Source organism: Rossellomorea sp. ABR4_004 (genome assembly GCF_056159585.1).
In genome coordinates this window covers 1-115,343 of the sequence record NZ_JBSWVM010000006.1, presented here as the reverse complement: position 1 = coordinate 115,343, position 115,343 = coordinate 1, and the positions used below count along the sequence as shown (strand labels likewise).

117 protein-coding genes (1 of these 117 running past the window's edge) are annotated in these 115,343 nt (G+C 42.3%); 87 read left to right on the top strand and 30 right to left on the bottom strand.

Annotation, left to right across the window (positions count from 1 at the left end; genetic code table 11):
• A protein-coding gene (locus ACXAF2_RS22055) for a long-chain fatty acid--CoA ligase (protein WP_475141842.1) crosses the window boundary here: on the top strand, positions 1–152 show its 3' end. The gene continues 1,462 nt to the left of window position 1, outside the view; 152 of the gene's 1,614 nt are visible here — the last part of the coding sequence; its start codon lies beyond the left edge, outside the window; the stop codon is at positions 150–152.
• 119 nt (positions 153–271) lie between these two features.
• Positions 272–1,066 carry an enoyl-CoA hydratase gene (locus ACXAF2_RS22050; protein ID WP_475141841.1) on the top strand — a complete coding sequence of 265 codons (795 nt, stop codon included), beginning with the start codon at positions 272–274 and terminating at the stop codon, positions 1,064–1,066.
• Between the two features lie 111 nt (positions 1,067–1,177).
• Here ACXAF2_RS22050 and ACXAF2_RS22045 read toward each other — a convergent pair whose 3' ends face one another.
• Entirely contained in the window at positions 1,178–1,363 is a 186-nt protein-coding gene (locus ACXAF2_RS22045) for a YhzD family protein (RefSeq protein ID WP_475141839.1), read from the bottom strand.
• Between the two features lie 184 nt (positions 1,364–1,547).
• Between ACXAF2_RS22045 and ACXAF2_RS22040 the strand changes: the two genes are divergently transcribed.
• From ACXAF2_RS22040 to ACXAF2_RS22010, 7 genes are all read left to right on the top strand, one after another.
• Positions 1,548–2,447, top strand: coding sequence for an ABC transporter ATP-binding protein (locus ACXAF2_RS22040; RefSeq protein WP_475141837.1), 900 nt, complete (start codon positions 1,548–1,550; stop codon positions 2,445–2,447).
• On the top strand, positions 2,440–3,690 hold the full coding sequence (locus ACXAF2_RS22035; RefSeq protein ID WP_475141836.1) for an ABC transporter permease: 1,251 nt from the start codon (positions 2,440–2,442) through the stop codon (positions 3,688–3,690). The genes ACXAF2_RS22040 and ACXAF2_RS22035 overlap by 8 nt, the downstream gene beginning before the upstream one ends.
• A 149-nt stretch (positions 3,691–3,839) precedes the next feature.
• Entirely contained in the window at positions 3,840–5,048 is a 1,209-nt protein-coding gene (locus tag ACXAF2_RS22030; protein ID WP_475141835.1) for a metallophosphoesterase family protein, read from the top strand.
• 17 nt (positions 5,049–5,065) lie between these two features.
• Positions 5,066–8,041 (top strand): AAA family ATPase, encoded by a 2,976-nt coding sequence (locus tag ACXAF2_RS22025; protein WP_475141834.1) that lies wholly within the window; start codon positions 5,066–5,068, stop codon positions 8,039–8,041.
• Between the two features lie 111 nt (positions 8,042–8,152).
• Positions 8,153–9,358, top strand: coding sequence for an MFS transporter (locus ACXAF2_RS22020; RefSeq protein WP_475141833.1), 1,206 nt, complete (start codon positions 8,153–8,155; stop codon positions 9,356–9,358).
• Positions 9,359–9,532: 174 nt separating this feature from the next.
• Positions 9,533–10,474 carry a 3'-5' exoribonuclease YhaM gene (yhaM, locus tag ACXAF2_RS22015; protein ID WP_475141832.1) on the top strand — a complete coding sequence of 314 codons (942 nt, stop codon included), beginning with the start codon at positions 9,533–9,535 and terminating at the stop codon, positions 10,472–10,474.
• 131 nt (positions 10,475–10,605) lie between these two features.
• Positions 10,606–10,785 (top strand): sporulation YhaL family protein, encoded by a 180-nt coding sequence (locus ACXAF2_RS22010; protein ID WP_113971257.1) that lies wholly within the window; start codon positions 10,606–10,608, stop codon positions 10,783–10,785.
• A gap of 51 nt (positions 10,786–10,836) precedes the next feature.
• Here the strand turns inward: ACXAF2_RS22010 and ACXAF2_RS22005 are convergent, their stop codons facing one another.
• Complete coding sequence (locus ACXAF2_RS22005; RefSeq protein ID WP_475141831.1) at positions 10,837–11,793, bottom strand: peptidylprolyl isomerase; 957 nt, start codon at positions 11,791–11,793, stop codon at positions 10,837–10,839.
• A 187-nt stretch (positions 11,794–11,980) separates the two neighbouring features.
• On the opposite strand from ACXAF2_RS22005, the gene ACXAF2_RS22000 reads away from it, so the two are divergent.
• From ACXAF2_RS22000 to ACXAF2_RS21990, 3 genes are all read left to right on the top strand, one after another.
• Positions 11,981–12,067, top strand: coding sequence for a YjcZ family sporulation protein (locus tag ACXAF2_RS22000; protein ID WP_044337791.1), 87 nt, complete (start codon positions 11,981–11,983; stop codon positions 12,065–12,067).
• Positions 12,068–12,152: 85 nt separating this feature from the next.
• On the top strand, positions 12,153–12,236 hold the full coding sequence (locus tag ACXAF2_RS21995) for a YjcZ family sporulation protein (protein ID WP_032089274.1): 84 nt from the start codon (positions 12,153–12,155) through the stop codon (positions 12,234–12,236).
• A gap of 126 nt (positions 12,237–12,362) precedes the next feature.
• Entirely contained in the window at positions 12,363–12,449 is an 87-nt protein-coding gene (locus ACXAF2_RS21990) for a YjcZ family sporulation protein (protein ID WP_082051156.1), read from the top strand.
• A gap of 336 nt (positions 12,450–12,785) precedes the next feature.
• Here the strand turns inward: ACXAF2_RS21990 and ACXAF2_RS21985 are convergent, their stop codons facing one another.
• Both ACXAF2_RS21985 and ACXAF2_RS21980 read right to left on the bottom strand, forming a co-directional pair.
• Positions 12,786–12,965 (bottom strand): hypothetical protein, encoded by a 180-nt coding sequence (locus tag ACXAF2_RS21985; protein ID WP_034763303.1) that lies wholly within the window; start codon positions 12,963–12,965, stop codon positions 12,786–12,788.
• A gap of 238 nt (positions 12,966–13,203) precedes the next feature.
• On the bottom strand, positions 13,204–13,740 hold the full coding sequence (locus ACXAF2_RS21980) for a DUF3267 domain-containing protein (RefSeq protein WP_475141830.1): 537 nt from the start codon (positions 13,738–13,740) through the stop codon (positions 13,204–13,206).
• A 194-nt stretch (positions 13,741–13,934) separates the two neighbouring features.
• On the opposite strand from ACXAF2_RS21980, the gene ACXAF2_RS21975 reads away from it, so the two are divergent.
• Positions 13,935–14,264, top strand: coding sequence for a DUF1878 family protein (locus ACXAF2_RS21975; RefSeq protein ID WP_475141829.1), 330 nt, complete (start codon positions 13,935–13,937; stop codon positions 14,262–14,264).
• A gap of 1 nt (position 14,265) precedes the next feature.
• On the opposite strand, the gene ACXAF2_RS21970 is transcribed toward ACXAF2_RS21975, so the two are convergent.
• Positions 14,266–14,841 carry an HTH-type transcriptional regulator Hpr gene (locus ACXAF2_RS21970; protein ID WP_113971262.1) on the bottom strand — a complete coding sequence of 192 codons (576 nt, stop codon included), beginning with the start codon at positions 14,839–14,841 and terminating at the stop codon, positions 14,266–14,268.
• A gap of 377 nt (positions 14,842–15,218) precedes the next feature.
• Complete coding sequence (locus tag ACXAF2_RS21965) at positions 15,219–15,590, bottom strand: YtxH domain-containing protein (protein WP_187443325.1); 372 nt, start codon at positions 15,588–15,590, stop codon at positions 15,219–15,221.
• A gap of 163 nt (positions 15,591–15,753) precedes the next feature.
• Between ACXAF2_RS21965 and yhzF the strand changes: the two genes are divergently transcribed.
• Positions 15,754–15,948: a membrane protein YhzF gene (gene yhzF / locus ACXAF2_RS21960; protein ID WP_113971264.1), complete on the top strand. Its 195-nt coding sequence runs from the start codon at positions 15,754–15,756 to the stop codon at positions 15,946–15,948.
• Between the two features lie 68 nt (positions 15,949–16,016).
• Here yhzF and ACXAF2_RS21955 read toward each other — a convergent pair whose 3' ends face one another.
• Positions 16,017–16,553, bottom strand: a complete 537-nt coding sequence (locus tag ACXAF2_RS21955; protein ID WP_475141828.1) for a tryptophan transporter — start codon at positions 16,551–16,553, stop codon at positions 16,017–16,019.
• Between the two features lie 164 nt (positions 16,554–16,717).
• Positions 16,718–17,140 (bottom strand): HIT family protein, encoded by a 423-nt coding sequence (locus tag ACXAF2_RS21950; protein ID WP_475141827.1) that lies wholly within the window; start codon positions 17,138–17,140, stop codon positions 16,718–16,720.
• A 709-nt stretch (positions 17,141–17,849) separates the two neighbouring features.
• On the opposite strand from ACXAF2_RS21950, the gene ACXAF2_RS21945 reads away from it, so the two are divergent.
• The 4 genes from ACXAF2_RS21945 to ACXAF2_RS21930 all read left to right on the top strand — a co-directional run bounded on the left by ACXAF2_RS21945 (position 17,850) and on the right by ACXAF2_RS21930 (position 21,139).
• Positions 17,850–18,593, top strand: a complete 744-nt coding sequence (locus ACXAF2_RS21945; protein WP_475141826.1) for an ABC transporter ATP-binding protein — start codon at positions 17,850–17,852, stop codon at positions 18,591–18,593.
• A complete protein-coding gene (locus ACXAF2_RS21940) occupies positions 18,583–19,812 on the top strand; it encodes an ABC transporter permease (RefSeq protein ID WP_475141825.1) in 1,230 nt (409 codons plus the stop codon). The genes ACXAF2_RS21945 and ACXAF2_RS21940 overlap by 11 nt, the downstream gene beginning before the upstream one ends.
• Positions 19,813–19,878: 66 nt before the next feature.
• Positions 19,879–20,583 (top strand): EcsC family protein, encoded by a 705-nt coding sequence (locus tag ACXAF2_RS21935; RefSeq protein ID WP_475141824.1) that lies wholly within the window; start codon positions 19,879–19,881, stop codon positions 20,581–20,583.
• 148 nt (positions 20,584–20,731) lie between these two features.
• Positions 20,732–21,139, top strand: coding sequence for a DoxX family protein (locus ACXAF2_RS21930; protein ID WP_475141823.1), 408 nt, complete (start codon positions 20,732–20,734; stop codon positions 21,137–21,139).
• 44 nt (positions 21,140–21,183) lie between these two features.
• Here the strand turns inward: ACXAF2_RS21930 and ACXAF2_RS21925 are convergent, their stop codons facing one another.
• Complete coding sequence (locus ACXAF2_RS21925; protein WP_475141822.1) at positions 21,184–22,386, bottom strand: M20 family metallopeptidase; 1,203 nt, start codon at positions 22,384–22,386, stop codon at positions 21,184–21,186.
• Positions 22,387–22,485: 99 nt separating this feature from the next.
• On the opposite strand from ACXAF2_RS21925, the gene ACXAF2_RS21920 reads away from it, so the two are divergent.
• Positions 22,486–23,085 carry a phosphatase PAP2 family protein gene (locus tag ACXAF2_RS21920; RefSeq protein WP_475141821.1) on the top strand — a complete coding sequence of 200 codons (600 nt, stop codon included), beginning with the start codon at positions 22,486–22,488 and terminating at the stop codon, positions 23,083–23,085.
• 40 nt (positions 23,086–23,125) lie between these two features.
• Here ACXAF2_RS21920 and ACXAF2_RS21915 read toward each other — a convergent pair whose 3' ends face one another.
• A complete protein-coding gene (locus ACXAF2_RS21915) occupies positions 23,126–24,523 on the bottom strand; it encodes a hypothetical protein (protein ID WP_475141820.1) in 1,398 nt (465 codons plus the stop codon).
• Positions 24,524–24,765: 242 nt separating this feature from the next.
• Here ACXAF2_RS21915 and liaF point away from each other — a divergent pair, with 242 nt between their 5' ends.
• The 3 genes from liaF to ACXAF2_RS21900 are packed head-to-tail and all read left to right on the top strand — an operon-like array spanning position 24,766 to position 27,318.
• Positions 24,766–25,581, top strand: a complete 816-nt coding sequence (gene liaF / locus ACXAF2_RS21910; RefSeq protein WP_475141819.1) for a cell wall-active antibiotics response protein LiaF — start codon at positions 24,766–24,768, stop codon at positions 25,579–25,581.
• A gap of 36 nt (positions 25,582–25,617) precedes the next feature.
• Positions 25,618–26,646, top strand: coding sequence for a sensor histidine kinase (locus tag ACXAF2_RS21905; RefSeq protein ID WP_475141818.1), 1,029 nt, complete (start codon positions 25,618–25,620; stop codon positions 26,644–26,646).
• A 36-nt stretch (positions 26,647–26,682) separates the two neighbouring features.
• Positions 26,683–27,318, top strand: coding sequence for a response regulator (locus ACXAF2_RS21900; protein WP_475141883.1), 636 nt, complete (start codon positions 26,683–26,685; stop codon positions 27,316–27,318).
• Between the two features lie 96 nt (positions 27,319–27,414).
• Here ACXAF2_RS21900 and ACXAF2_RS21895 read toward each other — a convergent pair whose 3' ends face one another.
• Both ACXAF2_RS21895 and ACXAF2_RS21890 read right to left on the bottom strand, forming a co-directional pair.
• Positions 27,415–27,990, bottom strand: a complete 576-nt coding sequence (locus ACXAF2_RS21895) for a cysteine hydrolase family protein (protein ID WP_475141817.1) — start codon at positions 27,988–27,990, stop codon at positions 27,415–27,417.
• Positions 27,991–28,185: 195 nt separating this feature from the next.
• Positions 28,186–28,692 (bottom strand): antibiotic biosynthesis monooxygenase family protein, encoded by a 507-nt coding sequence (locus ACXAF2_RS21890; RefSeq protein ID WP_475141816.1) that lies wholly within the window; start codon positions 28,690–28,692, stop codon positions 28,186–28,188.
• Between the two features lie 657 nt (positions 28,693–29,349).
• Between ACXAF2_RS21890 and hemE the strand changes: the two genes are divergently transcribed.
• From hemE to hemY, 3 genes are all read left to right on the top strand, one after another.
• A complete protein-coding gene (hemE, locus tag ACXAF2_RS21885) occupies positions 29,350–30,381 on the top strand; it encodes a uroporphyrinogen decarboxylase (protein ID WP_475141815.1) in 1,032 nt (343 codons plus the stop codon).
• A 90-nt stretch (positions 30,382–30,471) separates the two neighbouring features.
• Positions 30,472–31,401: a ferrochelatase gene (hemH, locus tag ACXAF2_RS21880; RefSeq protein WP_475141814.1), complete on the top strand. Its 930-nt coding sequence runs from the start codon at positions 30,472–30,474 to the stop codon at positions 31,399–31,401.
• Positions 31,402–31,507: 106 nt separating this feature from the next.
• Positions 31,508–32,914 (top strand): protoporphyrinogen oxidase, encoded by a 1,407-nt coding sequence (gene hemY / locus ACXAF2_RS21875; protein ID WP_475141813.1) that lies wholly within the window; start codon positions 31,508–31,510, stop codon positions 32,912–32,914.
• A gap of 128 nt (positions 32,915–33,042) precedes the next feature.
• Here hemY and ACXAF2_RS21870 read toward each other — a convergent pair whose 3' ends face one another.
• On the bottom strand, positions 33,043–34,449 hold the full coding sequence (locus ACXAF2_RS21870) for a LysM peptidoglycan-binding domain-containing protein (RefSeq protein WP_475141812.1): 1,407 nt from the start codon (positions 34,447–34,449) through the stop codon (positions 33,043–33,045).
• Between the two features lie 187 nt (positions 34,450–34,636).
• Between ACXAF2_RS21870 and ACXAF2_RS21865 the strand changes: the two genes are divergently transcribed.
• The 3 genes from ACXAF2_RS21865 (at position 34,637) to ACXAF2_RS21855 (ending at position 38,444) form a co-directional block, all read left to right on the top strand.
• Positions 34,637–35,209: a TetR/AcrR family transcriptional regulator gene (locus ACXAF2_RS21865; RefSeq protein ID WP_475141811.1), complete on the top strand. Its 573-nt coding sequence runs from the start codon at positions 34,637–34,639 to the stop codon at positions 35,207–35,209.
• 125 nt (positions 35,210–35,334) lie between these two features.
• Complete coding sequence (locus ACXAF2_RS21860) at positions 35,335–37,542, top strand: YhgE/Pip family protein (RefSeq protein ID WP_475141810.1); 2,208 nt, start codon at positions 35,335–35,337, stop codon at positions 37,540–37,542.
• A gap of 149 nt (positions 37,543–37,691) precedes the next feature.
• On the top strand, positions 37,692–38,444 hold the full coding sequence (locus tag ACXAF2_RS21855; protein ID WP_475141809.1) for a FixH family protein: 753 nt from the start codon (positions 37,692–37,694) through the stop codon (positions 38,442–38,444).
• Between the two features lie 62 nt (positions 38,445–38,506).
• On the opposite strand, the gene yhfH is transcribed toward ACXAF2_RS21855, so the two are convergent.
• Complete coding sequence (yhfH, locus tag ACXAF2_RS21850) at positions 38,507–38,641, bottom strand: protein YhfH (protein WP_079533738.1); 135 nt, start codon at positions 38,639–38,641, stop codon at positions 38,507–38,509.
• 194 nt (positions 38,642–38,835) lie between these two features.
• On the opposite strand from yhfH, the gene ACXAF2_RS21845 reads away from it, so the two are divergent.
• The 27 genes from ACXAF2_RS21845 (at position 38,836) to ACXAF2_RS21715 (ending at position 65,094) form a co-directional block, all read left to right on the top strand.
• Positions 38,836–39,570: an MBL fold metallo-hydrolase gene (locus ACXAF2_RS21845; protein WP_475141807.1), complete on the top strand. Its 735-nt coding sequence runs from the start codon at positions 38,836–38,838 to the stop codon at positions 39,568–39,570.
• Between the two features lie 11 nt (positions 39,571–39,581).
• Positions 39,582–40,568: a lipoate--protein ligase gene (locus tag ACXAF2_RS21840; protein WP_475141805.1), complete on the top strand. Its 987-nt coding sequence runs from the start codon at positions 39,582–39,584 to the stop codon at positions 40,566–40,568.
• A gap of 178 nt (positions 40,569–40,746) precedes the next feature.
• Positions 40,747–41,229 carry a flavin reductase family protein gene (locus tag ACXAF2_RS21835; RefSeq protein ID WP_475141803.1) on the top strand — a complete coding sequence of 161 codons (483 nt, stop codon included), beginning with the start codon at positions 40,747–40,749 and terminating at the stop codon, positions 41,227–41,229.
• Positions 41,230–41,249: 20 nt separating this feature from the next.
• Positions 41,250–42,728 carry a 4-hydroxyphenylacetate 3-hydroxylase family protein gene (locus tag ACXAF2_RS21830; RefSeq protein WP_475141801.1) on the top strand — a complete coding sequence of 493 codons (1,479 nt, stop codon included), beginning with the start codon at positions 41,250–41,252 and terminating at the stop codon, positions 42,726–42,728.
• Positions 42,729–42,834: 106 nt separating this feature from the next.
• A complete protein-coding gene (locus ACXAF2_RS21825; RefSeq protein ID WP_475141799.1) occupies positions 42,835–43,587 on the top strand; it encodes an IclR family transcriptional regulator in 753 nt (250 codons plus the stop codon).
• Between the two features lie 28 nt (positions 43,588–43,615).
• Positions 43,616–44,167 carry a 3-hydroxyanthranilate 3,4-dioxygenase gene (locus tag ACXAF2_RS21820; RefSeq protein WP_148968372.1) on the top strand — a complete coding sequence of 184 codons (552 nt, stop codon included), beginning with the start codon at positions 43,616–43,618 and terminating at the stop codon, positions 44,165–44,167.
• Positions 44,158–45,216: an amidohydrolase family protein gene (locus ACXAF2_RS21815; RefSeq protein ID WP_475141798.1), complete on the top strand. Its 1,059-nt coding sequence runs from the start codon at positions 44,158–44,160 to the stop codon at positions 45,214–45,216. Before ACXAF2_RS21820 ends, ACXAF2_RS21815 begins: the two co-directional genes overlap by 10 nt.
• A complete protein-coding gene (locus tag ACXAF2_RS21810; RefSeq protein ID WP_475141796.1) occupies positions 45,164–45,634 on the top strand; it encodes a RidA family protein in 471 nt (156 codons plus the stop codon). The genes ACXAF2_RS21815 and ACXAF2_RS21810 overlap by 53 nt, the downstream gene beginning before the upstream one ends.
• 78 nt (positions 45,635–45,712) lie before the next feature.
• Complete coding sequence (locus ACXAF2_RS21805) at positions 45,713–47,188, top strand: aldehyde dehydrogenase (protein ID WP_475141794.1); 1,476 nt, start codon at positions 45,713–45,715, stop codon at positions 47,186–47,188.
• A gap of 31 nt (positions 47,189–47,219) precedes the next feature.
• Positions 47,220–48,002, top strand: coding sequence for a 2-keto-4-pentenoate hydratase (locus tag ACXAF2_RS21800; protein WP_475141880.1), 783 nt, complete (start codon positions 47,220–47,222; stop codon positions 48,000–48,002).
• Between the two features lie 12 nt (positions 48,003–48,014).
• Positions 48,015–48,890: an acetaldehyde dehydrogenase (acetylating) gene (locus tag ACXAF2_RS21795; protein WP_475141792.1), complete on the top strand. Its 876-nt coding sequence runs from the start codon at positions 48,015–48,017 to the stop codon at positions 48,888–48,890.
• Positions 48,891–48,926: 36 nt separating this feature from the next.
• The gene (gene dmpG, locus ACXAF2_RS21790) at positions 48,927–49,943 is read left to right on the top strand and encodes a 4-hydroxy-2-oxovalerate aldolase (RefSeq protein ID WP_475141790.1); all 1,017 of its coding nucleotides are present in this window, start codon (positions 48,927–48,929) and stop codon (positions 49,941–49,943) included.
• 13 nt (positions 49,944–49,956) lie between these two features.
• The gene (locus ACXAF2_RS21785) at positions 49,957–50,757 is read left to right on the top strand and encodes a 2-keto-4-pentenoate hydratase (RefSeq protein ID WP_475141789.1); all 801 of its coding nucleotides are present in this window, start codon (positions 49,957–49,959) and stop codon (positions 50,755–50,757) included.
• 2 nt (positions 50,758–50,759) lie between these two features.
• On the top strand, positions 50,760–50,939 hold the full coding sequence (locus tag ACXAF2_RS21780; RefSeq protein WP_148968378.1) for a tautomerase family protein: 180 nt from the start codon (positions 50,760–50,762) through the stop codon (positions 50,937–50,939).
• Between the two features lie 35 nt (positions 50,940–50,974).
• The gene (locus tag ACXAF2_RS21775) at positions 50,975–51,514 is read left to right on the top strand and encodes an FAD synthetase (protein WP_475141787.1); all 540 of its coding nucleotides are present in this window, start codon (positions 50,975–50,977) and stop codon (positions 51,512–51,514) included.
• Between the two features lie 65 nt (positions 51,515–51,579).
• On the top strand, positions 51,580–52,605 hold the full coding sequence (locus ACXAF2_RS21770) for a TRAP transporter substrate-binding protein (RefSeq protein WP_475141786.1): 1,026 nt from the start codon (positions 51,580–51,582) through the stop codon (positions 52,603–52,605).
• A gap of 26 nt (positions 52,606–52,631) precedes the next feature.
• Positions 52,632–53,105 (top strand): TRAP transporter small permease, encoded by a 474-nt coding sequence (locus ACXAF2_RS21765; protein WP_475141785.1) that lies wholly within the window; start codon positions 52,632–52,634, stop codon positions 53,103–53,105.
• The gene (locus ACXAF2_RS21760) at positions 53,106–54,386 is read left to right on the top strand and encodes a TRAP transporter large permease (RefSeq protein WP_475141783.1); all 1,281 of its coding nucleotides are present in this window, start codon (positions 53,106–53,108) and stop codon (positions 54,384–54,386) included.
• Between the two features lie 31 nt (positions 54,387–54,417).
• Complete coding sequence (locus ACXAF2_RS21755) at positions 54,418–54,897, top strand: hypothetical protein (protein WP_475141782.1); 480 nt, start codon at positions 54,418–54,420, stop codon at positions 54,895–54,897.
• A 151-nt stretch (positions 54,898–55,048) separates the two neighbouring features.
• Positions 55,049–56,605: a fatty acid--CoA ligase family protein gene (locus ACXAF2_RS21750; protein WP_475141780.1), complete on the top strand. Its 1,557-nt coding sequence runs from the start codon at positions 55,049–55,051 to the stop codon at positions 56,603–56,605.
• Between the two features lie 190 nt (positions 56,606–56,795).
• Positions 56,796–57,572 carry an enoyl-CoA hydratase-related protein gene (locus ACXAF2_RS21745; RefSeq protein WP_475141778.1) on the top strand — a complete coding sequence of 259 codons (777 nt, stop codon included), beginning with the start codon at positions 56,796–56,798 and terminating at the stop codon, positions 57,570–57,572.
• 186 nt (positions 57,573–57,758) lie between these two features.
• Positions 57,759–59,357 carry a DcuS/MalK family sensor histidine kinase gene (gene dcuS, locus ACXAF2_RS21740; RefSeq protein ID WP_475141775.1) on the top strand — a complete coding sequence of 533 codons (1,599 nt, stop codon included), beginning with the start codon at positions 57,759–57,761 and terminating at the stop codon, positions 59,355–59,357.
• On the top strand, positions 59,350–60,057 hold the full coding sequence (locus ACXAF2_RS21735; RefSeq protein WP_475141773.1) for a response regulator: 708 nt from the start codon (positions 59,350–59,352) through the stop codon (positions 60,055–60,057). Before dcuS ends, ACXAF2_RS21735 begins: the two co-directional genes overlap by 8 nt.
• Before the next feature lie 123 nt (positions 60,058–60,180).
• The gene (locus ACXAF2_RS21730; RefSeq protein WP_475141771.1) at positions 60,181–61,371 is read left to right on the top strand and encodes an NAD(P)-dependent malic enzyme; all 1,191 of its coding nucleotides are present in this window, start codon (positions 60,181–60,183) and stop codon (positions 61,369–61,371) included.
• A gap of 29 nt (positions 61,372–61,400) precedes the next feature.
• Positions 61,401–62,723 carry a 2-hydroxycarboxylate transporter family protein gene (locus tag ACXAF2_RS21725; RefSeq protein WP_475141769.1) on the top strand — a complete coding sequence of 441 codons (1,323 nt, stop codon included), beginning with the start codon at positions 61,401–61,403 and terminating at the stop codon, positions 62,721–62,723.
• 70 nt (positions 62,724–62,793) lie between these two features.
• On the top strand, positions 62,794–63,699 hold the full coding sequence (locus ACXAF2_RS21720) for an AEC family transporter (RefSeq protein ID WP_475141768.1): 906 nt from the start codon (positions 62,794–62,796) through the stop codon (positions 63,697–63,699).
• Between the two features lie 144 nt (positions 63,700–63,843).
• Complete coding sequence (locus ACXAF2_RS21715) at positions 63,844–65,094, top strand: YeeE/YedE family protein (protein WP_475141766.1); 1,251 nt, start codon at positions 63,844–63,846, stop codon at positions 65,092–65,094.
• Between the two features lie 54 nt (positions 65,095–65,148).
• Here the strand turns inward: ACXAF2_RS21715 and ACXAF2_RS21710 are convergent, their stop codons facing one another.
• Positions 65,149–65,706 (bottom strand): helix-turn-helix domain-containing protein, encoded by a 558-nt coding sequence (locus ACXAF2_RS21710; protein WP_475141765.1) that lies wholly within the window; start codon positions 65,704–65,706, stop codon positions 65,149–65,151.
• A gap of 103 nt (positions 65,707–65,809) precedes the next feature.
• Between ACXAF2_RS21710 and ACXAF2_RS21705 the strand changes: the two genes are divergently transcribed.
• The 4 genes from ACXAF2_RS21705 to ACXAF2_RS21690 all read left to right on the top strand — a co-directional run bounded on the left by ACXAF2_RS21705 (position 65,810) and on the right by ACXAF2_RS21690 (position 68,775).
• Positions 65,810–66,532 carry an AzlC family ABC transporter permease gene (locus ACXAF2_RS21705; protein ID WP_475141763.1) on the top strand — a complete coding sequence of 241 codons (723 nt, stop codon included), beginning with the start codon at positions 65,810–65,812 and terminating at the stop codon, positions 66,530–66,532.
• Positions 66,525–66,836 carry an AzlD domain-containing protein gene (locus ACXAF2_RS21700; RefSeq protein WP_475141762.1) on the top strand — a complete coding sequence of 104 codons (312 nt, stop codon included), beginning with the start codon at positions 66,525–66,527 and terminating at the stop codon, positions 66,834–66,836. The genes ACXAF2_RS21705 and ACXAF2_RS21700 overlap by 8 nt, the downstream gene beginning before the upstream one ends.
• A gap of 129 nt (positions 66,837–66,965) precedes the next feature.
• Positions 66,966–68,237 carry a M48 family metallopeptidase gene (locus tag ACXAF2_RS21695; protein WP_475141760.1) on the top strand — a complete coding sequence of 424 codons (1,272 nt, stop codon included), beginning with the start codon at positions 66,966–66,968 and terminating at the stop codon, positions 68,235–68,237.
• Positions 68,238–68,454: 217 nt separating this feature from the next.
• Positions 68,455–68,775, top strand: a complete 321-nt coding sequence (locus ACXAF2_RS21690; RefSeq protein WP_475141759.1) for a hypothetical protein — start codon at positions 68,455–68,457, stop codon at positions 68,773–68,775.
• A 61-nt stretch (positions 68,776–68,836) separates the two neighbouring features.
• On the opposite strand, the gene ACXAF2_RS21685 is transcribed toward ACXAF2_RS21690, so the two are convergent.
• Both ACXAF2_RS21685 and ACXAF2_RS21680 read right to left on the bottom strand, forming a co-directional pair.
• Positions 68,837–69,502 (bottom strand): DUF421 domain-containing protein, encoded by a 666-nt coding sequence (locus ACXAF2_RS21685; protein WP_475141758.1) that lies wholly within the window; start codon positions 69,500–69,502, stop codon positions 68,837–68,839.
• Positions 69,503–69,639: 137 nt separating this feature from the next.
• The gene (locus ACXAF2_RS21680) at positions 69,640–69,876 is read right to left on the bottom strand and encodes an IDEAL domain-containing protein (RefSeq protein WP_148968397.1); all 237 of its coding nucleotides are present in this window, start codon (positions 69,874–69,876) and stop codon (positions 69,640–69,642) included.
• 197 nt (positions 69,877–70,073) lie between these two features.
• On the opposite strand from ACXAF2_RS21680, the gene ACXAF2_RS21675 reads away from it, so the two are divergent.
• Positions 70,074–70,643 (top strand): competence protein ComK, encoded by a 570-nt coding sequence (locus ACXAF2_RS21675; protein WP_475141756.1) that lies wholly within the window; start codon positions 70,074–70,076, stop codon positions 70,641–70,643.
• Positions 70,644–70,649: 6 nt separating this feature from the next.
• On the opposite strand, the gene ACXAF2_RS21670 is transcribed toward ACXAF2_RS21675, so the two are convergent.
• Positions 70,650–71,039: a YhjD family protein gene (locus ACXAF2_RS21670; protein WP_475141755.1), complete on the bottom strand. Its 390-nt coding sequence runs from the start codon at positions 71,037–71,039 to the stop codon at positions 70,650–70,652.
• Between the two features lie 205 nt (positions 71,040–71,244).
• Between ACXAF2_RS21670 and ACXAF2_RS21665 the strand changes: the two genes are divergently transcribed.
• The 5 genes from ACXAF2_RS21665 (at position 71,245) to ACXAF2_RS21645 (ending at position 78,145) form a co-directional block, all read left to right on the top strand.
• The gene (locus tag ACXAF2_RS21665) at positions 71,245–73,215 is read left to right on the top strand and encodes a S9 family peptidase (protein ID WP_475141754.1); all 1,971 of its coding nucleotides are present in this window, start codon (positions 71,245–71,247) and stop codon (positions 73,213–73,215) included.
• 2 nt (positions 73,216–73,217) lie between these two features.
• A complete protein-coding gene (locus ACXAF2_RS21660; protein WP_475141752.1) occupies positions 73,218–73,343 on the top strand; it encodes a hypothetical protein in 126 nt (41 codons plus the stop codon).
• 242 nt (positions 73,344–73,585) lie between these two features.
• A complete protein-coding gene (locus tag ACXAF2_RS21655) occupies positions 73,586–74,227 on the top strand; it encodes a TVP38/TMEM64 family protein (protein WP_148968401.1) in 642 nt (213 codons plus the stop codon).
• The gene (gene lepB / locus ACXAF2_RS21650; RefSeq protein ID WP_148968402.1) at positions 74,224–74,784 is read left to right on the top strand and encodes a signal peptidase I; all 561 of its coding nucleotides are present in this window, start codon (positions 74,224–74,226) and stop codon (positions 74,782–74,784) included. Before ACXAF2_RS21655 ends, lepB begins: the two co-directional genes overlap by 4 nt.
• Before the next feature lie 133 nt (positions 74,785–74,917).
• Complete coding sequence (locus ACXAF2_RS21645; RefSeq protein WP_475141750.1) at positions 74,918–78,145, top strand: BTAD domain-containing putative transcriptional regulator; 3,228 nt, start codon at positions 74,918–74,920, stop codon at positions 78,143–78,145.
• A gap of 57 nt (positions 78,146–78,202) precedes the next feature.
• Here ACXAF2_RS21645 and ACXAF2_RS21640 read toward each other — a convergent pair whose 3' ends face one another.
• Positions 78,203–79,726, bottom strand: coding sequence for an HD-GYP domain-containing protein (locus tag ACXAF2_RS21640; protein WP_475141748.1), 1,524 nt, complete (start codon positions 79,724–79,726; stop codon positions 78,203–78,205).
• A gap of 268 nt (positions 79,727–79,994) precedes the next feature.
• Between ACXAF2_RS21640 and ACXAF2_RS21635 the strand changes: the two genes are divergently transcribed.
• The 12 genes from ACXAF2_RS21635 to ACXAF2_RS21580 all read left to right on the top strand — a co-directional run bounded on the left by ACXAF2_RS21635 (position 79,995) and on the right by ACXAF2_RS21580 (position 92,128).
• Positions 79,995–81,188 carry a substrate-binding domain-containing protein gene (locus ACXAF2_RS21635; RefSeq protein WP_475141878.1) on the top strand — a complete coding sequence of 398 codons (1,194 nt, stop codon included), beginning with the start codon at positions 79,995–79,997 and terminating at the stop codon, positions 81,186–81,188.
• A gap of 102 nt (positions 81,189–81,290) precedes the next feature.
• On the top strand, positions 81,291–82,055 hold the full coding sequence (locus ACXAF2_RS21630) for an ABC transporter ATP-binding protein (RefSeq protein WP_475141747.1): 765 nt from the start codon (positions 81,291–81,293) through the stop codon (positions 82,053–82,055).
• On the top strand, positions 82,039–82,746 hold the full coding sequence (locus ACXAF2_RS21625; protein ID WP_475141745.1) for an ABC transporter ATP-binding protein: 708 nt from the start codon (positions 82,039–82,041) through the stop codon (positions 82,744–82,746). Before ACXAF2_RS21630 ends, ACXAF2_RS21625 begins: the two co-directional genes overlap by 17 nt.
• Positions 82,747–82,758: 12 nt before the next feature.
• Positions 82,759–83,619: a branched-chain amino acid ABC transporter permease gene (locus ACXAF2_RS21620; RefSeq protein WP_475141743.1), complete on the top strand. Its 861-nt coding sequence runs from the start codon at positions 82,759–82,761 to the stop codon at positions 83,617–83,619.
• A gap of 4 nt (positions 83,620–83,623) precedes the next feature.
• Positions 83,624–84,619, top strand: coding sequence for a branched-chain amino acid ABC transporter permease (locus ACXAF2_RS21615; protein WP_475141742.1), 996 nt, complete (start codon positions 83,624–83,626; stop codon positions 84,617–84,619).
• Positions 84,620–84,634: 15 nt separating this feature from the next.
• The gene (locus ACXAF2_RS21610; RefSeq protein WP_475141740.1) at positions 84,635–85,639 is read left to right on the top strand and encodes a 3-oxoacyl-ACP synthase; all 1,005 of its coding nucleotides are present in this window, start codon (positions 84,635–84,637) and stop codon (positions 85,637–85,639) included.
• Between the two features lie 10 nt (positions 85,640–85,649).
• The gene (phaZ, locus tag ACXAF2_RS21605; protein ID WP_475141739.1) at positions 85,650–86,567 is read left to right on the top strand and encodes an intracellular short-chain-length polyhydroxyalkanoate depolymerase; all 918 of its coding nucleotides are present in this window, start codon (positions 85,650–85,652) and stop codon (positions 86,565–86,567) included.
• Positions 86,564–87,307 (top strand): 3-oxoacyl-ACP reductase FabG, encoded by a 744-nt coding sequence (fabG, locus tag ACXAF2_RS21600; protein ID WP_475141737.1) that lies wholly within the window; start codon positions 86,564–86,566, stop codon positions 87,305–87,307. Before phaZ ends, fabG begins: the two co-directional genes overlap by 4 nt.
• Before the next feature lie 26 nt (positions 87,308–87,333).
• On the top strand, positions 87,334–88,512 hold the full coding sequence (locus ACXAF2_RS21595) for a thiolase family protein (RefSeq protein ID WP_475141736.1): 1,179 nt from the start codon (positions 87,334–87,336) through the stop codon (positions 88,510–88,512).
• Positions 88,513–88,790: 278 nt separating this feature from the next.
• Complete coding sequence (locus ACXAF2_RS21590; RefSeq protein ID WP_475141877.1) at positions 88,791–89,918, top strand: endonuclease; 1,128 nt, start codon at positions 88,791–88,793, stop codon at positions 89,916–89,918.
• Positions 89,919–90,041: 123 nt separating this feature from the next.
• Positions 90,042–91,529: a class I adenylate-forming enzyme family protein gene (locus tag ACXAF2_RS21585; protein ID WP_475141734.1), complete on the top strand. Its 1,488-nt coding sequence runs from the start codon at positions 90,042–90,044 to the stop codon at positions 91,527–91,529.
• A 50-nt stretch (positions 91,530–91,579) separates the two neighbouring features.
• On the top strand, positions 91,580–92,128 hold the full coding sequence (locus tag ACXAF2_RS21580; protein WP_475141733.1) for a GNAT family N-acetyltransferase: 549 nt from the start codon (positions 91,580–91,582) through the stop codon (positions 92,126–92,128).
• Between the two features lie 30 nt (positions 92,129–92,158).
• Here the strand turns inward: ACXAF2_RS21580 and ACXAF2_RS21575 are convergent, their stop codons facing one another.
• Entirely contained in the window at positions 92,159–93,316 is a 1,158-nt protein-coding gene (locus ACXAF2_RS21575; RefSeq protein WP_475141731.1) for an MFS transporter, read from the bottom strand.
• Positions 93,317–93,477: 161 nt separating this feature from the next.
• On the opposite strand from ACXAF2_RS21575, the gene addB reads away from it, so the two are divergent.
• The 3 genes from addB to ACXAF2_RS21560 all read left to right on the top strand — a co-directional run bounded on the left by addB (position 93,478) and on the right by ACXAF2_RS21560 (position 101,116).
• The gene (gene addB, locus ACXAF2_RS21570) at positions 93,478–96,963 is read left to right on the top strand and encodes a helicase-exonuclease AddAB subunit AddB (protein WP_475141729.1); all 3,486 of its coding nucleotides are present in this window, start codon (positions 93,478–93,480) and stop codon (positions 96,961–96,963) included.
• Entirely contained in the window at positions 96,956–100,717 is a 3,762-nt protein-coding gene (addA, locus tag ACXAF2_RS21565; RefSeq protein WP_475141728.1) for a helicase-exonuclease AddAB subunit AddA, read from the top strand. Before addB ends, addA begins: the two co-directional genes overlap by 8 nt.
• Positions 100,718–100,813: 96 nt before the next feature.
• Positions 100,814–101,116, top strand: coding sequence for an HNH endonuclease (locus tag ACXAF2_RS21560; RefSeq protein WP_475141726.1), 303 nt, complete (start codon positions 100,814–100,816; stop codon positions 101,114–101,116).
• Between the two features lie 44 nt (positions 101,117–101,160).
• On the opposite strand, the gene ACXAF2_RS21555 is transcribed toward ACXAF2_RS21560, so the two are convergent.
• The 6 genes from ACXAF2_RS21555 to ACXAF2_RS21530 all read right to left on the bottom strand — a co-directional run bounded on the left by ACXAF2_RS21555 (position 101,161) and on the right by ACXAF2_RS21530 (position 103,166).
• Positions 101,161–101,379 carry a spore germination protein gene (locus tag ACXAF2_RS21555; protein ID WP_044337736.1) on the bottom strand — a complete coding sequence of 73 codons (219 nt, stop codon included), beginning with the start codon at positions 101,377–101,379 and terminating at the stop codon, positions 101,161–101,163.
• Between the two features lie 97 nt (positions 101,380–101,476).
• A complete protein-coding gene (locus ACXAF2_RS21550; protein WP_475141725.1) occupies positions 101,477–101,881 on the bottom strand; it encodes a spore germination protein GerPE in 405 nt (134 codons plus the stop codon).
• A 6-nt stretch (positions 101,882–101,887) separates the two neighbouring features.
• The gene (locus ACXAF2_RS21545; protein WP_148968420.1) at positions 101,888–102,067 is read right to left on the bottom strand and encodes a spore gernimation protein GerPD; all 180 of its coding nucleotides are present in this window, start codon (positions 102,065–102,067) and stop codon (positions 101,888–101,890) included.
• Positions 102,042–102,671, bottom strand: coding sequence for a spore germination protein GerPC (gene gerPC, locus ACXAF2_RS21540; protein ID WP_475141724.1), 630 nt, complete (start codon positions 102,669–102,671; stop codon positions 102,042–102,044). Before gerPC ends, ACXAF2_RS21545 begins: the two co-directional genes overlap by 26 nt.
• 32 nt (positions 102,672–102,703) lie before the next feature.
• The gene (locus tag ACXAF2_RS21535) at positions 102,704–102,931 is read right to left on the bottom strand and encodes a spore germination protein GerPB (protein ID WP_475141722.1); all 228 of its coding nucleotides are present in this window, start codon (positions 102,929–102,931) and stop codon (positions 102,704–102,706) included.
• Between the two features lie 13 nt (positions 102,932–102,944).
• The gene (locus tag ACXAF2_RS21530; RefSeq protein WP_138777268.1) at positions 102,945–103,166 is read right to left on the bottom strand and encodes a spore germination protein; all 222 of its coding nucleotides are present in this window, start codon (positions 103,164–103,166) and stop codon (positions 102,945–102,947) included.
• A gap of 130 nt (positions 103,167–103,296) precedes the next feature.
• Between ACXAF2_RS21530 and ACXAF2_RS21525 the strand changes: the two genes are divergently transcribed.
• The 3 genes from ACXAF2_RS21525 (at position 103,297) to ACXAF2_RS21515 (ending at position 105,830) form a co-directional block, all read left to right on the top strand.
• Positions 103,297–104,484 (top strand): DUF418 domain-containing protein, encoded by a 1,188-nt coding sequence (locus ACXAF2_RS21525; RefSeq protein WP_475141721.1) that lies wholly within the window; start codon positions 103,297–103,299, stop codon positions 104,482–104,484.
• 32 nt (positions 104,485–104,516) lie between these two features.
• Positions 104,517–105,386, top strand: coding sequence for a fumarylacetoacetate hydrolase family protein (locus ACXAF2_RS21520; RefSeq protein WP_475141719.1), 870 nt, complete (start codon positions 104,517–104,519; stop codon positions 105,384–105,386).
• A gap of 72 nt (positions 105,387–105,458) precedes the next feature.
• The gene (locus ACXAF2_RS21515) at positions 105,459–105,830 is read left to right on the top strand and encodes a YisL family protein (protein WP_475141718.1); all 372 of its coding nucleotides are present in this window, start codon (positions 105,459–105,461) and stop codon (positions 105,828–105,830) included.
• Positions 105,831–105,914: 84 nt separating this feature from the next.
• Here ACXAF2_RS21515 and ACXAF2_RS21510 read toward each other — a convergent pair whose 3' ends face one another.
• Positions 105,915–106,478, bottom strand: coding sequence for a DUF2777 family protein (locus ACXAF2_RS21510; RefSeq protein WP_475141716.1), 564 nt, complete (start codon positions 106,476–106,478; stop codon positions 105,915–105,917).
• Between the two features lie 148 nt (positions 106,479–106,626).
• On the opposite strand from ACXAF2_RS21510, the gene asnB reads away from it, so the two are divergent.
• The 4 genes from asnB (at position 106,627) to ACXAF2_RS21490 (ending at position 112,747) form a co-directional block, all read left to right on the top strand.
• A complete protein-coding gene (gene asnB, locus ACXAF2_RS21505; RefSeq protein WP_475141715.1) occupies positions 106,627–108,483 on the top strand; it encodes an asparagine synthase (glutamine-hydrolyzing) in 1,857 nt (618 codons plus the stop codon).
• A 439-nt stretch (positions 108,484–108,922) separates the two neighbouring features.
• Entirely contained in the window at positions 108,923–110,446 is a 1,524-nt protein-coding gene (locus tag ACXAF2_RS21500) for a phytoene desaturase family protein (protein ID WP_475141714.1), read from the top strand.
• Entirely contained in the window at positions 110,443–111,945 is a 1,503-nt protein-coding gene (locus ACXAF2_RS21495) for a phytoene desaturase family protein (RefSeq protein ID WP_475141712.1), read from the top strand. Before ACXAF2_RS21500 ends, ACXAF2_RS21495 begins: the two co-directional genes overlap by 4 nt.
• Positions 111,911–112,747: a phytoene/squalene synthase family protein gene (locus tag ACXAF2_RS21490; protein ID WP_475141711.1), complete on the top strand. Its 837-nt coding sequence runs from the start codon at positions 111,911–111,913 to the stop codon at positions 112,745–112,747. The genes ACXAF2_RS21495 and ACXAF2_RS21490 overlap by 35 nt, the downstream gene beginning before the upstream one ends.
• Before the next feature lie 98 nt (positions 112,748–112,845).
• Here the strand turns inward: ACXAF2_RS21490 and ACXAF2_RS21485 are convergent, their stop codons facing one another.
• From ACXAF2_RS21485 to ACXAF2_RS21475, 3 genes are all read right to left on the bottom strand, one after another.
• A complete protein-coding gene (locus ACXAF2_RS21485; protein ID WP_475141709.1) occupies positions 112,846–114,234 on the bottom strand; it encodes an ammonium transporter in 1,389 nt (462 codons plus the stop codon).
• A gap of 62 nt (positions 114,235–114,296) precedes the next feature.
• Positions 114,297–114,638, bottom strand: a complete 342-nt coding sequence (locus ACXAF2_RS21480) for a P-II family nitrogen regulator (RefSeq protein ID WP_060670328.1) — start codon at positions 114,636–114,638, stop codon at positions 114,297–114,299.
• Between the two features lie 309 nt (positions 114,639–114,947).
• The coding region (locus tag ACXAF2_RS21475; protein WP_475141707.1) for an MATE family efflux transporter at positions 114,948–115,343 on the bottom strand (396 nt) is incomplete at its 5' end.

Sequence of the window (115,343 nt, the reverse complement as noted above, 5' to 3'; positions counted from 1 at the left end):
AAGAAATCATGGATTTTCTGAAACCACAGTTTGCCAAATGGTGGCTGCCGGATGAAATCCTGTTCCTTGATGAGATTCCCAAAACGTCTGTTGGGAAATTTTTGAAGAGAGCCTTGAGAGATCAAGTGCAGGATAAAATGAAACAAATATAAAGTCGTATGAGAGGTCGGTCCGAACTCGACCTCTCTTTCTCGAATTATTTTACTATTCAAAATAATAATTCCTAAAAATAGGATATTACGCTATGCTAGAAGAAAGGGGAGGGATTTTTTTGACAGTGTCAAATCAATACGAAACAGTAAAATTACATAAAGAAGGTAAGGTGGCAAGGCTTCAGTTGAACCGGCCTCAATCACTGAATGCGTTGGATGCAGGTCTTATGGGAGAGCTCCTGGCTGCGTTAAAAGAAGTGAAAAATGACCCATCAATTTCTTTATTGGTCCTGACAGGAGAAGGAAAGGGGTTTTCTTCCGGAGGAGATATTAAATCGATGCTTTCCTTAAGCGGTGAAGAACAGTTCTCAAGTATTATGGATACCATCAGTGAACTGGTGATGACTCTGTATACTATGCCAAAAATTGTTTTAACAGGTATACATGGTGCTGCTGCAGGCCTTGGTTTCAGTCTGGCGCTTTGCTCTGACTATATTCTGTGTGAAGAAGACAGCAAGCTCGCCATGAACTTTATCGGCATCGCACTGATTCCGGATGGAGGAAGTCATTTCCTTCTGCAGGAGCGCCTGGGAACTCATAAAGCCAAACGTTTGATTTGGAACGGTAAAGTATTGGAAGGGCAAGAGGCCCTTATGAAGGGACTCGTTGACGAAGCGATTCCATCCGGGAAATTGGATGAAGGCATTGAACGCTATACGAAACAAGTATTAAGTGCACCGACGAAAGCGATGCTGAAAACGAAAGAAGTATATGTCGCATTAAACAAAGAAAGGCTTCAACGCGCCCTTGATCTGGAAAAAGAAGGGCAATGGCTCATGCGTCAAACCTCGGATCACCAGGAAGGCATTCGTGCATTTGTGGAGAAAAGACGACCTGAATTCAAGGGAGAATAATAGTTGAAGAGAACTAGCCTGAAGGGTTGGTTCTTTTTTTCGTTATATATTCATCCGATAAAAAAAGCATTACAAGCCACTCGAAGTGACCCGCAATGCAGGATGTAAGCCTTACACATGAAACAGCAATAGTTTCCCAAGTGGAGAAGTACAGCGATGCGTATGCTCGGAATACCCCTTTTGTTCTAACATGGATTCACCCATTTTCTTTGCGTCGCTGTCGGATGAAGCTTCGAATGATTCATCCAGAATCTTTTTTCCGTCTTTTTCAAAAACCGTTAATTTGTAAACTTTCATTGTGATATACCCCTTTGTTTAATATTCATGTACTCTTTTATTTTTTCATATTATCATTTTTTTGGAAAGTCCCAATAGTTTGATAAATAAAAAAGGTGGGAAATGAAACCTTTTTTGTATAAAATCGTAGAGTACTAGAGAGAAAATAGATGTTTGTTTAAAGGTATGGGAGGGGAATGCAGAAATGAGTTTGAGTATACAACAGGTAACCAAAAGGTTTGGACAATTTACAGCAGTTGATCAGCTGTCACTGAATATCCCACCGGGGGAAATGTTTGGGTTTCTTGGCGCGAATGGGGCCGGGAAGACGACGACATTTCGAATGGTGTTAGGGTTGTTGGATGCATCGGAAGGGCAGATTACGTGGAAAGGGAAGAAGATCGATTATTCCACAAGTCCGGAAATTGGATATCTGCCTGAAGAAAGAGGATTATATCCGAAAATGAAGGTGAACGATCAGATCGTCTATCTGGCGCGTCTTCGTGGTATGGAGAAAAAGACCATCCTGAAAGAACTGGATTACTGGCTGGAACGATTCAATGTTCCCCAAAATGTAAACAAGAAAGTAGAAGAACTTTCAAAAGGAAATCAGCAGAAAATTCAGTTTATTGCATCGGTTATCCATAAGCCGAGTTTACTGATTCTCGACGAACCGTTCAGCGGCCTGGATCCGGTTAATGTTGAACTGTTAAAGGATGCGGTCCGGGAAATCAAGAAAAATGGAACCACCATCGTGTTCTCCAGTCACCGTATGGAGCACGTGGAGGAGCTCTGTGAAAGCCTGTGCATCATGCATAAAGGGCGTCCCGTAGTGCATGGTGGCTTGAAGGAAATCAAGCGTTCCTTTGGAAAGAAGAATGTGGTCATCCACTCAGATTTTGATCTTCTATATCTAAAGGATATGAAAGGCGTGGCGAAACTGAAAGAAACAACCGAAGGAGTTCTTCTTCAGGTCGAGTCTGAGGCTGATGCCCAAAGTGTATTTCATGACGTTGTTCAAAAGGGATTCCTTCGTAAGTTCGAATTAGAAGAACCTTCCCTGAACGATATCTTCATAGAAAAGGTGGGAACTTCTTATGAATAATTTCTTCTTGATCCTTAGTCACGCCTATTTTTCAAAGCTTAAGGCAAAATCTTTTATCATTTCCACCGTCATCATTGCCGCTGCTCTTGTATTACTGGCCAATTTTGACAGTATCATTTCGAACTTCAGTGATGATGACACGAGTAATATAGCGGTTCAGGACGAAACGGGCAACCTGTATGATCCGCTTATGCAGCAGCTGAAGATCATGAATAGCGAGATCGAGCTGCAACCTGCCACTCAATCGATGGAAGAAATCGAAAAGAATATAGAATCTGAAGAATTAAAAGGACTACTCATTTTGAGTGAAAGCCCTGAAGGTCTTCCACAAGCTGTGTATAAATCTAATTCATTATCAGATTCCAATGTGAGCGGAGAATTACAAGTCGCCCTGCAAAATGTGAAGTCTTCAATGGCTGCAAGTAAATTAGAGCTTTCAGGTGATGAATTGGCACTGTTAAGCGGTCCTGTTGCATTTGAAAAGGAAGCCCTTATTGAAGGAGCCAAGTCTGAGGAAGAATTGAGTCAGGCGAGGGGTATAGTATATGTTCTATTATTCTTTATTTATTTCTCTGTCATTGCATACGCCAACATGACGGCCATGGAAGTCGCCACAGAAAAAAGCTCGAGGGTAATGGAAATCCTAATATCCAGTGTGTCTCCGGTTAAACAAATGTTTGCCAAGATCATTGGAATTGGCCTTGTAGGATTAACACAGTTAGCTGTAATCCTGGCAGTGGGCTATTTTACAATGATTCAAAAGAAAGATGAACTGGTAGGTGATTTCTTTGAAGGATTCGGATTTGAATCTTTATCGGTAGGTGTCATTATCTATGCGGTAATCTTCTTTTTATTAGGGTATTTCCTGTATGCTACCCTGGCTGCATTACTAGGATCTCTTGTCAGTAGAATCGAAGATGTACAGCAGATGATCATGCCGATGACCTTCTTGATCATGATTGGATTTTTCATCTCTATGTTCGGTCTTGGGAATCCGGAATCCAGTTTTGTGACGATTACTTCTTACGTCCCGTTTTTTACACCGATGGTTATGTTCCTTCGTGTGGGGATGTTGAATCTTCCAGTGTATGAACCAGTCATAGGAATTGTTGTCCTCCTTGCGACGATTATTGTTCTTGGAATATTTGGAGCAAGAGTGTATCGGGGTGGAGTGCTCCTATATGGTAAATCTAATTCATATAAAGATATTAAAAAAGCAATTGATATAACATCGAAAAAATGATTCTGTAAGAACAGGCTGTCTCCGTCGTCCGGGGCAGCCTTTCTCTATGAAACGGGTAAAATGTTGAATATATACTGAAATTATCGCCGGTTTTAGGATATAATGAAAGAATATAAGAACGTATATTCGTAGTGTGGGGAGTGAACTTCATGGGGAAGATTCGTTTTTTTCATGTAGCAGATTTACATCTGGATAGTCCATTTATCGGGCTAAAACATTTACCGAAAGAAGTGTTCGAACGAATACATAATAGTACCTTTGCCTCTTTTGAAAAAGTGGTAAGGGTGGCGATTGATAGGCAAATTGACTTCATGATCATCAGTGGGGATCTGTTCGACGAAGAAGATCGCAGCATTCGTGCGCAGGCGAAATTATTGAAGCAATTCAAACGGTTACATTCAAACAACATTCCTGTTTACGTTGTTCACGGGAATCATGATCATCTTGGAAGCTATCGATTAGAGCTCGATATGCCGGATAACATACATATCTTCAACGAAGAAACAGAAGTGAAACAGCTTACTGTAAAGAATGGGACAACTGTAGATTTAGTCGGGTTCAGCTATGGTACAAGACATATCCTGGAAAGAAGGGTTGCTGATTATCCCAAACGTTCCGATAACCTCTATACGATAGGCATTCTCCATGGAAGTGAAGGAAGTGTACATTCTTCACACGAACCGTACGCACCTTTTTCGATAAGGGAACTATTGGAGAAGAATTATCACTATTGGGCTTTGGGACATATACATGAACGGCAGATACTGAATGAAGAGCCTTACATCGTATATCCTGGTAACATCCAGGGAAGACATCGGAAAGAAACAGGTGAAAAAGGATGCTATGAAGTGGTGCTTGATCATCACCATACAGAATTAACATTTATCCCGACTCACGACTTGATGTGGAGGACATGCAGCGTATCCCTTCAAGGTGTTCAGCGCTTTGGGGAAATTTTTCAGCGTATCCAGCAAGCTCTGGAATTTCTTGAAAAGGGGGATGTGTTGATTGAGGTTATCTTGACGGATGATGAATCACTCCCTCAAGACATGGCTGGCAAAATCGAAAATGGTGACCTACTGGAAGCATTGCAATCAGAATACGAGAGTCAGCAGGGTTTGAAGTGGATTCATTCAATACGATGGAATCATACCCAAGCGAGTCGGGGAATAGAACAGGATCCGTTCAGGCAGGAAGTAATGGAGACACTGGAGAGCATGGGTGAAGAAGACTGGAAGGATGCCCTGGCAGAATTGTATGAGCACCCATCTATATACCGCTTTCTGGATCCCTTAGAAGAAGAAGAGAAGAAATCTTTAATAGAAGAAACAGAGCGCTTGTTACAAAATAAAGGCTGAACGTGGAGGTGAATGGGGTGAAACTTCTCGAACTTCATATATATGGATACGGAAAAATAGAAAACAAGCACTATACGATCAGTGACCTTCAACTATTTTATGGGGAAAATGAAGCTGGAAAATCAACGATTATGTCGTTCATTCATAGCATTTTGTTCGGGTTTCCGACGAAGCAGCAATCCCTGCTCAGGTATGAACCGAAGTCTACTACAGAGTATGGCGGGAGAATCCTTTGTAGGATGGAAGGACAAGGAATCCTCAGTATCGAGAGGGTTAAAGGGAAGGCAACCGGTGACGTCACCGTTCATTTCGAGGACGGAAGAACCGAAGGCGAAGAAACCCTTCAACAACTGCTCGGAAATATGGACAGGACAACTTATCAAAACATATTCTCATTCAACCTCGAAGGACTGCAAAACATTCAGCGCCTCAAAAAAGAAGAACTGAATCGATACCTATTCTCTGCAGGCTCTACAGGGACGGACCTCCTGTTACAGATGGAACAGAATTGGCAGAAAGAAAGGGAGCAGCTGTTTAAGAAATCGGGAAGAAAGCCGATGGTCAACACAGTGCTGACACAATTAAAGCACCTTGAAAAACAAGTAAAGGAAGGAAAAGAAAAAAATAATCAATACCGTCCTCTCATATCAAAGAAAAACTCGTTAGAAACCCGGATTTCATCCATGGAGAAAGAAATGAGGTCTCTTGCTGAAAAGAAAGAGGACCTGATTTCAGTTAATGAAAACTGGTATACACTCACTAACTTCAAAAGAGTGGAGGAGCGGCTTTCCCAATTGGAAACAATTGAGTTTCCTGCAAAAGGGTTAGAGCGTTTAAATGAACTCAAAACGGAAGAAAGACAAGTATCGGCATATCTTGAAACCTTGGTGACGAAACAAGAAAATCTGTACAACAAATTAGATTCAGAAGAGATTGATCCTTCCCTTGTTGAAGACCTTCCTTTTATAGAAAAGATATTGTCTCAACAGTCTTTTTATCTGAAATGGAAAGAAGAAAGCAATGAACGGAGCAGAGAACTAAAAACGGTGCGTAGTAAGATCAACGATACGATCCGTGAATTGGGATTAACGATCGAGATGGAGGACATCCCGGCCCTGGATACAAGCTTAATGATGTCTGACCGTATTCAAAATGCACTGGACCATCAATCAAAGCTCCTTCATGAGCGGGGAAGCTTTCAGAAACAATTCCAAGAGGAAGAAGAAGAACTTCACAACATCGAAAGGAAGTGTGATAGCTTAGAGGATCGGCTGATGGAAGAAGATGAGTATCAAGAATTGCAAAGAACGGTGAAAATGGAATCTTCCCGGCAAGCTTCACGGGACCAGGCACATTGGATGAACCTGCAAGTGAAAGAGGCAGAACAACGTTTCAGCAGAAAAAAGTCCTCCTTCTCCCGGCAGCTCCTCTTAATAGGTGCAGCACTCCTTCTTTTATTGGGAATTGGGACATGGGCAATGGTGATTGGTCATGGGCTTTTTGTCGGGATCAGCTTGCTCCTTCTCATTATAGTGGGTGTATCTGGAGTGCAGGTGAGAGGAAATCTGCGAGAAGAAACCAGCACCCTTCAACAAACTAAAGCAAGAGCAAAAGAGTTTCAGCCGGAAGGTCACATGGAATTTCACTCTCTGGATAGGACTGAGCAAAGCTTAAAGCAGCAAGTGGAGTTGAGGAACGAGTGGAAGCAGCGGATTCTTTCATTAGAAGAGCAACAGGTAAAACTTCAGAAGGTCTATGAAAAGCAGAAGGAAGTTGAGAAAGAAATTGTTTCAGGAGAACAAAGATTATCCGGTCTAAAATCAGAGCTCTGTCTACCTTCTGATTTTCACTGGAAGTGGCTGCGTGATGCGTTTGTCAAGATAAAAGAAATCGTTTCGAATTATGAGTCTTATATCCATCTTAAAGAGGAGCAAGACTATGTGGTCCAAAAATTGAATGAGTACAGGGATCATTGTCAGGAATGGTTCCACCGCCACTCTCTCCCGTTTACCACAGTGGATGAGGCTGTGATTAAACTGAAGGGGATCATGCAGGACATTGAAAAGAAAAACCTCATGATCAATAGCATCCAAACGGAGATCGAGCCTCTTTCTTTTGAGATAGAGAAACTCAGAATTGAAGGTGGAAAGGTCCGTGAAGAGATTGGAATCCTTCTTCAATCTGCAGGGTGCATGGAAGAAACAGAATTTCGTGAAAAGGCACTACACGCCGAAGAGAGAATCGACCTATCGGTTCAATATAATGGAATGAAAACGAGGCTGACCGAACGAACACTCACCACGTTTCTTCGGTTTGATTCTCAGGAAGATAGCAGAAAGGAATTAATAAGGGTATCGAAACGAATTGAAGAGCTTTCAACGGAGCTCTCTGCTCGTCAAAAAGAGCTCGCTTCCATTTCATATGAAATAAAAGTGCTGGAGGAAGGGAAGAGCTACTCCACAATTCTGCAGGAGTTTCAAAGCAAAAAGGCTGAGCTTCAAGAACTTGCGTATGACTGGTCCAAATATACGTTAGCACAAGTGGCCTTAAGGAAAACGATGGATCTTTATCAGAAATCTAAGATGCCTAAAGTGATGGAGCTTGCAGAAGAGAACTTTAGAGAGTTGACGGAAGGGCACTATCTGCGGATTTTCATACGAGATGACGAAATGATCAGGGTACAGCGGAAGGACGGTACGGTATTCCATGCAGTAGAACTCAGTCAAGGAACGAAAGAACAGTTATACATCTCAATTCGCTTTGCCCTCATTCAATCTTTCAGGGACAAGTACCCATTGCCGATACTGATCGATGATGGGGCAGTCAACTTTGACATGGAAAGAACAAACGCATTTCTAAAGCTGTTGAGGAAAATGGCTGTGAACCATCAGACTCTGTTCTTTACCTGTCATCCTCATATAAGAAATGAGTTTACCGAGGGTGAAATAATCGTATTAAAGCGAGTGGAAAAGGAATCCATGCGCAATGCATGAATCTTACAGAATTAATTGGCAATCATTTCTCAGATTCGTTACAATACTACAAGGAGTTTGTTTGCACGTGCACGGGAATGAAATGAGAGTCAGAAAGAAGGAACACATCGTATGGCAAAAACAATAAGGTCCAAACGTAATCGGGGACCACTGGCACTACTAAGCTTTAACTTATTTATCGTCATGGTTGGAATCGGGCTGGTCATCCCCATTCTTCCTTTTTATGTAGAAAAATTCAACGCCAATGCTCAAACGCTTGGAGCGTTGGTGGCTGTATTTGCTTTTATGCAGTTTTTATTTGCTCCTATTTGGGGAAGGTTATCCGATCGGATAGGCAGGAAGCCATTAATCACCATCGGCTTGGTTGGCTTTGCCATAGCTGAATTCATTTTCGCCTTCGCTGTAGGGTTATGGATGCTATTTCTGTCCAGGATCTTAGCAGGCATTTTCGGCTCGGCATTAATGCCTACTGCAATGGCATATGTATCGGATGTAACGGATGAGGACAGTCGGGGTCAAGGGATGGGGATACTTGGTGCTGCCATGGGTCTTGGAATCGTCATCGGCCCTGGAATCGGGGGATGGCTTGCAGAAATCAACCTCTCCTATCCATTTATCTTTGCCGGGATCGCCGCCTCCATTGCAGCTATCGTCTCGGTCATCATATTACCGGAATCCTATCCAAAGGAAAAAAGAACATTTGATCCAAATGAGAAACGTGAGAACCGCTTTGTGGTCATGAAGAATGCGGTGATGAGTCCGGTCGGATTTCTGTTGGTACTCGTATTCATCATGAGCTTTGGATTGGCGAATTTCCAATCGATCTTCAGCTACTATGCGCTAGAACGATATGGGTATGGTCCACAGGAAGTCGGGATCATCATTTTGATCATTGGTATCATCGGTACCGTTGTTCAAGGAGTGGGAGTGGGAAGGGCGACGAAGATCTTCGGTGAGGAAAAAGTAGTAACCGGCTCTTTGCTCCTCAGTGCACTGGGATTTGTCATCATGACATTTGCCACCAACTTTGTAGGGGTCTTGATCACAACCGCCGTTTTCTTTGTCGGAAACTCGATGCTACGCCCATCGTTGAATTCCCTCATTTCAAAACTTGCAGGAGAACGTCAAGGGACGGTCATGGGGCTGAATAACTCGTTTCTCAGTCTTGGTAACGTTGCTGGACCATTGCTTGCCGGGACACTGTTTGAGTGGAATATACATATTCCCTACTTCTTCGGAGCATTCATTATGCTTGTAGGACTGGTAGCGACGAAAGTTTGGATTAGCAAGAAACAAAAAAGAGCATTGGTGAATTAGGCATCAGAATCGTCTCCGGTAGGGGGCGGTTTTTTGTTGTGAGAAGAGAGAGGGACGGACCTTTGGATATTGATTTTTGTTAGGCCCCTATATCACTCCAACCCTTTCCACCCCTGTACTCTATCGAAATATGGTATACTGAAACCACTAATATAGTTGGACGGAGGAGAAGAGATGTCTGGGATTACACAATTTAACGTTGGAGAAACAATCGAATTACCCCTTTTGATTAAACAAATGACCAAAGGTACGACAAATACAGGGAAGCCGTTTTTAACGCTGATACTGCAAGATAAGAGTGGAAATATGGAAGCTAAGCTTTGGGATGCTTCTGAGCAGGATGAGAAGGCATATCAACCTGAGACAATCGTGCAGGTTGTTGGAGACATACATAGTTATCGTGGTAAAAGTCAGCTCAAGATCAAGCAAATTCGTCCGGCTTCCCCGGCAGATGGTTATGCCATTTCGGACTTCCTGGAAACGGCGCCGGTGAGCATTGATGAAATGACGAGTAAGATCACTCAGTATATTTTTGAAATGAGAAATCCAAATATTCAACGCATCACAAGACACTTGATTAAAAAATATCAGAAGCCTTTTCTGGAATATCCGGCTGCTACCAAGAACCATCATGAATTTGTGTCAGGCCTTGCGTATCATGTTGTTTCGATGCTTGACCTCTCGAAAGCCATTGCAGGACTCTACCCATCCCTGGATTCAGATCTATTGTTCGCTGGGGTCATCCTTCATGATTTAGGCAAAGTCATTGAGCTTTCAGGTCCAACATCAACTACGTATACGATTGAAGGGAATCTGATCGGTCATATTTCGATCATGGTGAATGAGATTGGAAAAGCTGCAGATGAGCTTGGAATTGAAGGGGAAGAAGTGATGATCCTTCAACATCTCGTATTGAGTCATCACGGAAAAGCGGAATGGGGAAGTCCTAAACCGCCGCTCATTCGTGAAGCTGAAATCCTGCATTATATCGATAATGTGGATGCTAAGATGAATATGCTGGATCGTGCATTGGAACGGGTGAAACCTGGGGAGTATACAGAAAGAGTATTTGCCCTTGATAATCGTTCATTCTATAAACCGACTTTTCATAAATAGGAAACCTCTTAGACCCCGGGTAATGGAACGGGGTCTTTTTAGTAGAATAAAAGGGTAAATCTAGTAATGTTTTATCTCTTCCCTACATATAGTGTGAATAAAGAGGACAAACCTATAAGGAGATGAAGCAAATGACACTACCTATTTGGATGTACTTGGTTGTAGCAGGGATATTCGGGAGTGCCTTTATGACGATTAAATCAGCTAAGGAAGAAAAGAATATGGAAGATGAGTGGATAGAGAAAGAGGGAGAAGTATACATTCATCGAATGGAAGAGGAGAAGGAGCGGAGACGTCAACTAACGTCTTGAACATAGAGAATAAAAAGGACTGACGGAATGAATCCGTCAGTCCTTTTTGGTCTACTCTTCGGTAGGTGCTGGAGTTTCTTCTCCTTCAGGCACAGCAGGAGTTTCTCCGCCTTCTGGTGCAGCAGGAGGGTTCAGCACTTGATCAAATGCTTTTTTTAGATCTTCATCTTTAATATTTAAGTCAGCTTTTTCAATTTCTGCTTTCATCGCTTCCTGGATTTTTTGAGGATCCACTTTTGAAAGCTTCAGTTCTTTTTCAATTTCCTTTTTCATTTCGTCAAAGGATTTCTTTTCTTTTTTATCTGTCACTTCAATGATGTGGTAGCCATATTCTGTTTTGATAGGCTCACTCACTTTTCCTTTATCTAAAGTGTCCAGAGCTTTAGAGAATTCCGGTACGAAGTTTTGACGACCTGCATTGTCTACCCAGCCTAAGCTTCCGCCATTTTCAGCAGAACCAGGATCTTTTGAATATTCTTTTGCAAGTTCTTCAAACTTTCCACCATCAGCTAATTTTTGTTTCACTTCTTTAGCTGTTTTTTCATCATCTACAAGAATGTGACGAACTTGAATGTCAGGCTTCCATGTCTCGTAGTATTCCTTTACTTCTTCTTCAGTGACTTTCACGTCAGAGATCGCAGCTTTTTCTTGAAGTAATTGAAGCTTTAAGTATTCTTTAAACGATTTTTCATCAAGATTATATTGTTGTAAGAACATTTCGAATTGAGGTCCCAATTGATCTTTGGCTTCATTCAGCTTTTCGTCAACTTCCTCTTTCGACACGTCATACTTTTCTTCAAGTACTTTCGTGTAAACCAATTCTTGAAGAGCTTGTTCCATTTGTGGAGTGAATTTTTGCTTCATTGATTTGTAAAGTTCATCTTTTGTTACGTCTCCAGCTTTTGTTGTTGCAACAACGTCACTGTTTCCTTCAGCACCGTCTCCGCTGCATCCTGCAAGTCCAACGACTCCCGCAGCCAATGATACTGAAATGATCCATTTTTTCATGGTGACCAACTCCTACAATATATTCGTTTGATGGCTTGTCAAATTTCTACAAAACATACTATAACACACTTTTTCCATGAAAAAAAATATTTTCCATATTAATCTTCAGAAAAATGGGCATTTTACACACCCATTTCCTAGGTACTTTCATATGATAAGAGCGAAGAGAGAAAAGGAGGTAATAAATATGAGCTGTGGATACAATTCCGGATTCGCGTTAATCGTAGTGCTGTTCATCTTATTAATCATCGTTGGTGCCGCATATATTTGCTAAAAAACTAAATTTATGACATTAGCCTAAAACAAATGGCAGCTAACTTGAATAAGATAAATTAGCGCTTCAAAGGAGGTGGAAAGTTATGGGTAATGCATACGGCGGAGGTTTCGCGTTAATCGTAGTACTGTTCATCCTGTTAATCATTGTGGGTGCAGCATGGCTATAATTTTAGCCTCAGGGTTTAAAGTTATCGGATAAAGACTGTAGAGGGGGCAATACCTTAAGAAAGGCGGCCCCTTTTGCTTTATTCATATTTAGGTGGCTTTTTCATACATGAAAGGAGGAAGCGCAGATGTCAGGTGCTTACGGCGGAGGATTTGCGTTAATCGTTGTTCTATTCATTTTGTTAATCATCATTGGTGCAGCATACGTTTGCTAGTTTGAGTATATAAAAAAAGCAGATCCGGATTTTTCCGGGTCTGCTTTTTGCTTGTCGCCTCTGAAAGAGCCGCCTCCGCTTTTCTGATTGTCCAGCTCCAGGGCTTAGAGGCTCGAGGTCATAAGTCAAATCTGCCAAAAAGGCAAAAAACCGCCTTTCCGGCAGATTCGTCTTATGCTTGTCGCCTCTGAGCAAAGCCCTTCCGCTTTTCTGATTGTCCAGCTCCAGCGGCTAGAGGCTCGAGGTCATAAGTAAAACCTACCAAAAAGGCAAAGAGCGCCTTTCCGGTAGGTTTTACTTATGCTTGTCGCCTCTGAACGAGCCGCCTCCGCTTTTCTATGTAAACAATATTTCTATATAAGAAGAGACCAGTAGTATGGTGATTAGGATGTTGATGGTTCTAAACACCTTTGGTTGGCGTTCTTCAGGTATTTCTTTTTGTAAACATAATGCGTTTGTCATTTTATTTATATAGAATAAGATGAAAACAGCAAACACTAAAAACATGGAGATCATCCAAACCCCTCCCCGTTATCTCCTTTAAGCTATACATTACCAAATAATTTCTCTAATTGGTAGCGTGAGCATTGCAATAGTCATGCAAATAAGGCTTTTTGCATTCTTTTCTACATTTCATCCAAGTGCAAGCAGGAATTTTTGATCATTAAATGAAGAAACTTCGTGAAAATACCTGAAAAAAGCAGAAGGATGATTTCTTCCATCGAGTGTATGTTTCAATGGCCATCCATCATCCTCACTGATAAATCAATATTTCGTATCCATCATCATTCTCTTCGATTAATGCATTTTTTGGTGAGTCCATCAGTTGCTTTGCATATATAAAGTCAATTGCACAGATACCTGAATGAAATGCAAGAAGCATTGTAAAGTAATGAGAGTAATGTGGGAAGTGGATGCATCCGTATAGCAAAATCCCGTTCAGTACAAAGAATGGTGCCACCAAGGCAATCATGTAACGGTATTTTGAGATAGGTTGATCCACTCGCAAAGAAACGATCGGTAAAAGAAATAGTTTCCGATTACATTTGCACTTCATTTTTTTCACAAAAGGAAGTATCGGTACAATGTGAAAAAATTTATGCAACGGATAGATACTCAATATTCCTATGAAGAAAACAAGGAAGTGGTTATCATAGAACGCACTTGGAAATAGTAAGTTGATCGGTACGTATATTAATGAGAATACCATCATCATGATGATGGATGAAAGTAAAAAGACTCGGTAAAATCCGAATTGTTTTTCCAGATTGATTGTTTTCCAGCAATGCATAAAAAAATCGCCTCCATTAGACGAATAAATCTTAGTTAAGTGCCTAACATACTTTATTACGATTGCCGGAAAAAATCAATACATTTCAGGCTGATTTTTTCATATTTTTTAGAAGAACTTTTTGGGAAAGGTATGTTATAGTTTTGTACAATGAGAGTATGAGAATTTTTTGCAATGATTGAAGGGTGATTATGATGAATGATTTAGTGAAACGTATAGAGAAACTCGAGTATTATCAACGGTTAATGGCGGAGATGATCCCCGAAAATGGTTATCCTTTTCATCGAATGATCATTCGTAAGGGTTTGTCGGAGAGGGAAGTGAAGGAGTTCTTTATCACTTGTGATAGGTTGAGCATGAAACTCCAAAAGCAAAAAGCGGAAGGATTCGTGTACAATACTCCGCTTTTCAAAGAATTTGAAGAACAGCTTCATTCAAAGCTGAAAGTTCATGCAGTGGTTGATAGCTGTTTAGCTCAAGACATTTATCCAGCTTTGATGAAACAGTTAAAGAAGAGCTTGTAGATCAAGCCAGTTCTTCTTCATCTTGAAATAATTCACCAAGTTTTCCGTTATCATCAGAAAAATCATTCTCAATGTTATGAAACGATTTTTCAAATATCTCCATAAAATCATTTCCATATATATTTCGCACGACGGTCATCATTTCAATCATTTCAGGGAATTTTCCATATAATTCCCGTAATGGGGAAACTCCCTGGAAGATTGAGTGACTCTCAGGCTTATAGTTCTTCATTAGCTCAAGAAGTATATTTTCCCCTTTAGCCGTCAATTGAATATAGGTGTTCCGTTTATCGTTCTCCCGTTTAGAAAACTGAAGTAATTCCCGTTCTTCTAATTTCTTGGAGAAGTTAAATGCAGTTGACACGTGCATAACACCAAACTTGGCTACGTCTGAAATAGAAGCACCCTTTAAATGATACGCAATCCAGAGAATATGATGTTCGTTGATATTTAAGTCGTATGGCTTGATCCATTGCTGCCAGTCCTTTTCTATGGCCTTCCACAGAGCTTTACTAAGCTGAGCCATCCTTTGACTGAAGAGCATAGCCTCTTTCAAAGTAAATTCTCTTTCCTTCATCTCATTCACCCACTTTGCTAGAAAATCTTTTTAAAACTAAGTAGTACCAAAATGACTTACTAAAACAACTATCACAAAAAAGAAAGCGCTTATATTTTATTATGCCAATAAAGTAATAATTAATAAAGGTTAAATTGACAAAATTTTTCGAAGTATACAATTTTTGATTGGGACATACTGTGGAAATCAGAGGTTGATGGGTGGATGGATACTGTAATGACGGGATTTGTGGGAGAAATCATTATATTGAAAGAAAAGAAGGGGGATTATATTTTTTTTTGAAAACATGTTTCTACAGTATCGATATAATCCCTATTCCAACAAAAAAGCCCCACAGCCTTCATCACCATTGGTGAAAGAGAGCTGCGGGGATCTGGTTATTGATTAGGTGTATTTGCTGAGTTAATCGATTTTTCCAGGTCTTCAATGGTTCGTTGGATGGATTGGATTTCTTCCTGAAGTCGACGGTTATTTGGCTCTGTCGAAGCCTGCCATTGTTTGAATGATGCTTGAAGGTCTTTAGAAAGCTGCATGACTGTTTCTTTTCCTTCCTGAGACAGGGTGCCGATGGATTCTTTCAATTCGCCAATATTCACTTTCATCTCGTCGATTACTCCAGTCCAGTCATCTTTCTTGTCTTTGATTTGTGCCCGGATTTCTTTCCCTGATGAAGGAGACGTGAGAAGGGATGCCACTCCTCCGACCACTCCACCGATTAAAAGCCCATAAGCAAGAGATTTCTTGTTCACTATGATCACCTCGTTCTTCTATTTCTATAATACTCTATTTCTACAATCAACATGTATTCTCCTTTTCCCTTTTAAAACAGATTAAAACAAGTCAATTCATAACTTTCATATTTGCAGCATAAAAATAAAGGTAAGAGGTGGAGTAAAGGAGGGGTTCTAATCAATGGACGGGATAATCTTTGGTTTCTTTGCTCTCTGTGCAGTATTATTTCTAAGTATGGTGTATAATTTCATTTCCATTCAAAGGCCAGGTATGTATCCTCCTAAGAATATATTGAAAAAGCGTGCTGCCATAATGGGGTCTGGTGGGGTAATCACCTTTTTGATTGGAGTACTCTTATGGGTTGCAGTCAAGTAAGATATAGAAAAAGCCCTCCGTTCATGTGGCGAAACACACAATGAATGGAGGGCTTTACTATGATTAAATTAGGATAGCTGTTCAGATGTGACAGCTTCTCGAATGGTTGAACGTTTTAATATCCCATTAATGATTGGATACACCACAAACATTGCCCCGGCGTTAACCAGTGTAGCTGGAAGTACGACTGCTGCAAAAAGAGCGAAGAAAGCGCCAGGCAGACCGACAATCACATATGCAGAGAGTAAGAATATACTTCCTGATACAAGTGTACCAAGTGCTGTTAGAACAGAAGATCCTACAAGTGAACGAGTGATGTTTTTAGTAGCCAGGAAAAGACCGTAAAAAATGAATGCCGTGATCGGTTTATCAATCAGGTTAGGTAAGAATCCTCCAGGGAACTGTGTTGTCAGACCTGAAATGACTCCAGTTAATAAACCTAAAAGTAATACGTTTTTCTTGGCTGGAAATAATATAATGCCCAGAAACATCATCGTCAGCATCATGTCCGGCTTCATTCCTAAGAAAATTCCCGGGATCACTGTGTGCAGGACGGCTCCGATCCCTACTAATAATGACAGGGATACAAGTGTTTTTGTATTCATTTCTCATCTCTCCTCAACTAAACTAGACTATTTGCTTCTCCTAATGTGCACTGTTGCCATTAGCGAAAAGATAGGTACATTATAACATATCGAGTATTGTTGTCAAAGATTAATTATTCTGAAAAAATCCTGATCCCTTTAATTTCCGGGATTAGGCTCAATTATTAGGAAAGATGCTGTGCAATGGATTCAGCTATTCCTTTCAGGTCTTCTTGAGTGTAGTCGTCATTGTGTGTCTTCCATACGGCTCCGAAGCCATCTCCATGGCCATAGCGGGGGATGAAGTGCATGTGGAAATGGAAGACAGATTGTCCTGCTTCTTCACCCGCGTTGTTTAACAAGTTCATTCCAACAGGGTTAAACTCGGCCTTGATACTGTCAGCAATCTTAGGAGCAACGGAGAAGAGGTGGCTTGCAATATCAGGAGTCAGCTCATAGATGTTTTCTTTATGTACTTTTGGAATAAGTAATGTATGGCCTTTCGTCACTTGGCTAATATCAAGGAAAGCAAGGACATGCTCATCCTCATACACTTTCATAGCAGGGATTTCACCGTCGATAATCTTACAAAAAATACAGTCACTCAATGTTTACTCCACCTTTCAGTAATGGCATTTTTATGTATTTTATCATGAAAGAGAAAATAAATGAAGAAGAGACAGGAACGATTTTCCTGCCTCTCTTCTTGAAGGGGTAATACTATAAAGGTTTATATGTCAGGCTTCATTCTCTTTGATAAACACCTCATTCGCTAGTAGCTTCTGTAGTGATACATTCTTAAGTTAGAATGAAAATTGTTCAATGCGACCATCCCCTTATCTTTTCGCTATTTAAGCAATTTAGACAATAGAAACTGTTAGCCGTCTTGGACAAACACCTCATTTGCTATAAGGATGATATGTGTAAACCATTAGAAACATGAATGACTTTGTGCAATGTGACCATCCCCTTATCTCCTAAGCTTAATAAGCTAATAAAGTAAGTTGATTCAGTCAAAGTGTGCTTTAACAAACACCTCATTTATCAATTTTTTGAACAAATGAATATGGTGAGTGTGTCATTCACTATAGAAGACGACAATCCTTACAGTCGCAAACAATAGTGAAATCGGTTAGCTGGTCTTTAACAACCATCCCCTTTTTCTTATTGCTGGCCCCTTCAAATATTATGATGTGCAAATCGAGTATGGTTATGAATGTTAAAATGTGGAATGAGAAATTGGATTAACAATGCCTTTACCATGAAATTTTGATAAAATAGAGAAAACCATGTAGAAGAGAAAGGACGTTGCTGCTCGTGTCATTATTAGAAATCAAACACCTGGTTGGCGGATATACCCGAAAACCGGTATTAAAGGATATTTCATTTTCCATACATTCAAATGAAATTGTCGGATTAATCGGCCTGAACGGGGCAGGGAAAAGTACGACTATCAAGCATATAATCGGTCTCATGGAACCCAAGCAAGGAGAAGTGGCCATAAATGGTCATACCTTGAAGAGTGATGCCGATCAGTATCGAAAGCAGTTTTCATACATACCGGAAACACCGATTCTTTATGATGAGCTTACCCTTGAAGAGCATTTAAAACTGACGGCCATGGCTTACGGCTTATCAGAGTCTGAGTATAAAGGAAGAATTGATAAACTGTTGAAGGCCTTTCGTATGGAGAAGAAGATGAGCTGGTTTCCTGCACACTTTTCAAAAGGGATGAAACAAAAGGTGATGATCATGTGCGCTTTTCTCATTCAGCCCAGTCTCTATATCATTGACGAACCGTTTGTTGGATTAGATCCACTAGGAATTCAGTCACTGCTTGACTGGATGCAGGAGATGAAGCAAAACGGTGCCGGAATACTGATGTCGACGCATATTTTAGCAACTGCAGAAAGATATTGTGACTCATTCATCATCCTTCATGAAGGGAAAATACGTGCAAAAGGAACGCTTCAGGAGCTGCGGAAGGAATTCTCCATGGCGGGTGCAACGTTAGATGATATTTATATCCAGCTGACAAAGGAAGAATCCCATGATGAATAAGGTGGAAAGCATTTGGAAGAAACGAATTGTAGAGTATAATCAGGAGCTTCAAAAGTATTTGAAATACATGTTTAACGATCATTTACTATTCGTCCTGATTTTTGCATTGGGAGGAGCTGCATATACATATAATCAGTGGGTGAAAACCCTGGATCCAGCTTTCCCTGCACCACTCATCATGGCGGTGATCATGGGCATATTATTGGCATGGAGTCCCGTCTATACGTTTCTAAGAGAAGCGGACGCCGTGTTTCTTCTGCCGTTAGAGGGACGTTTATCAAGTTATTTCACTAAATGCATCTGGATCAGCTTCATGTTTCAATCATACATTCAGCTGCTTGTACTGGCTGCACTCATGCCAATGTATGTAGCGGTATCCGGAAGCAGCTTTGGAAGCTTCTTTCCGTTGCTTGGCTTTGTATTGGCATTAAAGATATGGAATCTATATGTACGATGGTTCATGCTGCGCTTTCAGGAAAGGGAAGCTCATTTGACTGACAGCTTTTTGCGCTTTATCTTAAGCGGTTCTCTCGTGTTCTTAGTGCTATCGGGTGCTGAATTCTGGGTGGTCATCGTCGTTGCCTTCATTATGCTCGGGTATGCGTTGTACTTTTTTCGATCAACAAAAGGTAAAAATCTTAAATGGGATCTGTTAATCAATCAGGAGCAGCAGCGGATGCTGATCTTTTATCGAATCGCCAATATGTTCACGGATGTGCCTAAGCTGAAAGGGAAGGTGCACCGGAGAAAATGGCTTGATGGACTTGTGCGAACGCCTTTCTCTCAAGTATCGACGTATCGATATTTGTATCTTCGGTCTTTGGTTAGAACAAGCGAATATTCGGGTCTTTACATTCGGTTAACCTTGATCGGTATGCTGTTAATTTATTCGAATTCTTCTTTTATCTTCAGTATATTGACGGCATTAGTGTTTCTTTATTTAACGGCTTTTCAGCTGATCCCTTTGTTTAAACGGTTTGATTATAAAATCTGGGTTCTCATCTATCCTGTATCAAGGGCATTAAAGAAGTCTTCTTTTCAAAAAATCATAAATCAGGCAATGATGATCCAGGCGGTTTTGTTTTCCCTGCCTCTATTTTTAAAGGGTGCATGGATAGAAGGGTTGATTACGCTACTGGTCGGGTTGGCATTTTCAATTCTATTTAGTCAGTTCTACTTAGTGCAGCGATTAAAGAAGATGGAAGATACATTATTTTAGTGAAACGATCCGGCTGGAAGAAACGTATAGAATGAGTAAACTGATAAAAAAGGATGGTGGTTCAGTGTGAACCATGAAAAAGAAGAACTTGATTCCTGGAAACGTAAATTCAGTAGAAAATCTTCCATCTTCCAAAGGGTTTCTAAGCAAGCTCAAACAAAAGTGAACCAATGGATCCCTGAGAAAGCACATAAAGTGGTAACGGAAAGCATCAAGAAGATGGTGGAAGTAACGTTACAGGGAAGCGAATGGGTACCTCTTCAGCAGGTCTCTGTGAAGTCTTCACTGAAGGAAAGAGAAGCGCTGATGAAGGAACGGAAGGAATTTTACCGGAAAGCGGCTACGATTGAAGGGGCTGGAACTGGTGCAGGTGGAATCTTTCTAGGCCTGGCAGATTTTCCGTTGCTTTTATCGATTAAAATGAAATTTCTGAGCGAATGCTCTGCCATTCATGGCTATGATACAAAACAATATGAGGAACGCCTGTTTCTGCTTTATGTCTTTCAGCTTGCATTCTCCAGTGATTCTCATAAAAAACATGTCCTCGACGTCATCGAAAACTGGGATGTGGAAAAAGAAAAATTGAAGGAATTGGACTGGAGAACTTTCCAGCAGGAGTATCGGGATTACATTGATCTCGTGAAATTGTTTCAACTCATTCCCGGGGTAGGGGCTGTGGTGGGAGCCTATGCAAACTATCAACTTCTTGATCAATTGGGTGAAGTGGCAAAATATGCTTATCGGATTCGGTACTTTCATGATTTAGAATAGTAGTGAGGAAAGTTCGACGTTATCGTCGATCTTTTTTTTGAGGGATATTGGCAGGGCAACTGAATGCAAACGCATCTTTTTATTTCCTCTGAATATTCAGGTATAGTTAGAAAGTACGTTATCATTGTTTTAGTGAGGTGTGAAATAGATGAACAAACGCAAAAAAGGATTGAAAGTGTTAGGACTTATTCTATTCTCATTCTTCTTCTTTTTAGCAGGGGTGTTTCACTTTATTGAAGCTCAAGGATTCGCGAAAATGATCCCTGAATTCATACCCCTAAGGGAAGAAATCGTGTATATAACGGGAATGATCGAGTTTATATTGGCAGTACTTCTTCTCATTCCAAAGACTCGTGAAAAAGCAGGGATTATCACAGCGATTTATTTAGTCCTTATCTTCCCTGCAAATATTTATGCGGCCATTAAAGAAATTCCTGCTCCAGGAAAAGAGGAAGCGAATGTAGTACTGCTTTGGTTGAGGTTATTGTTTCAACCGCTTTTAATCTGGTGGGTATTGGTGGTAAGTAAGATCGAAAAAAATCATCGCTTTTATTAAGAGTAAAGGATCAGACCTTATGGGATCTGATCCTTTTTTATGAGTTATTTTGTTAGCGTCTCTGTGACAGAATGCCTTTCTTGGTATTGAATGGTAGCAGACGCCAGTGATTTAGCGGCTATCAGGAGAGCCTTTTCGTTAATATCAAACTTGGGATGGTGGTGGGGAAAGGCTACTTCAACATTTTCCGGCTTGGCTCCCGTAAAAAAGAAGGTACCCTTTATATGTTCTAAGTAATGAGAGAAATCTTCCCCGCCCATTTGCATTTCAATTTCTTCCACATTATGAACTTCATCGATTGTATCAACACTTTGAATCAACAGATCTGTTTCCCCTGCGTGATTCACGACAGCAGGATATCCGCGTTCATACACATATTCATACTCACAACGGGCTGAAAGACATGCACCTTTCAGGATCTGTTCGATTTCCTCTTCAATAAAGTCTCTGATCTCAGGATTAAATGTACGGACTGTTCCTATAAGTTTAGCTGAATCGGCAATCACATTGAATGCGTTATCTGCCATAAACGAACCGATTGTTACGACGGCAGGATCAATCGGATTCACTCTTCTGCTGACAATTTGTTGAAGCTCTGAAACGACTTGAGCCCCGATCACGATGGAATCCTTTGTTTTATGAGGCTGTGCCCCGTGACCGCCGGACCCCTTGATGACAATCTCAAATCTATCTGCAGCAGCCATGATTGGACCTGTCCGATATAGGATTTTTCCGAGAGGTTCACTTGACCATAAATGAGTTCCGAAAATAACATCCACACCATCCAGACAGCCCGCTTCAATCATGGGTTTCGCTCCGCCTGGTGCATATTCTTCCGCATGCTGATGGATAAGAACCACTGTACCTGAAAGCTTACTACGCATTTCATGCAGGGTTTTACCCAATACTAACAGTGTTGCTGTATGACCGTCATGGCCACATGCATGCATGACGCCTGGAACGGTGGAGCGATATTCCACATCCTTTTCATCTTGGATGGGGAGGGCGTCAAAGTCTGCACGAAGGGCCACCGTTTTACCGGGAAGAGCTCCCTCGATTCTTGCGACTACCCCATTGCCGCCGACTTGTTCGAGGATCGGAACCCCGATTTTCTTGTAGTAATCAGCAATGTATGCAGCTGTATTTTTCTCTTGGAAAGATAGTTCAGGATGTTGATGGAGAAATCTTCTGATCTCAACCATTTCTATCCAACGTTCTTCTAATTTCTGATATAATTCATTCAGCAAGTGCACAACCTCCTAATATTTGATGAATATTACGAATATTATAACACTAAATATTGAGAGGGAAGTGGGTAATTAGAGTGAAATTCAAGGAGGATCATGATGAAGAAGTTTCAATACATAATGGCCATCATTTCATTTGTACTGTTTATGACCATCGCACATTTTGTTTTTTATGAAATGGAGATTTTGGGTGATGAGTACCTCTTGTCCAGCATGAGCAACCTTCATTTAATAGAATTGTTTTCCGTAATCGGTACTGAATTAGTGATTGGGATCGCATCCATCGCCCTTATTTTATATCTTTGGTGGGCCAAGAAGGACTTTGTTGGAATCATTACCGTTGTTGTCCTGGTAGCGGGAAGTAACGTTCTGAATAAAACAATCAAAGGTTTGATGGAAAGAGATAGACCTCCATTTTCACATGGCGAGGAAGGGTTCAGCTTTCCCAGCGGCCATGCCATGGTAGGATTGGTCTTCTTACTCGTCACTGCATACTTCATTAGCAGAGAGATCTCTTCTACTGTAATGAAAGTGGGCCTCTTTATCCTGGCGTTCACCCTTTCCCTGCTGACAGGTCTCAGCAGAATAGTGGAACAGGCTCACTATCCATCAGATGTCGCAGCCGGATACCTACTTGGATACTCCTATTTCGTACTGTGCATCTTTCTCTATGAGAAGCGGCAAAAACAAGAAAAATAGAGGGACGGACCTTGTTTTCAAGGTCCGTCCCTCACTATGTTCAAATCAAAAACATCGCCACGATTGTTGTAGCTATTAATCCGATGACGACAGGAAGCATGTTACGCCGTGCGAGTTCAAATGGATCGACTCCACAGATGGCGGCAGCCGGGATGAGAGCCCATGGGACGAGTGTTCCACCGCCTACCCAGATGGCTGCGACTTGCCCGAGTGCGGTTAGGGTAGCGACACCTGACCCAATGCTATCTGCGAATAGATTGGCCACGGAACCTGCTAGGGAGATACCGGAAAAGCCGGATCCGTCAAGACCCGTGATCGCTCCAACAGTCGTTAGGGTGATCGCCCCCACTGCTGTAGATAGGGGAACGACGGCAGCCAGGGATGCCCCGAGATCATTGACGATTCCTTGAGAGGTTGAAGGAAGGAAGTCGCCGATAATCGTTTGAAACCCTGAATCCCCCAAGTAAAAGAAAGCGGCGATCGGAATTACGGGACCAAACACTTTAAATCCAAACTGAAAGCCATCAATCATGAAGCTCGTCGTTTTCTCCAATCCCTTTCCCTTAAAGGCAGCCAATGAAATCAAGAGAAGAATGATGATGGATGTTCCACCTATCAGTGCCGTTGCATCTCCCCCTTGTAGATCAAATAGGACCATAGCGGTAATATCCAGGACAAATAAAATAGGGATAAGGATGGCAATTGTCTGTTTCCATCGTGTAGATAACAGATTCGTTGACTCCTCCTGATCCTTGTCAATAGATGCTATGTGGCTTGAATCCACTTTCAGGATTCCTTTTTTCATATCCCGTTTAAGAAATAGAAAAGCGGTGACAGTTGTGACGACGCCCATCACAATAATAAGGGGGATACTTGCAGAAATAACATCGGAGACAGGTATTCCTGCTGCGTCGGCCGTTAACTTCGGAGCTGCCTGGATGACAAAGTCACCTGAAAGGGCGATACCGTGACCGAATAGGTTCATGGCCATGGCGATTCCCAGAGCGGGTAATCCGACTCTGAGGGCGACTGGTACTAACACGGCACCCAGGAGGGCTACTGCAGGTGAAGGCCAGAAAAACCAAGATATAAACATCATCACGAGACCGATTGTCCAGTAGGCAAGGGCCGGTGTCCGGATGAACTTTGTAAACGGGCGGATCATGACATCGTTAATACCGGTAGTAGTCAGTCCTTTACTCATTGCTACAATGATGGAAATCACGAGAATGGTAGATAACAATTCCGTAATGGCAAAGACAAAGCTATTAAATATACTACTAATCGATCCGCTTAACGATCCTGTTGCCACCAGGGCAATACTGAAGATTCCCAGGATACATACGATCGTGGTGTCTTTCCGGAAAATCATGAATAGGATGATGAATCCTATGAATGCTAAATAAATCCAATGAAGAGCCGTTAAATCAATCCCCATTAGAAAAACCCTCCTCTAAATCGTTCCTCAAACTTTAGGCATATGCCCTGATCTGTACTATAGATTATGAAAATAGTGAAAAGGTGTGATATAGGTTAGAAACATTTTTTCCGTCTCGAGACCGAGGCAGAATCATGCCGATGCTCCTCCATACACGATTGAAAGCAATCTATAATGAAAGTAGCTACAGGAATTTATTCATTAATAGCGAAATTAATAGAAGATGTGAAGGTGGTGCTGGTATGAGGTATAAGGGAAGGAAACAATGGTTTTTCTCATTCCTGTTAATGGCGATAGGATTGTTGTTATTATTATTGAATATTGGTGTCATTTCCTTGGAAATAACGCAGATATTTGTCAATATCATTCCAATTTTGTTGTTACTCCTTGGCGTGAAGTGGACGGTAGACAGTTTTTTGAAGGGAAGCTTTGGAAAGTTACTGTTTGGACTATTCAGTATGGTGTTTGGGGGACTCATTATACTCGATGGGTATGATGTAGTGGATTTTGACTATGCGAGCTGGTGGAAACTATGGCCCCTCTTTATTATTGCTATTGCCATTAATAGAGTGGGAAGAAATAAACCCATCAAGATTACCATAACCAATGAATCACCAAGTAAAGAGGAGGCATCTCAAATAGGATTTGAAAATCAGCCGTTGGGGGAGAAAATCCTTCATAACAAGAATAAAATGAACAAAGGGTTTATTGTCGGGGATATACGTTTTTCCGAGCCTAACTGGCCCCTGGAATCAATGAATCTTTACAATGCCATTGGAGATTACTATTTTGACTTTAGTAAAGCCTTTATACCAGAAGGGGAAACGCCAATTGATATTAGTGGCTGGATAGGTGATGTGAAGATGATCATTCCAGAAAACGTACCAGTGGAGATCACCTTGAAAGTGCAGGTAGGAGATATTAAATTATTCGATCAAAAGTCCGCCGATCTTCGTTCAGAACTATATTACCGTTCACCTGAGTACGAGCTTGCAAGCAAAAAAATCAAGCTGACTGTTCATGTGAAAATAGGATCGATTCGAATCAGCCGAGTGTGATCGAAGACGATTTATCCGATAAAAGGAGGTTAGAACATGGAAAAGTCTTCAAACATTCGCAATTGGATCTTTAAAAGCTTTTTCATGATGTCCACCATGGCTGTTTTGCTTTTCTTTATTTCCTTGCAAGTCTATCTGTACGTATCTAATGACCCAGGCTTTTCTCTCGAAGTGTCACTCTATTTAACCATTTGGCTGGCAAGCATCCTTCTATTATTAAGCATTTATTTCGGATTTCGTACCGGATATACATTTAAAAGAAGAATTGATGATATTTCCACCTTTGTAACGTTGCTAAGAAGTGGGAAGCTTTCAGCAAGGGTGGACCGATACGAACACGATGAGCTTGGAATCTTATCGGATGAATTGAATCAGCTTGCTGTGTTCATTCAAGAACAGGTGAAATCATTGCAGAGATTAGCTGATGAAAAATCTGAGCTTGCCGATCAAGCGCACCAGGCAGCTGTCATGGAAGAGCGGCAAAGACTTGCAAGGGATCTTCATGATTCAGTCAGTCAACAATTATTTGCTTTGAATATGCTTTCTTCTGCCGCGCAAAAAAGCATGGACTCAGATCGTGAAAAGGTCAGGACGATTGTATCACAAGTGGCTGAAATTGCAGGGAAAGCGCAAGGTGAGATGAGGGCTCTCCTTCTTCATTTACGACCAATCGATTTAAAAGGTGAAAGTCTGTGTGAAGCGTTAACCATATTAATTAGAGAATTAAAGGAAAAAACTCAGATTGAAATCGAAGCAAGCCTAGATGGGATTGAGAATCTTTCTAAGGGGACTGAAACCCATATGTTCAGGATTATTCAGGAGAGCCTTTCCAATATCCTGCGACACTCAGAGGCAACGAAAGTGAAGATTGTGACGGAGAAAAAGGACGGTTATGTCACACTGTACATAAGTGACAATGGAAGAGGTTTTAACCTGAGAGAAAACAAGATGACATCGTACGGACTTCAGACGATGAGAGAGCGTGCCGAGGAAATCGGTGGATTGTTTCAAATTCGTTCTAAAGAGAAAGAAGGAACGTATATTGATCTGCGGATTCCAGTCTAAACCAAAGGGGGAAATCAGGTGGATAAGGTAAAGGTGATGATTGTAGATGATCACGAAATGGTTAGATTAGGAATAAAAACGTATTTGCTGACAGAGGATCGGATTGAATTCCTAGGGGAAGCGAAAAGCGGTAATGAAGCGGCTCAGCTTGCGAAGCTGTATATGCCTGATGTGATTCTGATGGATTTATTAATGGAGAACGGGAATGGTATCGAAGCCACAAGAAAGATCTTAACCTTCCATCCCCACTGTAAAATCATTATACTGACAAGCTATTATGATGATGAAAAAGTGTTTCCTGCCATTGAAGCAGGTGCTCATAGTTATTTGTTGAAAACGGCAAGTGCCGAAGAAGTGACATCGGCTATTTATAAAGCGATGAAGGGGGAGTCCGTCATTGCCTCCAAAGTAGCGGATAAAATGATGAACCGATTCCGCCCTCAGGAAGTATTGCCTCATGAAGAGCTGACGTCGAGAGAAATGGATGTATTGAAATGCCTGGGAGAAGGGATGACGAATCAGGAAATTTCTGAAGAGCTTTTCATAGGGATAAAGACTGTTAAGACTCATGTAAGCAATATCCTGAGTAAGCTCGGAGTGGCGGATCGTACCCAGGCAGCGATATATGCAAATCGGAATGGGATATTACACAGTAATAATACGAGGAAATAGGCAGACTTTTACTGAAAATAACGCAAAGGGGCTTAGTCAAGGGGAATGGTATCACTCCCCTTGACTAAGCCCCTTTTGCGGGAACAGAAAAGTTACTTAGAAAGTCACAGGTTTGCTGAATTTGAATCGAGAAGATAGTATGGTTTCTGTTGAAGAGATGGTGGCGAATTCATGATGAAGATTAGCCAGCGACAGACCATGAACAATTTCAGCAGAAAATAAAGAACCATCATACGAATACGTTTCGAAGCATGCTGTGGCATCGAAAGGAACAGTCACATCATAACCTAAGTTCCCTGCCATGCGAACCGTAGTGGATACACAGTGATTCGTCGTGAAGCCCATCACTACAAGGGATTTGAACTTTTCCCTTTTTAAATATAAATCCAGGTCCGTATCGATAAAGGCGCTGTTGACGTGCTTAATGATTTGCTTTTCGTTTCGTAAAGGGCGGAATTCGTCTATAAAATCGAAACCTGAGCAGCTTGAATGCAGTTGTGATTCCATATCATTGGATGAATGCTGTACATGAACGACTGGACATGACTTTTCTCTCCAGGCGCGAAGAAGCTGAAAGGCGTTTTCTTCCATACCAGGATTATTTCGCTTTCCCCATGAAGGATGACTAAATGCCTTTTGAAAGTCAATCAGAAGCAAACACGTTTGACTCATTGGTACTCAACTCCTTTCATATAGGGTGTGTCGTAAATACAAAGTAACTATCTATGACCAATACGATAAAGTATACTGTTAATAATTTGTAATTATGTATGTACACTTTAAGTGTAATTGTTAAGTTTGAGGGACCGGTGAGTAGCTGCCATTCAGGAAAAATAAAAAGCTGCCTCGGAATGGGCAGCTTATGTCTTACTCTTGACCTGTTACATGATATTCACTTACATAGGAAGCACGGGGAAAGATATCTTTCTTATTATCAATTCCTTCTTCCGTCCCGCGCTTTTCATGTGCTTTTTTGTATTGCTCGGACTCCTGCCAGGCAATGAAGTTTCTCTCGTCTTCCCAGAGTGTCATAATCACATATGTATCCGATTCTAATGGACGAAGAATTCGAATGGCCGTAAAGCCCGGAACTTCTTCGATCAATCCTGCCCGATTTTTAAAGCGGTACTCAAATAGCGGACGGCCTTCATCCGTTACTGGAATATTATTGAACACTACATATCCTTCATTTACAAGCTCGCCAGATTGATCGACGATTTCATATTTGCGTGGGGATTCAAAGACACTTTCCCCATTTGTCTCATGAAGCAGCATGGCATCTTTTCCTTGCAATAGGATCATTTTTTCATCTGTATGCCGATCCATTAATTTTTTCAGAAATTCATGTGTTCCGGTAGTTATATACACCTTCATCCAAATCACCTCAATTAATTAGTTATCTCTATTATACTCTTCCCTAATCCTTTGCTCATGTAACATGATTTCTGGATATTTTTTCTTCTCCCTTGAAAATCGGCAAATTTATGACATTTTCCCTTGATAACTATACAATTCTCATTAAAACGTCTATAGTTTAAAAGGGTTACAATTCGTACGGTCATATTATAAGGTTCTATTCGAAAAGGATCTGTCGAGGGCTCTGTCAATCAATATGAGACTTTTTGTGACAGAGCTGAAAGGTGACAAAAACGAGCTAATAGAAACTAGAATTTCTTGTTCTCAAATGGAAATGGACCACGGCTCTCTTAAAAAGAGTTTGCTTTCTAAAAAGTTAGTGTTTTAATTTAGATTTTATAAAAAACCTCATACTGAGAAAGTTGATTGGAGCGGAAGATGCTCGACTCCTGCGGGAGAAGCGGGACAGGTGAGACCCCGCAGGCGAAGCCGAGGAGGCTCACCGCCCGCCCCGCGGAAAGCGAGCATCTGTAGCGGAATCAACTACTACTATCTTCTTTAAAATCACCAAACTTTACGAAAGAACCGATTGAAAATAGTACAATTTTAGAAACTACTCAATTTAGTATACAATGGGAATAATGGAGTTACATAGAAAGGTGGACGAATAAAGGTATGAAACAAATGAATGATACATTTTTACGAGCAGCAAGGGGAGAGAAGACGGACTATACTCCGGTTTGGTATATGAGACAAGCTGGGCGTTCACAACCTGAATACCGCAAAATCAAAGAGAAGTATTCTCTGTTTGAAATAACACACCAACCTGAGCTTTGCGCATATGTGACAAGGCTGCCGGTTGAACAATATGATGTGGATGCAGCGATCCTTTATAAAGACATTATGTCACCACTACCTTCTATAGGAGTGGATGTAGAAATCAAATCAGGAATCGGCCCCGTGATCGATAACCCGATTCGTACGACAGCGGATGTTGAAAAGCTTGGAGAAATCGATCCCGAAAATGATGTTCCTTACGTATTAGATACCATTAAATTATTGACTGAAGAGCAATTGTCCGTGCCGTTGATCGGTTTTGCAGGTGCACCTTTTACAATGGCAAGCTACATGATTGAAGGCGGCCCATCGAAAAACTATAATAAAACAAAAGCGTTCATGTATGCAGAGCCACAAGCCTGGTTTGCTTTAATGGATAAACTGGCAGCTATGACAGTGACGTATGCGAAAGCTCAAATCAAAGCAGGAGCGTCTGCTTTTCAAATTTTCGACTCATGGGTCGGGGCATTGAATATACAAGATTATCGTACATTCATTAAGCCGGTCATGGAGAAGATCTTTACAGAATTGAAGGAAGAGAACGTACCATTGATCATGTTTGGTGTTGGTGCAAGTCACTTGGCGAATGAATGGCATGACCTTCCTCTTGATGTAGTCGGATTAGACTGGCGCCTGCCGATTAATGAAGCAAGAGAAAGAGGCATTTCCAAAACGGTAATGGGAAATCTGGATCCTGCGATTCTGTTAGCTCCTTGGGAAGTGATCGAAGAAAGAGCCAAAGAGATCCTCGATCAAGGAATGGAGCTTCCTGCCCACATCTTTAACTTAGGACACGGGGTATTCCCGCAAGTTAATCCGGACACATTAAAGCGTCTGGCAGCTTTCGTACATGAATACAGTGCCAGGTAGAGCACATTCAAACGTGTGTAACCATGGATTCATATGAAGAAACATGGCACAATAATGGAATGTATGATACTGATAATGAGGTGAAATGGTATGACAAAGAAGAAAATGGGTCTATTGGTGATGGCCTATGGAACTCCATATAAAGAAGAAGATTTGGAACGTTACTATACTCATATCCGACATGGAAGAGCTCCCTCTGCTGAACTGCTGGAAGACCTCCGTGGTCGTTATGAAGCCATTGGTGGGATTTCTCCACTGGCTAAAATCACCCTGGATCAAGCGAAGAGTCTTGAAGAACATTTAAACAGCATTCAGGATGACATTGAGTTTAACATGTATCTAGGTCTAAAGCATATCGAACCTTTCGTGGAAGACGCTGTTGAACAAATGCATAAAGACGGCATTCAGGAAGCCGTTTCGATTGTACTAGCCCCTCATTTTTCAACGTTCAGTGTTAAATCCTACAATGGACGCGCGAAGGAAACAGCAGAAAAGCTGGGCGGGCCTCACATTACATCCGTTGAAAGCTGGTATGATGAACCTAAATTCATTCAGTACTGGGTTGACAGAGTGAAGGACACCTATGCAAGCATGTCGGATGAAGAGCGAAGCAATGCTGTCCTGATCGTATCCGCTCACAGCCTGCCTGAACGCATCCTGCAATCAGGCGATCCTTATCCAATGCAATTAGAGGAAACAGCAAAGCTGATTGCAGAGGGCGCAGGCGTGAAGGAATATGCAGTAGGCTGGCAAAGTGAAGGAAACACTCCTGATCCATGGTTAGGCCCTGACGTTCAGGATTTAACACGTGATCTTTATAAAGAAAAGGGATACAAGACATTCGTCTATACGCCTGTAGGCTTCGTATCCGATCATCTTGAAGTTCTATATGACAACGATTATGAATGTAAAGTTGTAACAGATGAAATCGGAGCTTCATACTATCGTCCGGAAATGCCGAATGCCAAACCTGAATTCATCGATGCAATGGCAGATGTCGTGTTAAAACACCTTAAATAATTTCTCGTTTTTGGCTGAAACAAAGGAAGGACTGAAGCAAATGAGTTCACTCTCACCGCTTTAGTCCTTCTCTATTGTTCAATAAGATATATTGTTAAAGAAGGCGATGAACGTGTTGGAACAACAAAATAAAAGAGTCGTGATCATAGGTGGAGGGATTACCGGATTAACGACTGCGTACTACTTGCAACAGGAAATTGAAGATAATAACCTTCCCATCGAAGTGAAGCTTGTGGAAGCAACCCATCGACTCGGTGGAAAAGTGCATACCTTGAAAAGGGAAGGTTATGTGATCGAAAAGGGACCGGATTCATGTTTAGCCAGCAAATCAGAAGTATCCCGCTTAGCAGAACGGCTTGGAATTGAGGACACGCTCATTCGTAACCGTAAAGGCACATCTTATGTGATAGCGGGCGGTGAGCTGTACCCTATACCCGGGGGATCCATTGTAGGTATTCCAACCCAAATCGCTCCTTTCATTACGACCAGTCTGTTTTCGTTGACAGGTAAAATGAGGGCTGCCGCGGATTTCGTTCTTCCCCGATCACAGGAAATGGAAGATCAGTCATTGGGGAAATTCTTTCGACGAAGAATGGGGGATGAAGTTGTTGACCATTTGATTGAACCTCTCTTAACAGGCATCTTTGCCGGTGATATCGATCAATTAAGCCTAATGTCAACCTTCCCGCAACTCTATGAATTAGAACAAAAACATCGTAGTTTAATAGCAGGTATTAAAAAGAGCGGCCAATCTGTAAACCCGAATGAAAAAGGGAACTTTCTTACATTTACTGGAGGACTTCAATCTCTGGTCGATGCCATGGAAGCAGGATTGAACCCCAATACGGTATACAAGAGCATGAAAGTAACCAGTATAGAAAAAGAAGACAGCAATGTTTACACGATTACCTTCACAAACGGTGAACAGATGGAAGCCGACAGCGTAATCGTCACCACACCTCATCATGTAGTACAATCCATGTTTCCCACGTATCCTTTCTTAACCTTTTTAAAAGAAATGCCGGCAACATCTGTGGCAACCGTAGCAATGGGGTTCGCACAAGATGCCATAAAAGAAGACATCGCAGGTACGGAATTCCTTGTATCAAGAAACAGTGACTATTCCTTGACGGCGGGAACCTGGACCCATAAAAAATGGCCACACACTGCCCCGGAAGGAAAGGCACTATTGCGATGTTACCTGGGTAAATCCGGTGACGAAACCATCGTCGATTTATCAGATGATGAAATTGAGCAGATTGTCCTTGAAGATCTGAGCAAGGTTATGGATATAGAAGGTGAACCTGAGTTTACAATCGTGTCTCGTTATAAGAACTCCATGCCTCAATATACAGTAGGTCACAGGGGGCGGATCCAGGACATGTATGAACAGGCTGAAGCAAGTCTGCCTGGATTATTTATCGCCGGGAGCTCTTATGAAGGAGTAAGTATTCCTGACTGTATCGTACAGGGGGAAAAGGCTGTATCGAAAGTGATGGAGTATCTGGAATAGGATCATGAAGGCCGCCAGGGTTGGCGGTCTTTTTTGAATCTATTAGGATTGGGGAAGCTAGGAGGATATTTTTTTAAGCTGGAACACCAGAATGACACCTCCTGCAAGCACAACAGGAGGTGCACCACTCACTTCACAACCCGATACCTGGAATGCTGCAGCATCCAATTCTGAGGAAATGCAGATCCCAAAACCCAGTAACTTAAACCTCGCAGTCTATACTCATCCACCGTTTTCTGTTTGGCGAGCATGCTTCGTGCGTCTTCAAACCAGACTTCATGCTTTTGGCCGGCTTCATCCCAATAGGTGAAATAGGGGGATTGATAAACGTCGTTGTATTGAATCCTTACACCATATTTGCTTGCAAGATCAAGTGCTCCTTGAGGGGAGACCGTTTTGGCGAAGGTTCCGTCGACCCATGGAACTTTCCAATCGCGTCCGTAGAGGGGGGCGCCCATCATGATTTTGTTTCTCGGGATGACGGTGACGGCGTAATCAAGTACTTTCTTCACTTCATTGATGGGGGCAATCGCCCACGGTTTGCCGCCTGCCCATCCCCATTCGTATGTCATGAGTACTACAAAGTCGACAATTTCTCCGTGTGCTTTATAGTCATGTGCTTCATATAAAAGTCCTTTTTGATCAGCTTTTATTTTAGGTGCAAGGGCCGTCGACACAGAGTATCCTTTAGGTTTTAGTGCTGCAACGGTTCTTCTTAAGAAAGTATTATAATTTTCCCGGTCCTCGGGATATACATATTCGAAATCAAAATTTAAACCTTTATAGCCCTTCAACTCCATTTTCTTTAAGATGGATGAGATTAAGGTGTTTTGCAGAGTTTCACTTCTTAGAATGGTGGCAACAAGATCAGAGTCGAATTTTCCACCTGTAAAATTTGTGAGAACCAGTAAAGGGTCGACGTTTTGGTTGTATGAGGCTGAAATAAGAGCACTATCATTTAACTCAGTGACCGAACCGTCCTTTGTAATGGAATACGTAAAGGGAGTCAGGTAGGTGAAATAGCTTCCCAAACCGTTCACTTCTGCTACTCCTTCACTGTCTGTCCGGGTAATATAGGCATTTACTTCTGTCGTTAGTTTGGTGTTTGGAATCCTGATTTGCTGGTTTGGATAAATGAGAGAAGGATTCGCAATAGAATTGGCATTTAATATTTCCTGCAGTGGGATTTTATAGTTATAGGAAATGGTATAGAGAGATTCACCTGACTTTACTCTATGGATAAAGGAAGGCATAACAATCAACTGACCGACGAATAGCATGGCAGGATCGGAAATCTGATTGAAATCGATCAGTTCTTTTAAACTTATATTGTATTTTTGGCTAATGCTATACAAAGTGTCTCCTGGTTGCACGATGTATTCTTTTAAAGGCTCCGGAATGAGAAGACTTTGTCCAATCACGAGAATATTAGGGTTTTTCAATTGATTTCCGTAAGAAATTTGATTGACTTCGACACCATATCTCTGTGCGATCGACCAAAGAGAATCCCCGCTTTTGACAACATAAATATTCATTAGACACCTCCTAACAAACCTTATCTTTATAGCCTATTCAGAAGGGCTTATTCTATATGAAAGATGAATGGTATACTAAAAGAAAAAAATCACTTGTGTATTGGCAAGTGATATGGTAAATTTATTAATGTTAAGAAAATGACTAAATTACAATTTTGGTCAAATGGTCATATTGAGGGGTGTGTTCATGGCAATCGATCGAAAGAAACAGGTTCTGGAGGCTGCGACAAATTCGTTTTCATTGTTTGGGTATAAAGCCACGACGATGGATCAAGTGGCAAAATTAGCGAATGTGGGAAAAGGAACGATTTATACGTTTTACAAAAATAAGGAAGAACTGTTTGATGAAATTGTATCATCGTTAATCAATGAAATGAAACGGGAAGCGGAAGAAGTGATTGATCCACAGGACACCTTCTCAGAAAATGTCCATCGTGCATTGTTCCGCATGCTTGAGTTCAGGAAAGAGCATAAGCTGACCATCAAGCTTTATCAAGAAGCCAGGGAAATGGGAACACCTGCTGTATCAGAAGTCATTGAGCGCATGGAGAAAGTGGTCATTGAATTCTTGAGTCAACGAATTGAAAAAGCGATTGCCTCAGAAGCGATTAAGCCATGTAATCCTGAAATGACCGCCTTTGTTATGTTGAAGATGTACGTTTCACTTATTTTCGATTGGGAACGGGCACATGGTCCACTTGATAAAGATGAAATTGCCAATCTCTTTGAACTTTATTTAATTAAAGGGTTATCGAAATGATAGTCCTTCATTTTTTGGCAGCGAATGACTAAATGAATGGAATAGTCATTTATTTTTATCACCAAAATGACTATTTGAACTAAATGGTCAATAATTCAAAATCAGAAAATAATAGGAGGAAAAACATGAAGAATTCATTTATTGGTTCAGAATTCAAAGCAATTTTCAAGAATAAGAAACTTCTCATCCCGATTCTCGCCGTTCTTTTCATCCCTGTTTTGTATAGCGGTATGTTCTTGTGGGCATTTTGGGATCCCTATGAACAGTTGTCAGACTTACCTGTGGCTGTTGTAAACAGTGACAACGGAGCAGAGTTTGACGGGAAGGAATTGCATATTGGTGATGAGCTTGTAGATAAATTGAAGGATAGCGATCAATTCGACTTTCATTTTATCGATAAAGAAGAAGGCTACAAAAATTTAGAAAAGCAGGATTATTACATGCTCGTTGAGATCCCGGAGGATTTCTCTGAAAACGGAACTACATTATTAGAAGATAATCCTAAAAAACTTTCTCTGAAATATGTACCGAACGAAAGCTTTAACTTCCTGTCGGCCCAAATCGGTGATACGGCGATGAAAGAAATCAAAGCCAGTCTTTCTAAGTCTGTATCTGAAACATACGCTGAGACCATGTTTGATAAAATCAAAGAAATGGGAGACGGCTATCAGACGGCCAGTGATAAAGCTTCCGAAATCAATAATGGGGCAATTGATTTATCTCAAGGTGCCAATAAGTTAAAGGATAATTTAGCTGTCCTTGCTGAAAAAAATGTTGAGATGACGGACGGTGTGGCGAAAACCCGTGCAGGTGCTGAGAAACTCGCAAAAGGTTCTCAGGAACTATCGGACGGTGTCGGGGTCATGAATGATAAATCACAACAATTGTATGAAGGAACAAAGAATGTCCAATCAGGGATTGATGCACTTGCAGCTGGAATCGATAAAAGTAAGGCAGGTTTAGAGCAGGTGGATGCAGGATTAGCCAGTGCAGTGGCTAATACTTCAAAAGATTCGGAACTATATGGTGGTACTAAGAAACTCGCTGCCGGGCTTGAAGAATTGAAAGGGTATGCGAATAGTGCAGGGACTGGTGCTCAGCAAATCAATTCCGGGGCGGCTGAATTGGAAAAACAATTAGCTCCATTTATGGGAAGTCTTCCTGAAGAACAACGTGCTGGATTAGAAGCAGCCATTACACAAATAAAAAATGGGGCTTCGGATCTTCAAACAGGTACAGGTGCATTAAGTAAGGGAGCAGGGAACCTGAAAAATGGGGCAGATGGTCTTACAGCCGGCATTGAGAAACTGAATAAGGGCCAAATGGAGCTTCATGCCGGAGTCGGACAATTAGTAGACGGCTCAGCCCAACTAGATCAAGGGTCCAACCAGCTTCAAGCAGGTCAGGGTGAAATTGTGAAAAACTTTGGCCTATTAAATGATAAGCTTGGTGAAGTATATCAAGGAACAGTAAGTGTTGCTTCAGGAGCAAATGAATTAAGCTCAGGCCTTAACAGAGTATACAATGGCTCCACTCAATTAACAGACGGGTCTAAGAAACTTGCCGACGGTTCAACAGAGTTGGCAGCTGGAACAACCAAACTATCAGATGGAACAACGGAATATGAAACAAGGCTGAAAGACGCAGCAAAAGAAGCAAACAGTGTCAAAGCGGATGAAGAAACGTACGACATGATGGCTGGTCCAGTTGATGTGAAAAATGAAAAAATCAATCATGTTCCAAACTACGGAACTGGTTTTGCTCCTTATTTCTTATCTCTCGGATTATTTGTCGGAGCACTATTAATTTCGATTGTGTATCCATTGAAAGAACCAGCAAATCGTCCATCAAGCGGGATGAGTTGGTTCATGGGTAAATTCACTGTTCTTACAGTCGTCGGGATCATTCAATCATTGATTGCAGCTGGCATATTGCTGTTGGGATTAGGTCTTGAAGTGGAAAGTGTACCATTATTCTTACTTTCTACAATCATTACGAGTCTTACATTCCTTGCCCTCATCCAAATGCTTGTTACGATTTTAGGTGATCCAGGGCGCTTTGTAGCGATTATCATACTAATCCTTCAATTAACTACAAGCGCAGGGACATTCCCATTAGAATTAATCCCGACTGCTCTGCAGCCAATCAGTGCATTGTTACCAATGACATACTCAGTGGCAGCATTTAAAGCAGTCATTTCAAGCGGGGACTTTGCCTTCATGTGGCAGAACCTCTTCCTACTCCTGGGATACTTCGGTGTGTTTATCGCAATGACGGTTGTATTCTTTGTAGGGCTGTTCAAGAAACAATATACAAAAACAGTAGAAGCTTAAGGAAAAAAAAGGGAGATGTCACACACATTTCCCTTTTTTTCTTCATAAAATGGACAAACCATCCATAAGCATGAGAGTGTATACTAATTGGTGAGAAGTACATAATGGTGAGACACCTAAAAAGAAGCATGTATAAAGGAGAGTTCTGGATGAAGAAAGTAAGTTTGTTTGTACTGGTGGGCTTTCTCGCGTTGTTTATCGCTGCCTGCGGGAATTCAAATGAAGATAATGGATCAAAAGAAGATGAAAAATTGGAAGCTATTGAGGCAAAGTTAGACGTGCCTGAAAATGGTGAAAAAGGAGAAACCGTTTCGCTTTCTACTAAAGTCACTCAAGGTGATGAGAACGTCGAGGACGCTGGCGAAGTGAAATATGAGATTTGGAAAAATGGTCATAAAGAAGAAAGTGAAATGATCGAAGCTAAGCATGATAAGAACGGAGTATACAAAGCTGAAAAGACGTTTGAAGAAGATGGCATGTATACTGTGCAAGTCCATGTAACAGCCCGTGATATGCACACCATGCCAAAAGCTGAAATTGCGATTGGCGAAGTAGATGTTGAGGAACATGGTGAAGAGAGCGAGAACGATCACCACGGTCACCACGAAAGCTCTGTTTCCATCCATCTTATGAAGCCTGATATGATTAAAATGAATGAAGAAGCAGAAATGAACGTTCATGTGGAAAATGAAGAAGGTGCACTGGAAAAAGCAGAAGTGCGTTTGGAAATTTATAAAGAGGGTCAAGAGAAACATGAGTGGGTCGACTTATCTCAAGGTGAAGCCGGTAAGTATAGCGCTTCCTATACATTCCCGGATAAGGGGACATATAATGTACAGGTTCACGTGACCAAAGGTGAAGAAATTCACGAACACACAATGCAAACAGTGGAAGTACAATAAACATAAAAAGGATGCTTTTCATTTTGAAAAGCATCCTTTTTATTACCCCTTTTTCTTCATCATTAATACTCGTAATCAGTCGTACATTTCTCGCAATAAATGCCGTAACATTCATGCTGCTCCTCAATTGTATCTCCACATTGTGCACAAGACTTAGGCGGCAAATTTCGAAAGAACTCCACAATATTTTTTACCATGTTCATCACCCTCCGTAAATTTTTTCACCCATCAATTGTTTGTGTTATATAACTGATGTGTTAATTTATTTTATTGTATTATAACAGTATGTATTTCGTCAACGATTAATTCAAAAATAGGCGAAAAAAATGAAAAAATAGGCACAATGAAGTATAGTAGGGGTACATACTAAAGTGAAAGGCGATGTTCAAAAATGAAGCTAACCGTTATTGGCCAATGGGGCGGCTATCCGAAGGCAGGAGAAGCGAGCACCGGGTATTTACTTGAGTATAAAGGCTTCAAACTGCTCATTGACTGTGGCAGTGGTGTACTATCCCATCTGCAACATCACGTAGAGGCAACAGATTTAGATGCGGTCCTTCTGTCCCACTATCATCCAGATCATGTAGCAGATTTAGGTGTACTACAACACGCTTTATTGATTCAATACTTCCTGGGGAAAAATAAAGGTACATTACCTGTATATGCCCATAGAGAAGATCAACGGGGTTTCGATACGATTACATATAAAAATTTGATGAAAGCCCATGAATATAAGGAAGATACATCATTATCGATTGGTCCTTTCACGGTAACATTTGTTAAAACCAAGCATCCCGTTCCATGCTATGGAATGAGAATCGAAGCAGACGGTAAATCGTTGTTCTATACAGCAGACTCGGCTTTCAAAGAGTCATTTGTTTCATTTGGGAAAGACGCAGATGTACTGCTCTGTGAATGCAATTTTTATGGAGGGATGGATGCCTCGAACGCTGGTCACATGACGAGTCTCGACGCCGGAAATCTTGCACAAAAAACGAATGCAAGAAAGCTCATACTGACGCATTTACCTCATTTCGGTGAACTGGAGTCCTTGGTAACAGAAGCGAAAACCATGTATAACGGCGAGGTACTGTTAGCAAAAAAAGATATGAAAGTAGATATTTAGGGGGAAAAAAGATGTTATTTATCGATAATAAAGGGATCACGGATCCCAGGATCAATCTTGCTATTGAAGAATATGCACTGAAGAACTTAGATATTAATGAAAGCTATTTATTATTTTATATAAATGAACCTTCCATCATTATCGGCAAGAACCAAAATACGATCGAAGAGATTAATACAGACTATGTGGAGAAGCAAGGTCTGCATGTCGTTCGCCGCCTTTCCGGTGGGGGAGCGGTCTATCACGACTTAGGAAACCTGAACTTCAGCTTTATCACGAAGGATGACGGAGAAAGCTTTCACAACTTCAAAAAATTCACTGAGCCTGTTGTAACTGCCCTTCATAAACTGGGGGTGAAGGCGGAGCTTAGCGGACGGAACGATATTATTGCAGAAGGCAGAAAGATTTCCGGAAACGCCCAGTTCTCCACTAAGGGTCGGATGTTCAGCCACGGAACGCTGCTGTTCGATTCCGAAATGGAAAACGTCGTATCAGCTCTACGGGTTAAAAAGGACAAGATTGAATCAAAAGGGATCAAGTCGATCCGGAGCCGTGTGGCTAACATTTCTGAATTCCTGTCAGAAAAAATGACCATCGAACAATTCCGTTCAACCCTTCTGGATTATATTTTCGACGGAAACGACGTAGAAGAATATGTCCTGACGGAAGAAGACTGGAAGAACATCCATGAGCTTTCAAAAGAACGCTATCAGAACTGGGATTGGAACTACGGTAAATCACCGAAATTCAATCTCCAACATTCTCACCGCTTCCCGGTCGGATCCATTGACGTCCGTCTCGAAGTGAACAAAGGGAAAATCGATAACTGTAAAATTTTTGGTGATTTCTTCGGAGTCGGAAATGTAGAAGACATTGAAGAAAAGCTGACAGGCACACGCTATGAACGAAAAGACATTGCCGGAGCTTTAGAGGGCGTTGATATTCAACACTATTTCGGGAATGTGACGAAGGATGAATTTGTGGATTTGGTGTATTAACGATTAATAACTCTCCTTTAATGAGGAGGGTTATTTTTTTGTTTAAAAAATACCGCAAAAAAATCAGATTTTTTAAAAAATTACGTAAATATTTCACATTATGAAATTATCATAAGTTTTATCTTTTAAAAAGCTATAGTATGGAGTCAGATTAAGAAATGAGGAGGTGGCATGTAACATGGATATACGTGATTTAAGAAATTGTTTTGGTAAGTTTGCCACGGGAGTAACGGTTGTTACGTGGAAAGGTGATAACAATCAGAATCATGGTATTACGGTAAATTCGTTTACGTCTGTATCATTGGATCCTCCATTAGTATTAGTATCTATTGATAAAAAAGCCAAAGCCTATGAAAGAATGAAAGAAAAGCCTTTTGTTATTAATATATTGGCAGCTGGTCAGGAAGCTGTGGCTTGGCAATTTGCCGGAAAAGAACAACAAGGATTGCAAATCGAATGGGAAGATACCGACTGTGGACCACTTATTAAAAATTCATTAGCTACAATTGAATGCAACTCCTGGAATGAATATGAAGGTGGAGACCATGTTTTATTTGTTGGTGAAGTTCAAAATTACCATTACGAAGAAGGTAATAGTTTAGTATTTTTCCAAGGTAAATTTTTAGAAACAAATTCAATCGACAACTACGTTAAAAAATAGTAGTAAAGGGGGATGTTTAAATGACAATTCGTACTGGTGCTCAGTATATAGAAGGTTTGAAATCTCGACAACCAGAAGTTTGGCTAGGTGGAAAGAAAGTAGAGGATGTATATGAGGAAGAAGTATTCCGCCAGCCAATCCATGAAATTGCAAATCTCTACGATATTCAAAATGACCCAAAATACAAAGAGGAAATCACCTACATATGTGAAGAAACAGGTGAGAGATATTCCCACGCATTTAAAGTTCCCAAATCGTATGAAGATTTAAAGGCAAGAAGTAAGCTATTTGAAGTGTGGGCAAAAGCAACCTTTGGGCTTATGGGAAGAACACCGGATTTTCTTAATGTAACGATCACTGCAATGGCCAGCAATAAGTGGTTTCTGGAACAATACAATCCGGAATGGGCGAAGAATATGGTGAACTACTACGAATATATTCGGGCCAACGACTTATTCTTGACTCATGCCATCATAAATCCTCAAAATGACCGCAGTAAAGCCTCTCATGAACAGGAAAAGGAGTTTACACATCTAGGGGTTGTTGAAGAAAGACCTGATGGTTTTATCGTAAGAGGAGCCAAGATGTTGGCTACACTTGCTCCAATAACAGATGAAGTGATCATATATTCCTTCCCAGGGTTTCAGCCGGGCGATGAAAAGCATGCCATCGCATTTGCTTTGCCTATAGACACACCGGGTCTGCGGATTGTTTGTAGAGAGCCGATGCAAGATGGAAAACGATCTGTATTAGACCATCCACTCGCTTCCAGATATGAAGAAATGGATGCATTACTTGTCTTTAATGATGTATTTGTTCCAAGTGACCGTATTTTTATCAATCAAAATATTGAAGCTGCCAATCTATTATATCCGAAGACTGGAATTGGACAGCAGCCTGCTCATCAATCAGGGGTAAGAGGATTAGTAAAACTGCAATTTGCTTCTGAAGTAGCGGCAAGAGTGGCCGATTCCATTGGTGTGGACGGATATTTAAACGTTCAAACACAATTAGGGGAGCTTATGCAGTCTGTTGAAGCAGTACGCGCGCTATTAAGAGTGGCAGAATACGAATTTGAAACGACGTCAAGCGGAGAAGTAAGACCTGCCGGTACACCTCTTGAGACCATTCGTGGGATGTTGCCTAAGCTCTATCCACGCGCCATTGAGGTGATGCAAACTGTCGGTGCCGGTGGATTATTGATGTCACCTACATTTGCTGATTTTGAGCAGCCTGAACTTCGGGAGGATGTTCAGAAATATTATGTAGGACGTGAAGGAGTAACGTCAGAAGAACGGGTTCAACTATTTAAACTTGCATGGGATCTATGCGGTGAAGCATTTGGACAGAGGCTACTGCAATATGAGCGTTATTATTCAGGTGATCCTCTAAGAAGACTGGGTCGTTTCTATGCAGGGTTTAAACAGAATCACTCTTTTGCAATGGTTGATGAAGCATTAAAAGGCTCAAAAGACCTTCAAGGACAACCGACCCCGTAAATGTAAGCGCTTTATTTTAATTCGTTGCAAGCAGGTAATTCAACAAGATTTGTCAAAGTTCTTAAATTGGTGCTATTGGCCAATAGTAGGATGAGGGGGATAATAAGTGATTTCTTCTGTAAAAAAGATTTCCAAAATTCTGAATTGCTTCACCAATGACGAACCGGCATTAGGCAATAATGAAATTGCCGAAAGACTCGGAATGAATCCAAGTACTATCCATCATTTAGTGCGGACCCTTTGTGAAGAGGGAATGCTGATTCAAGATAGCCGAAAAAAATACCGATTAGGCTGGAAGCTATTAGAATGGAGCAATCACGTGATGTATCAGCAGGATATTTATAGTGAGGCGACTCCATTTTGTGAAAGTCTCATACGAAAGTTTCACGGTACGGTCCATATTGGTATGTTCGATTCAGGAGAAGTTCGATTCGTGTTAAAAGTGAAATCAAAAACATCACTTCCAGTACCCACTTATGTCGGGGCAACGAAACCGGCTTATTGTACGAGTACGGGAAAAATTTTGTTGGCTTATAACCCTTCTCTGATTAAACCTACGATTGCCAAGGGACTTTTACAGCGTGCACCTAATACAATTACCTGTATTTCAAAATTAAAAGAAGAATTAAAGCAAATAAAAGCCCAGGGGTATGCGATTAGCAATAATGAGAATGAACTAGGGCTATATGGTATAGCGGCGCCTATTCGATCATATACGGGTCAAACGATCGCTGCGCTTAATATGGTTGGACCAATCACATATATGAATGGCAGCAATCGTAATGAAATGATTAGAAATGTGGTTAATACAGCTGAAAAAATTTCAAAAGATATCGGTTATATAAGCAGTGTATTGTAACACCTACAATCATTCAGGAGGTTATGAAATGACTACTCAATCAAAATCATTCTTAAAAACAAGAGTTCTGGATTTATTGAAAACAATTGAAGAAAACAAAGATTTATTGAAACCGCCAGTGAACAATAAAGTGCTTTGGGAAGACTCTGAATTTATTGCCATGTTACTTGGAGGTCCCAATAAACGTCGTGATTTCCATGTAGATCCATCTGATGAATTCTTCTATCAAATTAAAGGCAATGCATATGTAGAGTGCATTAATGATGAAGGAAAACGTGAAGTGGTAACTGTAGGGGAAGGCGAAATATTTATGCTGCCGGCAAATGTACCCCACTCTCCTCATAGAGTTGCAGATTCCTATGGAATTGTTTTAGAAAGAAAAAGGGATCAGGGAGAACTTGAAAGCTTTGTATGGTTCTGTGATAAATGTGACCATGAAATGCACCGGGCCACTGTTCAACTGACAAATATTGAAACACAGGTGAAAGAAGCGATAGAACATTTTAATTCAAGTGAAGATCTGCGTATATGTGAAAAGTGTGGGTATAAAATGCCGCCTGAAGCTGAGGAATGGAAATGAGAGTAGATTTTCATACCCATATCATTCCGAAAGACCTCCCGGATTTTGCTGAAAAATATGGAGGGAAATGGCCGGTCCTCCATCAAACTTGTGCGTGTGGAGCTAATATTTTAGTAGAAGGTAAGATATTTAGAGAAGTGACAGATCAAGTATGGAGTCCTGAAAAGAGAATACAGGATATGGATAGAGAAGGTGTAGACATTCAGGTGCTTTCTCCCATTCCCGTCACGTTCTCTTACTGGTCAAATAAGGATGCAGCACTTGAAATGGCACGGATTCAAAATGACTTTATTTCAAAAACCGTTCATGAGCATCCCTCCCGTTTTGTAGGTTTAGGGACTGTTCCCATGCAGGATGCAGCAACTGCAGTAGCTGAAATGGATCGTTGCATAAATGAATTAAATTTATACGGAATTGAGATAGGTACAAATGTAAATGGCGAAAATTTAGATGCACCTGAATTCCTCGAGTTTTTCGAGATGGCCGAGAAATGGAATGTGCCTTTATTCATTCATCCGTGGGAGACGATGGCTAAGGATCGAACACCGCGACATAACTTTATGTATACCATCGGAATGCCGAGTGAGACAGCTCTTGCCGCTGCCAGTCTTGTTTGGAGCGGTGTGATAGAGAAATTTCCTAGTTTGAAAATTTGTTTTGCCCATGGTGGAGGGTCGTTCCCGTACATTTTACCAAGACTGGATCAAGGGTGGAATGTATGGCCGCAATTACGATTAACAACGCATCCACCAAGTCATTATGTGAAGAATTTCTATTTTGATTCCTTAAACTATGATTCCTTAAATGTGAACTATCTAATTGATCGATTTGGTCATGAGAAAGTAATGATGGGGTCAGATTATCCATTTTTATTAAGAGAGATTCCACCAGGAAGAGTAATAGATGGAATGAACGAATTAACAGACGTCCAAAGGCGAATGATCTTAGGTGAAAATGCGTTGAGATTCTTAAATATAAAGGAGTTAAAATCTGACTATGGAACAAAAACTAATGACACCAGAGGAGAAACTTCAAAGTCTGGGACTTAAGCTTTCTCCTGTACGCCCTGTAGTGGGGAATTATGTTAGTAGAGTTCGTGTTGGCAACCTGATTTTTACTTCTGGTCAAGGAGTCGATGAATATCATGGAAAGATTGGCACTGACTTTGATGTACAGGAGGGTTATCAGGCTGCCCGTCAATCCATGATGAATCTATTAAACGTGTTGAAGGATGAACTTGGAGAACTCTCTAGAGTTAAGAGAATCGTGAAAATATTAGGATTTGTCAATTGTACAGAGAATTTTAAGGATCAGCCAAAAGTAATGAATGGTGCTTCTGATTTATTAGTAGAGGTTTTTGGTGAAAAAGGTAAGCACGCCAGGTCAGCTGTGGGGATGGCACAATTGCCTGGAGGAACAGCCATTGAAATTGAAATGATTGTAGAAATAGAAGACCCATCAATTTAAATGAAATGAAAAAGGTGACATGTTTGTCACCTTTTTTCAAAAATAAAAACGTGTGAATAGTAGCAGGGGGGACTTTCAGTGCATTTAAAAGAAAAATCCAATCAGAAAGTTAGACCGATAGATTGCAGACATTTCATTAATGGTGAATATAGAGATTCATTTGATATGAAAACATTCGAAAATATGAATCCAGCTACTGAGGAGATAATTGGAAGGGTATCGGAAGGCGGGAAGAAGGAAGTGGATGAAGCTGTAAAAGCAGCAAAAACCGCTTTAAAGGGACCGTGGAAAACCTTCACTTCAAGCCAACGTTCTGCTGTTTTAAGACGTATTGGTGATCTAATTCTTGAACGAAAAGAAGAATTAGCTGCACTTGAATCCATGGATACTGGAAAACCTTATCAAATGGCACTTGAAATTGATATTCCAAGAGCTGCCTATAATTTTCATTTCTTTGCAGACTACTTGACCTCTATGGGTACAGAGGCATATCAGCAGGATCAACAAGCCCTTCATTACTCCATTCGCCGGCCGGTTGGTGTAGTGGGGATGATCAATCCTTGGAACCTGCCATTATTACTTCTTACATGGAAGATGGCACCTTGCCTTGCAGCTGGAAATACAGCAGTTATGAAGCCTGCTGAGTGGACGCCCATGACAGCTACGGTACTGGCAGAAATATGTAAAGAAGCAGGAGTACCAGACGGGGTAGTGAATCTTGTTCATGGTTTTGGACCTGGCTCAGCAGGGGCTGCCATTACCGAACATCCTGACGTAGATGCTGTTACGTTCACAGGGGAAACCAAAACAGGAACCGCGATCATGAAAGCCGCTGCCCCATCTTTAAAGAAACTGTCATATGAACTTGGTGGGAAAAATCCTAACATCATTTTTGCAGATTCCGACCTTGATGAAGTGATCGATACGACACTTAAATCAAGTTTTATGAATCAAGGGGAAGTATGTCTGTGTGGTTCCAGAATTTATGTTGAAAGTTCGGTATATGAATCCTTTTTAGAGAAGTTTGTTGCCAGAACAAAAGAGCTCACTGTAGGTAATCCATTCCGGGATGAAACCAAAGTTGGCGCAGTAATAAGTAAAGAACACTATGATCGAGTGTTGGGCTACATACAATCGGCGAGAGATGAAGGCGGAACCATCCTTGCCGGGGGAGGTCGTCTTCAGGAAGAAGACAAAGGGTATTTTATCATGCCGACGATCATTGTTGGCCTAGATAAAGATGCAACATGTGTACGTGAAGAAATATTTGGACCTGTTGTGACGGTACTTCCTTTTGAAACGGAAGAAGAAGTCATTGAACAAGCAAACGATACTCATTATGGATTAGGGACGACGATTTGGACAAATGATTTACGAAGAGCCCATCGAGTAGCTCACCAAATAGAAGCAGGAATCATTTGGGTGAACACCTGGTATTTGCGAGATCTGCGCACTCCATTTGGAGGTATGAAACAAAGCGGTATTGGCAGAGAGGGAGGCATGCATAGTTTCGAATTTTATAGTGAGCTTTCCAATATCACGATTAAATTATAGGAAAGGTGGGCTTTTCATGTTAGAGAAAACGATGAGTGAAGAGATCAAGAGCTTTTCAAATCAACTTATAGAAGCTGAGAGAAATAGAGTGGGGAGTAAACCTTTAACTGAATTAAAACCGTCCATCACCATTCATGAAGCCTATCACATCCAACTGAAAACGATTGCCAGGAAAGTCGAAACGGGCGCAACCATAGTGGGCAAGAAAATTGGTCTCACGTCCATCGCCATGCAGGAACTACTTGGTGTCGATGAGCCGGATTACGGACACCTTCTTGATGAAATGGCGATTGAGAACAATGGAACAGTGTTGAAGCCTCAAGTTCTTCAACCCAGAGTGGAGGGGGAAATCGCCTTTGTCCTTAGAGAAGAGCTACGAGGTCCTAACGTAACTGCAGAAGATGTATTGAATGCTACAGATTATGTATTACCTGCACTAGAAATTGTCGATAGCAGAATTACAGATTGGAAGATTAAATTACAAGATACGATTGCCGATAATGCTTCATCAGGATTATTTGTATTAGGGGATCGACCCGTTTCAATAGAGGACGTCAATTTAAAAGAAGTGGGGATGAACTTCTATCGTAATGGTGAACTGATGAATACGGGGAAGGGTTCAGCAGCACTGGGAGATCCGGCATATTGTGTAGCATGGCTTGCCAATAAACTTCATGAGTTTAATTTGACACTGGAACCTGGGGAGTTGATCCTATCAGGTGCTTTATCTGCAGCTGTATACGCACAACCCGGAGATGAGTTCTCTGCCGTGTTTGATGGTCTAGGGAAGGTATCATGTACGTTTGAAAGTTAAGGAGGAAAAGAAATGAAAACGAAAGTTGCCATAATCGGGTCTGGGAATATAGGTACAGATTTAATGAAGAAATTGTTGCGTTCAGATGTATTGGAGCTAACGGCAATGATTGGTATTGACTCAAATTCAGAAGGATTAAGAATGGCACAGGAACATGGTCTTTCAACATTTTCGGATGGGTTGGATGGATTTTTAGAAAGACATGAATTGGCAGATGTATTATTTGATGCAACATCTGCAAAAGCTCATTATCATCATGCTGAAGTATTAAAAAAATTCGGTAAGAAAGTGATAGATCTTACACCTGCTGCCATAGGTCCCTTTGTTGTTCCACCTGTAAACTTACACGAGCATTTACATGAACAAAATGTAAATATGATTACTTGTGGAGGGCAAGCGACCATTCCCATCGTGCACAGTATAAATTCAGTAGCTGAAGTGGAGTATGCAGAAATTGTTGCCACCATTTCCAGTAGAAGTGCGGGTCCTGGCACAAGAGCTAATATTGATGAATTTACAGTAACAACAGCCAAAGGTCTTGAAGTGATTGGAGGAGCTGAAAATGGAAAAGCGATTATCATTCTTAATCCAGCTGAACCTCCAATCTTAATGAGGGACACGGTTTATTGTTTAGTAAAAGGAAATGTGAATCAAAAAGAGATTACTCAATCAATCAAAAATATGGTAAAGAGAGTGAGTGAATATGTTCCTGGATACCGCCTTCGAACCGATCCTATTTTTGAAGACAATAAAGTGACGGTTTTCCTTGAAGTTGAGGGCTCCGGTGACTACTTACCGAGTTATGCCGGAAACCTGGATATCATGACTTCGTCTGCAGTGAAAGTAGGGGAAGAACTAGCTAAATATGTAATGACTCAGCAGGCATAATACTTCACCTGGAGTAAATGCGAAAGGAGAATGAGTGTGACAAATCGGGATATTACTGTGACAGAGGTAGCGTTAAGAGACGGAAGTCATGCTATCGGTCACAGCTTTACAGTGGATCAAGTAATAAATGTAGCAAAAGCCTTAGATGAAGCGAATATTCCTTATATTGAAGTCTCCCATGGAGATGGATTAGGGGGTTCCTCCCTACAATACGGGCTTTCAAAAACAAATGAATTTGATTTGATTTCAGCTGCTGTTTCGGTATGCAGACAAGCAAAGATAGGGGTTCTGCTCTTACCGGGAATAGGAACGGTTAAAGAATTGAAAAAGGCAGAGCAAGCAGGTGCAAGACTAGCTCGTATTGCTACCCATGTGACAGAAGCCGATGTGTCAAAGCAACATATCCAAACGGCAAAAGAATTGGGTATGGAAACGGTCGGTTTCTTAATGATGGCTCACATGGCACCCATGGAAAAATTGGTACAGCAGGCGAAATTAATGGAAAGCTATGGAGCGGATACCATTTATATTGTAGATTCTGCAGGGGCCATGCTTCCTCATGAAGTAAGGGAAAGAGTGAAAGCATTAAAGCAAAGGGTCCATTCAAATATAGGATTCCATGCCCATAATAATCTCTCTCTGGCGATGGCCAATACACTTGCAGCAATAGAAGAAGGAGCAACCTGGGTCGATGGGAGTGTCCGGTGTTTAGGTGCAGGTGCTGGAAATACCCAAACAGAAGTCTTGATCTCGATACTGGATCGCATGAACATTGAGACTGGAATCGATCATTATAAAATGATGGATTTGGCAGAGGATATTGTAGCTCCCATTTTAGAAAAACCACAAGAAATTACAAAAGGGAGTTTAATTCTCGGTTATGCAGGTGTCTATTCGAGTTTCTTACTTCATGCCCAAAAAGCGGCCATGAAATTCAATGTAGATCCAAGAGATATCTTAGTGGAATTAGGTAGAAGGGGTGTCGTAGGAGGACAAGAAGATATGATTGTCGACGTCGCCAGCGAATTATCAAAGAAAGCTACTGTAAGGTAGAAAGGAGCCAACAATGGAGACTAAAACGCAAAACTTAAAAGAATTAGCGAAAAACATTGATTTTCATCAGGTAAAAGGAATTGAGATGGATAAGATTACACTGGCTTATCCCAACTTAACGGTCGAAGAATCCTATGAAATTCAGAAATTATGGGAACAATGTGCCCTCCAAAGGGGAGATCATAAAATTGGATGGAAAATGGGTTTAACGAGTGTCGCTAAACAACAATCGGTTGGTGTGAATGAACCAATTTATGGGAGACTAACTCAATCAATGGAGCTCAATCAAGATTCTCTCTCTCTTAAAGGCTTGATCCACCCCAGAGTTGAACCGGAAATTGCATTTGTAATGAAGAAAGATTTAAAGGGAAGCCATTTAACACCTCGGGATGTTTGGAGTGCAACAGAATTTATCATGCCTGCAGTTGAGGTTATTGATAGCCGATATAAGAATTTCTCTTTCACGTTAGTGGATGTAGTGGCAGATAATGCCTCTTCTTCTCGCTTTATACTGAGTGATCAAGCATATTCCCCTTTCAACTATTCACTTGAAAATCTGGAAGTTTCCATGTTTAGAAATGGAGAAAAAGTTCAATCTGGTCTGGGTTCTGCTGTTTTAGGGCACCCTGTCAAATCCATTATAGAATTAGCCAAAATGTTGGATCGAGATGGCATGGGAATTGAAGCAGGGATGGTTATTTTAACGGGAGGATTGACCGAAGCAATCAATATTTATGACGGTGACTCTTTGAAGGTTGATTTTGGTCCCCTTGGGTTCATTGGTTTTAATGTGTGTAATGGGAAGGATGATTAAGGGTGCCGATTGCTCATCTTCATATTCTCGAAGGCAGGAGTCCCGAAGTGAAAGAAGAGCTTGTAAAATCTCTGACTCTTTCAATTTGTGAATGTTTAGAAACAAAGCCTGAACAAGTAAGAATTTTAATAAATGAAGTTCCAAAGGGGAATTGGGCAGTTGGTGGGACGTTGAAAGAATAGTAAGTATTTGTGGACATTATTTATTGGAGGTGCTAATGGTGCAAACACTTCATGGTCAGTCATTAACATTGCCTCAGTCGATTGTAACAATTGGGGCATTTGACGGTGTACACAAGGGACATCAATCTGTGATTACTCATGTCGTACATGAAAGCAGAAAAAGAGGTATACCAAGCGTAGTGTATACTTTTGACCCACCTCCTCGTGCTTATTTTAAAGGTGCTAAAATGCTTACCACCTTGGATGAGAAGTTGGAACGTATTGAGTTTCTGGGTGTGGATTATGCCGTCATAGCCAGTTTCAATAAAGAGTACCTAAAACAATCCTCTTCTCAATTTATTAACACTCTAATGAGTTTCCACCCGGAAGAGATATTTGTTGGGAACGATTTTAGATTTGGTAATGGCAGAGAAGGCAATGTGGAAACGCTCAGGCAATTTTTTAAAGTAAGTACATTGAATCCTGTTTGTTGCGAGCAAGGAACAGTAATTTCCTCAACTAGAATCAGAAAGCTTATCGAGCAAGGGGAAAATTTCGAAGCTAGTAATCTGTTAGGGTTACACTTGCAACTGTAGAGAGTACATTCATTGGATTTTCAATATTTGAAAACGCTTTAATAATGAATGAGGGGGAAATGGAATTGAAAAGTTTGAAAAAATGGGGATTAAACTTATTGAGTCTTCTTCTTGTGTTAGGTGTATTGGGTGCTTGCGGTTCCGGAGAATCAGAAAAAAGCAGTGGATCTGAAGATAATAAGGGCAAAACTTATAACTTTAAATTAGCTCATATTACTCCACCGAGTCACATGTGGCATAAAGGGGCAGAAAAATTTAAAGAAGAGCTTGAAAAGAGATCAGAAGGGCGTATGAAAGTAGAAATTTATCCATCAAGTCAGTTAGGGACAGAAGCAGATATGGTAGAACAAATCGCTGCCGGCTCAGTTGATTTTGGTCTGATAACAGCTGCATATATGAGCTCAAGGGAACCTTCATTTGCTGCTTGGTTTACTCCTTATGCGTTTGAAGATTTAAATGCGGCAAATGAAGCAAGAGATTCAGAGGTCGCAAAGAATATTCTCAGTACGATCGATAAGCAAGGTTTAGTTGGTCTGGACTATTTATTCGCCGGACAACGAGTGATGTTGTTTAAAGATAAAGAAGTGAAGAACCCAGCAGATATGGAGGGGTTAAAACTGCGTGTTACACCTAGTCCGCCAATGCAGGACTTCTATCAATTCTCTGGTGCTTCCACTGAGGGGCTTCCATTACCGGAAGTATATTCTGCCGTTCAAACAGGTGTGATTGATGGAATGGACATGGATTTGGATGCAGCCATCACCAATAAATATCACGAAGTAGTTAAATTTGGAGCGGTGACTAATCACATGGTTTGGCCAGCAGTTGCGATGATGAATAAAGGAACATTCGAAGGACTGTCTGAAGAAGACCAACAACTTGTCCGTGAATCCATGGCGGCAGCAGCAGATTTCGCAGCAACTACAAGAGCGGGACAAGAAGAAGAATTTAAACAAACCTTAAAAGACGAAGGTATGAAAATCTACGAACTAGATTCTGATGTATTTAAAGAACAGATGAAGCAGTTTGATGAGAAATATGGTCCTACCGATCCACTTATTCAAGAGTTTATTGATACTTTCCGTAAATAATAGATTAGCAATAGGGGGTCAAAATCATGAAAGCGATAAGTAACGGCATTTCTTCTATAGAAAAGATACTGTCAATGATCCTGATGTTTTCGATGGCCGTTATCGTAACGTTAGCAGTCGGTTTTCGTTATATCCTTAATTCACCATTATCATGGGCAGGAGAAGTGTCTATATTTCTCCTGATCTGGATTAGTTTTATAGGAGGAAGCTTGGGGCTGAAGTATAAGTCCCAGGCCTCTGTCACGATCGTATTAGAATATGTCTCTTCAAAAGTTAAAAGGATCATACTTATTTTAGGGCATATGATTATGCTCATTTTTCTCGTTCTCTTAATCTATTACAGTATTAGTTGGATTTTGTCACCTAGTGTGGCATATCAAAAATCCACAGCCATGTTAATACCAATGTGGATTCCTTATGCAGCAGTGCCATTGGGTCTTTCATTTGCAGGGATCCACGTATTATCTAACCTATTTGATTTGGTAAAGGAGGAGAAGTAATTGACAATATTAGTGGTCTTTTGTTTCTTTATACTCCTCTTTATGTCTGTACCTATCTCCCTTGTACTGGGAATCACAACCGTTCTCTATTTTCTAGTAGTAGGAAACGTAACACTGTTGTCCTCTACTCCCATGAGACTATACTCGGGATTAGATAATTTTGGGTTATTGGCCATTCCTTTATTTATGCTGGCAGGAGAGTTAATGAATGGTGGCGGTATCACCACAAGGTTAGTAAAGTTTGCAAGAGTCTTAATTGGTCATGTGAGAGGCGGACTCGCTTATGTCACGATTATTGCTAACATGTTTTTAGCTTCCATACTAGGATCAGCTAATGCTCAGGCTGCCATGATGAGTAAAGTCATGGTTCCCGAGATGGAAAAAGAAGGCTACGATAGAGAGTTTTCGTCTGCATTAACATTAGCCTCTTCCATAGTAGCTCCAATCATTCCGCCCAGCATGATCTTTATCATCTATGGAACTCTATCTGGTACTTCCATTGGCGGTTTGTTCATGGCCGGAATCATTCCAGGTATCATGTATGGGATAGGTTTTATCAGCTTAATCGCCTTCCTTGGATATAAATATAATTTTAAGAAGTCGACCAGAGCTTCTGCGAAAGAAATTATGACGAGTTCATTAAGTGTTCTCCCGGCATTACTTGTTCCATTCATTATTATTTTTGGAATTTTAAGTGGAGCATTTACAGCTACGGAATCTGCTGCCATCGCCTCTCTGGTAGCCTTTATGGTAGGAATGCTTTTCTATAGGGAACTAAAGTGGAGAAAAATCCCTGGTATTTTAGTGAATACAGTGACGGCAACAGCAACGGTTACTTTTTTAATTGCAATGGCCAATATCTTTGGCTGGATGATAGCATTTGAACAAATCCCACAAGCAATCGTAACACAAATGACATCCTTATCAGATAACCCATTTGTTTTTCTGTTATTGGTGAATATACTACTGCTATTACTAGGTGCGGTACTGGATGGAATAGCGGCTTTAATCATATTAGTACCTGTTTTTATGCCTCTGATCACAGCATTTGACATCGATCCGATTCATTTTGGTGTCATCATATGTATTAATCTCACCATAGGTCTTCTAACACCTCCTGTAGGGACAGGGTTATTCATTGTTTCCTCGATTGCAGATGTGAAATTTGAAAGACTGGTAAAGGCAACCATGCCATTTCTCATGATGGGGATATTCATCTTATTTATCATTACCTATTGGGAAGGAGCAGTGATGTGGATTCCGAATAAGCTTGGACTATGAATACCATGATTAGAAGTTTAATAAGAATAGTGTGGCCAATTCGGAATTTGGATTGAAGGATGCAGCACAATATGAAGCGTTTAAAACGAATGTGGAAGACTTTGTAGCGGATGGCGGTCAATATCTTGCCATCGGTGCCGGTGCATCCCAGGCTACGACAAAGCTTGGATTAAGTGAGGTGAAGGTAGAAACAGGCGGCTCCAACAGCAACGGAATCGTCCAATTATCCCACACGGATTCTACTTACACAGCTGGTTACGAGACAGAAGACCTTGGATTTGTTTATCAACCGACATGGTACACAAATACAGGAAGTGCAGACATTCTATCAAGCTATCAGAATAGCAGTGAATTCTTCCTGGCCGGCCATTGGAAAGGCAGTGAAGCGGCACAAGGTAAACCAGTGATCGTGAAGGATGAAAATGTACTATTAATCGGACTCGAACCAACTTTCCGGGATCATACGGATTATCTGTTCAGACTCGTTTCGAATGCGATTTTTGCACAATAAGAAAATGGAAGTGCCGTCCAAATTTTGGCGGCTTTTTTTCTACAAGATACTTGTATTAATACTATTCTTTATATAGAATATATTTTGAATACTTTTAATAGTTTGATGAATGACCATTCATTCAGTTTATCTGAAAAGGGGAGGGATACAATTGAATATCGCAACACGGTTAGACCAAATCGCTCAAGAGAAAGCAGATAAAACAGCTTATCATTTCTTAAATACCTCCAGTACATACGGGGAACTAAATGCAGCTGTATCGAAATTTGCAAGCGGCTTAGAGCAATTGGGGCTGAAAAAAGGGGATCACATCGCGCTTGTATTAGGGAATTCACCACATTTCGTCATTGGATTATATGGGGCACTTCGAATGGGGTTAAAGGTGATACCGATCAATCCGATCTACACACCGGATGAAATTGGCTACATTCTGAAAAATGGTGACGTGAAGACAATAGTCACACTTGATTTGCTTGTACCATTAATCGAAAAGATGCAGCACCTTTTATCTGACGTGGAGCATTTCATCCTTTGTGAATCAGGGGATGACCGGGCGAAGGATATCGATTTAGAGAAAATCTCGCTTGCGTATCCTAAAATGAAATCGTTTACAAGTGTTCTCGGAAAAGGTGATCCTGCGTTTAAGGGGGAGGAAGTGGATGGAAATGAAGTAGCCATCATCCTTTACACCTCAGGAACGACTGGGAAACCCAAAGGTGCCATGCTGACGCACAAAAATATTTATTCCAATGCAACCGATGTCGGCAGCTATTTACGGATGAATGAAGACGACACCGTCATTACAGCTCTGCCTATGTTTCACGTGTTCTGTTTGACAGTGGTCCTGAATGCGCCTTTGATGACAGGAGCGACCCTTTTAATCGTTCCGCGATTCAGTCCTAAAGCCATTTTCGATCTGTCGAAGACTTATGAGCCAACCGTATTTGCCGGCGTACCAACCATGTACAACTTCCTATTCCAATATCCTGAAGGAAATCCAGAAGATTTATCATCTCTCCGTCTCTGTATTTCAGGTGGCGCTTCCTTACCGGTAGCACTCTTGAAAAACTTTGAAAAGAAATTCAACGTCATGATTTCTGAAGGCTACGGCTTATCGGAAGCTTCGCCTGTAACATGCTTCAACCCGTTGGATCGACCAAGAAAGCCGGGGTCAATCGGAACATCGATCATGAACCTGGAGAACAAAGTCGTCGATGAATTGGGAGAAGAAGTTCCAGTCGGGCAAGTCGGCGAACTGATTGTCAAAGGCCCGAATGTCATGAAGGGCTATTACAAAATGGAAGAAGAAACAGCCGCATCGATCCGTGACGGCTGGTTATACACAGGTGATCTCGCCCGGATGGATGAAGAAGGCTACTTTTATATTGTCGATCGTAAAAAAGAGCTGATTATTGTAGGAGGATACAACGTTTATCCGCGTGAAGTAGAGGAAGTGCTATACAATCACCCTGGAATTGTAGAAGCAGCGGTCATCGGTGTCCCACATCCCGAACTGGGTGAAGCCGTCAGCAGCTATGTTGTGAAAAGTGAACCATCCTTAACGGAACAGGACGTACTTGAGTATTGTAAAGAGCATCTTGCCAAGTACAAGCTGCCAGCATCGATCGAGTTCATTGATGAGCTGCCGAAGAATACAACAGGGAAAATTTTAAGAAGAGCACTGAAAGAACAGGTGCTTCAATCTTAAAAAAAGAAGATGTTCAGTAGATCACTGAGCATCTTTTTGTGTTTACTTCATCGCTTTACTTGCCTGCAACAGCTTTGAGCAGCTAACCGGGATATGCTCATGTTCAGCCTAATCAAAAAATGAAAGGGTTTTCTCGGTTTGTGTCGAATCATACATAAGGAGGAAACACTTAAAAAAGGGGAGAACAAACATGGAATCGATTTTACTACAACAAAAAGGCACCGTCGCCACCGTCACCATCAACCGACCGGAGGCAATGAATGCCTTTAACTACGATACACTGAACGAACTTCAGCAGGTAGTCGAAGCACTCCGCATCAACCCGGACGTCAGAGTCGTCATATTCACAGGAAGCGGAGAAAAAGCCTTTTCGGTTGGAGCCGATCTCAAAGAACGCAAAACCCTGACCGAACAGCAAGTAATCCGCAACGTCTACAAAATCGGCGAAGTCTTCCAATCCGTCGCCACTCTTCCTCAACCAACTATCGCAGCCATGAACGGCTACGCATTCGGCGGAGGAATGGAGCTGGCACTGGCATGCGATTTCAGGATCGCTGTAGCAGAGACTACAATGGGACTGACCGAAACAAGCCTTGCCATCATCCCGGGGGCAGGTGGAACCCAGCGTCTTCCACGATTAGTAGGAGAATCCAAAGCACTGGAGCTTATTCTGACAGCTAAGCGATTAACTTCAGAAGAAGCGTTGGACATCGGACTCGTTACAAGGGTAGTAGAAAAAGAGAATTTCTTGGATGAAGTCCATGCATTCGTGGAACCTATGCTGGCTAATGGTCCTATTGCCCTGCAGCAAGCTAAGTTTGCCGTGAAGAATGGTATGAACGTAGACCTGCAGACCGGATTACAGATTGAGAGAAAAGCATATGAGATGACAATTCCTACGGAAGATCGTGTAGAGGCTTTGTTGGCGTTTAGTCAAAAGCGGAAGCCGGAGTTTAAGGGGAAGTGATGTAGGTTTGATGAAAAGGACTCTTCTTTAGGGATTCTTTTTGGGCAGGCATATGAATCACTGAGTCTTTAGTTCATTTCAACCAGGAGGTTCCAATTCGGAGCCTCTTTTTCTTATGGCCCTTTTTAAAAACCAAAAATCATGTAAAATATAGAATCATACTAAAAAAACACTGGAGTGTCTCCTGTGAAAAAGAAACAGCTTAAACTAAGTACCATCATCATTCTCTTCGTGTGCATCGTTGTCCTGGTATCACTTGTGATAACCGACTTGCTAATTTCCAGGACGATCAATGACAACATAGAGTCTAATATTGAAGAAAAGGCGAAAATCGTTTCCCGGACCGTCGCTCATTCCACGATTGTGAAGAGTGGTTTAGAAGGGGAAAGGGAAGATCGAATTCAAGAATACAGCAAAGATATCCAGAAATCAGCAGAGGTTCTGTTTGTAGTGGTCATGGATATGGAAGGGATACGTAAATCTCACCCTGATCCCGATCGCATCGGCAAGCATTTTGTCGGCGGGGACGAGAAAGATGTACTTCAAGGGAAGGAAACATTGTCTATTTCAGAAGGGACTTTGGGTAAATCCGTCAGGGCATTTTCTCCTGTCTATAACGATGAAAATCAACAGATAGGGGCTGTCGCAGTAGGGATTTCCCTGGGTAGCGTCGAGGAAGCATTGGGCCGGAGTCACCGGAATATATTAGTGGGATCCATGATCGGGATTATTGTTGGAATTATCGGGGCGATTATTATAGCCAGATACATAAAGAAAATTTTATTTGGCTTGGAGCCGATTACGATTGCGAAAATATTGGAAGAGCGGAATACGATGCTCCAGTCGGTACATGAGGGGGTAGTGGCTGTCAATAAAGATACGACCATCTCATTAGTGAACAAATCTGCTCTGAAAATATTTAATAAAGCGGGACTAAGCTCGGATCCGATTGGAATGCCCATCAAAGAATACATGCCACACACCAGGTTGGAAAGAGTCATCAGAACGGGGAAACCTGAGCTTGACGAGGAGCAGACGATCAATGGGGTATCTATCCTGGTGAATCGCGTCCCGTTAATCGTCAATGATGAAGTAGTCGGAGCAATCTCTACCTTCCGTGATAAAACGGAAGTGAATCAATTAGCAGAGCAGTTAACAGGTGTCAAATCGTATGCGGAAGCGCTCAGGGCCCAGTCGCATGAATTTATGAATAAGATGCATGTCATTCTGGGATTGGTGAAGATGAAGGATTACAATCATTTAAATCGCTACGTGAAAGAGCTTGTTTCCTTAAGGGTCGATGAAGTGAGCACGGTGACGTCGAAAGTGAAGGATCCTGCTTTGGCTGGTTTTATCATGGGAAAACTGAGCTATGCGAGGGAAAAGAACGTTGCATTGACCATTGATTGTCATGACTTTATCCCGGAACCCAAAGACCCTACTGTTACTCATGAACTGATTACCGTGATTGGAAACCTATTGGATAATAGTGTTGAAGCAACGACAAATAGTGATGAAAAGGAAGTGCTGATTGAGCTATTCTATCAGGACGAGCGATTTGAAATGGTCGTGACAGATACAGGAGAAGGAATGGCGGATGAAATGGTAGAGGATATCTTCGCCAAAGGATACTCATCTAAAGGAGATGGAAGAGGATACGGCCTCTTCTTAGTGAAAGAAAGTCTCCGTAAACTGAATGGAACCCTGCACGTTGAATCAAAGGTAGGATCTGGAACGACAATGATTGTTCAAGCTTCATATAAGGAGGGGGAAAAGGGTGATTAATGTATTGATCGTGGAAGATGATCCGATGGTGGCCAGGTTTAATCAAAGGTATCTGGAAGAGATCAAAGGGTTTCATTTAATCGGTATCTCGAATTCGATTGAAGATGCCATGGTGAAAGTAAATGAGAATAAGATTGACCTGGTATTATTGGATGTTTATATGCCTGGTAAACGAAACGGGATGGACTTGTTGGAGCAAATACGGATGGAACAGCGGGAGACAGATGTCATCCTCATCACAGCCGCATCAGAAGTTGATCATATCCAGAGTGCCCTTCGCATGGGGGTAGTGGACTATTTGATCAAGCCTTTTGAATTTGAACGATTTAAAAAAGCATTGATGTCTTACCGGGAGAGTAATTGTATGCTTCAGAAGCAATCTACCATCGATCAGAGCGAACTGGATTTACTTTTACTTAGGGATGTACAAGCCAGGGAGAAGTCACCACTTCCTAAAGGGTTGACGAGCAGTACATTATCGTCTATCTACGATGAGATTATGAGTTTGGAAGAAGAGTCCTTTTCAACAGATGATATTGCAGACATAACGTCCATTTCACGAGTTTCGATCAGAAAGTACCTCAGGTTTCTGAAAGATATCGGCGTGGTGGATGAGACCCTGATCTATGGTATCGGAAGGCCGGTCTATCAATATACATGGAATAAATTGAATAGCACACGGATTCAAACCTATTTGTAAGCAGCCCATCCGGCTGCTTTTTTTAATTTCAAAAGTCAAACAATAGTTTCATAACCTATGAAAAGATAAAGCGTTTTCATATGATAGGTATATATTGAAAGCGATTTCGTTAGGAGCGATTGGATGACTCGAAAGAATTTAAAGGAAGAAGCATTATCCATACATGAAACACATGCAGGGAAAATTGAAGTGGTGAGTAAGATTGATATTTCATCTGAAGAAGACCTTAGTCTTGTCTATACACCGGGTGTCGCCGATGTATGTAAGACGATAGCCGAGGATCCAAGGCAGGCCAATACGCTGACATCGAAAGGAAACATGGTGGCCATCGTCACCGACGGTACAGCTGTATTGGGTCTTGGTGATATCGGTCCGGAAGCCGCGATCCCGGTCATGGAAGGGAAAAGTATGTTGTTTAAGAAGTTCGCCGGTATAGATGCCTTCCCCCTTAGTCTGGATACGAAGGATGTAGATGAAATCGTCACGATCATTAAGGCCTTGTCCCCTTCTTTTGGAGGGATTAATCTGGAGGATATTTCAGCACCGCGCTGTTTTGAAATTGAAAAACGGTTAAAAAAAGAGTTGGATATTCCGGTTTTCCATGATGACCAGCATGGTACAGCCATTGTCGTCCTGGGCGCATTAATCAATGCGCTGAAGGTTGTAAACAAATCATATAAGAAAGTGAAAATTGTCATCAATGGGGCAGGGGCAGCTGGAATTGCGATTGCGGAACTCCTTTTATTCGCAGGTTATGAAGATATTACTCTCGTAAGTTTAGAAGGTGTCCTGTGTAAAGGAGAGAAATGGATGAATGCTACCCAAGAGGATATTTCTTTACGCACGAACCTGTTAGGGGTACGCGGTGAATTATCGGATGCATTAAAAGGGGCAGATGTATTTATCGGTGTATCGGGACCTGGAGCCCTCAAGAAAGAGTATATTAAAACGATGAATGAGCAGCCGATTGTGTTTGCGATGGCCAATCCTATACCTGAAATTTATCCGGAGGAAGCATTGGAAGCAGGCGCAGCAGTAGTGGGGACGGGGAGATCGGATTATCCGAACCAGGTCAATAATCTTCTCGCTTTCCCCGGGGTATTCAGAGGAGCTCTGGATGCGAAAGCAAAGGACATCACAATGGAAATGAAAGTGGCTGCTTCCTATGCCATAGCCGATGTGGTCAGCTCTTCTGAATTAAGCCCTCAATATATTATTCCGAAGGCGCTTGATCCCCGAGTGGCAGAAAGAGTAGGGGAGTCCGTGCGGAAGATTGCATGTAAGAAAAGCAAAGCAAACAGCTCAGTTTCATAATGATTAATACGACAAAGGGGATGAACAAGATGGGACAAGCAGCATCAACACTTTCATATAAGAATGAGAAAACAAAAGAGAATGTGACGCATACGAAAGACCGATCTCTTCAGATTTTCAATATGCCGATCCTTTGGTTCCTGGTCTTTACGGGCATCACGCTTGCAAGCTTGTATACGGGGAACCTTCCAGGGGGCATGATCGGAAGTCTTCTCGTCATGATGGTTCTCGGTGAATTATTTGGATGGATAGGAGATCGTACGCCAATCGTGAAGACGTTCCTCGGCGGAGGTGCTATCATTGCGATCTTTGGATCTGCTTTTATGGTTTACGCAGGTTTACTTCCGGAAGCCATCGTCACGTCCATGACCGACTTCATGAAATCAGGCGGATTTTTGAATTTCTATATTGCTGCATTAATCACTGGAAGTATTTTAGGAATGAATTCAAAGGTTTTGGTGAAAGTGGGACTTCGCTATTTCCTACCGATCTTCGGGGCGGTAGCCGGAGCCGTGATAGTAGCGGGAATCTTTGGATCTCTGGTCGGATTTACCCTTCAAGAAGCCATCCTCGTCATAACCATGCCCATCATGGGTGGTGGAATGGGAGCGGGAGCGGTTCCCATGAGTCAAATCTATTCGGAAATGATGGGGAATGACCCGAGCTATTATATCTCCATGCTAGTGCCTGCACTTGCATTAGGGAATGTATTTGCCATCATTTTAGCATCGGTTCTTGACATTATCGGAAAAAAAGTACCTTCTCTAAGTGGAAACGGACAGCTTATGAAAGGCTTTACTTATGAGAAGACAAAACAGAAGTATAATATTGAAAAGATGGGGGTGGGCTTACTCGCTGCCCTTACATTCTTCACGGTGGGGACATTGCTGGGATCGGTTCTTCCCCTTCATCCATATGCCATCATGATCATTCTTGTCGCGGCAGCGAAGATTTCAAACATGATCCCTCAAAACGTCGTAGAGGGAGCCAGTCAGTGGTATCAATTTGTAGCAAGCAATTGGACGTTCGCTTTATTATTTGGGATCGGTGTCGCGTACACCGACTTAGATACCGTTCTTGCAGCGTTGACGCTTCAATATATCTTGACCGTATTCGGAGTTGTTTTAGGAGCAATCCTCGGTGCGGCGATCCTTGGGAAAGTCGTTGGGTTTTACCCGATTGAAGCAGCGATCACAGCGGGATTATGCATGGCCAATATGGGAGGAACAGGGGATGTTGCCGTGTTGTCAGCATCGAAACGAATGGAGCTTATGCCTTTCGCTCAAATCTCTTCCCGATTAGGCGGCGCATTGATTCTGTTATTGGCCGGATTAATTATCCCGTTGTTGTAAATATGGTACACTTAGGCTTGACTCTTGTAGTCAAGCCTATCTTTCATTTTAATAGATTGTGGTGACGTAAATGGACGTAATATTAATTGTACTACCTGCATTACTCGTCTTTGCCGTTGGATATATCGGCCAAAAGAAACTTGGTTTCGAGATCAATTCGATTTCGAAGATGGCTATTTACTTAATGTATCCATTTCTTGCATTTAAGACCTTTTACGAGAATGAACTGAATTTGGATTATCTTTATATTTTTCTCTTTTGTATCGCGCTTTGTGTGATTTTGATTGTATCTATTAAAATAGTGGCTAAGTTTAGAAACTATTCAAAACCGAAAGTGTCGGCCATGATTTTATCCGGGGTATTCATGAACAGCGGCAACTATGGAGTACCGATCATCCTATTTGCTTTCGGTGAGCTCGGTTTTCGCTATGCGGTCATTATGATGGTGATACAGTCCTTTCTTATGAACACAATCGGCCTCTATTATGCTGTCAGTGGCAGTGATAAAAAGAGGGAGACGAGGGAAATTTGGATGAAGATCGTCAAGATGCCGATTCTGCATGGTGCTTTTCTTGGATTGGGCTTTCAATTGTTGCAGCTTGATGTGCCGGTGTTTATGAGTCAGACCATTGATCTGATTTCCCAGGCAACGATTCCTACGATTATGGTAGTGTTAGGGATGCAATTGGCCACATTGGGAGGGAAGAAGGTGGAAAGAGGCGCACTTTCCTTTATTGTGATCATGAGAATGGTAGCTTCACCCATCATAGCTCTGGTCGTCGTTTCGTTCCTGCCTATTTCGACCATGTTGGCTTCGATTCTCATTATTTTGGCAAGCATGCCGACTGCTGCGAATACGACGATGTTTTCATTGCAGTTCAATACAGAACCTGATTTAGTGTCGACAAGTACACTGGTCACTACACTTATGAGCATTGTGACGATCCCGATCATGTTGGCCCTTGTATCCTTATAGAATGGAAGCTGCTTGAGATTTCTCAAGTAGCTTTTTTAATAGAATAAAGTAAGTAGAAGTCTCTCTTTTTGACAACTGCCTTCGAATCTATTACTATTGTAAAATAAATTCCAACCAATTCAATCAGATTAAGGAGGATTATGCATGGCTGGCTATGTTCAACCGGTTAATGAACAAAAGGGTCCAGAGAAAGCGAGTACCGAATTGAACCCTCCCCAGACATCTTTAGTGGCTGGCGGTTTAATCGTTACAGCGATTCTTGGCCTATATTTACTCGTTACACAAGACATTGCCCAAACCGTTTTACTCGTGTTGGGGCTGTTGTTAGGATATACATTATTTCATGCAAGATTCGGATTCACTTCTGCCTTCCGAAGAGTGATGTCTGTAGGGAACGGGCAGGCACTGCGGGCACATATGGTGATGCTTGCCGTTGCCGTAACGTTATTTGCTCCGATCCTTGCGACAGGGTTTACATTCTTTGGCGGAGAAGCGGCAGGTTATGTCTCACCTGTTGGGGTAAGTCTACTGGTAGGTGCCTTCCTGTTTGGGATTGGGATGCAGCTTGGAGGAGGTTGTGCTTCAGGTACGCTATACGCAATCGGGGGCGGTCGCTCCGTTATGTTTATCACATTGCTATTCTTTATTGTGGGTGCCACTGTAGGAGCCTATCATCTTCCATTTTGGACAGAAGAAATGCCTTCCTTTAAACCTATTTCATTAGCAACTTCTACTGGATTAGGTTATTTTGGGGCGTGGATCGTTTCGATTTTATTCTTTGGCTTTGTTGCTTGGATTACACTGCGGGTCGAGAAGAAGAAAAAACCGCCCCGCATGGCGACACTTCCAACATCAAAGGGATGGAAACGGATTTTACGAGGATCTTGGCCCCTTATTGCAGCAGCGATCGTATTGGCTGTGTTAAATGCCCTCACTCTCATGACACGTGGGAATCCTTGGGGAATCACTTCTGCCTTTGCTCTATGGGGGTCAAAGGTTGCCGGAATGTTCGGGGTCGACGTGGCAGGCTGGGGCTACTGGACAGGAGCCAATGCTGAAGCTCTTCAAGCATCGATCTTTGCCGATTCCACAACGGTATTAAACTTCGGTGTCATCCTTGGAGCATTTCTTGCATCTGCTGCAGGAGGCCTGTTCCGTTTTAATAAAATCACTGGGAAAAATGCCATGGCGTCCGTCATTGGTGGACTGCTGATGGGGTACGGTGCCCGTTTGGCATTCGGATGTAACATCGGTGCTTACTTCGGAGGGATTGCTTCCTTCAGTCTTCACGGTTATATTTGGGGGATTCTTGCCCTTGGAGGTACGTTCCTGGCACTTTATCTTCGTCCGATGTTCGGCTTGTCGGTGCCGAAACCAAAGGATACATTTTGCTAGCTGGATAGTTTGAAAAATCCTGCATGTAGTTACACATGCAGGATTTTTTTGGGATTATTCACCGCCATAATAAATAACCATCTGGCACACAGTTGTTTCTCCTGAATCATTTACATATTCATGCCCGGAGTCTGCGGCAAAACGAATCGAACTTCCTTCTGTCAGCTCATAGGTTTCTTCACCAATCTTAAGGGCAATCTTCCCTGACAGCACCGTGATGTATTCCTCCACACCTTTCGTATGTCCTTCATTCCGATACGAGCAGCCCGGTTTCATTTCAACCCGGTAGCTTTCCCATTTTTTCAGGGGGTCGAAAGGGAAGATGGGATAAACGATGTAGTTTCCGTTATCTTCAAGAACAGGCTGAACGTCTTGATAATGAATGATGGATATTTGATTGCTTGGCTTTTCAATCAATGAAGAGAAGGATACCTTTAAGCCATTGGCGATCTTCCATAGTATCGCGACCGTCGGATTCGAGTCGCCACGTTCAATCTGACCGATCATCGCCTTGCTTACACCGGTGCGCTCTGCCATCTGCTCAAGGCTGAAGCCGCGCTCCCTGCGGATCTTTCGTATATTATCTCCAATTTGAATCGGGAAATTTTCCATGTTAAAAACTCCTCTTGTATACTATAACGTCTATATGTATAATATAATAAATTAACAAAAAATTAAAATAGTAAATTACTTTTATTATAAAGGATGTGAGAGGATGGAGGCACTGCTTTCTACGAAAAAAGTGAGTGATTTTCGTCTGGGGTTGCAGGGAGGACTCAGCATTGCCATTGGATATATGCCTGTTGCATTAACCTTTGGGTTATTGGCACGTACAACCGGCCTCACGGTCACGGAAACGGTACTGATGAGCATGCTCGTGTTTGCAGGGGCTGCTCAATACATATCACTTAGTCTGATTGCGGTTGGTACAGGTATTATAGAGATCATTCTTACAACGTTCATCGTCAACATCCGTCACTTCCTGATGTCGGCTTCTTTAAGTGAAAAGCTCGAGGAAGACCGTTTGTTTAAAAAGCTTTTTTATGCGTTTGGGATTACGGATGAAACCTTCACGGTCATCAGCGTTAAAGATGGCAAAGTAAGAACGGGTTTTGCCGTCGGGGTGATGCTCATTTCATACGGGAGCTGGGTTGTGAACTCTGGTGTAGGCTATTTCATTGGGGAAATCCTTCCCGAATTTTTACAAGCGAGCATGACGGTCGCTCTGTATGCCATGTTTGTGGGACTCCTCGTTCCTTCTATGAAAAAAAGTGTGAAGGTCACGTTTTTAGCCGTAGTAGCCGGTGCGTTGAATAGCATCCTGCTTTTCACGACAAACCTTTCAAACGGATGGTCGATTGTACTGGCTACCCTTGTTTCAGCCGTGATTGTGGAATTAGTGGTCATGATGAAGGGGGGGACGAGATCGAATGAATAGCGCAATTGTTTTGATGATCATCGGTATGGCGGTTGTCACGTATATTCCCAGAATGCTTCCTTTCCTCGTATTCAAAGGGAAAGAACTGCCTCCTTTCCTTCAAGGCGTATTAAAGAATGTTCCCTTCGCCGTATTGGGTGCTTTAATTTTCCCAAGCATTTTGTTGATTCAAGAGGGGAATCTTATGTTTGGAGCCGTCGGGACGGCAGCTGCATTTGTCATTGCCTTTCTGGGGGCCAACGTCATCCTTGTGGTGATTGGGGCGATTTCTGTTTTGTCTTTGTATTCGGTATTCTTGATGTAAGCCGTGACTCGGGTCGTGGCTTTTTTTATTGGAGGGAGATGTCGCGATTTCTGCCGTAATGTGTTTAGGTTCTAAATCTTTGGACAGGGTATTACATATAGTAATGAAGATGGGAAGGGAGGAAATATGTTGGCTAAAAAATGGGCACTTCGTTCGATACTGGCTTATTTGCTATTAGGCTTATTTCTATATGTGTATTTATTCTTCTTGGCGGATTCTACTTTGCCTGACATGTACAAAGGAAGCAGTGCTGATCCGGCCACCTTTATGAATGGTAAAGAAATCATGCTGAGTGAGGATTTCTCGAAAATCAAGAATCTCCTGTTTTTCTTATCCACTCCTTACGAATGGTTGTTTTATTTCCTGATCCTGATACTCGGGGTCTCGCGTGTGTTTGAGAAGTGGGCGAGGGGAACGGTGAAAAATGGTTTCCTCCAAACGGCCATTTATTTGTTCTGGTTATCGATCGCTTCGTTCCTGGCGATTTTTCCACTGCAGTACATTTCTCATAGTATTTCGAAGAGCTACAATATTTCCACCCAGACGTTCTCCATGTGGATGAAGGATGAGATCACGGATTTCTGGGTGAATTACCTCCTCATGTTCATCATTGTATCGGTGTTATATGGATTGATGAAACGATTCAGGCAGCGCTGGTGGTTAGCGGCCTGGGCATTGTCGGTACCCTTTACGATTTTCATGATGTTCGTGCAGCCGGTTTTGATCGACCCGCTATATAACGACTTCTATCCACTGAAGGATAAAGCATTAGAGGAACAAATCCTGACTCTTGCCGACAAGGCAAACATTCCAACGGACCACGTATTCGAAGTCGACATGTCAGAGAAAACGAATTCACTCAATGCTTATGTAACCGGAGTCGGATCCAATTCCCGAATCGTTCTATGGGATACGACCCTTGAAAAATTAACGGACAGGGAAATCCTGTTTGTGATGGCCCATGAAATGGCTCACTATGTGGAGAAGCACATCTATATCGGCATTGCCATATACCTGTTCCTATCCTTCTTTGGGTTATTCCTGACGGCCAAGCTGATGAGAGGCATCGTCGCCAATCATAAGGAGGATATGAAGGTATCGAGCGTGTCGAGCTTGAGCTCATTACCTCTGTTCTTAATGATCACCTCCATGCTTCTGTTCACTATCAGTCCCCTTAGCAACTGGATCTCCCGCTACCAGGAAACGAGGGCTGACCGATACGCAATAGAAATGACGGGCGACAAAGAAGCCGCCATCTCATCCTTCCAAAAGTTATCGAAGGTGGGATTATCTCAAGTCAATCCGCCTTTACTTGTGAAGATTTTCCGTTACGGTCATCCGACGATGCTTGAACGACTGACGATGCTTGAGGAGTATGAAAAGGAGAAAGATACAGAGTAAAGGAATAAAACTTACGAGATAAGTATTGGTACACCTTATACAGATTGAGAGAAAGTGAATGACAGGAAGAACGACTTGTGAATGGAAGCGAGTCGTTTTTTTGTCTATTTTTCACTTTTGTTTTCTTTATTCCAAATTTTAGTGTGCAATCCTTGCGGGTGTGGTAAAATAAGGAATTACATAATTGTATTTTCTGTTTATTAAAAAAGGCAGGGGGATGGAGAATATCAAAAATCATAAAGTTTGGTTATTGTTTATTCGTTTTTCATTTACCGTTTTAGCGTTAATCGGCCTACCTTTTTTGAGTTATCTTGAAACTGGTCGCCCGATGATGGAGTGGTCTTTGATTATAGGGATATTAGTTACCCTGATCATCATCTATGTAAATGGAGACGGCTATTTTTACAAAAAGGGGCAGCATTTGATCAAAGAAAAAAAGAAAAGGTTTTATCATTCGATCTCTTTCTGGACAGCTTTCGTTTATACCGCCGTGGCATTATACTTTACGATTAAAATTTATGGGAATTTACTACATTAGATGTTCCTAGAATTGATTACAACATGCGACCATACAGAAAAAAGCCAAGTCTCTTAAAAGACTAGGCTTTTTCTCTTTTATTAATAATCAAGTTCTTCGCTTTCTCTGTCATATAGGCGAAAATTACATCTTTATGATGCAGTCCTGAGTTTGTTAGTTGTGTTTCCAGCCACTCTGTCGATTTGCCAAGAAGCTTCAGGTTCCGCGTTTGGATTTTACCATCCACAATCACTGAAATCGGCAATCCCTCGTCATCAATTTTAAGGTCGAGATGCTGGACGGTAACAGGGGTGTTTTCCACCTTTGGAATGACGCTCACTTCACCGATCGGCTCGAGCATGGCGTAGTCCACATCTGAAATTTTGGGGTAACCTTGAGAGCGTAGAATGGAGGTTAATTGGATCAGCGAGATCTTGGATTTCTCCAGATTATCCTCTAATATCTCCCCATTTTTAATCAGTAAGGTGGGTTCACCCAAGAAGAAGCGATTCCCCCATTGACTTAGGGTCATGAATGAGAACAGTACATGAAGCCCTACTAAAATGACGAGAGCCGCGATGGTTGGCCAGAATTCCGTGGAGATCAGTGGTTCAGAGGCAATGGTCCCAACGATAATAATTGCCACTAGATCATAGGGAGTCATCTGTACAATTGTGGATTTTCCCATCAGTCGCATTGCGGCAATGGTAATTAAGTAGAGGACAAGTACTTTTATTAGCAGGATCATCATATTCGCTCCAAAAGTGTTTAGGTTAGCTTTAGGATGTACTATTTAAATTGAAGTCATGCATGAAATGGAGGGTCCAATGGCCCGTCCATTAAAAAAGGAATAGCTGACTCATGTATAGAGTCAGCTATTATTTATCATCCGTAACTTAGGTTCAGTTCGTTTAATTCTTTTGATAATTTCATGAACAGAGGTTTATTTTTCTTATCCAGGGCGGCGTCAATGTCTGTTAGGAGTTTTGTCTTGCGCGTCATCAGAATGCTTTCATGCAGCACCATGTCGATATAGATCTCCATCACACTTCTCTCAGCGGCTTTCTTACGGGTCATGGCAGAAGCTTTCATCATTTCGGTATAGGACTTTTTGTTTTCCATATACGGTCACCCCTGAATTCTTTTTATTAGTATATGGGGTAAGTAGTAAAAATTCAACCAAAAAATTAAATATTCTGATAATTTTTTATCCTTAGCGAAGTAGCGTGTGATTAATTTCAGAATTTTTAAAAATATGCGAGACAACCCTCGAAATTTATGGTATTATTTTGGTGAAAAATGTAAATGGAGGCGATGAAATGAGAGAAAAATCTCGAATTATAGAAGAATATGAAGTGAATCCCCATACGATGATCCTGCAGCCAATTGAGTACGGTGCCAGGACATTTACCAAAATCATAGAGGTAGATGACGTGCTAATCTCCCCATTCAAACCGTTCGATATTTTAAAGAAGAGTTGTGAATTCTTTGGTTCCTCCTATGAAGGAAGAAAAGAAGGCACCAAAAGACTTACGGGTATCATCTACAAAGCTCCCATCATGGTGAATCCTCAAATGTCCATTTATCTATTTCCAACATCTTCTCCTGTCAAGCAAGAATGCGCCTGGATTTCCCATTCACATGTTCGCGGGTATGAACGATCGACAAATGGATCAACACGGGTCTTTCTTCAAAACAATGAGTCCTGTATGGTTCCCATTTCTTACAGTTCCTTTGAAAATCAAATGCTTCGTACTTCGGACTTGCGTATCGCCTATACACAGCGTGTCGCAGAAATGGAAAGTAAATATAATACGAAGGTTCAAACCGAAATGAGTACTATCAAAACGTTTTACCTTAATCGAAATATCAAAAAAAACGATGCGTGAGATGAATCACGCTTCTTTTGTTGTATCAGTTTTCGTTTCCAGGAATCGACGATACAAATAATGTCTCATTAAATCCTCCACACGGTTTCGAAGGCGCGGATTAAAGTAATTATGGTGCTCCTCATAACCCTTATACAGAAACATATACATCGTAAAGGCATCGTCTGATTGAATTCGCTCAACCTTCATCTTATTGGTCCTCATGTACTTTTTGACATGAGCAAGTTCTCCTTGGATGACCTTCATCGTCTCCTCAATCATTTCTAAATACGGCCGTTTTAATTTAAACGGGCTGCTGTCTACGATTTGCAGATCACGATTCAAAATCGTCAGCACCATCGGTAAATATATGGCCTGTTCTAATATGTTTCTGTCGTTCTCCGGGATCCTTGTCATATGAAAAGACTCCTTTTCACTTTAATATAGAACAAATGTTCGTATTTTCATTTTACGTGGAATTCGATTTACTTTCAATAGCGAAAGTTGTAGAATTTGAATTTGTTTCTATTATGAAGGGCAGATCGGATTTTTATCCATAAAGGAAAAAGTATTTCTGACGTCGAAACAATAAAGAGAATAGAAGAAAGGAAGGTGCCTGAACATGAATAAAGGGATTGAAATCCAGGATCTCTATGAGTTAAAGGCCGTATCAGATCCAAGATTGTCCCCCAGTGGAGATGAAGCCGTTTATGTCAAAACCTTCATGTGTGAAGAAAAAAATGAGTATTTCTCAACCTTACATAGCATCCGTCTGCAGGATAAGACCACTCATCAATGGACTTTCGGAGAACAAAAGATTTCAACTCCCATATGGTCACCTGATGGTAGAAAGATCGCCTTTGTATCCAATCGCTCCGGTGTGAATCAACTATACCTCATCCACCGGGATGGAGGGGAAGCAGAACAACTGACAAATTACCAAAAAGGCGTTTCAAATCCAGTCTGGTCTCCATGCGGTGAGAAAATTTCAGTCACTCTCCGACTTGAAAAAGGGGAGACGTTTGAAAACAAAGAAGGCGAAGAAGAGAAATTAAAGCCATACGTTGCGACTGGCATGAAATATAAAAGTGATGACCGAGGATTCGATGACCAATGCTATTCGCAAATAGTAGTGGTGGAGGTGGCATCGAAAAAAATGAGAAGAGTCACGGACGATATCCATGATTACACTCTTCACTCCTGGTCGCCAGATGGAAAGCATATTGCATTTTCAGTGGACCGAACAGGAGACAAGGATTTCTCATTCCAGTCTGATTTGTGTATTTCTAACCTTGAAATGAATGAATACAAAAAGGTCAATGAAGAATCGGGTTACTACGGAGGAGCGGCTTGGTCTCCTGACGGAAAGCATCTTGCCTACATAGGGCACGGACGTGAATTCGAGAATGCGACACATAATAAGGTGTGGCTGCACCACATTGAAACTGGACATTCCATTTGCCTGACAGAAGGCATGGATCTGCCCGTAGGAGATTATCTTAATAGCGACAGTGTCCAAGGTTCATCACAAACGGGGATACTATGGTCAAAGGATAATGAAAGCTTCTATTTCCTGGCATCTGATGCAGGGAACACAGTCCTTTACTACGCACATATTGATGGGGCGATATACCCTGCACTGCTGCAGGAAGAACAACATGTATATGGATACGACTTCGATTCAACTCGACAGGTGATGCTCGTTGCCATGAGCAAGCCGACCGAACCGGGTGAATTATATACTCTTCATGTTCCTAGTGGTGAGTTGAATAAAATGACTAACCTGAACGGGGACCTGCTGGGGAATCGTGAATTATCTTCTCCCCAATCGTTTATGTACACTGGTGCGAAAGACTGGCCAGTACAGGGTTGGATCATGAAGCCAGTCGGTTTTGAGGAAGGAAAGAAGTATCCACTTATCGTCGAAATACATGGAGGCCCCCACACCATGTATGGGAACACGTTCTTTCACGAATTCCAAGTGCTGGCAAGTAAAGGATATGCTGTTTTATATGTGAATCCAAGAGGAAGCCATGGCTACGGGCAAGAGTTCGTGGATGCCGTAAGAGGCGATTACGGCGGCGGGGATTACGAAGATATCATGGCAGCAGTCGAGTATGCCCTTGAGGAATTTCCGTTTATTGATGAAACCCGCTTAGGTGTGACCGGTGGAAGCTACGGAGGGTTCATGACCAACTGGATCATCGGTCATAGCGACAAGTTTAAAGCTGCAGCCACCCAGCGCTCCATCAGCAATTGGATCAGTTTTTACGGAGTGAGTGATATCGGCTACTACTTCTCAGAATGGCAAATCCAAAGCGATCTTGGCGACATTGAAACCCTCTGGAAGCGTTCACCTCTTGCGTATGTGAAGAATATGAACACACCCCTATTAATACTTCACAGCGAAAAGGACTACCGTTGTCCGATTGAGCAGGCGGAACAACTATTTATCGCCTTGAAACGTGAGAAGAAAGATGTGAGATTTGTACGTTTCCCGGAATCCAATCACAATCTGTCCAGGACCGGAAAGCCTTCTTTGAGGGAAGCAAGGTTACAAGAAATAGTGGATTGGTTCGGGGAGCATTTATAGAGGTGAGAGCTGTCATTCCTGGATGGGGATGGCAGCTTTTTGTTATGGAGATATGGAAAGCAGGAATTGAAGATAAAATTGGGACGTGGGTGGGAGCGAATAATTTAAAAGTCGATAATAAAATGTAAAACTCGATAATATATGGGCTGAGGTCGATCATATTGACCTCAGCCTATTCAACAACCCAACGCAAAAAATCCCCACCCTGGCACGTTTACATCCCCTCTCATTAGGCAAGGTTATAATAATAAAACCAACAATAGAGAACAATGTGGAAATCTTGAATCGGTGTGATATGATGAAAATAGTAAGTAACGATATAACGAAATGAGTTTATTTGTTCATGGTCGTTTAAGGGGAAACATATAATATGGATATAAATAAGATTAAAGACTGGTTTACGCTTGAGAATATGATGGACCTGATTCAGCAGTATCGCTCATTTGGACCCATTCCAGGGATCCTGCTTCCGCTGTTGGAAGCATTTCTTCCATTCCTGCCCCTGGTCGTGTTTGTGACAGCCAATGCGAATGCCTTCGGGTTATGGTGGGGATTCCTGTTTTCATGGATTGGCGCTACGCTTGGTGCACTTATTGTGTTTCTACTGGTACGAAGATATGGGGAAACACGATTCTTTCGCTTCCTAAGAAAGAACCGCCAAGTGAAGCGGTTGACGAAGTGGGTAGACAAGCATGGGTTTGGCCCATTGTTCATCCTTTTATGCTTCCCGTTTACGCCGTCTGCCGTGGTGAATGTGGTAGCGGGATTGTCGTCGATCAGCATCGCCCAGTATATGCTCGCGGTGGTGACGGGGAAAATGGTGATGATTTTCACCATAAGCTTTATCGGATATGATATTATATCATTAGTAAGACAACCAATACGTACTGTAATCGTTGCAGCCATTATTTTTGTCCTATGGTTTGTAGGAAAACGAATTGAGATACATCTGAATAAGAAAATGGAAATAGACCAACGAATTGAACGGAAAAAGCAGGAGGAATCAAATTGAGAGAAGAGGTAAAAAGAGAAGGACTCGAATGGATTAAAGCCTTGGGGATTGGACTGATCATCTTTATCATCATTCGAACCTTTCTCTTCTCCAACTATGTAGTCGAAGGTGAATCGATGATGCCGACACTACAGGATGGAAATAAACTTGTTGTGAATAAAATCGGTTATCATATTGGAGACTTGGATCGCTTTGATGTTGTTGTCTTTCATGCGAATGAGAACGAGGATTATGTGAAACGAATCATTGGACTGCCCGGTGATAAGGTCGTTTATAAAGATGATAAGTTATATGTAAACGGAGAATACTATCCTGAACCTTATTTAGAAAAATTCAAGCAGGAGTACATCGGCAACAAGCTGACCGGGGACTTTACCCTTGAAGAAATCACGGATGAGCAAACGGTTCCCAAAGGAAAAGTATTCGTTCTTGGAGACAATCGTCGGGGAAGCATGGATAGTCGCTACTTCGGTTTTATAGACCGGGAACAGATTGTGGGAAAAGTGGATCTCCGTTATTGGCCTATCAACGAATGGGATATACAATTCAGGAACTAAGGGAATGCTGTTCAATACATGAACAGCATTCTTTTTTTGCGAAAGATTCTTCAGCATGTACTAGTTGTCCTCCTGTAATCCATATAAATATGATAGAATAGTAAGAAAATTCAATCGTTTTGAGGGTGGTAGTGTGACAATCGAAATACCAATCATTGAAACCAAGTTTGTGCCGCCTGTTGTCAAGCATTCATATATAAGGCGTCCAAGCTTAATGAAAAAAATGAGAACGGTTACAGATTATAAGCTGGTGATCGTTCATTCGGGAGCAGGCTACGGAAAGAGTACGGCCATCAGTCAATTCCTGCAGGATGTGAAACCAAACCATTGCTGGTACTCCATTACACAAACCGATGATGGACTCGTTCCGTTTGTGACAAATATTGTGTACAGCATCCAGAAGCAAATTCCTCATTTTGGCGAAGAGTTGAGGGAAACGATGTTGTCCATGGGACAATATATGAAGGATGACGATATTTTCCGAGTAAGTGCATTGTTTATAAACGAATGCATGAAGATCCCTCAAACATTCACCATTATCGTGGACGACTACCATTTAGTGGACCATTCCTTCTTTATCAATCAGTGGATGGAGAAGGTGATTGAGCACTTACCAGATCACATTCATTTCATTCTATCTACGCGTACAAAACCTTCATGGGCCACATTCATCCAGTTGAAAATATCCCGACAATTGCTAGAGATAACAGAAGGTGACCTCTGTTTAACGAAAGAAGAAGTGGAAATATTTCTAACGGACTTTCATGAGACGATCATTCCCGAATCCCAGCTTGATGCGATCTGTGAATTAACCGAAGGCTGGGTCATTGCTGTCAGTATGATTCATTCGCAACTCCAGGAGAATCCTGATATTCTCATGGTGGAAAAACAGCATTCCTCCCTTGATGAACTCTTTCACTATTTGGCTCATGAGGTGTTTTCCAAGCAAACGCCGATAGTCCAGCAGTTCTTGAAGCAAATCTCGATTCTCGATGAAATCAATGGGCGTACATGCGAATCCATCTTTGAACTGCCGGGATCCGGGCAGATGTTAAGCCAGCTGTCAGAGAAAAATGCCCTTCTGCAAGAAATGAAAGGGTCGCATCATTACCGACTTCATGCCCTTTTCCAAACTTTTTTAGAACGGAAATTAAAAGAAGAAAGTATGGGGCTCTATAAGGAATTACAGCTGAAATGTGCTCGATTCTATGAGCAGCAAGGGAAGTGGGAGAAAGCGATTCATCATTATATGAAAATGGAAAACATTGATGCGGTATCCGCTATTCTGGTTCGCGAAGCGGAAGCGATGATGAAAAGTGGACAGCTCGAAACACTGGGTGACTATTTGGGGGAGGTTCCAGACTCATTAAAAGATCAATATTATCCCCTTTGGTTTTATCAAGGTGAGTTCTTTCGCTATCGTTCATTCTACGAAAAAGCAGAAAATGCCTATACCTATGGAATTAGACTGGCAGAGAAAAAGAATGATCCGCTCATGCTGAGCAAAGCATATGAGGGAATCGGCAGAATCTATTTAGATACGATTCAGCCGGGAAAAGCGCAGCGGTATTTACTTAAAGCAATTGAATGCTTAGAGGGAGAAAATACTGAATATCTTCAGGAAAAAAATCATTTATATGTTCTGATAGCAGAGAATTTGGTGAACTCAGGAAAAGCGATTCAGGCAAAAATATGGTATGACAAAGGAAAGAAGAGCGGTTTCATGAGGGAAGAAGGCAATCTTGAGGCAAGGATGCTCCTGCGCACAGGCAAGCTACAAGAAGCTAAACAGGTTCTTCTTTATAAGGAAGGTGAAGACCAGCTGCCCCAATCCCATCGGGAAAAAGAATTGCTTCTATCACTCATTCAATCGTTTATGGGGAATGGAGATGAGGCCAAGACGCTCGCACAGCAGGGAATCAGTCAGGGAATCAAGGGGAAGTCTCCGTTTGTAGAAGCATGCGGCTGGATTCGCATGGGTCATGCCGTTCAGCTCATCAGTGATTACGACGCAGACCTTGCCAAAAGCTGCTATGAAACATCGTTGGAATTAATGAGTCAAATCAATGTTTCAAGGGGAAAAGCAGAACCGTATATGGGGCTGTCCATTCTCTATGCCAGGTTAGGGGAATTCCAGAGGGCAAAGGAATTAGCTGAAGAGGCATTGCATGAAACGGAAAAGGTAGAGGATATGTGGTTGTATTCACTTATCCTTCTCAGCGTCGGGATAACGAACGTTTATAATGAAGAATTTGAAGAGGCGAGGAAAAGCTTTGAACATGCGGGCAGTCATTTCGAAGCGTGCGGAGACCGTTACGGCAAAATGGTGACAGATTTGTGGAAAAGCGCAATAGCCTATAAAACAGGTGATCATGATCGATTCGTTGAAAACATGACCTCCTGTTTAAATGAGGTCCAGATGGGAGAATATGAGTTTATCTTTTTCAAGCCGACCACATTCGGGCCGAAAGACCTGCAAAGCCTGATTCCATTATTAGTAAAAGCTTACCAGGAGAGCATTCACGCCCCATATTGTCATCAGCTTTTAATCAAATCAGGATATGATTCGATCACCTCCCATCCGGGGTACACAATTAAAGTTCAAACCCTCGGACGCTTTGAAATTCGGTTAGGGGATCATAAAGTCATAGAAAAGCAGTGGCAGCGGGAGAAGGCGAAAGAATTATTTCAATATTTCCTTATTCAACGGAATCAATTGAAGAGGAAGGAAGAAATTATCGAAGAGCTTTGGCCTGAGGGGACAGGATCGGATCGTGATTTCAAGGTGGCACTCAACGCCCTGAACAATGTACTGGAACCCAATCGTCAAGCCAGGGGAAAAGCTTTCTTTATAGGGCGGCATCAGGAAGGGTATGGATTGAATCCAATGGCCAACATTGAATACGATGCCGATCAATTCACCAGCTGGGTCACAGAAGGGTTAAAGGAAAACGATGTGGAAAAATCCATTCAATACCTGGAACGGGGATTACATTACTACAAAGGGACGTTCCTGCCTGACCGGAAGGGAACGTGGTGGACCGAGAAGGAAAGGGAACGACTGCATCTTCAGTATTTGAGGGGATTGGAGAAACGGGCCCAGCTCGCAGTGAGAAAAGAACAGGTAGATGAAGCTATCGATTACTGCCTCACGATCATCGAACATGATCCCCTTTGGGAGGAAGCCTACCGCATCCTTATGTACAGCTATTATCAAAAAAATAACCGACCCCAAGCCGTGAAGTGGTATCAGCGCTGCAAAGATATATTGGAAACCGAAATCGGCGTCGACCCAATGGCTGCAACCAGGCAAATGTACGAAATGGTCATTGGAGCGAAGGATAGGGGGAAAGCTCTTTGAATGAAAAAGGATCAATTCCTCAATGGGGATTTGATCCTTTTTGGTTGAAGTTGATAGTTAGATAGCAGAATTTGATAAAGTGACGGGAATGGTCCCGACCTTCATCCTCTCCAAAAACGCATCGACAAACTCCTGGTCCCACTGGGTACCTTTTCCTTCTTCCAAGATGGAGAAAGCTTTTTCGATAGGCATACCTTTTCGGTAGGGGCGGTCAGAGGTCATGGCGTCAAAGGCATCGGCAACAGCAATCAATCGTCCGAACACGGGAATCTCGTCTCCTTTTAATCGATCCGGGTACCCGCAGCCATCTACCCGCTCATGGTGATGTTTGATCCCAGGCAAGATGGGAAGGAGCTCTTCTGTTAATTGAACTCCTTTGACAATTTCCTCGCCAATGACAGGGTGGCGCTTGATTTGATCAAACTCTTCATTGGACAATTTCCCTTCCTTTAAAAGCACATCATCCCGGATTCCTATTTTTCCAATGTCGTGAAGCAGCGCCGATTTATTGAGTAAGTCGATGTCTTTCGAAGACCAGTTGCATTGTGTGGCAATTAAAACAGAAAACTCTGCAACACGTTTAGAATGACCGGCCGTATATGGGTCCCGTGCATCCAATGTACCCGCCACTACTGCAAAAAATTGATCGAGTAGCTGCTGGTTTTTCTGATCTCTCAGATTGATGGCTCCTACCATGTGGTTAAAGCCGGAAAATAAATGGGAAAACTCATCCGTGTATGTATTCACAACAGGTGAAACATGACCCTCTTCTACTTTTTCAAAACGGGCTACCAGCTCTTTCACGGGTGCTTCGATGCTTTTGAAAATAAGGAGGGCTCCATAGAAAGCGAGTATTGTAATGATGAAAATCAGAGTCCCTGCCCATTTCCAGTAGTCTACTAGAAGAGTGGAGTCTGCAATCGATAAGCGAATCTGTGAGGCTAATGAAAAAAGCAGGATCGGAAATAGGGCAAGAAACAGGGAGGCAGCCAAGATTTTCCTTTTTAAACTGATAAAGAGGGTGGACTGATTCGATGGATCGACCCCGTATGTTTCAACTGTTTTCCGAATAAGGTCCACTTGCAGCGAATGACAAGCTCTAAAGGTTAAGAAAAACTCAATCAATGCATGAAGAATCGCCACTAAAAAGGCGCCGCACCAGGCATAAAAAATGTAGGTGTACGGAATTGACAACCATCCTGCGTTGATGCTGATAACCGTCAATAAAGTCGACGGAAGAGCAAGCCCCAGAAAGTGGGGAAGCATGATTCGTTTAACCGTTAAAAGTGGGAACCTTTCCACTTGTTGATAGGCAGTTGAGAGAAGGTCCAGACTTAGTGTTGATTTCTTCTTTCTATAGACAAGCTTCATCGGACGAATATGCTTCTGATACACCAAAAATTCGCAGCTGAACATCGTGACGATTGAAAGGAAGATGATGCCTCCCATTGTGATCAGTTCATTTTCATTAAGGGCAAGGGTTTGAAAAATGAATACAGACCCGACACCAAAGACGGCTATGAAACTTCCCAGAAGATAATTTTTTATGATTGTACGTTGAAATTGCTGAAATACACTCAAGGATGAATCCTCCAATTTCACTAACATTTAGTAGATTCATTATATAGGAAATTTGGAGGGGGGGACATACTGTTTTAGAAGTTTGTTCCATTTTGAAGAAAGTAGGTGATGTCATTACCCTAACCATCCTTCCGAATCCATATACTAAAACCCACGTGTAACTCATTTGTAACTCCCCTCACCTAAGATGAATTCAAAGCTATTATCGCTTTAGTTCATATTCTAAGGGGGAGAAAATGTGAAACGATCGTTTAGATGGACGGTTTTAATGATGTTGATGTCATTCATGCTTATTGCTGCGAGTGCCTGCAGCTCAGAAAGCAGTGGCGGGTCGGGGGATACAGATGAGAAAGAACAGGAGACGGTGAAGATTGGAGTGCTTGCTTCCCTTACAGGGGCACTGGAGTCATATGGGAAGCAAACGCAGCGCGGATTTGAATTAGGCCTCGAGTATGCTACGGATGGAACGATGGAAGTGGCAGGGAAGAAAATAGAGGTTGTGTTCGAGGACACAGAAACGAAGCCGGAGGTGGCCGTTCAGAAAGCGACGAAATTATTAGAAGAAGATGGGGTTGATTTTCTGGTGGGATCATCAAGCTCAGGTGATACATTAGCCGTGCTGCCACTTGCAGAAGAATACGAAAAGATCATGATTGTTGAGCCGGCGGTTGCCGATAGTATTACCGGTTCAGAGTTTAATCCTTATATCTTCCGCACAGCCCGTAACTCTTCACAGGATGCTGTTGCAGGAGCTGCTGCGATTGCGAAGGATGGAGTGAAGATCGCTACACTGGCACCGGATTATTCCTTTGGCCGCGATGGGGTTGCAGCCTTTAAAGAAGCGGCTGAAGGTCTTGGAGCTGAAATTGTGCTTGAAGAATATGCAGATCCGGCAGCGACAGACTTTACATCGAATATCCAAAAGGTCATAGATAGTAAACCGGATTATCTATTTGTGATCTGGGCAGGTGCGAACTCTCCATGGAATCAAATTGGGGATATGAAGCTCCAGGAAAAAGGGATCAAAATTTCTACAGGGGCACCAGACATTGCTGCACTATCCGCTATGGAAGCACTTGTAGGGATGGAAGGGTTCAGCGTCTATTACCATGAACTGCCGGACAATGATATCAACGACTGGTTAGTGGAAGAACATAAGAAAAAATATGACGGGGACGTTCCCGATCTCTTTACTCCAGGTGGGATGAGCTCGGCGATTTCCATTGTGGAGGCTATCAAGAAAACAGAGGGGGATTTAGATTCTGATACCCTCATTGAAACGATGGAGGGAATGAGCTTTGAAACGCCGAAGGGAACGATGACCTTCCGGGAAGAAGATCATCAGGCATTACAAACGCTCTATGCCATCAAGCTTGAGATGAAAGAGGGAGTTCCATATCCTGTTCCGGTTTTGATCAGAGAGCTTTCGCCGGAAGAAACGGCTCCTCCAATCCGTAACTAAAATCCAAAGGTAAGGAATGAAAAGGGGATGACTGACAGGGTGTGTTATGGCACTTTGTTATCAGTCAGCCCCTTTCATGAAATTTAAGCGGGGTGAAGACAGTTGAGTATTTTAGAAACAAAGAATCTAACGATTAAGTTCGGAGGTCATACTGCCCTTGATGATGTAACGTTCTCAGTACCTGAAAAGAAATTCAAGTCGATCATCGGACCGAATGGTGCCGGGAAAACGACGCTCTTTAATCTTCTGAGCGGTCAATTAAAGCCAACTGGCGGAGATGTGTTTTTGAAGGGAAAAAAGATTACGAGACTCTCACCTACAAAAAGGGCACGGCTTGGAATCGGCCGATCCTTTCAAATGACGAATGTGTTCCCGAATCTGACGGTTTTAGAGAATGTGAGATTGGCCGTGCAGTCGAGGCTCGGGATCCGCTATGTGATGCACCGGAATATTAAAGCGTTCAGTGATGTCATGAGTGAAGCCTATGACTTATTGAAGCTCGTCATGCTCTTTAATAAAGCGGACTCTCTTGCCGTAAACCTTGCACACGGAGAAAAACGAAAACTTGAAATCGCCATGCTCCTTGCACTGGATACGGAAATCTTACTGTTGGATGAACCTACTGCAGGAATGTCCCTGGAAGAAGTACCGGCAATCCTGGAAGTGATCCGTACCATCAAATCTCAAAGAAATAAAACCATTGTTCTCATTGAACACAAAATGGATATGATCATGGATCTGTCTGACAGCATTATGGTGTTATTCAATGGTCGAATGCTTGCCGATGATCATCCAAAGGAAATCATGAAGAATGAACAAGTGCAATCGGCTTATTTAGGGGGACTTTACGATGAGCACACTGCTTAAAGTAGAAAACATCGAAACGTATATCGGTCAGTATCACATATTGCAAGGTGTATCCTTTGAGGTTAAAAAAGGGGAAGTCACGGTATTATTAGGAAGAAACGGTGCCGGTAAAACAACAAGCCTCCGAAGTATCATGGGACTGACGCCGCCATCGAGAGGATTGGTCACCTATAAAGGCGAGGAGATTCAAACTCTTCCCACCTATAAGATAGCCAATAAAGGTATCGGCTATGTCCCTGAGGATCAAGGGATATTTAGTGATCTGACAGTGGAAGAAAATATGAGAGTTGCCATGAAGACTCAAGATCAAGAGACAGAGGTACGAATGAATTGGATCATTGATCTATTTCCCGATTTGAAAAAGTTCTGGAAAAAGGCAGGTGGGAATTTAAGTGGAGGGCAGAAGCAGATGCTTTCCATTGCAAGGGCGTACTTAAATAATAATGACCTTATCTTAATCGATGAACCGAGTAAGGGGCTCGCTCCGATTGTCGTAGAGAAAGTGATGCATTCCATTGAAGAAATGAAAGAAAAAACCACGATTCTTCTTGTTGAGCAAAACTTTATGATGGCCAGTCAAATCGGGGATCGTTTCTATATTATCGACGATGGAACCACCGTGCACGATGGGCAAATGCAATCGTTGGTCAAAGATGAAGAATTGAAGAAGAAATACTTAGGAATTGCGTGAGGAGGGATGAGGATGGACCTCATCATTAACTTGGCACTTAATGGATTGGCCACAGGGATGCTGATTTTCCTGCTGGCAGCAGGTTTGACGCTCATATTTGGATTAATGGATGTATTGAACTTTGCTCACGGAGGCTTATTTGCATGGGGAGCATACAGTGGCGTCTGGGTTTATACCGTAACAGACAGCTTTATGGTAGGCATTATCGGAGCGATTGCAACTGGAATGGTGCTGGGACTCGTGACAGAAAAATTCATTATTCAGCCTGTGTACGGAAATCATGTTCAACAGATTCTCATTACGTTAGGGTTCATGCTCGTTCTTTCCGAGATGTTGAAAGTCGTTTGGGGACCGAACCAGCTATCCGCGAAAGCGCCTGACTATTTAGCGGGAAGCTGGGAGATCGGGGATGTCATTGTCATTAAATATCGTGTCTTCATTATCCTTGTTGGATTATTGATTTTCACGATCATCCAGCTGATTTTGAATAAAACAAGAATCGGCTTGATCGTCCGGGCAGGGGTCATGAATAAAGAAATGGTCGAAGCCTTTGGTATCAATATTAAGAAAATGTTTATGTACGTCTTTATGGTTGGATCTGCCCTGGCTGCCCTCGGAGGAATCCTTCTTGCACCATATTCAGGTGTCATTTATGCAGAGATGGGCATGGAATTTGCGATCCTTGCCTTCATCGTAGTGGTGATCGGGGGAATGGGAAGTTTTCCGGGTTCGTTATTTGCGGCTATCTTAGTCGGCCTGTCAGGCTCGTTCATGACGTATTATGTGCCCGAATTATCCCTGGCAGTCAATATGATATTAATGGCGCTTGTACTGATTTTCAGGCCACAGGGACTATTTACAGTAAAGGGGTGACAAAATGAAGATTCTCAAGCAGCGATCGAACGTATTTTTAGGGCTAGCCTTAGGGGTACTGATCATTTATCCATTTTTCAATGATTCAAGAAGCATGATGATCCTCCTGACCCAGGTCTTTATCTTCGGCGTATTTGCCATGAGCTATGATCTCCTTCTCGGATATACAGGGATCGTTTCCTTTGGGCATGCCATGTTCTTTGGTATCGGAGCCTATTCTACAGGCATTTTTCTCGATCGAATGGAGCCTACCATGTTTTGGCTTTTGGTCTCCATCCTGGTTGCTTCCGTGGTAGCAGGAGTCGTCAGCTATATCGTCGGACTCTTGACGTTACGACTTAAAAGTCATTTCTATGCAATGTTGACCCTTGCCTTTGCAGGATTATTCCTCGTCGGGGCTGAAAAATGGAGAAGTTTAACATTTGGAAATGATGGATTTACGTTTAGGACACCGGATTTAATGAAGGATCGTCTCGTATTTTACTTCATCTGCCTCGGTGTGATGGCCGTCATCTTTATCTTATTAAGAAGATTCACCCATTCTCCTGCCGGGTCCGTACTCCAGGCCATTCGTGAAAACGAGCAGAGGGCCGAATCACTCGGGTACCAAGTCCTCCATTATAAGATTATAGCGAGTGTGATAGCAGGTGTGATTGCGAGTTTCGCAGGTTCATTGTATGGATTGTCATTACGGTTTGTGAACACAAGTGTCTTTACGATGGATGTCACTCTGGATGCCTTATTAATGACCATCATTGGTGGAGTGGGTACACTGGTCGGACCGATCGTCGGAGCTGGCCTGATTGAATTTGCCCACCACTGGTTGACCGAGCTCGCCAAAACCTATCCGATCTTTGAACGCTGGATCATTTTCTTCGGAATCCTTTATATCCTGGCGGTTATGTTCTTCCCGGCGGGTATTGTGGGGTCATTTAAGAAAATCAAGAAAAGAAAACGGGGGAAACAAGAGCACAGGGAAGAGAAAAACATCGCAAGCTAAAAGGGAGGATCTTTCATGACGATCGGCATTCTGAGCACCGGATTATATTTACCCTCAACCACTATGACAAGCAGGGAAATTGCTGAAAAAGCAGGACTTCCTTTAGAGGTTGTAGAAAACAAAATGGGAATCAAGAAGAAAGCGGTTCCAGGACCGGAGGATCATACATGTGCCATGGGAATTCAAGCGGCAAGGAAGGCAATCGAAAAAGCATGCATCGATCCCAAGGGTATTGATGTAGTCATCTACATTGGTGAAGAACATAAAGAATACCCTCTTTGGACAGCGGGCATCAAGCTCCAGGAAGAAATCGGGGCTTATCGCGCCTGGGCTTTTGACGTGGCGTTACGGTGCGGTACCACGATTATGGCGATGAAGCTTGCCAAAAGCTTGCTGGAAACGGATCCTTCCGTTAAAACCGTGCTTCTTGCAGGTGGCTACCGTAACAGCGACTTCATTGATTACGAGAATCGCAGGACACGCTTTATGTTCAACTTGGCAGCTGGCGGCGGAGCGATGATCCTTCAAAAAGGTCTTAAGAAAAATATGGTTTTGGAAACATCGATCATCACCGACGGATCGTTTTCAGAAGATGTCATTGTCCCGGTAGGTGGGACGAAAGAGCCCTTGACAGGAGAGTCTATCGGACGATATAAGCTGGATGTCACAGATCCTGAAGGAATGAAAAAGAGGCTCGAGCAGAAATCCATGGATCATTTTCTAAAGGTCGTCCGGGAATCCCTTTATAAAAGTGGATACGAAGAAAAAGATATTTCATATGTGGCCATGCTTCATATGAAAAAGTCGGCGCATCGTTATGTATTAAAGGAACTGGGGCTTACAGACGAGCAGTCCATCTATTTGGAAGAATACGGACATATCGGTCAATTCGATCAAATGTTGTCACTGGAACTGGCAGAGGAAAGAGGCAAGCTTAAAGAAGGCGATGTAGTCGTTCTTGTCAGTGCGGGAATCGGGTATGCCTGGGGGGCGACTACTATCGTTTGGGGCAATTCATAAAAGGGGGAGAATGCAGGTGATAACGGTTCAGTTGAAAAAAGTAAAGCTTGGAAATGGAGAGACGCTCGCTTATCGGGAACGAAGAGGGGGACACATTCCACTGGTCCTCATCCATGGGAATATGACATCATCCAAACATTGGGATATTGTACTGGATCGAATGGATGAAAGCTATAAAATTTATGCCGTTGATATGAGAGGATTTGGCGAATCCAGTTACCATCGGGGTATTACGAGTATCAAAGACTTGTCCGATGACATCAAGGATTGGGTAGACGGGCTGGGTCTCCGTGACTTTTCGATGGCGGGATGGTCGACTGGCGGAGCGGTCGCCATGCAATTTGTCATCGATTATCCGGGAGTTTGTAAGAATCTTATATTACTAGCTTCAGCTTCTACAAGGGGTTACCCATTCTTCGGGACAAAAGCAGATGGTACACCTGATATAGGAAATCGTCTTTGTACAATGGAAGAGGTGACGATGGACAGCGGGAAAACCGTACCGGTTCAAGCTGCCTATGACGGGAATGATCGGGATTTTCTCCGTTCCCTCTGGAATGCCTTGATTTATTCCCATAATCAACCTGAAGAGGATCGCTATGAAGAGTACATCGATGATATGAGAACGCAGCGGAACCTCGCTCATATCTATCAGGCATTGAATACGTTTAATATAAGCGGTGTTTACAATGGTCTCGTTGAAGGGACCGATCAAGCGGTCTCCATCTCGATACCGGTTCTTGTTTTAAGAGGAGACAGGGATTATGTAATCACAAAAGAAATGACAGAGGAAATTGTCGAAGATATAGGAGAAAACGCTACTTTTGTTGAATTAAAGAATAGTGGGCATTCACCGCTCATCGATGATGCAGATCAATTGCTTCGGACAATGACATCATTTTTACAGATGAAGGAGGAACCAGCATGAGACTGGAAAGCAAAGTCGCCCTGATTACGGGTGCTGCGAACGGAATAGGATATGCAGCAGCGAAACTATTTGTGGAGGAAGGATGCCATGTTGCCCTCGTCGACTTTAATCAGGAGGTCGGCGAAGAAAAAGCCCGACAGCTGAATGAACTGGGAACGGGGAAAGCAACCTTTTTTCAAGGGGATGTAGCAGATCGCTCTTCCGTTGATTCTTTTGTAAAAGAGGTAAAAGAACAATTTGGGAAAATCGATATTTTAATTAACAATGCTGGAATTACAAGAGATGGCATGATTCATAAGTTATCGCCGGAAGATTTTCAAAAGGTGCTGGATGTGAATTTAACAGGTGTGTTTCATTGTACCCAAGCGGTTCTCCCCTATTTGATTGAAAATGGAAAAGGGAAAATCATCAACACATCTTCAGTAAGCGGGGTATACGGAAATGTCGGTCAAACCAACTATGCCGCAACAAAAGCGGCAGTTGTCGGAATGACGAAAACATGGGCGAAGGAATTAGGCCGTAAAGGAATCAACGTGAACGCAGTCGCACCAGGATTCACCGAAACGAGCATGGTGGCAGCCGTCCCGGAAAAAGTCATCGATCAAATGAAGGCGATGATTCCCCTTGGAAGATTAGGGAAACCGGATGATATCGCGAAAGCATATCTGTATCTGGCATCTGATGACAGTGACTATGTGAATGGAACCGTCCTCCATGTAGATGGCGGCATCATGATGTAATTTAGACAGGAAAGGGAAGTGACAAGATGAGGAATGTAGTGATCACAGCGGCTCTGCGTACTCCGGTTGGGGCATTTGGGGGAATATTCAAGGATTTGCTCCCGACGGATTTGATTGTACCCGTTATGAAAGAAGCGGCGAGAGAAAGCGGGCTGTCGCCAAGTGATATTGATGAAGTGATCCTCGGGCATTGTATTCAAAGGACCGATCAGCCAAATACAGCAAGAACAGCCGCCTTACTGGCCGGGTTTGATGACACGACCACGGGCTTTACAATCCAGCGTCAGTGTGCCAGTGGAATGCAGGCCATCATTTCAGCAGCCATGCAAATTCAAACAGGGTTATCTGATATTGTCCTTGCAGGTGGGGTTGAAGCGATGAGCTCCAGTCCATATATTTTGAAGCAGCACCGATTCGGGCAAAGACTGCAACATGGAGAAATTCGTGATTCGGTTTGGGAAGTCCTTGAAGATCCGATTCACGGCATGATGATGGGGGAAACAGCGGAGAACCTGGCGGAAATTCACTCGATTACCCGTGAAGAGCAGGATGAGTATGCTGTGTTAAGTCATGAGCGAGCGGTGGGGGCAATGGAAAAAGGGTACTTCGATTCTCAAATCGTTCCTCTTACCGTGAAGGAGCGAAAAGGGGAGAAGGTCATTGATAAAGATGAAAGTCCACGAGCGGGGTTGAAGGTAGAGAAGCTGCAGAAATTAAAGCCGGCATTCCGGGAAGGCGGCACGGTGACTGCCGGGAATTCTTCAAGCCTGAATGATGGAGGGGCGGCACTGATTCTCATGAGTGAAGAAGAAGCTGAACGAAGAGGTCTTCAGCCTTTGGGAAGAATCGTTGGATATTCCGTAGCAGGCGTCGATCCAAAAGTGATGGGGATAGGACCCGTGCCCGCTATTCACAAAGGTTTACATACAACAGAAAATTGGTCTTTGGATGATATTGATCTATTTGAAATCAACGAAGCTTTCGCATCGCAGTATTTAGCTGTTGAAAAAGAGCTCGGCCTGGACCGTGAAAGAGTGAATGTCAATGGCAGCGGAATCAGTATCGGTCACCCGGTCGGCTGCACCGGTGCCCGACTTGTTGTATCTTTATTACATGAATTGAAACGTCGTGAATTGAAAAAAGGAATTGCGTCATTATGTGTAGGCGGTGGCATGGGCGCTTCGATATTGGTTGAAGGGATGTAAGAAGAGGAAGTGCTGGCTCTGAATGGGGCTGGTGCTTTTTTTTTGATTTTTAGTGTGGGAGGGAGACCCGCATCAATTACGGAAAGAACGTCTCCCCCCATAAACACCAATCACAACCCTATGAAAATAGACTCATTTTCACGCATTTACACAACATTTACCCTATTTTGACAATATGTAATGTACGCTAAATGTATAGTCAAATTTGGAGGAGGCGAAGCAATTTGAAGGTTGTAAACAAAAAGTTCATCAGCATTTTTTCAATTTTAATTATTTTTATGATTGCATGTGGTCAAGTATCTCCAAGTCAAATGAGTGCAGCGGGAAATGGGACGTGGAGTTCGCCATTCACTGTTGAGCAGGCTTTATCCAATCAAGATGGTTCCACTCAGTCAGTTGAAGGATATGTGGTCGGGCAGCCAACCTCTACGTCATCCGTTGTCACGAGTAACTTTCCAAACGATTACGCACTTGCCTTGGCGGATTCCCCGTCTGAATCCAATACGGATGAGATGATTTATGTTCAAATTCCATCTTCTTACCGTTCAAACTTTGGATTGCAAAGTAACCCGGGTCTAATGGGTGAAAAAATCAAAGTGACGGGCAGTTTAACGGCCTATTTCTCTCATCCGGGAGTGAAGTCTACGTCAGCATTTGAATCAGTGGAAGATGGCGGGACTGATCCGACTGATCCTCCAACCGACCCAACCGATCCACCATCCTATGAGGAATATTACAACTCGGCTGAAGGAAAAACGGGATCTTCATTAAAAACAGCCCTACATAACATCATTGATGATCATCAAACTCTTTCCTACAGCGATGTTTGGGGAGCACTTCGAAATACAGACGAAGATCCGAACAACCAGAATAACGTAATCCTCCTATACTCAGGCCGTTCCCAATCCAAAACGACGAACGGCGGTGGAGTCAACGACTGGAACCGGGAACACGTCTGGGCGAAATCCCACGGTGACTTTGGAACAGCTCAAGGACCAGGGACGGACCTTCATCACTTGAGACCGACAGATGTAACGGTCAATTCAACAAGAAGCAATCTTGATTTTGATAATGGCGGGACTCAGCATAGTGAAGCACCGGGCAACTATTATGATGGGGACTCCTGGGAGCCCCGGGATGAAGTGAAAGGGGACGTCGCCCGTATGATTTTCTACATGGCAGTCCGCTATGAAGGGGACAGCGGGGAACTGGATTTAGAAATCAATAACAACGTGAACAATGGAAGCGCCCCTTATCACGGGAAAATGTCCGTTCTTCTGCAATGGAATGAACAGGACCCTGTCGATGCCAGGGAAATCCGACGCAACGATATCATCTTTGAACAATATCAAGGAAACCGAAATCCATTCATTGACCACCCTGAGTGGGCGGAAATGATCTGGTAAGAAGAACGGGGCCTGGAATCTTCCAGGCCCTACTTTTATTTGGAAGGTTGGTTCCTTTACTGTAACTCATTTGTAACCCCCGTCATCTATGATTAAGGCAACCATCCAAAGGAGGAGATGAAAATGGAAAGAGTCACAGATTGGTTGCAGAAGCGATCAATGATCTCTCCTGAACACGTTGCTTTAATCAATGCTCCTACCAATGAAACGATTGATTACCGCACTTTAGATGACCGGGCATCTAAATGGGCTCACTATATGTGTGGAAACGGAATAGCGAAGGGAGACCGGGTGGTGTTCATTTCTACGAATCATCCGGTCTGTTTCGAGCTCTTGTTCGCATGCGGGAAATTAGGGGCGGTATTTGTTCCTCTTAATTGGAGATTATCCGCTTCTGAGATTGGGGCGATCATAGCGAATTGTACACCCGGCTTGATTTTATATAATAAAGACTTTGAATCACTTGTTACGGACCTTCCAAACCACGCCCAACGAGTCTGTATTGATGTAGTCACATCTATTGTTTACTCTCAAAAACAGGGAATAACTTTGTCTGCTGCTCTCTCAGGATCGGATCCTTGGGTGATGATTTATACAGGCGGGACGACGGGATTTCCTAAGGGAGTGGTTCTATCTCATCGATCAGTCACTGCTAATGCCCTGAACACAGTGGTGAGCTGGAACTTGACAGATGAGGACTGCACGTTGACGTATTTGCCTACCTTTCACACCGGAGGGCTAAATGCTCTGTCGATCCCTCTTTTGATGGTGGGAGGAAGGGTCGTGATGGCAGAAAGGTTTGACCCCGACGAAGCAATACATGTCCTGAACGAATACGGATGCAGCATCGTTCTTCTTGTCCCCACAATGTATCATTTGCTTATGGAAAATGAGGATTTTAAACATACTCCATTTCCAAAAATGAAAGTGTTTCTTTCAGGAGGAGCCCCGTGCCCGGGAAAAGTATATGAGTTCTTTAAGGAAAAGAAGATTCCGTTTAAAGAAGGATACGGTTTAACCGAAGCGGGACCTAATAATTTTTATATCGATCCTTCCCGGATGAAAAAGGGGTCGGTGGGTAAAGCGATGATGTTGAACCGGGTAAAGGTGATTGATGAATCCGGAAATCCTGTCGGTCAGGGAGAAGTGGGAGAGTTGTTGTTGGGAGGAGACCATTTATTCAAGGGGTACTGGAATAATCAGGAAGAGACAGAGAAAGTTCTCAAAGACGGGTGGTTACATACCGGGGACCTGGCGAAGTATGATGACGATGAAGATTACTATATTGTCGGGCGAAAAAAAGACATGATCATATCCGGGGGAGAAAATATTTATCCTCAAGAGATCGAGCATTGGTTAGGTGAGCATCCAGCCATACTTGAGTGTGCGGTCATTGGCCTGCCTCATGAAAAGTGGGGAGAGGTGGTCACGGCCTTCATCTCGATTCGAAACGGTGCAAGCATGTCGGAGGAGGATGTAAGAACGTATTGCTTACAACAGTTTGGGAAGTTTAAGATTCCCAAGGATTATCATTTCATCCCGGAAATTCCGAAGACCGATGTAGGGAAAGTGAATAAAAAAGCGCTTGCGAAACTTTTTCAAGGGCAATAAAGGAAAAGAAGGGGGACGCCTCGAAATACATACGTCGAGGTGAAGTGAGAATGAAACGGTTATTAACGGGTACAAGAATTTATCTTTCAGGATTTCAGGATGAAGATCTTGCAGCCATACGAGAATGGAATTCAAATGAAGAGCTTCAGAGATTATTCGATGCCCTGCCCCATAAGCCAAAATCAGAGGAAGAAATAAAAAAGTGGATGTGGGCTCCTGAAGACAATGCTTTTCGTTTTGCCATTCGTCTAAAAAATGATGGTAGAATCATAGGCTTTGTTGAATTGGACGGGATCCTATGGACGCATCGTGTCGGGTGGGTCTCCATTTCAATTGGAGACGAACAGGCTTGGGGAAATGGTTATGGGAAGGAAGCCATGAAATGTTTGTTGGCGTACGCATTTCAAGAGTTGAATTTACACCGCCTTCAATTAACGGTATTTTCATATAATGAGAGGGCTATTCGTTTATATGAGTCCCTCGGATTTACGAAAGAAGGAAGCTACCGTCAATTTTTACAGAGGGACGGAGATCGGTATGACATGAACTTATACGGGATATTAGTAGATGAATGGAAAGGAAGTCTGAAAGAAGGATAAGGTTATCCTTCTTTTTTGATGTGGAAGCAACTATTCCCCGATCTTCCATCTCCTCCCCTCAACATACAACAATCCTCCCAACGCGCCATTAAACAAAAAGCATCCCAATAACAGAAACAAAGATTGTACGTAAGTAAGCTGCATGATGACTAAGGGCGCTATGCTGGTTCCACCTAGTAAAATAAAAGAGTACAGGCTGAGTGCCTGGCTTCGGTCATCTCCACTCATATCTCCGATTAGGGTAATGACGGTCGGAATCAACAATGAGATGGCGGAAACAAACAGGACTGAAGAAAGAACGATGAGGAAGGGTTCACTCAAGTGTACATAAATAAATGCAATCAATACACTCGTAAAGGAAATAGTTACTCCAATAAAAAGGGTTTTATAGGCTCCGTTTGCTTCAAGAAGGCGACCGGTAAAGAGTGATAAGCCTACGCCGATCAATCCGACTGCGCGGACGAGGAAGAGTAGGTCTGGACTTCCAGACAAGTACCTGGTCAAGCTGTCATAATAAGCAACAAAAGAGGCGAGGAGTGTGAAAACGATGCCGTAGCAGTAAAGGAGTTCCTTTCTCAAAAGGAGCTTATAAATCGTGATGACCTGATGTTTGACGGAAACGGAACGAGTGGATGTAGCGGGCAGAGTTTGTGTTCCTATTAAAAATAAAGAGGTGTACACCACTGCGAAAAAGAAGAATACGAACGTCCAGTTGCTGTAGCGGGTGATTCCCTCACTGAGCAATTGGCCGAGTATTCCGGCGAACAGAAAACCGGAATTGATAAAAGCGAGAAGCAGCGTTCTCATTCTTCCAGAAAATAAATCATACGTATAAGCAAAGGCGACGGGTGCAAAACTCCCCAAACAAAAGCCTTGAATGCCCCTGATGAAAAATAAACTCCAGAAATCACCCGCAAGCCCCACCATGCCTGTTGAAACAGCAGAGGCGAGCATTCCCCAAACGAGAATCTCTTTTTTTCCAACACGATCTGCGCTATTGGCAAAGGTTAGAAGTCCACAGGCATAGAAAAAGATAAATGAGCTTCCTGCAATAACGACTTCCCTTTGTGCTATGGAGAGGGAGGAAGCGATATTCCCGTAAATGGGAATGAACGTGTAAATATTACATGCTACCATGATTGCCATCACAACAAGAACAGAAGCGATTCTGTTAAAATATTGATTCATCAGCCATCACCTGCCTCTTTTTACTGTATGCAGGTGTTCCAAATATTTTCAATAAAGATTGAGACGGGAAAGATTTGTTCCTGTGTACTATAATGAACCTATACAAAAATTCAACCCGCCTCATGGTTACAATAGATTAGTATAAGAAAGGGAGTGAGAGGATGGCTGTACGTTTTATTCTCGGACGCTCTGGTACAGGGAAGACCCATCGCATATTAGATGAGATGAAGCAGAGCTTATTGGAAGTGCCGAATGGGGATCCCATCATCTATATCGTACCGGATCAGATGTCATTTATATCGGAATACGATCTTGTCAACACACCCGGATTAAATGGGATGATTCGGGGACAAGTGTTCAGTTTCACCCGGCTCGCGTGGAAGATTCTCCAGGAAACCGGCGGAATGAGCCGCTACCATCTATCCGATGTCGGCTTAAATATGATGATTAGGAAGATTATCGACGAAAATAAAGATCGCCTCCATATTTTCTCAAAGGCCGCGGATAAGCCGGGTTTCATTCAACATGTAGAATCCATGTTGACGGAATTTAAGCGTTATTGTATTTCGCCTAAGGATCTCGGGCAACTTGGAGGGGAAGATGAGCGGAATTCTAAGGTGTTGAAGGATAAGCTTCATGATCTTGAACTGATTTATGAGAAATTCGAGGAAAAGCTTTTCGGCAAATATATCGATTCAGAAGACTACTTTCAGCTGTTGGCTGATAATGTGAAAAACTCTGAGCTTCTTAGAGATGCAGAGATTTACATAGACGGCTTTCATAGCTTCACGCCCCAGGAATATCAGATAATCGATCAACTCATTCAGCATAGTAAGACAGTGACGGTCGCACTGACAACCGATCCGGAGCAGCAATTTGGCGCGATGAACGAGTTGAGCTTATATCGGATGACGAACGAAACATTCCATACTCTTCAGGATATAAGCATTGCTGCGGGGAAGTCCATAGAAGAAGAGGTGTTAGTGAAGCCGATTCGCTATCATAATGACACGATGCTGCATCTCGAACGTCATTTTGAAGAACGGCCAACTGTTCCATGCGAAGTAGCAAAAGGATCCATTGAGTTTCTGGAAGCCTCTAATCGCCGGGCAGAGGTCGAAGGGATAGCTAGGGAAATACGGAAGCTTGCCCGGGAAAAGGGATATCGCTACAAGGATATAGCGGTGCTGGTTCGAAACAGTCAGGACTACCGTGATAAGGTGGAAACAATTTTTCAAGATTATAGTATTCCATTTTTCCTTGATCAGAAGCGGACAATGTTAAATCACCCATTAATTGAGTTGATCCGCTCGACTCTGGAAATCATGAACACGAACTGGAGATATGAGCCTGTATTCCGGGCGGTGAAAACAGACCTGTTGTTTCCTTATCAAAAAAATCCAACCGATTTGCGGGAAAAAATGGACCGTTTGGAGAACTACGTGTTGGCTTACGGGATCAAAGGAGATCGCTGGACGAAGAAAGATCGTTGGAAATACCGTCGCTTCCGTGGTCTTGAGAATGTGGACGCACCACAAACCGACCGTGAAAAGGAGCTCGAGCATGAGATCAATGAGCTTCGTTTATTTATTTCTGCACCTATCATCCGTCTCGGGAAACGATTGAAAAAGCAATCCACGGGACGGGAATTCTGTGAAACTCTCTATCTGTATCTGGAAGAGTTGGATATTCCGGCTAAGCTTGAACGTATGCGAATTGAAGCAGAAGAAAAAGGCGACTTGATTGCGGCAAGAGAGCATGATCAAGCGTGGTCAGCTGTAATGGACTTGCTTGATCAATATGTAGAAATGCTTGGTGATGAGGAAACGACGATGAAGAAATTCTCGTCGATCCTGGATGCAGGTATGGAAACGATGCAGTTCTCGTTAGTTCCCCCTGCCATTGATCAGGTCATTATTGCAGATCTTGAGAAATCAAGGCTCGGTGACATTAAAGCAGCCTTTATCATCGGAGTGAATGATGGGGTACTTCCGGCGAAAATGAATGAAGACGGAGTCCTGTCAGATGAAGATCGCGAATCTTTGATCAATAGGGGCTTCAAGATAGCACCCAGTAATAGGACGAAGCTGTTGGATGAGGAGTTTGTAGCGTATAAAGCCTTTACGACTCCGAGTGAACGCTTATTTATCAGCTATCCGATTGCCAATGAAGAAGGAAAAGCGTTATTGCCATCCTCTTTCATAAAAAGGCTGAATGAAATGTTTCCGGATGCAAATACGAAGCTTCTTATTTATGAACCATCCGAGCTTTCTGAAGAAGAGCAGCTGCACTATGTTTGCCATCCCAATGTGACGATTTCTCATTTAACGTCGCAATTACAGTTAAAGAAGCGTGAATATCCGATCTATGATTTCTGGTGGGATGTGTATAACTTTTATGCAACGTCAAACGATTGGAAATGGCACTCGCAGCATATTTTATCCAGTCTCTTCTACCAGAATCGTGCAAATCAGCTTTCTGAGGATACGAGCAGGGATCTGTATGGTGACCATATTTTAGCGAGTGTATCCCGAATGGAGCTGTTCCATAGTTGTCCGTTTTCTCATTTTGCCAGTCATGGGTTGAAGCTTAGAGAGCGGGATTTCTTTAAACTGGAGGCACCTGATATCGGGGAAATGTTCCATTCCGCTCTTAAGTGGATATCAGAAGAAGTGGAGCGTCATGGTCTCACCTGGGCATCCTTATCAAAAGCCCAGTGTCTCAAGCTTGCTAAAGAAGCCGTATTGATGCTCGCACCGAAGCTTCAGCACCAGATTCTTTTAAGCTCAAACCGCCATTATTATATCGCTCAGAAGCTTGAACAAATCATAAGCCGTGCGAGCCTGATTCTCAGTGAGCATGCGAAGGCGAGTGGATTTGTTCCTGTAGGGGTTGAGCTTGGGTTTGGCCCTCATGCGACCCTGCCGCCGTTCCAGTTCCAGCTGAGAAATGGAACGAAAATGGAGCTTCAAGGAAGGATCGACCGGGTAGACAAAGCAGAGGATGCAAGTGGAGTTTACCTAAGGATCGTTGATTACAAATCGAGTGCGAGAGATTTGGATATGACGGAAGTGTACTATGGATTAGCGCTTCAGATGCTGACGTATTTAGATATTGTGTTAATGAACTCTAAACAATTTGTCGGGAAGGAAGCAAAGCCTGCAGGCGTTCTCTATTTCCACGTTCATAACCCTATGATCAATAGTAAGAGAATCTTGACGATGGATCAGATTGAAAAGGAAATCTTTAAGAGTTTTAAGATGAAGGGACTCGTTCTGGGAGACTCTGACATCGTTCGGTTAATGGATCGAACGCTCGATACGGGGAACTCAGATATCATCTCTGCCGGGATCAAGAAGGATGGGTCATTATCCTCCCGGTCAAAAGCAGCTTCAACAGAAGACTTTCACTATATGCGTCAGCATGTGAGAAAGCTATATGAAGCGTCAGGGAACCGGATTGTGTCAGGTGAGACGAATATTACCCCATACAAGCTGAAGGACCGTACACCATGTCAGTTCTGTTCATTCCGTTCCGTTTGTCAATTCGACCAATCACTTGAAGAAAACGAGTACAGAGTGCTTCCGACGGCAAAACCAGAAGATCTATTAAGGAAAGTGAGAGAGGAGGTTGAGTCCAATGACTAAAGGTACGATACCGGCAAAGCCTGATCATGTTACATGGACAGATGATCAGTGGAAGGCGATTTGGGCAAAAGGTCAGGATATTCTAGTAGCAGCAGCTGCAGGATCAGGGAAGACTGCCGTTCTTGTAGAGCGGATCATTCAGAAAATCCTTTCCGAAGAAGATAGAATGGATGTGGATGAACTATTGGTTGTAACCTTTACAAATGCATCTGCCGCTGAGATGAGGCATCGGATCGGGCAGGCATTGGAAAAGGCGATTGATGAGGATCCTCATTCCCATCATTTAAGAAAGCAGCTGAGCTTACTGAACCGGGCTTCCATTTCGACTCTTCACTCTTTTTGCCTTGAAGTGATTCGTAAATATTATTATCTAATCGACATTGACCCGGGTTTTCGGATTGCCGATGAAACGGAGGGAGATCTGCTCCGGGATGAAGTACTTGATGAACTGTTTGAAGAGGAATATGGAAAAGAACATAATCAGGATTTCTTTACACTGGTAGATACATTTACCAATGATAGAAGTGATGGTGCCCTTCAGGATATGATCCGTAAGCTGTATGACTTTTCACGTTCCCATCCTGACCCGGACGAATGGCTGAGAGGGCTGGAAGAGATGTATGACATCCAAGAAGGCGTAGAAATCGATCACCTTTCTTTCATTCAGCCGCTCCTTACCGATATTCGCTTACAGCTTCATGGGGCGAAAAACTTGTTTCAGCGTGCATTGGATCTTACTCGGGTTCCTGGAGGTCCGGGTCCAAGAGCTGAAAACTTTCTAAGTGATATAGAGATTGTCGAGAGCCTTGAAAAAAGCCTGCACATATCATGGAATGCTTTGTATGAGACCATTCAAACCTTACCTTTTACAAAGTTAAAAGCTTGTCGAGGGGATGACTATAACAAAGATATCGTGGATGAAGCGAAAAAGCTTCGGGATCAAGGGAAGAAAACGTTAGAAAAACTGCAGGAGGATTTTTTCTCTAGAAGACCGGAGTCGTTCCTTGAGGATATGATGAAGATGAGAGACGTGATTCACACCCTGGCAGAAGTGGTGGTGGAATTCGGCAAACGTTTCCGACAAGTGAAAGAAGAAAAGGGACTTGTTGACTTTGCCGATTTAGAGCATTTTTGTCTCGATATTTTAAGAGACCCTTCATCAGATGCTTTACTTCCTTCAGAAGCTGCAAAGCAATATAAAAAGAAATTCAAAGAAGTACTGGTCGATGAATATCAGGATACGAATATGGTTCAGGAGTCGATACTTCTTCTCATTACAGAAGAACGTGAAGAAGTAGGGAACCGTTTTATGGTAGGAGATGTAAAGCAATCCATCTATCGCTTCCGATTGGCAGAACCGAATTTGTTTTTAGGAAAGTATACCCGCTTTCTTCCTGTAAGTGGAGAAGCGGGATTGAAGATCGATCTATCTCAAAACTTCAGAAGCCGGAAAGAGGTACTAGAGGGAACTAACTTTTTATTCAAGCAAATCATGGGGTCCTCGGTTGGTGAGATGGAATATAACCGGGAAGCGGAGCTTGTGAAGGGGGCTCCTTACCCTGAGGGGAAAGAGTATCCGATTGAAGTAGCGATCATCAATCAGGAATCAGAGGAAGCTAGTTGGGATGAAGAGGAATTGTCCATTTTTGATGAGGGTGATATTGAGAAATCCGTGCTTGAAGCCCGCTATATGGCAAATAAAGTGAAGGCCATGATTGAAGAGCGTACGACGATCTATGATGCCAAAACGAAGACCGAGCGTCCGATTCAATACAAGGATATTGTGATTTTGCTTCGGTCCATGCCTTGGGCGGCAGAAATAATGGAAGAGTTCAAACGGCAGGGAATACCGATTTATGCAAACCTGTCAACTGGTTATTTTGAAGCAACCGAGATTGCGATTATGCTTTCACTGTTGAAAGTGATTGACAATCCCTATCAGGATATCCCCTTGGCATCGGTTCTTCGTTCACCTGTTGTTGGGCTTGACGAGCAGGGGCTTGCAAGCATTCGGATTCATTCAAGAGCAGGAACGTATTACGAAGCCTTGAAGAAATTTGCAAGTGAAAAACCAAGTAATGTACGCGAAGAAGAAACGTTTGAAAAGGTCAAAGTGTTTCTGTATCACCTGCAAAACTGGCGAACGAAGGCTAGACAAGGATCGGTTACGGAGCTGATTTGGCAATTGTACCGGGACACCAGATTTTATGATTATGTCGGAGGAATGGCTGGAGGGAAACAGCGTCAGGCAAACCTTCGTGCACTATATGACCGTGCCCGCCAATACGAATCAACGTCCTTCAGAGGTTTATTTCGCTTCCTTCGTTTCATTGATCGGATGAGGGAAAGAGGCGATGACCTCGGGGTAGCGAGAGCTCTCAGTGAACAGGAGGATGTGGTCCGCTTAATGACGATTCACTCCAGTAAAGGGCTTGAGTTCCCGGTTGTCTTTGTCGCTGGCACGTCGAAGCAGTTCAATCTCATGGATCTGAACGCTTCCTATCTGTTAGATAAAGATCTGGGTTTTGCTGCAAAGTATACAGACCCATGGAAGCGAATCAGTTATCCATCCCTTCCCCAGCTCGCATTTAAGCGGAAGAAGCGCATGGAGTCAATCTCGGAGGAAATGCGGGTGCTCTATGTGGCGTTAACCCGAGCGAAAGAGAAGCTATTTCTAGTGGGCACCGTGAAAAGCTTAGAGAAGTCACTTAAGAAATGGCGGGGAGCTCTAGGTCAGACAGAATGGTTGTTATCTGACTATGACCGTGCCGGGGCAAGCTCCTATCTTGATTGGATAGGTCCGTCCCTCATGAGACACCCCCATTGTAGAGAGCTTGGTGAAGACGCGGACTTAGAAGGAAGTTTAATCAATGAAGAGATTCTAAAGCATCCTTCTTGCTTTCATATCACGACGATTCATAAGACTGAGCTGGGTGCAGAAGAAGATGAGTCATTGAGTGAAGAAGACAATTGGAAAGAGCAAGTGAAGAATGGTGGGGAAGTGGAAATAGAGTCCACTTATAAAAAAGAAGTATTGCACCGATTGTCGTGGAAGTATCCACATATGAGTGCTACAAACCTTCGCTCGAAGCAATCGGTTTCTGAGCTGAAGCGAATGGTGGAAATAAGGGATGAAGCCTCCAGTATTGATATTCTTCGGCGCCATCAAAAACCTGTGTACAATCGGCCGCAATTCATGCAGTCGAGAGAGCTGTCTCCTGCGGAAAGAGGAACAGCCATGCACACAGTTATGCAGCATATTTCTTTTGGAGATGGTGTACCTTCAGAAGAAGATGTAAAAGAGTTGCTATCGATGTTAGTGCATAAAGAAATCCTGACGGAAGAACAGGAAAGAGCAATCTCGTTAGACAACATCGTAGGATTCTTCCAAAGCGACCTTGGGAAGCGTTTGGTTCACGCAGCGAATATCCAACGGGAAATCCCATTCAGCATGAGTGTCCCTCTAAGTGAAATATCGGAAACAGGAGAGGGTGCCCCGGAAGAAACGATCCTCGTTCAAGGGGTCATTGACTGTGTATTCCGGGATGAATCAGGAATTGTACTGTTGGATTACAAAACGGATGGCATCCATGATCGATATAAGGATGGTTTTAGAGAAGCAAGACCGATACTGGAAGAGCGTTATAGAGTGCAAATTGAATTATATACCCGTGCATTGGAATCGATTTGGAAAGAAACGGTGTCTGAAAAGTATCTTTACTTTTTTGATGGTGGCCATGTATTGGAACTATAAAGAAGAACCACTTTGAAGCACCTGTCTTCAAAGTGGTTTTTTAATGTGATGAAAATAGGGAATATTTATACTAAACACATACAGGGAGGGCATGAGATGAGTAAAAAAACGATTGGTACATGTGAATTATGCTCTCGTCAGAATGTAGAAACCACAATTCATCATCTGACACCCAAGGAGGTGGGGGGAACCTTTCTTCCCACAGCACAACTTTGTATTCCGTGTCATAAGCAAATTCACTCCCTTTATACAAATGATGAATTGGGAGTAAGATTGAACACCATCGAAAACTTGAGAGGGGATGAAAAGATTCATAAGTTTATTAAATGGATCAGAAAGCAGCCCTCTTCTAAATTGGTGAAGACAAAGAAAAGTATCGAACGCAGAAAAAAACGATAATGATTTTTTAAAAAACAAAAAGCCGCATATGGGCTTTTTGTTTTTTAGTTATTTCCAGTGATTGGTTGATCTACGACATTGCAATCAAATGTGGTACTTACGCTGAAGACATTATAGCTTAACTGGAATGGACCAGTATTAAAGCCGCCGGCACCACCGAAAGTCTTGGAAGCTGACTTAGGTGAAATAATGGCCGTATCTCCAAACTGTACATTTCCTCCACCAACGTTAAGAATAGCGACAGGACCTACTAAAGCGGGCATAATCAACATCCTCTTTTTATTTGTCTATAATGTTAGCCTATGTGAACTTACAGGGAAGGTTCTTCGGTCATCCGTGAACCGGTAAGAAGACCGTGAATCAATTTGGTTCATCGATCGTTTCAAATGTTTGGGGCGTTTCATCTTCCTTAGTTTCCAATTGACGGATATTTTTCACTCTTGCCTCCATATACACATTGCAGGTATTTCCTATATGGATAATCGAAGAAGATGAAGTCGCGCGGATATGCATGTTGTCGACCTTGATGGGACAAAGATTGAGACGGCTTACCCGAATATCGGGATTGATAGCAGGCAGGTCGATCGGACTTTGAAAAACGTCTGATTCGAAGCTTCCCTCACTCGTCAGAAAAAATTCTTTCTCACGTTGCACCGCATAAGCCATGGAGCGAGCGCAAATATTTTGAGAATCACCAATTTGATAAAGCGAACTAAAGGCCAGAGTGATACCATCAAGCTTGTTTACGATGGAATATCGTTTCATCATGAATCATCCTTTAGGGGTCAGAGGGACAAATGGGCCGATGATCAGGGACTCAGGGGGGGTATCGAATGCAGATGCCAATTGAATGATATCAGCATCTCCAACAAGCACGAGGGAAGAACTCGCCACCCCTGCAATCTCAATATTTCCAACCGATAGTTCACGATTGATGACCTGGAGGTTCATTGTTCTTCATTCCTTCCATATTATCTGGGATTTGTGACATAAAGGAAAAAAGGGCCGTTTCTATATCCTTTTTGATTTTACTGATGATTTTCCGTTCCCATTCTCCTTCTTGTTGTTTTGATTCAATATAGGGGATGTTCTGTAAATAGAAATCGATTCTTTGTGGCATTTGGTTCAATAGATCCTGCTGAATCATCTCGTAATATGATGGATCCAGAGACCGCTGAAATTGCATTTCATTGTCCTGAATAAGACTTGGTAATTCTGAATCGATATACGCCTTGATTTCAGCAGTGATTCTTTCTTTATAAGGCTTGATGTCTTTTATTGACTTGACATCGACATTTTGGTCGACGGCCAGATCCTCTATCGTTTCTTTTAAATTATTTGGGTTCAATCCAATATTCAGGGTGCCATCAAGGGATTCCACTTTAAGCTGATCAAATTTGTATTCGATTCTTTCAACATTGATTTTCGGTGCATCCCTTAGAGTGATTACTTCTTGTGACAGCTCATTCACTTTATTTTCCAACGCGACAATTTTCGTGTTCAACATCTCGATATACTGATAGAGTTGTTGGGGGGTCATATAGTAATTGTTCATACTGCCACCTCTTTCTTTTGTCGCGATTTAGTTTACCTTGGCGATTGCAGTGGAACGAGGGGAGTTATAGAGGGAGGCGGTTTACCATTTCCGTTTTTTTCCGCCTCTGGAGCAGGCTCCGTGAAGCCCCCTGTATTATAAAGAAAGTCATTTGTTGTGATTTGACCGCATGTTCCGATCTGAAAGATGGAAGAATTGGACATCCCCCCGATTTTAATAAATTGAATCTGTATGGATTGTTGAACATAATAATTCGTCATTTTCGCATCACACTCATAGGTTAAAGTTTATTCCTTGGTCCATTCCATCATCGTCCACGGTATAGGTCAAGGAACTTTCATTGTAGACTGAAATCCCCTTTCCTGTTATGAACGAACCTGCCCCTGCGAAAGTTTTGGCTGTGGAAATCGGGCTAATGTTAAATACATCTCCAATATGGAAGACGGCACTTGAACCGACGCTTACGACTTGAGCAATTCCTACGATTGCGGGCATATCAACTCACACCTTTAAGACAAAGTTAATTATTGTTATTCTATGTGAGAGAAATAAATAGGTGATAATCGCCTAATTTCAAATTTAAAGTTAAAATAGAACAGAGAATACTTTTTCGGAGGAACTTTATATGAACACATTATCGCCAACTGATCATTCAGAACGTATTGTAAGTCTTGATGTGATCCGGGGCTTTTCATTGCTCGGAATCTTTATCATCAACATGATTTCCTTTCATTCCCCATTTCTGTATCTCGATCCGTATTCCTGGTGGAAAACACCTGAAGATGTCGCCTTGTATCCATGGATTGATGTATTGGTCCAAGCAAGCTTCTATCCTCTATTCGCCATGATGTTTGGGTATGGGTTGGGCATTCAGCAGCAAAGAGCCACTGCTAAAGGAACGTCTTTCTATCTATTTGGAATCAGAAGGCTACTTATCTTATTAGTGATTGGCTCCATTCATGCTTTCCTTATTTGGTCGGGAGATATCTTAATTAACTATGCCGTATTCGGGCTGCTGCTGCTCGTATTTATGAGGCTGTCAGGAAAGGGATTATTGTGGGTAGGGGGATTATTATTTCTGGTGCCTCAATTATTTTTCAGTATTCTGCTAGTATTAATGACATTCGCAGATCCAACTGGCGTAACGCAGTACACTGATATCCAATCGCTGCAAAATTCAGTTGCAGCCTATGCATCCGGAAGCTTCAGCAGTATTATGGAGCAGCGTTTTCAGGACTGGTATGCAGTGAATTCACCAGGCAACCTCATATTCTTATTACTTTCTATCTTGCCCATGATGATGATTGGGGCAGGGGCTAGTAAACTGCAACTCTTGGAAAAGGTAAGAGATTATAAGAAGACATGGATTGTAATAGGAAGCTGTACTTTGGTAGTCGGAATTTTCATTAAAACAATGCCATTATTCATCCAGTCCAATTTTGCATATGCATATATTCAAGACTTTTTGGGAGGTCCGTTCTTATCAGTATCTTATGCAATAATCCTTTCATTATTATTGTTGAATGAAAAAATCATGAAAGGGAGCAAGCCTTTAGCCTCAGTAGGGAAAATGTCCTTGACGAACTACCTTCTGCAATCGATCGTCGGCACCCTGATATTCTATTCGTATGGATTTGGACTCTATGGAGAAGTGACGTTAACGACGGGGACTATGCTGGCAGTTGGAATTTATGTCATTCAAGTCATCCTATCAGAGATTTGGTTATCCAAATTTAAATACGGTCCTGTTGAGAAGCTGTGGCGTGTATTAAGCTATGGAAGAAGCACTATGGTAAAAAAAGGAGAGTTATAGTTTATCAATCAGACGAAGGGGATGAGTAAGGGATGAAATTTGTTAGCTTTCAAGTTGGGGATAGACAGACGTATGGTGTGGAACGAGATGCCAGAATTATAGAGTTAGCAGGTTTGCACGGTTTGCCTCAGGATTTATTTGGTGGAATAGAACAGGGGGAAGGCTTTCTTCAAAAGGTGAAATATGTTCTCCAGGACGATCCGGTTGCCCCCCTTTTTTATTCACATGATGAGATAAAGTGGCTTTCCCCTCTTCCAAAAGTGAAGAGGAATATTATGTGTGTGGGAAAAAATTATCGTGATCATGCCATCGAAATGGGCAGCGAACAGGATATTCCGAAAGATATCATGATTTTCACTAAAGCCACCAATACCGTAATCGGGCATGGAGAAACGGTGCTGCATCATAGTGAAATGACGGAGCAGCTTGATTATGAAGGGGAGCTTGCTGTCGTGATAGGCAAGAGAGGGAAAGGGATTTCCCGGGAAGACGCCTTGGAGCACGTATTTGGATATACGATACTCAATGATATAACCGCCAGGGATCTGCAGAAAAAGCATGGACAATTTTTTATCGGTAAGAGCCTTGATACAACATGTCCGATCGGTCCGTATCTTGTCACGAAAGATGAAATCGCCGACCCTCAGAATCTGGAAATCAAGACGAGGGTAAATGGTGAAATCCGTCAGTCTTCGAACACAAGTGAAATGATATTCAACATACCCACCATCATTTCTACATTATCAAAGGGGATGACCCTTGAGCCTGGTGATATCATTGCTACCGGGACCCCTGCTGGAGTTGGAAAAGGTTTCAAGCCTCCGCTTTTCCTGAAGAAAGGTGACAGAGTGGAAATTGAAATTGAATCTCTCGGAATTTTGACAAATCAGTTACAGGCCTAGTTAACATTTCTGTTGGAGTTAAGACTATGGTAATATTATGAACGTAAACTATCTACATGTAGGAGGTTCATTATGTTTGATAATACACATGCCCATATTACAACTTGGGTGATTGCGATTATTCTTTTCTTTGTAGCGGTTGGCTTACATAATGCAGGAAAGAAAAAAGGCATGAAAGTTGTACATATGATCTTAAGGTTATTCTACCTGCTCATCATTTTAACGGGTGCCCTGTTATTCTGGAAGCATCAAGGCATTAATCCTGCCCTATATGGCATTAAAGGCTTGGTTGGCATCTGGGTCATCGGGATGTTCGAGATGGTCTTGGTTCGCATGAATAAAGGCAAGAGTACAAAGGTGTTCTGGATTCAATTGATCATCGCTTTACTCATTGTTCTTTATTTGGGATTACGTTTGCCTCTGGGCTTGAATTTCCTTGGATAGAGAAGTAATAGAAAAAAAGCAAATGCATGTCGGATACCGGCAGGCATTTGCTTTTTTCTATTTAGGGTTATGAATATGAATCGATTAAATATGAAAACTTTCAATCACAATTCGTCTCCCCGTACTTAATGTAAATTCAAAGCGGTCCCGCTTCTTTTTGTAATAGGTGAAGTGATGCTGGACAGCACATACTTCTACACCGTTATCGAAGGTGATGAAGTTAACTCCTTCTTTGATCTTTTGATTTCCAAGGAAAACCAGGTGGTTATGGCAAAAGATACTATCATAAATGGAATAACCCAGATTGTTTAAGGCCGTTGTAAACTGATGAAAAGCATCATCAGAAATCTCTTCCAATAAATTCTCCAGCGAATACAATATATTCTTCTTTATTTGAATTCGATCGCCATTCTCGATTCTTAGTCGTTCATACGGTGTGACAATAATTCCATCTTCCAACAAAATACCTGTAAGCCAGTCTCCATCTCTATATACTTTCAATTCATGATTGAGGTAAAATTCGAGTTCAGACTCTTCCTCGGCATCAATTTCGAAAAAGTACCATGTATCATCTTCGAAAAGAGCAGTGCCTTCGGAATAGGACCTTTTTTGGGATCTTAAAATGTTTGATCGAAATGTGTTGCTCAAGTGAATATCCCTCCTTAACTACATTTCTTGTCATAATTATCATATTTCATTCATGTGAAAATTGATTGAGACAATTAACCATTTCCTGCCCGGAGCATAGAATAACTTATGTGTCCGTGAGCCCAGTTTGTTTGATTAGAAAGTGAGGATGATCACCATGTGCGGAATTACAGGTTGGATTCATTATAAACGAGATTTGTCTGATCAAAAAGAAGTAGTGGAAAAAATGGCAGAAACCCTTTCTAAAAGAGGGCCAGATGAAACGAATGTATGGATTGATCACCATGTAGCGTTTGGTCATAAACGATTGATTGTAGTAGACCCTGCAGGAGGAAGGCAGCCTATGAGTATTCAGCATAACGGGCACCTTTTCACCATCTGCTACAATGGAGAACTCTACAATACAGAAGATTTGAGAAAAGTACTTATTTCAAAGGGTTATACCTTCAGAGGACATTCTGATACGGAGGTCCTGTTAACGTCTTATATAGAATGGCGTGAAGATTGTGTCCATCACCTAAATGGGATTTTTGCCTTTGCTATATGGGACAGTGAAAAGGAGCATGTATTTATAGGCAGGGACCGAATGGGCGTAAAGCCTTTATTTTATTTTGAAAAGGAAGAAGGAATACTCTTTGGTTCCGAACTCAAAGCGTTACTGGCCCATCCTGATGTTTTGCCCCAGGTGGATCATCAGGGATTGGCGGAAGTATTGGGATTGGGGCCATCCCGTACGCCTGGTAATGGAGTGTTTAAAGGAGTGAAAGAGCTCCGTCCTGCTCATGCTTTACTATTCTCCAAAGATGGCTTGAAAATATGGAGATACTGGAATGTGAAGAGTGAGGAGCACAAAGACTCCTTTAGTGAAACAGTGTCAAAGGTGCGCTTCCTTTTGACTGATGCCATCGAGAGGCAGCTCGTTTCCGATGTGCCGCTTTGTACGTTCTTATCAGGCGGACTCGATTCCAGTGCGATTACAGCAGTCGCAGCGAACAGCTATAAAAAAGAAGGAAAAGGGAAACTTCACACCTATTCCATTGATTATGAAGAAAACGAACAATACTTTAAAGCGAACGATTTTCAGCCTAATTCCGATGCTCCATGGATAGAGAAGATGACTTCGGAATTCGATACTGAGCACCATCGCTGTGTCATCAGCCAGCAGCAATTGAAGGACTATCTGACTGAAGCGGTTCATGTAAGAGACTTACCGGGAATGGCAGACGTTGATTCATCCCTACTATGGTTTTGTCGCGAAATAAAACAGGACTTCACGGTTGGGTTATCGGGAGAATGTGCGGATGAGATATTCGGGGGTTACCCTTGGTTTCACCGTCCTGAAGATTTCGATCGCAGAGGATTTCCTTGGATGCGCTCCACAGCTGAGCGTCAAGGCCTTCTGAAAGAAGAATGGAGCAAGAAGTTAAATCTGGAAGAATATGTGTTGGAGCAATATGATCGTACAGTGGCAGAAACGCCATTATTAGAAGGGGAAAGTGAAGTTGAATCGAAAAGAAGGCAATTATTCTATCTGAACTTACTTTGGTTCATGACGACATTGTTAGATCGAAAAGATCGGATGAGTATGGGTGCAAGCTTGGAGGTCCGTGTGCCATTTGCTGATCATCGACTCGTAGAATACGTCTGGAATATTCCATGGGAGATGAAGATGCACGATGGAAGAGAAAAAGGGATTCTTCGAAAGGCTCTAGAAGGAGTATTGCCTGACGAAGTCCTTTATCGTAAGAAAAGTCCGTATCCCAAGACCCACCACCCTGAGTACACGAAGCTTGTCAGTGAATGGTTGAAAGAAATACTCGAAGACAAATCAAGTGTTCTTTATGAATTATTCGATGAAGAAAAATTGAAAGAAATCGTTTCAACTGGCGGATCGGCCTTTCAGGTGCCGTGGTACGGCCAACTCATGACCGGCCCCCAGCTACTTGCCCACCTGGCCCAAATTCATGTTTGGTTTAAGGATTATAATGTAGAGATTGTCGAATAGCAGCTATTTGAAAAGATAAGCTTCTACTAAAATAGAAGCTTGTCTTTTTTGTTTGGGAAGGTTCGGGTAAGTTCACACGCCGTTTCCCCACTCCTCCATCGTTCATGTACCTATTTATGAGAAAGAATTAAGTGACAGGTACAAACATAGAGATAAAGTAATAATGATGTGAAAAGGAGGCATAGTAAAAGGAAAGACACCCTTTTGCATGTCTCTTTTCCTCTATAGAAAGGACCTTTCATGACATAGATATAAAAACTGGAGAAATACTGATCTAAATCATGTTATTTTGTGTTTATTTAATGAGAGACAAGCTGGTTTTATAAAATGTTTGAAAAATAGAGTTTAAACTTTGTGTCTAGTGGAATAGAGTTGTATAATCATATGTATAACTATTGTATAATGATTGTACAAATAAAACGCAATGGAGGCTATTATAATGGCCAAGAAAATGATCGTCATAGGCGCTGGTCCAGGTGGCTTAGCAGCGGCAATGCTGCTGGCCGGCAAGGGATACGACGTAGAAGTATATGAGAAGCAAACATTTGTTGGCGGACGGAACGGTGCTGTCACCATGGACGGGTATACGTTCGATATTGGACCCACGTTCTTAAGTATGCCGGAAATTGCTGAGGAATTATTCGAGGCTGCAGGAAGGAATCTTCACGATTATGTGGATTTACAAGAGCTCTCCATGATGTACGAACTTATATTTAAAGATAAAAGGGTCCAGATGTTCAAAGACCCGGAGCTGCTTTCTGAAGAAATCGAGCGTCATTACCCAGGGAATGCAGAAGGATACTCACGTTTTATGAAGGATACACGTAAAAAAATGGAACGGTTAAAACCCATTCTTCAAAGTCCGATGGATCGATATTATCAATATATCAGCTGGAAGGTTTTGAGAGCCCTTCCCCAATTATCATTGGGAAAATCACTTTATAGTGTGTTAAGTGATTATTTCACCGATCATGAATTGCGGTTAGCCTTTACCTTTCAATCGAAGTATTTAGGAATGTCACCATGGGAGTGTCCGGGAGCATTCTCGATTCTGTCCTTCATGGAGCATGAATATGGCATATTTCACCCGATCGGCGGGGTAAATCAGCTATCGAAAGCCATGGCCAAAGTAGTGACAGAGCATGGTGGTTCCATCCATTTGGGCAGGGGAGTCAAGAAATTGTGGGTTGAAGACCATAATGTGGTGAAGGGAATCATTACGGAGGATGGAGAGAAGGTTACAGCAGATGAAGTCATCATCAATGGAGATTTCGCCCATGTAATGAGTAACCTTGTAGATGATGGTGTTCTCAAGAAATACAGTAAAGAAAAACTGAAGAAGAAGAAGTATTCCTGCTCCACATTCATGATATACCTTGGAATCGATAAACAGTATGATCTTCCTCATCACAGCATCCTGTTTGCAGAGGATTATAAGAGAAATGTGGAGGAAATAACGGAGACATTTACACTTCCGGAAGATCCCTCTATATATATTCAAAATGCATCCGTGACAGATAAGACGCTTGCTCCTCAAGGACATTCAACTTTATATATTCTTGCTCCCGTTCCCAATAATGTAAGCGGGATTGATTGGACAGAGAATGAACAAATGTTCCGGGATCTTGTTCTGGATGCAGTTGAAAGCAAGACGAACATAAAGAACATTCGGGAACATATCCAGGTTGAAAAAATCATCTCGCCTCATCATTGGGAGGTAGACTTCAATATTTATCAAGGTGCCACCTTTAATCTAGGTCACCAATTATCTCAAATGATGGCACTCAGACCCCACAATAAATTTGAAGAGCTTGAAAACTGCTGGCTGGTCGGCGGAGGAACCCATCCGGGTAGCGGGTTGCCTACAATATTAGAATCAGCACGGATTACAACGAATATGATGCTGAACGAAGATCCTTCCTATTCCTACACTAAAGACCAAACAATGGGGGAAGCATTATGAAAACGGCGGTTGTTGGATCTGGGATCGGCGGGTTGATATCAGGACTGTTACTTTCAAAAGATGGTCATGAGGTTACCGTCTATGAAAAGGAGTCAACCATTGGTGGGCGGCTTGCCTTTGTTCAAGAAGGTGAATACAAAATTGATAAAGGACCGACCATCGTGCTCCTGCCAGAAATGTTGCTTTCCATTCTCTCAGAAGCAGGTGTAAATACAGACGAAATTGAATTCGTCCGTTGTGATCCGTTGTATAATATTCATTTTGCAGACGGTCAAACGTATAAGAAATATGCTGATATGGATAAGCAATACGAAGAAATCAAGCAGCAGTTTCCAGGAGATGAAGATGGATTTCTGAAATTCATGGAAGATATGGATGAACGATTTAAGATCGGTAAGCCTCAATTTCTTGAATCCTCATTTTTAAAAACAAAAGACTATCTGAACCGGGAAACGATTGGTTCACTGCTTAAGTTAAAAGCATATCGAAATGTGATGGGGAATTTAAGGTATTATTTTCATCATGAAAAACTACAAACCGCTTACGGGCTTCAAACCTTATATATTGGCGGGAATCCCTATACGACTCCTGCGATTTATAGTTTAGTATCCTATAGCGAGCATAAACATGGGATCTATTATATAAAAGGTGGCTATGCCAGTCTTTTGGATCATGTGCAGCAGGCATGTGAACGAAATGGTGTAATCATCAAGACATCTTCACCTGTCACAGAAATCGAGACTACAGGGGATAAGGCGACTCACATCGTCCTCGGAAATCGTAGAGAAGAAATAGATGCAGTGATCATCAATGGTGATTTTCCTACGGCATCAAAATTAGTAAAGAAGAAGCCCCCTAAATCATACAAACCTTCGTCTGGTTGCGTCCTGTTGTATATGGGGGTGGAGGGGAAGTTTGAAGAAAAGGAAATGCATCAATTTTATCTGAATGAACATTTCTCTAAAAATATGGAGGATATTTTCAAGAATGAGAGAATTCCTAAAGAACCTTCATTTTACGTATTTAACCCGTCTAAGGTGGATACATCACTGGCGCCTGAAGGGAACAGTGTCCTATACGTCCTAATCCCAGTTCCAGTTTCCGAGAAATTGGACTGGAAGAAGGCTTCAGAATTTCTTTCCAATTACGTATTGGATACAATGGAGAAAAGGGGCTTCGAAGAGTTAAGGAAACGAATGAAGTGGATGAAAGTCAGGACACCAGAAGAGGCAAAACAAGAGGGGTTATATTCAGGGGGAAGCTTCGGTATTGCACCCAGTTTAAGTCAATCAGGCCCCTTCAGGCCACAGGTACAACCGTTTGCAGAAAAGAATATCTTTGCTGTGGGAGCATCCATCCATCCAGGTGGGGGAGTGCCGATCGTCATGCAGGGGGCAAAACTCGTAGCTGAAACCTTCAAAGAACATTATAAAACGGAGTCGGAAAGGAAGGATGTGACCTTACATGAACAAGATCTTGGAAGCATACGATCATTGTGAGAATATCATTAAACTTCACTCAAAGACATTTTACAGAGCATTCTCCCTGTTACCGAAGGACCAAAGGAAAGCTGTATGGGCAGTATACGCATTCTGTCGCAGAGTGGATGATATCGTAGACGAGGGGACGAAACCTTCTGAGCAATTACTGCAATTCGAAATGGAATTCGAATCGTTTTTAACAGGTTCTTTTAATGAAGAAGAACTTATATGGGTAGCCTTGGACGATGTATTTAATCATTTCAACATGGACATCGGAGCTTTTCGGGATATGATTAAAGGGCAACGAATGGATTTGAACGGGAGAATTTATGTGACGATGGATGATGTACTGGACTATTCTTATCACGTTGCGAGCACTGTAGGGTTAATGCTTCTTCCTATTCTTGCTCCCGGGAAAGAACATCAATTAAGGGAAGATGGTATCTACTTAGGTTATGCCATGCAGCTTACCAATATATTAAGAGATATCGGCGAAGACCTGGAAAGAGGGAGACTATATATCCCGCAGGATTTATTAGTTAAATATGAATATACCGTAGCAGAATTCATGGATCATAGAAATAATACTGCATTCCAGTCCATATGGGAAGAAATGGCCGGGATTGCAGAAGACTATTATGAGAAAGCTTTCCGCACAATGAATCTTTATCCTTTGTATTCAAGGACCCCGGTAAAGGGTGCGGCATTATTATATCGAGCCATTCTGGGTGAGGTAAGGAGTAATCACTATAATGTTTTTTCCAAGAAACATTTCGTATCAAAAGATATAAAAGAAAAAATCATTTCAACGATTTCGTAAATAAGCCCGTATGGAAGCTTTAGTTGAAAGCTTTCCATATGAGCTTATTTTTGTTGAAGGCACAAAAAGAGAGCCGCTCCGGGCAGCTCCCAATCTGATTATATTGTGTTTCGCTGATTCATGGTGTTACTCACTTCACCTGTTCCAATTGAATTTAATCGATCAACTAAATCAGATCCAAAAGGAGAAGAGGCAGAAACATTTGATTCTAATACAGTATCCTTTAGTTCATAAGCATTCGACCCATGCTCTGTAAAGTCCAGTCCTGAAAGTTCTTCTTCACGTGAAACGCGAATACTTGATACTCTCGTTACGATGAACAGGAACCCTCCGACAGTGACGGAGGTCCAGGTAATAACCGCTAATACGCCCAGGGCTTGGGTGGCTACTAAAGAAACGCCCCCGCCATAGAACAAACCGTTTGAAACATCAAACAATCCAACAGCTACCGTACCCCATATCCCGCAAATTCCATGTACGGCAATGGCACCTACAGGATCATCGACTTTAAGTTTAGAGTCAATGACGGTTACGGCTTCAACAAGGATCACTCCTGCAATAAGTCCGATAATGAGTGAGCCGACGAGTGATACATTGGCACAGCCGGCTGTGATACCGACAAGTCCGCCCAATGCCCCGTTTAACGTCAAGGAAGGATCGATTCGTTTAAATCTTACTAGTGTATAGAAAGCGGATGAAAGAATGGCAGCAGATGCTGAGAATAAAGTTGTTGTAATGACGTGAGGTACAAGCGTCGGATCAGCGGCCAGGCTGCTGCCTCCATTGAATCCAAACCAGCCGAACCAAAGGATGAATACCCCAAGGGCACCTATCGGGATATTATGACCGGGAATGACATTCACTTTACCTTTATTGTATTTGCCGATACGTGCTCCAAGGAAGAGTACTGTAATGAAGGCTCCGACAGCGCCTGTTAAATGAACGACAGTAGATCCGGCGAAATCAACGAATCCAAGCTCAGAAAGCCATCCGCCCCCCCAAATCCAATGTCCGACAATCGGATAAATGATTCCGGTCATGGCAATGGTTAATAGAATATAACTTTTAAGTTTCATTCGTTCAGCTACAGCACCGGAAATGATCGTTGCACAAGTGGCGGCGAACACGGATTGGAATAGGAAGAAGCCGATATCTTCACGCCCTGAAAGGAAAAAGCTGTCGGAACCGATGATGCCTCCGGATGTCCCCCCAAACATAAACCCAAATCCTACAATGAAAAACAGAACAGAAGCGATGGCAACAGTTAAGAAGTTTTTCATCAGGATATTAAGAGAGTTTTTGGCCCGGGTAAATCCGGTCTCGACCATGGCGAATCCAGCGTGCATAAAGAACACAAGGACTGCAGCAATCATGACCCATAGGGAGTCAACGGATGCTTGAACAGATTCTGCGGTAGGGGCCGCAGCGAAAGCAGTAGTGCTCACAAACAGTGACAGAAGCAACAGAGCAGAAATTTTTTTAATCAATGGTATCCCTCCAAAATTGGTTTGGTAAAGCGGCTTAGTGGGTGAGTTAAAAATGAAGTGATCTATAAAACGGCTTTTTTTCCTCGTTCACCAGTGCGGATGCGAATGACATCTTCGACCGGATAAATGAAAATCTTTCCGTCTCCTACGGTGTCGGTACTGCAGTGCTCGACAATGAGATCAATGATATCTTCAACCTGACCATCGTCGACGATCATTTCCACCTTTACACGGGGGACTAACTGCAGTTCGAATTTATTCCCTCTGAAAATCCCTTGCTTTCCTTTCTGTTTTCCACAGCCAGCTGCTTCGGATACAGTCAGCCCGCTGAATCCACGAAGGCATAATGCTTCTCGCAGGGACAAGAATGCTTCTGCACGAATAATCGCTTCTACTTTTTTCATTGTTTTTTCCTCCTCTTGTTTTTGTTCTTTCATTTTTGAATAATTCAAATCTTTGATGTTAGGTTTTATGACATGAATAAGTTATATTATTTATCATATTCAGAAAATAACAAAAGTTCAAGTATTAATTTATAATGTAAGCGTTTTTATGTAAAAAAACTTAACATGCGAAGATGGAGGCGTTTTCATTTGGAGTGAAAAAGAGTCAGCTCAATTGGAGAGCTGACTCTTTTTAAAAGGAGGGATGGTTGCTGCGTTCATATTGACTTGCATCGAGGTTCAGAACCACCTAAAAGAAGGTCCGTCCCTCTAAATGGTACTTTTATTACTTTGAACAAAACGTTTATGGATCCATACTTTGGATCGCCAGCGTTTCAGCATGATGACGCCCCGGAGCCATTCATCGGCAATGAAGGAGATCCAGATCCCGATAAGTCCGAGCCCGAACCAGATTCCAAGTATATAGGAGAGTGTAACGCTTACTCCCCACATGGATAAGATCCCCATATAAACTGGGAAGCGCACATCGCCTGTTGCCCTTAGTGCGTTTATGACGACAAGGTTGAAGCTTCTGCCCGGTTCTAGAATGATGGTCAAGTAGATTAATGTTTTACCAAGAGAAATGATTTCTTCATTATTTGTAAATATTCGCAGCAAAGGCTCCGCTGCGATAGAAAAAATTCCGGCCATAATAAGAGAGATGAA

Coding starts and splice junctions, on each gene's coding strand:
- ACXAF2_RS22045 (WP_475141839.1), bottom strand. CDS start 1,363: ATGAAAGTTTACAAATTAACGGTTTTTGAAAAAGACGGAAAAAAGATT.
- ACXAF2_RS22040 (WP_475141837.1), top strand. CDS start 1,548: ATGAGTTTGAGTATACAACAGGTAACCAAAAGGTTTGGACAATTTACA.
- ACXAF2_RS22035 (WP_475141836.1), top strand. CDS start 2,440: ATGAATAATTTCTTCTTGATCCTTAGTCACGCCTATTTTTCAAAGCTT.
- ACXAF2_RS22030 (WP_475141835.1), top strand. CDS start 3,840: ATGGGGAAGATTCGTTTTTTTCATGTAGCAGATTTACATCTGGATAGT.
- ACXAF2_RS22020 (WP_475141833.1), top strand. CDS start 8,153: ATGGCAAAAACAATAAGGTCCAAACGTAATCGGGGACCACTGGCACTA.
- yhaM (WP_475141832.1), top strand. CDS start 9,533: ATGTCTGGGATTACACAATTTAACGTTGGAGAAACAATCGAATTACCC.
- ACXAF2_RS22010 (WP_113971257.1), top strand. CDS start 10,606: ATGACACTACCTATTTGGATGTACTTGGTTGTAGCAGGGATATTCGGG.
- ACXAF2_RS22005 (WP_475141831.1), bottom strand. CDS start 11,793: ATGAAAAAATGGATCATTTCAGTATCATTGGCTGCGGGAGTCGTTGGA.
- ACXAF2_RS22000 (WP_044337791.1), top strand. CDS start 11,981: ATGAGCTGTGGATACAATTCCGGATTCGCGTTAATCGTAGTGCTGTTC.
- ACXAF2_RS21995 (WP_032089274.1), top strand. CDS start 12,153: ATGGGTAATGCATACGGCGGAGGTTTCGCGTTAATCGTAGTACTGTTC.
- ACXAF2_RS21990 (WP_082051156.1), top strand. CDS start 12,363: ATGTCAGGTGCTTACGGCGGAGGATTTGCGTTAATCGTTGTTCTATTC.
- ACXAF2_RS21985 (WP_034763303.1), bottom strand. CDS start 12,965: ATGATCTCCATGTTTTTAGTGTTTGCTGTTTTCATCTTATTCTATATA.
- ACXAF2_RS21980 (WP_475141830.1), bottom strand. CDS start 13,740: ATGCATTGCTGGAAAACAATCAATCTGGAAAAACAATTCGGATTTTAC.
- ACXAF2_RS21975 (WP_475141829.1), top strand. CDS start 13,935: ATGAATGATTTAGTGAAACGTATAGAGAAACTCGAGTATTATCAACGG.
- ACXAF2_RS21970 (WP_113971262.1), bottom strand. CDS start 14,841: ATGAAGGAAAGAGAATTTACTTTGAAAGAGGCTATGCTCTTCAGTCAA.
- yhzF (WP_113971264.1), top strand. CDS start 15,754: ATGGACGGGATAATCTTTGGTTTCTTTGCTCTCTGTGCAGTATTATTT.
- ACXAF2_RS21955 (WP_475141828.1), bottom strand. CDS start 16,553: ATGAATACAAAAACACTTGTATCCCTGTCATTATTAGTAGGGATCGGA.
- ACXAF2_RS21940 (WP_475141825.1), top strand. CDS start 18,583: ATGATGAATAAGGTGGAAAGCATTTGGAAGAAACGAATTGTAGAGTAT.
- ACXAF2_RS21930 (WP_475141823.1), top strand. CDS start 20,732: ATGAACAAACGCAAAAAAGGATTGAAAGTGTTAGGACTTATTCTATTC.
- ACXAF2_RS21920 (WP_475141821.1), top strand. CDS start 22,486: ATGAAGAAGTTTCAATACATAATGGCCATCATTTCATTTGTACTGTTT.
- ACXAF2_RS21915 (WP_475141820.1), bottom strand. CDS start 24,523: ATGGGGATTGATTTAACGGCTCTTCATTGGATTTATTTAGCATTCATA.
- liaF (WP_475141819.1), top strand. CDS start 24,766: ATGAGGTATAAGGGAAGGAAACAATGGTTTTTCTCATTCCTGTTAATG.
- ACXAF2_RS21905 (WP_475141818.1), top strand. CDS start 25,618: ATGGAAAAGTCTTCAAACATTCGCAATTGGATCTTTAAAAGCTTTTTC.
- ACXAF2_RS21900 (WP_475141883.1), top strand. CDS start 26,683: ATGATTGTAGATGATCACGAAATGGTTAGATTAGGAATAAAAACGTAT.
- ACXAF2_RS21895 (WP_475141817.1), bottom strand. CDS start 27,990: ATGAGTCAAACGTGTTTGCTTCTGATTGACTTTCAAAAGGCATTTAGT.
- ACXAF2_RS21890 (WP_475141816.1), bottom strand. CDS start 28,692: ATGAAGGTGTATATAACTACCGGAACACATGAATTTCTGAAAAAATTA.
- hemE (WP_475141815.1), top strand. CDS start 29,350: ATGAAACAAATGAATGATACATTTTTACGAGCAGCAAGGGGAGAGAAG.
- hemH (WP_475141814.1), top strand. CDS start 30,472: ATGACAAAGAAGAAAATGGGTCTATTGGTGATGGCCTATGGAACTCCA.
- hemY (WP_475141813.1), top strand. CDS start 31,508: ATGAACGTGTTGGAACAACAAAATAAAAGAGTCGTGATCATAGGTGGA.
- ACXAF2_RS21870 (WP_475141812.1), bottom strand. CDS start 34,449: ATGAATATTTATGTTGTCAAAAGCGGGGATTCTCTTTGGTCGATCGCA.
- ACXAF2_RS21865 (WP_475141811.1), top strand. CDS start 34,637: ATGGCAATCGATCGAAAGAAACAGGTTCTGGAGGCTGCGACAAATTCG.
- ACXAF2_RS21860 (WP_475141810.1), top strand. CDS start 35,335: ATGAAGAATTCATTTATTGGTTCAGAATTCAAAGCAATTTTCAAGAAT.
- ACXAF2_RS21855 (WP_475141809.1), top strand. CDS start 37,692: ATGAAGAAAGTAAGTTTGTTTGTACTGGTGGGCTTTCTCGCGTTGTTT.
- yhfH (WP_079533738.1), bottom strand. CDS start 38,641: ATGGTAAAAAATATTGTGGAGTTCTTTCGAAATTTGCCGCCTAAGTCT.
- ACXAF2_RS21845 (WP_475141807.1), top strand. CDS start 38,836: ATGAAGCTAACCGTTATTGGCCAATGGGGCGGCTATCCGAAGGCAGGA.
- ACXAF2_RS21840 (WP_475141805.1), top strand. CDS start 39,582: ATGTTATTTATCGATAATAAAGGGATCACGGATCCCAGGATCAATCTT.
- ACXAF2_RS21835 (WP_475141803.1), top strand. CDS start 40,747: ATGGATATACGTGATTTAAGAAATTGTTTTGGTAAGTTTGCCACGGGA.
- ACXAF2_RS21830 (WP_475141801.1), top strand. CDS start 41,250: ATGACAATTCGTACTGGTGCTCAGTATATAGAAGGTTTGAAATCTCGA.
- ACXAF2_RS21820 (WP_148968372.1), top strand. CDS start 43,616: ATGACTACTCAATCAAAATCATTCTTAAAAACAAGAGTTCTGGATTTA.
- ACXAF2_RS21815 (WP_475141798.1), top strand. CDS start 44,158: ATGGAAATGAGAGTAGATTTTCATACCCATATCATTCCGAAAGACCTC.
- ACXAF2_RS21810 (WP_475141796.1), top strand. CDS start 45,164: ATGGAACAAAAACTAATGACACCAGAGGAGAAACTTCAAAGTCTGGGA.
- ACXAF2_RS21800 (WP_475141880.1), top strand. CDS start 47,220: ATGAGTGAAGAGATCAAGAGCTTTTCAAATCAACTTATAGAAGCTGAG.
- ACXAF2_RS21795 (WP_475141792.1), top strand. CDS start 48,015: ATGAAAACGAAAGTTGCCATAATCGGGTCTGGGAATATAGGTACAGAT.
- ACXAF2_RS21785 (WP_475141789.1), top strand. CDS start 49,957: ATGGAGACTAAAACGCAAAACTTAAAAGAATTAGCGAAAAACATTGAT.
- ACXAF2_RS21775 (WP_475141787.1), top strand. CDS start 50,975: ATGGTGCAAACACTTCATGGTCAGTCATTAACATTGCCTCAGTCGATT.
- ACXAF2_RS21765 (WP_475141785.1), top strand. CDS start 52,632: ATGAAAGCGATAAGTAACGGCATTTCTTCTATAGAAAAGATACTGTCA.
- ACXAF2_RS21745 (WP_475141778.1), top strand. CDS start 56,796: ATGGAATCGATTTTACTACAACAAAAAGGCACCGTCGCCACCGTCACC.
- ACXAF2_RS21730 (WP_475141771.1), top strand. CDS start 60,181: ATGACTCGAAAGAATTTAAAGGAAGAAGCATTATCCATACATGAAACA.
- ACXAF2_RS21725 (WP_475141769.1), top strand. CDS start 61,401: ATGGGACAAGCAGCATCAACACTTTCATATAAGAATGAGAAAACAAAA.
- ACXAF2_RS21720 (WP_475141768.1), top strand. CDS start 62,794: ATGGACGTAATATTAATTGTACTACCTGCATTACTCGTCTTTGCCGTT.
- ACXAF2_RS21715 (WP_475141766.1), top strand. CDS start 63,844: ATGGCTGGCTATGTTCAACCGGTTAATGAACAAAAGGGTCCAGAGAAA.
- ACXAF2_RS21710 (WP_475141765.1), bottom strand. CDS start 65,706: ATGGAAAATTTCCCGATTCAAATTGGAGATAATATACGAAAGATCCGC.
- ACXAF2_RS21705 (WP_475141763.1), top strand. CDS start 65,810: ATGGAGGCACTGCTTTCTACGAAAAAAGTGAGTGATTTTCGTCTGGGG.
- ACXAF2_RS21700 (WP_475141762.1), top strand. CDS start 66,525: ATGAATAGCGCAATTGTTTTGATGATCATCGGTATGGCGGTTGTCACG.
- ACXAF2_RS21690 (WP_475141759.1), top strand. CDS start 68,455: ATGGAGAATATCAAAAATCATAAAGTTTGGTTATTGTTTATTCGTTTT.
- ACXAF2_RS21685 (WP_475141758.1), bottom strand. CDS start 69,502: ATGATCCTGCTAATAAAAGTACTTGTCCTCTACTTAATTACCATTGCC.
- ACXAF2_RS21680 (WP_148968397.1), bottom strand. CDS start 69,876: ATGGAAAACAAAAAGTCCTATACCGAAATGATGAAAGCTTCTGCCATG.
- ACXAF2_RS21675 (WP_475141756.1), top strand. CDS start 70,074: ATGAGAGAAAAATCTCGAATTATAGAAGAATATGAAGTGAATCCCCAT.
- ACXAF2_RS21670 (WP_475141755.1), bottom strand. CDS start 71,039: ATGACAAGGATCCCGGAGAACGACAGAAACATATTAGAACAGGCCATA.
- ACXAF2_RS21665 (WP_475141754.1), top strand. CDS start 71,245: ATGAATAAAGGGATTGAAATCCAGGATCTCTATGAGTTAAAGGCCGTA.
- ACXAF2_RS21655 (WP_148968401.1), top strand. CDS start 73,586: ATGGATATAAATAAGATTAAAGACTGGTTTACGCTTGAGAATATGATG.
- ACXAF2_RS21635 (WP_475141878.1), top strand. CDS start 79,995: ATGATGTTGATGTCATTCATGCTTATTGCTGCGAGTGCCTGCAGCTCA.
- ACXAF2_RS21625 (WP_475141745.1), top strand. CDS start 82,039: ATGAGCACACTGCTTAAAGTAGAAAACATCGAAACGTATATCGGTCAG.
- ACXAF2_RS21620 (WP_475141743.1), top strand. CDS start 82,759: ATGGACCTCATCATTAACTTGGCACTTAATGGATTGGCCACAGGGATG.
- ACXAF2_RS21615 (WP_475141742.1), top strand. CDS start 83,624: ATGAAGATTCTCAAGCAGCGATCGAACGTATTTTTAGGGCTAGCCTTA.
- ACXAF2_RS21610 (WP_475141740.1), top strand. CDS start 84,635: ATGACGATCGGCATTCTGAGCACCGGATTATATTTACCCTCAACCACT.
- phaZ (WP_475141739.1), top strand. CDS start 85,650: ATGCAGGTGATAACGGTTCAGTTGAAAAAAGTAAAGCTTGGAAATGGA.
- fabG (WP_475141737.1), top strand. CDS start 86,564: ATGAGACTGGAAAGCAAAGTCGCCCTGATTACGGGTGCTGCGAACGGA.
- ACXAF2_RS21595 (WP_475141736.1), top strand. CDS start 87,334: ATGAGGAATGTAGTGATCACAGCGGCTCTGCGTACTCCGGTTGGGGCA.
- ACXAF2_RS21590 (WP_475141877.1), top strand. CDS start 88,791: ATGATTGCATGTGGTCAAGTATCTCCAAGTCAAATGAGTGCAGCGGGA.
- ACXAF2_RS21585 (WP_475141734.1), top strand. CDS start 90,042: ATGGAAAGAGTCACAGATTGGTTGCAGAAGCGATCAATGATCTCTCCT.
- ACXAF2_RS21580 (WP_475141733.1), top strand. CDS start 91,580: ATGAAACGGTTATTAACGGGTACAAGAATTTATCTTTCAGGATTTCAG.
- ACXAF2_RS21575 (WP_475141731.1), bottom strand. CDS start 93,316: ATGAATCAATATTTTAACAGAATCGCTTCTGTTCTTGTTGTGATGGCA.
- addB (WP_475141729.1), top strand. CDS start 93,478: ATGGCTGTACGTTTTATTCTCGGACGCTCTGGTACAGGGAAGACCCAT.
- addA (WP_475141728.1), top strand. CDS start 96,956: ATGACTAAAGGTACGATACCGGCAAAGCCTGATCATGTTACATGGACA.
- ACXAF2_RS21560 (WP_475141726.1), top strand. CDS start 100,814: ATGAGTAAAAAAACGATTGGTACATGTGAATTATGCTCTCGTCAGAAT.
- ACXAF2_RS21555 (WP_044337736.1), bottom strand. CDS start 101,379: ATGCCCGCTTTAGTAGGTCCTGTCGCTATTCTTAACGTTGGTGGAGGA.
- ACXAF2_RS21550 (WP_475141725.1), bottom strand. CDS start 101,881: ATGAAACGATATTCCATCGTAAACAAGCTTGATGGTATCACTCTGGCC.
- ACXAF2_RS21545 (WP_148968420.1), bottom strand. CDS start 102,067: ATGAACCTCCAGGTCATCAATCGTGAACTATCGGTTGGAAATATTGAG.
- gerPC (WP_475141724.1), bottom strand. CDS start 102,671: ATGAACAATTACTATATGACCCCCCAACAACTCTATCAGTATATCGAG.
- ACXAF2_RS21535 (WP_475141722.1), bottom strand. CDS start 102,931: ATGACGAATTATTATGTTCAACAATCCATACAGATTCAATTTATTAAA.
- ACXAF2_RS21530 (WP_138777268.1), bottom strand. CDS start 103,166: ATGCCCGCAATCGTAGGAATTGCTCAAGTCGTAAGCGTCGGTTCAAGT.
- ACXAF2_RS21525 (WP_475141721.1), top strand. CDS start 103,297: ATGAACACATTATCGCCAACTGATCATTCAGAACGTATTGTAAGTCTT.
- ACXAF2_RS21520 (WP_475141719.1), top strand. CDS start 104,517: ATGAAATTTGTTAGCTTTCAAGTTGGGGATAGACAGACGTATGGTGTG.
- ACXAF2_RS21515 (WP_475141718.1), top strand. CDS start 105,459: ATGTTTGATAATACACATGCCCATATTACAACTTGGGTGATTGCGATT.
- asnB (WP_475141715.1), top strand. CDS start 106,627: ATGATCACCATGTGCGGAATTACAGGTTGGATTCATTATAAACGAGAT.
- ACXAF2_RS21500 (WP_475141714.1), top strand. CDS start 108,923: ATGGCCAAGAAAATGATCGTCATAGGCGCTGGTCCAGGTGGCTTAGCA.
- ACXAF2_RS21495 (WP_475141712.1), top strand. CDS start 110,443: ATGAAAACGGCGGTTGTTGGATCTGGGATCGGCGGGTTGATATCAGGA.
- ACXAF2_RS21490 (WP_475141711.1), top strand. CDS start 111,911: ATGAACAAGATCTTGGAAGCATACGATCATTGTGAGAATATCATTAAA.
- ACXAF2_RS21480 (WP_060670328.1), bottom strand. CDS start 114,638: ATGAAAAAAGTAGAAGCGATTATTCGTGCAGAAGCATTCTTGTCCCTG.